The sequence below is a fragment of the Paenibacillus melissococcoides genome, from assembly GCA_944800085.1.
GTDB lineage: Bacteria > Bacillota > Bacilli > Paenibacillales > Paenibacillaceae > Paenibacillus_B > Paenibacillus_B melissococcoides.
Map to the genome: position 1 here is coordinate 550,869 of CALYLO010000001.1, position 89,132 is coordinate 640,000.

The 89,132-nt window shown below is 56.1% G+C and carries 82 protein-coding genes, 1 tRNA gene, 3 pseudogenes and 2 other annotated features (2 of these 88 cut by a window edge); of the genes and pseudogenes, 67 read left to right on the forward strand and 19 right to left on the reverse strand.

Annotation, left to right across the window (positions count from 1 at the left end):
• Positions 1 to 682 carry the 5' portion of a ketoacyl-ACP synthase III gene (locus OCY70_RS02570; RefSeq protein WP_213426185.1) on the reverse strand. The gene continues 320 nt to the left of window position 1, outside the view, so only the first 682 of its 1,002 coding nucleotides appear in the window; it begins with the start codon at positions 680 to 682; the stop codon falls past the left edge of the window.
• 265 nt (positions 683 to 947) lie between these two features.
• Here OCY70_RS02570 and OCY70_RS02575 point away from each other — a divergent pair, with 265 nt between their 5' ends.
• A complete protein-coding gene (locus tag OCY70_RS02575) occupies positions 948 to 2,087 on the forward strand; it encodes a YhcN/YlaJ family sporulation lipoprotein (protein ID WP_213426186.1) in 1,140 nt (379 codons plus the stop codon).
• Between the two features lie 239 nt (positions 2,088 to 2,326).
• Positions 2,327 to 2,551 (forward strand): helix-turn-helix domain-containing protein, encoded by a 225-nt coding sequence (locus OCY70_RS02580; RefSeq protein ID WP_006288225.1) that lies wholly within the window; start codon positions 2,327 to 2,329, stop codon positions 2,549 to 2,551.
• A gap of 254 nt (positions 2,552 to 2,805) precedes the next feature.
• On the opposite strand, the gene OCY70_RS02585 is transcribed toward OCY70_RS02580, so the two are convergent.
• The 6 genes from OCY70_RS02585 to OCY70_RS02610 form a co-directional block, all read right to left on the reverse strand.
• On the reverse strand, positions 2,806 to 3,069 hold the full coding sequence (locus tag OCY70_RS02585) for a hypothetical protein (protein WP_249724440.1): 264 nt from the start codon (positions 3,067 to 3,069) through the stop codon (positions 2,806 to 2,808).
• Positions 3,070 to 3,548: 479 nt separating this feature from the next.
• Positions 3,549 to 4,733, reverse strand: coding sequence for an N-acetylglucosamine-6-phosphate deacetylase (gene nagA / locus OCY70_RS02590; protein ID WP_213426187.1), 1,185 nt, complete (start codon positions 4,731 to 4,733; stop codon positions 3,549 to 3,551).
• On the reverse strand, positions 4,726 to 5,454 hold the full coding sequence (nagB, locus tag OCY70_RS02595; protein WP_213426188.1) for a glucosamine-6-phosphate deaminase: 729 nt from the start codon (positions 5,452 to 5,454) through the stop codon (positions 4,726 to 4,728). Before nagB ends, nagA begins: the two co-directional genes overlap by 8 nt.
• Before the next feature lie 10 nt (positions 5,455 to 5,464).
• Positions 5,465 to 6,322 carry a MurR/RpiR family transcriptional regulator gene (locus OCY70_RS02600; protein ID WP_213426189.1) on the reverse strand — a complete coding sequence of 286 codons (858 nt, stop codon included), beginning with the start codon at positions 6,320 to 6,322 and terminating at the stop codon, positions 5,465 to 5,467.
• Between the two features lie 587 nt (positions 6,323 to 6,909).
• Positions 6,910 to 8,115 carry an IS4 family transposase gene (locus OCY70_RS02605; RefSeq protein WP_261944567.1) on the reverse strand — a complete coding sequence of 402 codons (1,206 nt, stop codon included), beginning with the start codon at positions 8,113 to 8,115 and terminating at the stop codon, positions 6,910 to 6,912.
• A 372-nt stretch (positions 8,116 to 8,487) separates the two neighbouring features.
• Positions 8,488 to 9,345 (reverse strand): AraC family transcriptional regulator, encoded by an 858-nt coding sequence (locus tag OCY70_RS02610; RefSeq protein WP_213426190.1) that lies wholly within the window; start codon positions 9,343 to 9,345, stop codon positions 8,488 to 8,490.
• A 208-nt stretch (positions 9,346 to 9,553) separates the two neighbouring features.
• Here OCY70_RS02610 and OCY70_RS02615 point away from each other — a divergent pair, with 208 nt between their 5' ends.
• The 6 genes from OCY70_RS02615 (at position 9,554) to OCY70_RS02640 (ending at position 15,742) form a co-directional block, all read left to right on the forward strand.
• Positions 9,554 to 10,312 carry a sugar phosphate isomerase/epimerase family protein gene (locus tag OCY70_RS02615; RefSeq protein ID WP_213426191.1) on the forward strand — a complete coding sequence of 253 codons (759 nt, stop codon included), beginning with the start codon at positions 9,554 to 9,556 and terminating at the stop codon, positions 10,310 to 10,312.
• Positions 10,313 to 10,400: 88 nt separating this feature from the next.
• Positions 10,401 to 11,483, forward strand: coding sequence for a Gfo/Idh/MocA family protein (locus tag OCY70_RS02620; RefSeq protein WP_213426192.1), 1,083 nt, complete (start codon positions 10,401 to 10,403; stop codon positions 11,481 to 11,483).
• Positions 11,484 to 11,568: 85 nt separating this feature from the next.
• Complete coding sequence (locus OCY70_RS02625; protein WP_197260259.1) at positions 11,569 to 12,537, forward strand: sugar phosphate isomerase/epimerase family protein; 969 nt, start codon at positions 11,569 to 11,571, stop codon at positions 12,535 to 12,537.
• A gap of 121 nt (positions 12,538 to 12,658) precedes the next feature.
• Positions 12,659 to 13,381 (forward strand): ThuA domain-containing protein, encoded by a 723-nt coding sequence (locus OCY70_RS02630; RefSeq protein WP_213426193.1) that lies wholly within the window; start codon positions 12,659 to 12,661, stop codon positions 13,379 to 13,381.
• 464 nt (positions 13,382 to 13,845) lie between these two features.
• On the forward strand, positions 13,846 to 14,580 hold the full coding sequence (locus OCY70_RS02635; protein ID WP_213426212.1) for a class I SAM-dependent methyltransferase: 735 nt from the start codon (positions 13,846 to 13,848) through the stop codon (positions 14,578 to 14,580).
• Between the two features lie 145 nt (positions 14,581 to 14,725).
• A complete protein-coding gene (locus OCY70_RS02640; protein WP_213426194.1) occupies positions 14,726 to 15,742 on the forward strand; it encodes an MBL fold metallo-hydrolase in 1,017 nt (338 codons plus the stop codon).
• 485 nt (positions 15,743 to 16,227) lie between these two features.
• On the opposite strand, the gene OCY70_RS02645 is transcribed toward OCY70_RS02640, so the two are convergent.
• Positions 16,228 to 16,797 (reverse strand): phosphatidylglycerophosphatase A family protein, encoded by a 570-nt coding sequence (locus OCY70_RS02645; RefSeq protein WP_213426195.1) that lies wholly within the window; start codon positions 16,795 to 16,797, stop codon positions 16,228 to 16,230.
• Positions 16,798 to 17,036: 239 nt separating this feature from the next.
• Here OCY70_RS02645 and OCY70_RS02650 point away from each other — a divergent pair, with 239 nt between their 5' ends.
• The 4 genes from OCY70_RS02650 (at position 17,037) to OCY70_RS02665 (ending at position 21,103) form a co-directional block, all read left to right on the forward strand.
• Positions 17,037 to 18,107, forward strand: coding sequence for a GerMN domain-containing protein (locus OCY70_RS02650; RefSeq protein ID WP_249724442.1), 1,071 nt, complete (start codon positions 17,037 to 17,039; stop codon positions 18,105 to 18,107).
• Positions 18,108 to 18,191: 84 nt separating this feature from the next.
• On the forward strand, positions 18,192 to 18,965 hold the full coding sequence (gene rph / locus OCY70_RS02655; RefSeq protein ID WP_213426196.1) for a ribonuclease PH: 774 nt from the start codon (positions 18,192 to 18,194) through the stop codon (positions 18,963 to 18,965).
• Entirely contained in the window at positions 18,962 to 19,627 is a 666-nt protein-coding gene (locus tag OCY70_RS02660; RefSeq protein WP_213426197.1) for an XTP/dITP diphosphatase, read from the forward strand. The genes rph and OCY70_RS02660 overlap by 4 nt, the downstream gene beginning before the upstream one ends.
• A gap of 180 nt (positions 19,628 to 19,807) precedes the next feature.
• Complete coding sequence (locus tag OCY70_RS02665; RefSeq protein ID WP_213426198.1) at positions 19,808 to 21,103, forward strand: homocysteine synthase; 1,296 nt, start codon at positions 19,808 to 19,810, stop codon at positions 21,101 to 21,103.
• Between the two features lie 140 nt (positions 21,104 to 21,243).
• Here the strand turns inward: OCY70_RS02665 and asnB are convergent, their stop codons facing one another.
• On the reverse strand, positions 21,244 to 23,091 hold the full coding sequence (asnB, locus tag OCY70_RS02670; RefSeq protein ID WP_213426199.1) for an asparagine synthase (glutamine-hydrolyzing): 1,848 nt from the start codon (positions 23,089 to 23,091) through the stop codon (positions 21,244 to 21,246).
• A gap of 151 nt (positions 23,092 to 23,242) precedes the next feature.
• Here asnB and OCY70_RS02675 point away from each other — a divergent pair, with 151 nt between their 5' ends.
• The 3 genes from OCY70_RS02675 (at position 23,243) to OCY70_RS02685 (ending at position 24,172) form a co-directional block, all read left to right on the forward strand.
• Complete coding sequence (locus OCY70_RS02675; protein ID WP_249724448.1) at positions 23,243 to 23,590, forward strand: hypothetical protein; 348 nt, start codon at positions 23,243 to 23,245, stop codon at positions 23,588 to 23,590.
• A gap of 27 nt (positions 23,591 to 23,617) precedes the next feature.
• Entirely contained in the window at positions 23,618 to 23,965 is a 348-nt protein-coding gene (locus OCY70_RS02680) for a carboxypeptidase (protein WP_213426200.1), read from the forward strand.
• A gap of 66 nt (positions 23,966 to 24,031) precedes the next feature.
• A complete protein-coding gene (locus OCY70_RS02685; RefSeq protein ID WP_213426201.1) occupies positions 24,032 to 24,172 on the forward strand; it encodes a hypothetical protein in 141 nt (46 codons plus the stop codon).
• A 71-nt stretch (positions 24,173 to 24,243) separates the two neighbouring features.
• Here the strand turns inward: OCY70_RS02685 and OCY70_RS02690 are convergent, their stop codons facing one another.
• Positions 24,244 to 24,546 (reverse strand): DUF4870 domain-containing protein, encoded by a 303-nt coding sequence (locus OCY70_RS02690; protein ID WP_213426202.1) that lies wholly within the window; start codon positions 24,544 to 24,546, stop codon positions 24,244 to 24,246.
• Positions 24,547 to 25,033: 487 nt separating this feature from the next.
• On the opposite strand from OCY70_RS02690, the pseudogene OCY70_RS02695 reads away from it, so the two are divergent.
• Positions 25,034 to 26,193 (forward strand): annotated as a pseudogene (locus OCY70_RS02695) (IS110 family transposase).
• A 215-nt stretch (positions 26,194 to 26,408) separates the two neighbouring features.
• On the opposite strand, the gene OCY70_RS02700 reads toward OCY70_RS02695, so the two are convergent.
• Positions 26,409 to 26,485 (reverse strand) — tRNA-Arg (locus tag OCY70_RS02700).
• Between the two features lie 584 nt (positions 26,486 to 27,069).
• Here OCY70_RS02700 and OCY70_RS02705 point away from each other — a divergent pair.
• The 5 genes and pseudogenes from OCY70_RS02705 (at position 27,070) to ispG (ending at position 32,834) form a co-directional block, all read left to right on the forward strand.
• Positions 27,070 to 28,017: a hypothetical protein gene (locus OCY70_RS02705; protein ID WP_213427130.1), complete on the forward strand. Its 948-nt coding sequence runs from the start codon at positions 27,070 to 27,072 to the stop codon at positions 28,015 to 28,017.
• Positions 28,018 to 28,216: 199 nt separating this feature from the next.
• Positions 28,217 to 29,500, forward strand: coding sequence for a trigger factor (gene tig / locus OCY70_RS02710; protein ID WP_213427129.1), 1,284 nt, complete (start codon positions 28,217 to 28,219; stop codon positions 29,498 to 29,500).
• Between the two features lie 335 nt (positions 29,501 to 29,835).
• Positions 29,836 to 30,434 (forward strand): annotated as a pseudogene (gene clpP / locus OCY70_RS02715) (ATP-dependent Clp endopeptidase proteolytic subunit ClpP).
• A gap of 12 nt (positions 30,435 to 30,446) precedes the next feature.
• The gene (gene clpX / locus OCY70_RS02720; protein WP_213427127.1) at positions 30,447 to 31,694 is read left to right on the forward strand and encodes an ATP-dependent protease ATP-binding subunit ClpX; all 1,248 of its coding nucleotides are present in this window, start codon (positions 30,447 to 30,449) and stop codon (positions 31,692 to 31,694) included.
• Positions 31,695 to 31,736: 42 nt separating this feature from the next.
• Positions 31,737 to 32,834: a flavodoxin-dependent (E)-4-hydroxy-3-methylbut-2-enyl-diphosphate synthase gene (gene ispG, locus OCY70_RS02725; RefSeq protein ID WP_213427126.1), complete on the forward strand. Its 1,098-nt coding sequence runs from the start codon at positions 31,737 to 31,739 to the stop codon at positions 32,832 to 32,834.
• Positions 32,835 to 32,892: 58 nt separating this feature from the next.
• On the opposite strand, the gene OCY70_RS02730 is transcribed toward ispG, so the two are convergent.
• Together OCY70_RS02730 and OCY70_RS02735 are read right to left on the reverse strand one after the other, a co-directional pair.
• A complete protein-coding gene (locus tag OCY70_RS02730) occupies positions 32,893 to 33,306 on the reverse strand; it encodes a bactofilin family protein (RefSeq protein WP_213427125.1) in 414 nt (137 codons plus the stop codon).
• A 23-nt stretch (positions 33,307 to 33,329) separates the two neighbouring features.
• Positions 33,330 to 34,355, reverse strand: a complete 1,026-nt coding sequence (locus OCY70_RS02735) for a M23 family metallopeptidase (protein WP_261948742.1) — start codon at positions 34,353 to 34,355, stop codon at positions 33,330 to 33,332.
• 274 nt (positions 34,356 to 34,629) lie between these two features.
• On the opposite strand from OCY70_RS02735, the gene lonB reads away from it, so the two are divergent.
• The 12 genes from lonB (at position 34,630) to hemB (ending at position 49,472) form a co-directional block, all read left to right on the forward strand.
• Positions 34,630 to 36,360, forward strand: a complete 1,731-nt coding sequence (lonB, locus tag OCY70_RS02740) for an ATP-dependent protease LonB (RefSeq protein ID WP_213427123.1) — start codon at positions 34,630 to 34,632, stop codon at positions 36,358 to 36,360.
• A gap of 89 nt (positions 36,361 to 36,449) precedes the next feature.
• Complete coding sequence (lon, locus tag OCY70_RS02745) at positions 36,450 to 38,783, forward strand: endopeptidase La (protein WP_213427122.1); 2,334 nt, start codon at positions 36,450 to 36,452, stop codon at positions 38,781 to 38,783.
• Between the two features lie 889 nt (positions 38,784 to 39,672).
• The gene (gene yihA, locus OCY70_RS02750) at positions 39,673 to 40,296 is read left to right on the forward strand and encodes a ribosome biogenesis GTP-binding protein YihA/YsxC (protein ID WP_213427121.1); all 624 of its coding nucleotides are present in this window, start codon (positions 39,673 to 39,675) and stop codon (positions 40,294 to 40,296) included.
• Positions 40,297 to 40,536: 240 nt separating this feature from the next.
• Complete coding sequence (locus OCY70_RS02755) at positions 40,537 to 41,118, forward strand: non-ribosomal peptide synthetase module (protein WP_213427120.1); 582 nt, start codon at positions 40,537 to 40,539, stop codon at positions 41,116 to 41,118.
• Positions 41,119 to 41,420: 302 nt separating this feature from the next.
• Entirely contained in the window at positions 41,421 to 41,819 is a 399-nt protein-coding gene (speD, locus tag OCY70_RS02760) for an adenosylmethionine decarboxylase (RefSeq protein WP_006676661.1), read from the forward strand.
• A 208-nt stretch (positions 41,820 to 42,027) separates the two neighbouring features.
• Positions 42,028 to 42,567: an S-adenosylmethionine decarboxylase gene (locus tag OCY70_RS02765; protein WP_213427119.1), complete on the forward strand. Its 540-nt coding sequence runs from the start codon at positions 42,028 to 42,030 to the stop codon at positions 42,565 to 42,567.
• Between the two features lie 187 nt (positions 42,568 to 42,754).
• A complete protein-coding gene (hemA, locus tag OCY70_RS02770) occupies positions 42,755 to 44,140 on the forward strand; it encodes a glutamyl-tRNA reductase (RefSeq protein WP_213427118.1) in 1,386 nt (461 codons plus the stop codon).
• A gap of 27 nt (positions 44,141 to 44,167) precedes the next feature.
• Positions 44,168 to 44,983: a cytochrome C assembly family protein gene (locus OCY70_RS02775; RefSeq protein ID WP_213427117.1), complete on the forward strand. Its 816-nt coding sequence runs from the start codon at positions 44,168 to 44,170 to the stop codon at positions 44,981 to 44,983.
• A gap of 15 nt (positions 44,984 to 44,998) precedes the next feature.
• On the forward strand, positions 44,999 to 45,775 hold the full coding sequence (locus tag OCY70_RS02780; protein ID WP_213427116.1) for a precorrin-2 dehydrogenase/sirohydrochlorin ferrochelatase family protein: 777 nt from the start codon (positions 44,999 to 45,001) through the stop codon (positions 45,773 to 45,775).
• 73 nt (positions 45,776 to 45,848) lie between these two features.
• Positions 45,849 to 46,769 (forward strand): hydroxymethylbilane synthase, encoded by a 921-nt coding sequence (gene hemC / locus OCY70_RS02785; protein WP_213427115.1) that lies wholly within the window; start codon positions 45,849 to 45,851, stop codon positions 46,767 to 46,769.
• 15 nt (positions 46,770 to 46,784) lie between these two features.
• A complete protein-coding gene (cobA, locus tag OCY70_RS02790) occupies positions 46,785 to 48,350 on the forward strand; it encodes a uroporphyrinogen-III C-methyltransferase (RefSeq protein WP_213427114.1) in 1,566 nt (521 codons plus the stop codon).
• 117 nt (positions 48,351 to 48,467) lie between these two features.
• Complete coding sequence (gene hemB / locus OCY70_RS02795; RefSeq protein ID WP_213427113.1) at positions 48,468 to 49,472, forward strand: porphobilinogen synthase; 1,005 nt, start codon at positions 48,468 to 48,470, stop codon at positions 49,470 to 49,472.
• A gap of 85 nt (positions 49,473 to 49,557) precedes the next feature.
• Here hemB and OCY70_RS02800 read toward each other — a convergent pair whose 3' ends face one another.
• A complete protein-coding gene (locus tag OCY70_RS02800; protein ID WP_213427112.1) occupies positions 49,558 to 50,235 on the reverse strand; it encodes a Crp/Fnr family transcriptional regulator in 678 nt (225 codons plus the stop codon).
• A gap of 81 nt (positions 50,236 to 50,316) precedes the next feature.
• Between OCY70_RS02800 and hemL the strand changes: the two genes are divergently transcribed.
• From hemL to OCY70_RS02815, 3 genes are all read left to right on the forward strand, one after another.
• On the forward strand, positions 50,317 to 51,618 hold the full coding sequence (hemL, locus tag OCY70_RS02805; protein WP_213427111.1) for a glutamate-1-semialdehyde 2,1-aminomutase: 1,302 nt from the start codon (positions 50,317 to 50,319) through the stop codon (positions 51,616 to 51,618).
• 152 nt (positions 51,619 to 51,770) lie between these two features.
• Positions 51,771 to 52,658 (forward strand): RluA family pseudouridine synthase, encoded by an 888-nt coding sequence (locus OCY70_RS02810; protein WP_213427138.1) that lies wholly within the window; start codon positions 51,771 to 51,773, stop codon positions 52,656 to 52,658.
• Positions 52,659 to 52,801: 143 nt separating this feature from the next.
• Positions 52,802 to 54,643, forward strand: a complete 1,842-nt coding sequence (locus OCY70_RS02815; RefSeq protein ID WP_213427110.1) for a LysM peptidoglycan-binding domain-containing protein — start codon at positions 52,802 to 52,804, stop codon at positions 54,641 to 54,643.
• Between the two features lie 85 nt (positions 54,644 to 54,728).
• On the opposite strand, the gene OCY70_RS02820 is transcribed toward OCY70_RS02815, so the two are convergent.
• The gene (locus OCY70_RS02820) at positions 54,729 to 54,893 is read right to left on the reverse strand and encodes a hypothetical protein (RefSeq protein WP_168182067.1); all 165 of its coding nucleotides are present in this window, start codon (positions 54,891 to 54,893) and stop codon (positions 54,729 to 54,731) included.
• Positions 54,894 to 55,051: 158 nt separating this feature from the next.
• Positions 55,052 to 55,335 (forward strand) — a binding site (T-box leader).
• 35 nt (positions 55,336 to 55,370) lie between these two features.
• On the opposite strand from OCY70_RS02820, the gene OCY70_RS02825 reads away from it, so the two are divergent.
• From OCY70_RS02825 to OCY70_RS02840, 4 genes are all read left to right on the forward strand, one after another.
• Positions 55,371 to 58,040 carry a valine--tRNA ligase gene (locus OCY70_RS02825; protein ID WP_283776720.1) on the forward strand — a complete coding sequence of 890 codons (2,670 nt, stop codon included), beginning with the start codon at positions 55,371 to 55,373 and terminating at the stop codon, positions 58,038 to 58,040.
• Positions 58,041 to 58,131: 91 nt separating this feature from the next.
• On the forward strand, positions 58,132 to 59,517 hold the full coding sequence (locus OCY70_RS02830) for a bifunctional folylpolyglutamate synthase/dihydrofolate synthase (protein WP_213427108.1): 1,386 nt from the start codon (positions 58,132 to 58,134) through the stop codon (positions 59,515 to 59,517).
• 6 nt (positions 59,518 to 59,523) lie between these two features.
• Entirely contained in the window at positions 59,524 to 60,900 is a 1,377-nt protein-coding gene (murC, locus tag OCY70_RS02835) for a UDP-N-acetylmuramate--L-alanine ligase (protein WP_213427107.1), read from the forward strand.
• Between the two features lie 696 nt (positions 60,901 to 61,596).
• A complete protein-coding gene (locus OCY70_RS02840) occupies positions 61,597 to 61,836 on the forward strand; it encodes a group II intron maturase-specific domain-containing protein (RefSeq protein ID WP_249724704.1) in 240 nt (79 codons plus the stop codon).
• Positions 61,837 to 61,999: 163 nt separating this feature from the next.
• On the opposite strand, the gene OCY70_RS02845 is transcribed toward OCY70_RS02840, so the two are convergent.
• The gene (locus OCY70_RS02845; RefSeq protein ID WP_213427105.1) at positions 62,000 to 62,224 is read right to left on the reverse strand and encodes an acetyl-CoA acetyltransferase; all 225 of its coding nucleotides are present in this window, start codon (positions 62,222 to 62,224) and stop codon (positions 62,000 to 62,002) included.
• A gap of 174 nt (positions 62,225 to 62,398) precedes the next feature.
• Between OCY70_RS02845 and OCY70_RS02850 the strand changes: the two genes are divergently transcribed.
• Positions 62,399 to 63,724, forward strand: a complete 1,326-nt coding sequence (locus tag OCY70_RS02850; RefSeq protein WP_249724702.1) for an SPOR domain-containing protein — start codon at positions 62,399 to 62,401, stop codon at positions 63,722 to 63,724.
• A gap of 73 nt (positions 63,725 to 63,797) precedes the next feature.
• On the opposite strand, the gene OCY70_RS02855 is transcribed toward OCY70_RS02850, so the two are convergent.
• Entirely contained in the window at positions 63,798 to 64,748 is a 951-nt protein-coding gene (locus OCY70_RS02855; protein WP_213427104.1) for an aldo/keto reductase family protein, read from the reverse strand.
• 329 nt (positions 64,749 to 65,077) lie between these two features.
• Between OCY70_RS02855 and OCY70_RS02860 the strand changes: the two genes are divergently transcribed.
• The 8 genes from OCY70_RS02860 to OCY70_RS02895 all read left to right on the forward strand — a co-directional run bounded on the left by OCY70_RS02860 (position 65,078) and on the right by OCY70_RS02895 (position 71,854).
• Complete coding sequence (locus OCY70_RS02860; RefSeq protein ID WP_261944646.1) at positions 65,078 to 65,680, forward strand: Maf family protein; 603 nt, start codon at positions 65,078 to 65,080, stop codon at positions 65,678 to 65,680.
• Between the two features lie 73 nt (positions 65,681 to 65,753).
• Positions 65,754 to 66,440, forward strand: a complete 687-nt coding sequence (gene radC / locus OCY70_RS02865) for a RadC family protein (RefSeq protein WP_213427103.1) — start codon at positions 65,754 to 65,756, stop codon at positions 66,438 to 66,440.
• A 42-nt stretch (positions 66,441 to 66,482) separates the two neighbouring features.
• Positions 66,483 to 67,517: a rod shape-determining protein gene (locus OCY70_RS02870; RefSeq protein ID WP_213427102.1), complete on the forward strand. Its 1,035-nt coding sequence runs from the start codon at positions 66,483 to 66,485 to the stop codon at positions 67,515 to 67,517.
• An 87-nt stretch (positions 67,518 to 67,604) separates the two neighbouring features.
• On the forward strand, positions 67,605 to 68,504 hold the full coding sequence (gene mreC, locus OCY70_RS02875; RefSeq protein ID WP_213427101.1) for a rod shape-determining protein MreC: 900 nt from the start codon (positions 67,605 to 67,607) through the stop codon (positions 68,502 to 68,504).
• Positions 68,504 to 69,025, forward strand: a complete 522-nt coding sequence (gene mreD, locus OCY70_RS02880; protein ID WP_213427100.1) for a rod shape-determining protein MreD — start codon at positions 68,504 to 68,506, stop codon at positions 69,023 to 69,025. Before mreC ends, mreD begins: the two co-directional genes overlap by 1 nt.
• Positions 69,026 to 69,237: 212 nt before the next feature.
• Positions 69,238 to 69,894 (forward strand): septum site-determining protein MinC, encoded by a 657-nt coding sequence (gene minC / locus OCY70_RS02885; protein WP_213427099.1) that lies wholly within the window; start codon positions 69,238 to 69,240, stop codon positions 69,892 to 69,894.
• A 7-nt stretch (positions 69,895 to 69,901) separates the two neighbouring features.
• Entirely contained in the window at positions 69,902 to 70,696 is a 795-nt protein-coding gene (minD, locus tag OCY70_RS02890; RefSeq protein WP_006676691.1) for a septum site-determining protein MinD, read from the forward strand.
• Between the two features lie 6 nt (positions 70,697 to 70,702).
• Complete coding sequence (locus tag OCY70_RS02895; protein WP_213427098.1) at positions 70,703 to 71,854, forward strand: FtsW/RodA/SpoVE family cell cycle protein; 1,152 nt, start codon at positions 70,703 to 70,705, stop codon at positions 71,852 to 71,854.
• An 808-nt stretch (positions 71,855 to 72,662) separates the two neighbouring features.
• Here OCY70_RS02895 and OCY70_RS02900 read toward each other — a convergent pair.
• Complete coding sequence (locus OCY70_RS02900) at positions 72,663 to 73,580, reverse strand: transposase (protein WP_213427097.1); 918 nt, start codon at positions 73,578 to 73,580, stop codon at positions 72,663 to 72,665.
• A gap of 549 nt (positions 73,581 to 74,129) precedes the next feature.
• On the opposite strand from OCY70_RS02900, the gene OCY70_RS02905 reads away from it, so the two are divergent.
• From OCY70_RS02905 to obgE, 8 genes are all read left to right on the forward strand, one after another.
• The gene (locus OCY70_RS02905; protein ID WP_213427096.1) at positions 74,130 to 75,083 is read left to right on the forward strand and encodes a M23 family metallopeptidase; all 954 of its coding nucleotides are present in this window, start codon (positions 74,130 to 74,132) and stop codon (positions 75,081 to 75,083) included.
• Positions 75,076 to 75,936, forward strand: coding sequence for a M50 family metallopeptidase (locus OCY70_RS02910; protein WP_213427095.1), 861 nt, complete (start codon positions 75,076 to 75,078; stop codon positions 75,934 to 75,936). Before OCY70_RS02905 ends, OCY70_RS02910 begins: the two co-directional genes overlap by 8 nt.
• Before the next feature lie 134 nt (positions 75,937 to 76,070).
• The gene (locus OCY70_RS02915) at positions 76,071 to 77,318 is read left to right on the forward strand and encodes an Rne/Rng family ribonuclease (protein ID WP_213427094.1); all 1,248 of its coding nucleotides are present in this window, start codon (positions 76,071 to 76,073) and stop codon (positions 77,316 to 77,318) included.
• Positions 77,319 to 77,391: 73 nt separating this feature from the next.
• Positions 77,392 to 77,477: a sequence feature (ribosomal protein L21 leader region), on the forward strand.
• Positions 77,478 to 77,490: 13 nt separating this feature from the next.
• Positions 77,491 to 77,802, forward strand: coding sequence for a 50S ribosomal protein L21 (gene rplU, locus OCY70_RS02920; RefSeq protein ID WP_087441121.1), 312 nt, complete (start codon positions 77,491 to 77,493; stop codon positions 77,800 to 77,802).
• Between the two features lie 10 nt (positions 77,803 to 77,812).
• Positions 77,813 to 78,148, forward strand: a complete 336-nt coding sequence (locus OCY70_RS02925; protein ID WP_006676698.1) for a ribosomal-processing cysteine protease Prp — start codon at positions 77,813 to 77,815, stop codon at positions 78,146 to 78,148.
• A gap of 14 nt (positions 78,149 to 78,162) precedes the next feature.
• Positions 78,163 to 78,474, forward strand: coding sequence for a 50S ribosomal protein L27 (gene rpmA / locus OCY70_RS02930; RefSeq protein ID WP_006284685.1), 312 nt, complete (start codon positions 78,163 to 78,165; stop codon positions 78,472 to 78,474).
• Positions 78,475 to 78,627: 153 nt separating this feature from the next.
• Complete coding sequence (locus tag OCY70_RS02935) at positions 78,628 to 79,383, forward strand: Spo0B domain-containing protein (protein ID WP_213427093.1); 756 nt, start codon at positions 78,628 to 78,630, stop codon at positions 79,381 to 79,383.
• 12 nt (positions 79,384 to 79,395) lie between these two features.
• Positions 79,396 to 80,709 (forward strand): GTPase ObgE, encoded by a 1,314-nt coding sequence (obgE, locus tag OCY70_RS02940; protein ID WP_213427092.1) that lies wholly within the window; start codon positions 79,396 to 79,398, stop codon positions 80,707 to 80,709.
• A 55-nt stretch (positions 80,710 to 80,764) separates the two neighbouring features.
• On the opposite strand, the gene OCY70_RS02945 is transcribed toward obgE, so the two are convergent.
• Complete coding sequence (locus OCY70_RS02945; protein WP_213427091.1) at positions 80,765 to 81,625, reverse strand: aldo/keto reductase; 861 nt, start codon at positions 81,623 to 81,625, stop codon at positions 80,765 to 80,767.
• A 246-nt stretch (positions 81,626 to 81,871) separates the two neighbouring features.
• On the opposite strand from OCY70_RS02945, the pseudogene OCY70_RS02950 reads away from it, so the two are divergent.
• The 10 genes and pseudogenes from OCY70_RS02950 to OCY70_RS02995 form a co-directional block, all read left to right on the forward strand.
• Positions 81,872 to 82,072: pseudogene (locus tag OCY70_RS02950) on the forward strand (GntR family transcriptional regulator); the annotation flags it as partial.
• Positions 82,073 to 82,214: 142 nt separating this feature from the next.
• A complete protein-coding gene (locus OCY70_RS02955) occupies positions 82,215 to 82,376 on the forward strand; it encodes a hypothetical protein (protein WP_249724706.1) in 162 nt (53 codons plus the stop codon).
• The gene (locus OCY70_RS02960) at positions 82,373 to 82,828 is read left to right on the forward strand and encodes a substrate-binding domain-containing protein (RefSeq protein WP_249724700.1); all 456 of its coding nucleotides are present in this window, start codon (positions 82,373 to 82,375) and stop codon (positions 82,826 to 82,828) included. Before OCY70_RS02955 ends, OCY70_RS02960 begins: the two co-directional genes overlap by 4 nt.
• 283 nt (positions 82,829 to 83,111) lie before the next feature.
• On the forward strand, positions 83,112 to 83,549 hold the full coding sequence (locus OCY70_RS02965; protein WP_213427090.1) for an ACT domain-containing protein: 438 nt from the start codon (positions 83,112 to 83,114) through the stop codon (positions 83,547 to 83,549).
• A 114-nt stretch (positions 83,550 to 83,663) separates the two neighbouring features.
• Positions 83,664 to 84,950: a homoserine dehydrogenase gene (locus OCY70_RS02970; RefSeq protein WP_213427089.1), complete on the forward strand. Its 1,287-nt coding sequence runs from the start codon at positions 83,664 to 83,666 to the stop codon at positions 84,948 to 84,950.
• A gap of 54 nt (positions 84,951 to 85,004) precedes the next feature.
• Entirely contained in the window at positions 85,005 to 86,072 is a 1,068-nt protein-coding gene (gene thrC, locus OCY70_RS02975; RefSeq protein ID WP_213427088.1) for a threonine synthase, read from the forward strand.
• The gene (gene thrB, locus OCY70_RS02980) at positions 86,072 to 87,046 is read left to right on the forward strand and encodes a homoserine kinase (protein WP_213427087.1); all 975 of its coding nucleotides are present in this window, start codon (positions 86,072 to 86,074) and stop codon (positions 87,044 to 87,046) included. The genes thrC and thrB overlap by 1 nt, the downstream gene beginning before the upstream one ends.
• Before the next feature lie 16 nt (positions 87,047 to 87,062).
• On the forward strand, positions 87,063 to 87,923 hold the full coding sequence (gene pheA / locus OCY70_RS02985; RefSeq protein ID WP_213427086.1) for a prephenate dehydratase: 861 nt from the start codon (positions 87,063 to 87,065) through the stop codon (positions 87,921 to 87,923).
• A 27-nt stretch (positions 87,924 to 87,950) separates the two neighbouring features.
• On the forward strand, positions 87,951 to 88,829 hold the full coding sequence (ilvE, locus tag OCY70_RS02990; protein ID WP_213427085.1) for a branched-chain-amino-acid transaminase: 879 nt from the start codon (positions 87,951 to 87,953) through the stop codon (positions 88,827 to 88,829).
• 162 nt (positions 88,830 to 88,991) lie between these two features.
• On the forward strand, positions 88,992 to 89,132 hold the 5' portion of the coding sequence (locus tag OCY70_RS02995) for a LysM peptidoglycan-binding domain-containing protein (protein WP_213427084.1). It continues 1,401 nt past the right edge of the window; the window shows 141 of its 1,542 coding nt (coding positions 1-141); the start codon lies at positions 88,992 to 88,994; the stop codon falls past the right edge of the window.

An 89,132-nucleotide genomic window follows, 5' to 3' on the forward strand; every position in this document is an offset into this window, starting at 1 on the left:
CCCATTTATAGAGTACGCGGCCGTTTTGGACTAATTTCCCATCTCCTCTAAGTTCCACTTCTCCAATCCGGTCAGCCGTGGCGCGTCGGTACAAGACCGCCTCCGTATCCCCCGTCGTATCTGACAAGGAGGCCACAAAGCTGTCTCTTCGATCATCCGCCTCGAGCAGCATCGCTCCGGCGCCATCGCCGAACAGTATGCAGGTGCTCCGATCGGCGTAGTCTACGGTCTTGCTCAATACTTCTGTTCCGATAACGAGGACGCGCTGATTAAGACCTGCTTCGATTAAGCTAAGCCCTAACTGAAGTCCGCTGACGAAGCCAGCGCAGGCATTGGAAATATCGAGGGCCAGCGCATCATCCAATCCGAGCCGTGCCTGAACAAGAGCGGCGGTATTCGGGAAAAAGGCATCCGGAGTGGACGTGGCGACCAATACCGCATCCACCTGCCGCAGGTCAATTCCGTGGCGCTCGGCCAAATCATGGGCCGCCTTCACCGCCAGATCGGAGGCGTAGGTATCCGAATCGGCAATACGGCGTTCCTTCATCCCGGTTCGGGTAACTATCCATTCATCATTCGTGTCCACCATCCCGGCGAGATCGTCATTGGTCAATCGACGCTCGGGGACAAAAGAGCCAAAAGCGGTAATGCGGGCTTTCGTATGCAAACGTTTTATTGGCATAGGTTTCCCTCCGGTATGCTAATATTAGTACCTGGTACTAAATAATAAGGCTCCGATGTCTCGTTGTCAACGAAAAGGTACGTCGAAAAGTCATGTCGGCCATCCGGGGTCTTAAATGAAGCAATCCTGCCTTGCTGCGGAAAATTGCAAAGGGGAGAAAGGAGTGGCAGCGGCGGTAAAACCTATCGGCATAACATCCCGGCCTCGGCGCATGCTAAGTGTGGTGATAATCCAATTGAAATCATCTACACAAGGAGGAAAAGCGATGCGTAAAAAGTTGGTCCTGCTCACGCTGGCAGCGGCAATGGTCATGTCCATGGGGTTGACGGGCTGCGCGACGAATCCCGATAACGTGACAACCAGAGGCGCCCAAAACAACATGCGTACCCGTACCGCTCAGGATGGAATGTATCCGCTTGGCATGAACCCGAATTTGGATACGAACGCGAACCGATATAACGGCGACCGCTACGGTACACGAGGCTTCGGAATAGACGGTGTTCGCGGTTATGGCGTTGACGGTGTCGGCACTCGCGGCGCGACTCGCGACAATGGTATCGGAACTCGCGGGAATGGTCTCGATGGTTTCGGCACTCGCGGCACGACTCGCGGAACCGGCATCAACGGGCTTGGCCCGAATGGATTTGGCATCAATGACGACCTGACCGGCTTGGGTATGAATGGCAACCGCTTCGGCATGAATGGCTTTGGTACGAACGGTAACCGCTTTGGCATGAATGGCTATGGCACATACGGCTATGGCATGAATGGCTTCGGGACTTACGGTACCGGAAATTATGGAATGAACAACTTCACGGGTTATGGCGTTGACGGCAACCGGTTGAACGGCAACGGCACGGGCTATGGCAACGCGCATACGATGACCAATATGCAGATGAGCAAGAAAATCGCCGACAAGATCACCCGAATGAAGGGCGTGAAATCGGCAAACGTACTGCTCACAAACAATAACGCCTATGTTGCCGTAACAACCGATACACAAGTTAACGCCAAAGGTACGACACGCGGCAACGGCATGAACAGAACCATGGGACGCCTCGGCGGTACCGGCAATCTGGATGCGCGCTCCAAGAGCCATGCACTGAATAACAGCGCGGATATGACCGCCAATGATGTGCCTTCGGATCTGAAGGGACGAATCGCCCAAATCGTCAAAAAAGACGCGCCGCAATGCGATCAAGTGTACGTGTCAGCCAACCCTGACTTCGTCGCACGGATGAACCAGTTCATGAAGAGCTCGCAAGAAGGCCGTCCGTTGTCTGGATTTGCCCAAGAATTCCAAGAAATGGTCTATCGTATCTTCCCGACACAAGAATATGGAACGAGACAAATGACCAATACTCATCCGAGACGGCTGAACAATATGGCTCCCGGCTTGAGATAACAAACGGGAAGGAACCGCGTTCTGCGCTACTGGCAGAGAAGACGCGGTCCTTTTCGCTACATACCTAGGCTTATCATGCAGCATTTGGTCCGAATTTATGCAAAAGGGACGGGGAACGCAGAGGATAGGCCCATTTTTGAGAAGCACCGCACCAAGTGAGATTGCCCTTCATACTATAACTTTGACTGTATCCCTTAACCTTGTTAAATAACAAAAATTCGGGCAAGGAGGGGTGACACTTGAAGGGTAGCGATCACAAGAGCAAGTTCCTGTTAACGAACCGTGAACGCGAAGTCTTTGAATTGCTTGTTCAAGACAAAACGACCCGCGACATCGCGCAACTGCTGTTCATTAGCGAGAAGACAGTCCGAAACCACATCTCCAACGTGATGCAAAAATTAAATGTGAAAGGTCGGTCGCAAGCGGTTGTCGAACTGATTAAGCTTGGGGAGTTAAAAATCTGATGATAAGCCCATCGCCCTGACCATTGTTGACTTCTGCTCCTGCCGCAGCACCTTACCCAAGGACAGAAGTTCTTGAATGAGCAAGTCGCTACGGCTTGCATTCAATAGATCACAGCGTCGTCTGCCGGCTGCCCGCATATAGGGTCTGGCAGTTAGACGCTAATTTTTTTGTCAGCAAAGCGTGATGCAGTAAGGCTATATTATAAATATGTATGCCACCAGTTCGGAGTTTTTTGGGTGCTAAATTTGAATCCTCATGATGGCCGCCCTATCCCCGAGAAAAATTCTTCAACCATTTCTACATCGGTTCGGCTGGTATGAAAGATATATAATTCACGCGACGGATGCAGTTTGTGAAAATGTTTATACCCGCTCCAAGCTTCCTGAGGGTTATCATACTCTTGAATGACCGATAAATCTTCCAGATAGCGCATTCGATTATTTGAACTAGCCTTAATCGCTTCGACCAGAACAAAGCGTTCCGGAAGTGCCCCCGTAATCTCTATCCATTTCATCATCGTCACCTCATCCTTTAATTGCTTAGATTAAGTTTACCATAATCAATGGGACGAATTGGAACTAGGTGAAATCTGCATAGAGAAGGGGGTGTCCCAAAAGTAGTATTTCACTACAGTGAGACAGCCCCCCTGATTCTCAAAAGCTCGACTCGCCGAAAAACTGCAAAACTACACTTTTCCTTTATGACATGTACTCCGTTACAAGGAATCCTGCAAAACGGCATCAATTTCTGACTATCCAATCGATAAAAGACAAAAATCGATGCACATCATGTACTATTGCAGGAGTTTCATCAAATAGCGGCTGAAAGAGCAGAAATTGATGCATCCGCGCAGCATTTCACTGCTTCATCCATCTTCGACCGGTTTGCGCGCCGCCGTTTTTCCCGCATCCACATTCTCTGTTACCTCGTCATCTCCATCATTTTGCAGTGCCTGTGAGACACCCCCTGGATAATAGCTGGAAATTTGATGCGGGCTTAGGCTTGCTGCATATGGCTGCGGCCCTTGACCCAGACTCGCCGGATGTTCAGATCGCGGTCGGTCCAGACGAGATCGGCCTGCTTGCCGACTTCGATGCTGCCGGTGATGTCATCGATGCGAAGCTGCTTCGCCGGATTGATGCTCGCGAGGCGGGACGCTTCCTCGATGGACAGGCCTACCTGCTCGATGACGAAGCGGACGGCGCCGATCATTGTCAGCGTGCTGCCGGCCAGCGAATCGCCTTCCGTCAGCCGGGCCACTCCGTCCTTTACGGTGACCGGGAGGCCGCCCAGCTCGTAAGCTCCGTTCGGCATGCCCGCCGCGGACATCGCGTCCGTGATCAGCACGAGCTTGCCCGGCGCTTTGGAGCGGGAGAGCAGCTTGATGCAAGCGGGGTGCACGTGATGGCCGTCCGCAATGACTTCGGCCGTAATCCGATCGTCGGTGAGGACCGCGCCGGCGACGCCCGGATTGCGGTGATGGACCGGGGACATGGCGTTGAATGTATGCACCGCTTGGTTCAGGCCGGCATTGACCGCCTCCGTCACCTGCTCGAATGACGCGTCGGTATGGGCCGCCGCCACGTTGATGCCGTGAGCCCGCGACCAGCGGATCGCTTCGATGGCATGCTGCCTCTCCGGAGCGAGGCTCAACTGCTTCATAACGCCCGGATGGTTCTTATCCCATGCTTCCAGCCACTCGATTTGCGGATCGAGCATATAGGCTTCGTTCTGCGCCCCTTTGTACTTCGGATTGACGAATGGCCCTTCGAGGTGAAGGCCCGCCAGCTGCGCATAAGGCATATCCTGCTTCATATAACCGTCGACTGCCGCGACGACCTTGTCCAGGGCCTCGCGGGACTGCGTCATGGACGTGGCGAGCATCGCCGTCGTGCCATGCTTCATATGGAAGCGCGTAATCGTATCATACGCTTCCGCGGTCGCGTCCATGAAGTCGGCGCCGAAGCCGCCGTGCACGTGCACATCGATGAACCCGGGCAGCAGATACCCGCCTTCGGCATCGATGGCCTCGTCAAGCCATACGCGATCTTGATCCGACAGTTGTCCTGGTGTCCCGATGAAGACAATGCGCCCTTCCTCGACGCGGACGACGCCATCCGTGAGGATGCCGTTCGGCGTCACGACGCGGGCTTGCTTCACCGTAAATGTTGGCTTATTCATGGAAATGTTTTGCCGCCTCCTTGTCGAGTAATACGACGACGTTCGGATGGGTCTGAAGAAGAGAAGCCGGAATATCCGTCGTAATCGGGCCGGTCAGCGCGCGGTGAACGATATCCGCCTTGTCTGCGCCGCGGACGACGAGCATGATCATCTTCGCCTTCAGGATGGAGCCGACGCCCATCGTAATCGCGTGCGTAGGCACTTCGTCAATCGAGTTGAAAAAGCGCTTGTTCGCCTGGCGCGTCTCTTCCTTGAGCGTAACGACATGCGTGCCGCTCTGGAGGTGGCGGTCAGGCTCGTTGAAGCCGATATGGCCATTATGGCCCAGGCCCAGCAGCTGCAGGTCGATGGAGGCGTCGGAGAGCATTTTGTCGTAGCGCTTGCTCTCTGCTTCCAGATCGGCTGCATTGCCGTCAGGCACATGGGTATTCGCTTTATCAATGTCAATGTGATCAAATAATTGCTTGTTCATGAAGCTGCGGTAGGTCTCCGAATGATCGGAAGGCAGACCCACATATTCATCCAGATTGTACGAGGTGACCTGCTTGAAGCTGACGTATCCTTTCCCGCAGAGCCGGATCAGCTCCTGATAGATGCCGATCGGCGTGCTTCCCGTTGCCAGGCCAAGCACGGAATGGGGCTTCGTCTGCACGAGGCTCGCAATAATGGCGGCCCCGTTCTGGTTCAATTCTTCATTGGTCTCGAACGTCAAAATGTTCATTGTGTCGGTGTTACCTCCCTTTAGCTTTACGATACTTCCGCACCATCCGGTACGAGTGTTCGAGCATCGGAATGCGCTCGTGGAACTGCTCACTCGTCATGCCCGCGAACAGAATGTCGATGATATGGAGCTGGGCGATCCGCGAGGCCATATCGCCGCGCCGGATGCCCTCCTCCAGCGAGGAAGCGAAAAGACGAATGTCCGCCAGCGAGGCGAGACGGTTCGCTCCCACCTTCGTCAAGGAAATGGTGGTCGCCCCCTGTTCCTTCGCGCACAATAGCGCCTCGATCGTCTCCGGCGTCGCGCCGGAATAGGAGATGGCGAACGCGACATCCCCCGGTCCGAGCCGGGAAGCCGATGTAATCTGCATATGCGGGTCGGAGAAGCAGGATGCCTGCTTGCCGATGCGAATGAGCTTCTGATAAAAATCCAACGCCACAATTCCGGAAGTGGCCATGCCGTAAAGATCGGTTTGCCGGGCGTGAAGAAGCGCCTGCAGGGCCTGCTCCAAGGTCTCCAGATCCAATAACCCGGTCGTATCCGAGATCGAGCGGATATGGTTGGTCTCGATAGCGGCAATGATGTCTGGCAGCGGATTGCCTGCAATGATGTCTTGGTAGGTGAGCGGAACGCTCCGTTGGGCCAGGTCGGCAGCGAGCTTCGTCTTGAAATCGGGATATCCCCGGAAGAGGAGCGATTTGCAGAATCTCGTCACCGTCGCGGGCGAGGTGCCCGACTGTTCGGCCAGATCCGTAATGCCCATCGTCACTACATTTCCCGGAAATTGCAAAATGTAATCGGCTACCTTCCGCTCCTGGGGGTGATATTCTTCGAACTTTTGCCGGATCGCCTGCAATATTGTGGACAAACCAATCATCCTTTTACGGTCAGATAGAATGAAAAAAATTTTGATGAATTCATGCTATGATATGAAAATTATTATTTCACTCTTATCATAGTCAATCGGTAAAGAGATTACAAGGCGAGCGGAAGGAAAGACACAAATATATCGAATTGTTGCTCGAATCCGGGACGGGGCAAGGTATTGTGAAATTATGTAAAGTCGTTCTATCGCTATAGGGAAATAAGAAAGGGGCTGTCCTCTAAGTCGCTTTTACCGCAAAGAGGCAACCCCGTCCCTGCTTTTCGAAGCTCAGCCTTCCGGAAAAACCTGCAAACATCCAGTTTTCCTTTATGACGTGTGCACTGTTACAGGAGTTGCTGTAAAAACGCATCAATTTCGGATGATTAGCTAGATTAAAGACAAAATCAATGAAAATGCTCACTAGCGTTGCATAGAACCTGACATGAAGAAGACTTTAAACTCCAGATACGGAACTAATAATCATTATTTATATATATTTACAGTTTCTTTTTTCCTAGCAAAGCCAAAAGTCGATCTCCTACTAAACCATAGGAACATGTTACCATCAAATGTTAATATGCCATTATTACCTATTTAATCACCACTTTAACGGTCTTACATTGCTTTGGGTGTTTTCGTGGTCGACCACCCTTTCGTTTCTTCCGCCTGCCCTTCGAGTGCTTGGTTGGTTTGCGGTGCAGTGCCATCAAAAATTGATCCCACGTTTTATTCATATAGACCCGAAGCAGCTTTAGAAATGACCATAGCGTTTGAGTGGTGTCAGCCTCCTTCCGGACCAACATGACTAAACCATATGCGATGAAGGCTAAAAAAATCTGGTTCCATACTGCCTCTGGATGGAAACTGTACAAATGGACTAAGCTCATATGTTGCTTCATCCATTTAAAGAATAATTCAATCATCCAGCGGCGCCGATAAATCTCGCAGATTTGGGCTGCGGACTTATCCCAGACATTCGTAAGCACACGGTACTGGCGGTTCTTCTCATCGGTATACTCCACTAACCGGAGCTGGGCTTCTATCACATGGCCTTCTTCATCCTTGTAGCTCACGATCACGTCAGCATCACGCACCACAGGCGTCGTTTCATCGATCTCGTGCTCGCAGATGATCGCCGTCTTGTTGCTTTTCTTAATGCGTGCCACGAAGCGTAGATTATCATCCAGCCACTGCTTATAGTGACCATATGTGATGTACCCGCGATCCAAAACATGAATGGCATCTTTATCGATCACCAGATCCAAAGCCACTTCGCTGTCAGCAACGCCTCGTGTGGAACAAACAATGTTTTCGGGATAGACGGTATCCGGGTCGCAAACAGCAAGTTTGGTGTGGATCTTTACCCCGTTGCTGTGTTTGGAGCAGTAGGCCCATTTTCCAGCGACATCAGGGAGTGTAAGTACCGTTGAATCGACAATGCTCAGTTTCCCGATGCCGGGGATACCCTGCTTCGGATAAAGTTGTTGCAAACGTTGTGTCACTTGAATCCATAGCTGCTGCAACACCGGTAAAGGCAACGCTCTGAGTGTACGTACGAGTTGGGAAGCGCTAATGGATTTCAAGTGGATCGCCTGCTGCAGCTGTTCGTTCGCACGCAACGCGTTGCAGATATCTTCGAGGTCCGTGCGTTTATTCAATTGAGCATCAATGAGTAGTTTGATCGCTCTCACGAGTGTAAACTTTCGTCGATAATTGAAGATTGGGAATTCGTCGTCCGAGAGCTGAATCAAATTTAGGCATTTACAAATGACGGTCTGATCTGGTATAGTACCCATGGTCTTTTCTCCTTTTGGTGAGGGATTGGGTAACATGCCTATCCTTCAACATTAGGAGATTTTTTTATGAGTTACCAGATATAATCGATCAATAAATTGAAGAAAAAGTCATTAATGAGAAATATATTTTCATGTCAGGTTTGGTGCAATGCTAGTGGAAAATGCTGTGCTTTTTCAGGAATTTCATCAAATATCGGACTAAAGAGCGAAAATTGCTGCATCCACGCAGGATTACACTGCTTCCTCTCTCTTCCGCCGCTTCGCCCCCCGGGGTTTCCCTGCCTTTACCATCTTGTTAGCCTGTCGCCCCAAGCTTGTTGCAATGCCATGTAAGAGCCCCATGTAAGATCTGCCGGCAGGCAAAGCAAGCGTTTAAGATTCTGCGGTGAGCTGGCGCTGATCCCGGAATTGGCGCGGGGATAAGCCCATCCGGTTCTTGAAGGTGCGGTAGAAATAGGTATAGCTCTGGAAACCGCACATCTCGGCAATCTGCTCCAGCGGCATGTAGCCATGCAGGATTCGTTCGCAGGCAAGCGTAATCCGGACCTGGATCGCATAATCCATAATCGACTGCTGGAAGGTCTCCTTGAACACATGGGATGCCCGCGAGACGCTCAGTTGAACGGACTCGGCCGCATCCTGGAGCGAGAACGGCTCGGTCGCATGCGCTTCGACATATTGCTTGATGCTGTGAGCAAGCTGCGCCGTCCGGTTCATGTTCACGAAGGACGGATGCGTCCGTTCCGTCAGCGTCCGCTCGAGCATGCCGAAGAAGGCGAAGGTGAGATGCTTGACAATATCGTTCACCTTGATCGAGCCGAAGAGGCGCTGCTCCTGCATAATCTCGCGCCAGAGGGACAGCAGATGGTCGTCGATGCCGATTGCGGACTTGCCGGGGCGCTCGCGCTTCGCCCACCATTGTTCGACCCAAGGGCCGTTCAGAATCATATAATAGTCGAGACTGTGCACTTTGCGAAGCGGATCGGATGCCTCGGGATTGCGGTAGCCAATCTTCAGATCATAATGCTCGCCCGGGCCGAGCATCAGGAGATCGCCGGGCTTCAACTCCTGGTACCCTCCGTCGAGCCACGTGTGGCCGCTGCCCTCCAGCTGGATCCGGACCAGGTAGTGCTTCAGGTCGGGAATGACGAGCGTCATTGCTTTGCTGTGCCGGGCATGTCCGGCGAACAGCAAGGAGATGTCCTGCCGCGGTTCACTGGACTGAGACATGTGAATCCCCCTATTTTTCAGGTTGTCGTATATATCGATTATATCAGACAATAGCAAGATTGTTCATGTAAAAAAGATATCCTTCATTCACAGCCCGGATACAATGTGGCACAATGAATGAAGTCCGATGTAAACCTTTTCAGAGGAATGCGCGGCGAATGAATAAGGCAGCCTATCCAATATTGAATTTAAAAGAGGTGCTTGGTCCATGAAAATCGGAGTGCAGCTTTACACGGTGAGAGACGAGACCGCAAAGAACTTCATCGGCACGCTGGAAAAAATCGCGGAGATGGGCTACGAAGGCGTTGAATTTGCCGGCTACGGCGGACTGAAGTCGCAAGAACTGGCGGACGCGCTCAAGCGGCTGAATCTTGCGGCGGCAGGGTCCCATGTCAGCATCGAGCAGCTGATCGGCCACCTCGACGAGCAGATCGAGATGAACACGGCGATCGGCAACCGGTACATTGCGTGCCCGGGAATTCAGGAAGCGCGGTACAACTCTCTCGAAGCGCTGCTGCATACGGCAGAGCAGCTGGCGAACGCATCCGGCCGCCTTGCTGAGCATGGAATTAAGCTTGGTTATCATAACCATGATTTCGAATTTACGAGAAAACTCGGTAACGATACGGTATTCGATACCTTGTTCCGGCTGGTTCCCGCGGAGAAGCTCTTCACGGAGCTCGATGTCTGCTGGGTGCAGTATGCCGGGTACGACCCGCTTAGCGTCATCGCAAGCTATAAGGGACGAATTCCGTTGGTTCATTATAAAGATCTGCGGCGCGATGACCAGGGACGCCCGCTTACTGTCGAACTGGGAGAAGGGGAGCTCGATCTTGTCTCCATTGCCGGCGCGTCGAAGGAAGCCGGAGCGGAGTGGCTTATTGTCGAGCAGGATGAGTGCCAGCGTCCGAGCCTGGAGAGCATCCGCAACAGCAGACAATGGATCAAGAACAATCTGGGCTGCTAAGACTGTCGTATAGAACCTTCAATCATCTTATGCAAATGGCAGTGCCAACGAACTTATATCGAACAACGCCTACAGGAGGAGAATGAATATGTCTAACATCTACAAGATCGCAATTATCGGCTGCGGGGGAATCGCGAACGGCAAGCATATGCCAAGCCTCAAGAAGCTGGACAATGTGCAGATGGTCGCCTTCTGCGATATTATTCCGGAGCGTGCGGAAGAAGCCAAGGCGAAATATGGCGCGGAAGACGCGAAAGTATATACCGACTACAAGGAGCTGCTGAAAGACGGCAGCATCGACATCGTTCACGTCTGTACGCCGAACGACTCCCATGCGGAGATTACGATTGCCGCCCTGGAGAGCGGCAAGCATGTCATGAGCGAGAAGCCGATGGCGAAGACGGCGGCGGATGCGCGCCCCATGGTCGAGGCCGCGAAGCGCACGGGCAAGAAGCTGACGGTCGGGTACAACAACCGCTTCCGCTCGGACAGCCAATATTTGAAAAAGCTGTGCGAGGACGGAACGCTGGGCGACATTTATTATGCCAAAGCTCATGCGATTCGCCGCCGCGCCGTTCCAACGTGGGGCGTGTTCCTCGACGAAGAGAAGCAAGGCGGAGGCCCGCTTATCGATATCGGCACGCATGCGCTTGATCTGACGCTGTGGATGATGAATAACTACGAGCCTAAGATTGTGCTCGGCTCTTCCTTCCACAAGCTCGGAAGCCGTCCGAACGCGGCCAACGCGTGGGGCTCCTGGGATCCGGAGAAATTCAAGGTCGAGGATTCCGCCTTCGGCATGATCGTCATGAAAAACGGCGCCACAATCGTACTGGAATCGAGCTGGGCGCTGAACGTGGCGCAGTCCGGAGAAGCGAAGTGCACGCTGTGCGGCACCGAGGCGGGAGCCGACATGTGGAACGGCCTCAACATCAACGGCGAGAAGTACGGCCGGCTGTATGACCAGAAGATCGAATTGACCGCCGGCGGCGTAGACTTCTATGACGGGGAGGCCGAGAACGCTCCGGATCTGGAGATGCGCCTCTGGATCGAAGCGATTGAGCAGGATAAGACGCCTGTCGTAACGCCGGAGCAGGCTTGCGTCGTTTCGGAAATTTTGGAGGCCATTTACGAATCGTCCCGTACGGGCAAAGCCATCTATTTCGACTAAGGCTAGCTTGGACAGCCGATTTAAGCCATTGCTTGGACGGCGAACACATTCATGAGGAATCAGCATAACTGAAGGAGGCAGCGACGTGAAACTAGGCGTATTTTTGGTACTGTATGGACAATTGTCACTGGAAGAGGCGCTCGATACAGTAGCGGCCAAAGGAGTCGAAGCGGTCGAAATCGGAACAGGAGGCTACCCGGGCAACAAGCATTGCAATCCGCACGAGCTGCTGGCTGACGAAGCGAAGCAGCGGGCATTCAAGGAAGCGGTCGAGTCCCGGGGCTTGATCATCAGCGCGCTAAGCTGCCATGGCAACCCGCTCCATCCGCAGAAGGATATCGCCAAGGCATACCATGACGATTTCATGGCGACGATCGATCTGGCGGCGAAGCTGGGCGTGCCGGTCGTCAACGGCTTCTCCGGATGCCCTGGCGATCACGAGGGCGCGAAGTATCCGAACTGGCCGGTAGCGCCATGGCCGAACGATTACCAGGAGATTCTGGACTGGCAATGGAACGAGAAGATCATTCCTTATTGGAAGGAAGTCGGCAAGTATGCCCAGGATCGGGGCGTCAAGATCGGATTGGAGCTGCACGGCGGGTTCTCCGTGCACTCCCCGGGGACGATGCTTCGCTTGCGTGAAGCGACCTGCGAAGCGATTGGCGCCAACCTGGATCCGAGCCATATGTGGTGGCAGGGCATCGATCCGGTGCAGGCGGTCCGCATTCTCGGCAAGGAAAATGCGATTCATCACTTCCATGCGAAGGATACGACCATCGATCCGATCAATGTGAACAAGCATGGGGTTACGGATATGCAGTCGTACACGATGATGCTCGATCGGGCATGGCAGTTCCGTACCGTAGGCTATGGGCATGACGTGAAGACGTGGGCGGATATCGTCAGCGCGCTTCGTCTGGTCGGCTACGATTATGTCGTCAGCATCGAGCATGAAGACGGCTTGATGTCCATCGACGAAGGCTTCACCAAAGCGGTGCAAAACCTGCAGCCGCTGCTGATGAAAGAGCCGCTCGGCGAGATGTGGTGGGTGTAAGCCGCCGGAACAGGCTGCGCAACGGAGCATCGCAACATACAAGATGGGAGGCGCGGTCCCCAAGCCCGTCATCAACCCGATGCATGGCGGGCGCTGCGGGACGCGAAAGGAGCAGACAACAATGACACAGCGACGCAAAGTAACGATTTGGAATGAATACCGGCATGAGCAGAACAATCCCAAAGTCGCCGAAGTGTACCCGAAGGGCATTCATCGGGCGATTGGGGAGGGATTGGGCTCGGGTTACGATATCCGCTACGCTACTCTCGACATGCCGGAGCACGGCCTCACCGAAGAGGTGCTGAACGATACCGATGTCCTTATCTGGTGGGGGCATATGGCTCACCACGAGGTGGATGACGCCATCGTGGAGCGCGTGCACCAGCGGGTGCTGCACGGCATGGGGCTTATCGTTCTGCACTCGGGCCATTTCTCCAAAATCTTCAAAAAGCTGATGGGAACAGGCTGCGATTTGAAATGGCGCGAAGCGAATGACAAGGAGCGGCTATGGGTCGTAGCTCCGAACCATCCGATTGCCGAAGGCATCGGGGAATACTTCGAGCTGGAGCGGGAGGAAATGTACGGCGAGCACTTCGACATTCCTCAGCCGGACGAATTGGTATTCGTCAGCTGGTTCACGGGCGGCGAGGTATTCCGCAGCGGCTGCTGTTATCACCGCGGCATGGGCAAGGTATTCTATTTCCGTCCGGGTCATGAAACGTATCCTACGTATTACAACGAGAACGTGAAGCGGGTCATCGCCAACGCGGTCGAGTGGGCGGCGCCGACGAAGCGGGCCTATCCGAATTACGGCAATGCGAAGCCGCTGGAACCGATGAACTGAATAGCAGAAAGATACCATTTTGGTATGCCAATGAATGCCCTGGGCAGAGAGAAGGACAAGCTCCGTTCCTTCCGCCCGGGGCTTTTTTTGCTGAACCGGGATGAATCCGGCAATGGCCGCCTGCGCGCTGCTCCAGCGCCAGATGACCGCAGGCATCAGCATGGTCGGATTGAAGGCTAGATATCCGCTCTATCCGCTGCAGATGTATGGAGCATGATCCGGGCGCTGCCGAAGTAAACGGCACCTATGCGAACCCCGATGGGAAAGCGGAGGGGTTTGGGCTGTTGGCGGCCGGAGCGCCGCTGTCTGACGTTCCCGGATTGGCTGGCTGGGGCTGCATGGAGCTACACCTCCGCTATCCCGAACGGTCAGGACAGACGGGCGGGCGGACCCGTAGCTGGCACATCTATGCAAAAGCGGATGCAGCCGTTACAATGAGGTATAGAATAGTAGAGGTGATTGCAGTGACAGAATGGTATGAACGAAGCTTCGGCCGCGATTATTTGCTCGTATACCGCCACCGGGATTTTCAAGGCGCGACGCAGGAAGTGCACGGGATGATGGAGTGGCTTCGGCTGCCGGCGTCCGCATCGATCCTCGATTTGTGCTGCGGCATGGGCAGACATGCGCTGGCTCTGGCAGAAGCGGGATACCGGGTCACCGGGGTCGATTTGTCCGAAGTGCTGCTGGAGGAAGCGAGGGCGCACGACACCCGCGCTCAGGTAAAGTTTCTCCGCGGCGATATGAGAGAGCTCCCTGTGGACGGACCATATGATGCGGTCGTGAACTTATTTACGTCTTTCGGTTATTTTGCGGACAATGAGGACAATGCCCGCGTCTTTCAGGAGATTTATCGCGTCTTGAAGCCGCAGGGCCGCTTTATCGTCGATTTTCTCAATCCTTCCTATGTCCGGCAGCATCTGGTGCCGCATTCGGAACGGGTGGACGGCGGGACGCGCATCGAGGAGCGGCGCCGCATCGAGAACGGCTTCGTCAAGAAGGAGATAACGCTGACGGATGCGTCCGGCGGGGAGCCGCGTCACTATGAAGAACGTGTCCGGTTGTATGAACTGGCGGATTTCCGGATCATGATGGGTGAGGCCGGGCTTGTCATCGATCAGGTCCATGGCGGCTATGACGGCGCCGCCTATGACGAGGGACAGTCCAAGCGCATGATTATGGTTGGACGCCGGCCGTAGCGAGCCGTTAGGCCGTGACCGCCGGACATTGGCTTCCGCCGTCTTTGACGGCAGAGTTGAACCGTCTGGAAGAGGGCTTTGGCCGCATGCTTCCGCAGAGCGCTCCCGGAGTCAGTTCCCGGGCAGGAAAGCGAGGTATACATAAATGAGCGATATCCGACATACGCCGAAGGGAGGGGACCGTCCGGTCCAGCTTCATCGTCCGGTTGGCGGCGTGCTGCAGGCGCGCATTCCGGTTCCGTACTCCCTTCGCTGGGTGAACAGCTATATATTAACCGGGCCGGAAGGCTATACGATTATCGATCCGGGCCTGGGAACCGAAGAGGCGGAAGCCTGCTGGGCCGCGCTGCTGGGCGAACTCGACGGACCCGTCGCCCGCATTGTCCTGACCCATTATCATCCGGATCATCTCGGGATGGCCGGGCGGCTGCAGCGGCAGCTGGACATCCCGGTATCGATCTCGGAGACCGGGTGGGAGCATGCGCTGCGCATGTGGGGGCCGGGCCAGCGGATGGCCGAAGCGATGATGGCCTTGTTCGCGGAGCATGGCGTTCCGGCCCCGATCGTCGCGTCCATCGAGGCGCATATGGACGGCTTCCTGCCGCTCGTCGCGCCGCTGCCTGAGGTGGAGTTCCTCCGCGACGGCGAGCAGGCCGGGTTCGGCGGCCGGACCTGGGACGTGATGGAGACGGCCGGGCATGCCCCCGGGCATCTCAGCTTCTATCATGCCGCCAGCGGCTTGATGCTGGCCGGGGATCATGTGCTGCCGCAGATTTCGCCGAATGTGAGCTATATGCCGGGGAGCGACCCGCAGCCGCTCCAATCGTATTTGGAGGGCCTGGCGAGGCTGAGGAGCCTCCAGGTGGAGCTGGCTCTGCCGGGGCACCGCCATCCGTTCCGCCATTATGCAGCCCGCATCGACGAACTGCTGCGCCACCATGAGGAGCGGCTGGCAGCCATAGCGGCGCTGCTGGCGGAGGGATCGCGCACCGCATACGACGTCTGCGTGGGATGCTTCGGCAGTCCGGAGCGCCTCACCATCCATCAATTCCGCTTCGCGATGGGGGAAGCGCTCGCTCATCTGCTGGAGCTGGAGCGGCGGGGACAGGCGCGCCGGACTCCCCCGTCCGCATCCGCGCCCATCCGCTTCCGCTCCGGCTGACGCAATGCGGGTGTCTCCTAGGCACTGCAACAAGTTTGGGGCGACGGGTGAACAGAGGCACGGGCGAACAGAGGCATGGGCGAATAGAGATAGTGGAGAGGGAAAAACGGCGGCAGGCAAAACGGCGGAAGATGGATGATGCAGTGAAATCCTGCCTGAATGCAGCAATTTACGCTATCTGAGCCGCTATTTGAATAAATTCCTGCGAAAGTACATTATTTTCCATTGATCTTTGTCTTTGATCTAGTGGATAGTCTGAAATTGATGCGGTTTTGCAGCAATTCGTGCAACGGAGTATACATCATAAAGGAAAACTGCATGTTCACAGCTTTTTCAGCAGGCTGAGCTGTGAGAAGCAGGGGGCGGGGCTGTCTCGCTGCGGCTATAAACTACTCATTAGGATAGCCCCTGCCGTTCAAGCCCGGTTCGCATGAACCGGGCTCTTGTTCGCATGCGCGGCGTTCCGGAACGCCCGGAACGGCGGGTTACGGCTCCAGCGCCTTCATTTCTTCCTCGCGCTCCGCCTGCTTGCGGTGAGCGATGCGGCTGCTGGCCGCCGCGGCGATGGCCCCGACGATATCATCCAAGAACGTGTGGATCTGGCCGTCGCTTTTGTCATTCAGCTTCTGCAGAATGCCAGGCTTCATTTTGTCCACATATCCGTAATTGGTGAAGCCGATGCTGCCGTACACGTTCACGATCGAGAAGGCCAACACTTCATCGACGCCGTACAGGCTCTCGTCGTTCTCGATCATTTCCTGCAGGGCCGGAATAAGCTTGCCCTCCTCCGCCAAAATATCGAGCTGGATGCCGGTCAGCACGGCATTCTGCACTTCCCGCTTCAGAAGCACCTGCTCGACGTTATATTTGCAATATTCCAACGTCATCTCCGGGAAGTACTGCCGCTGCAAAAACATGACCAGCTCGGCGATCTGGTCCACCGTAATCCCCCGCTTATGGAGCCATTCGCGAGTGGCGTTCTCGATTTTATCACTGTCCAGACGATAAGGCTTTTTTGCATCGGCGGGCAGGTTCATATCTGTCGGTTGATTCATCGTTGAGCACCTCTTTTTTGTTCATTTCCATAGCGTGCGAATTCGTCACAACACTTATGTATTCGACACTGCTCACCCATAACCTTCCTTGGCGGCCATGAAAAACGGCGGCAACTGCCTGCCATCGAAATCCGGTCCAACAACTTGTCATGAAGCGGACAGCCTGCTCGTATACATAGGACAAACGGGGGGAGACTTCACCGTCTCCTGCAACGAACTTGAAGGAGGTTGTATCGCTCATGAGGCGGACAGGTGGTTGGCGGCAAGGAAGTCTGGCGGTAATACTGACACTCCCTTTTCTATTGAGTGCCTGCGGGGGCGGCGACGGGGCCATTGACGCGCCTCCGACTGATATCGAAGCAAGAATGATGGCGGAAGCGGAAGGCCGAGCGGGTTCCCCCGGCACCAGCCTCACTGGGCAGGAGGATGCCCAGACAGACGCCAACATGACGGTCTATCTGCGGGATCGGAACGGCTATCTGGCCCCGATCTCTTACCAATGGGATGCGGAAGACACGAAGGGCCTCGCGCAAGCCTCGCTCGAGCTGCTCGTGAAGCAGGGGCTGCACGGCGCCAAGCTTCCGGCCGGTTTCGAGGCGGTACTTCCCCAAGGGACAGGCATTACGAATGTGACGCTGAAGCCGGATCAGAAGCTGGCGATTGTGGAGCTATCGAAGGAGTTCGCCAATTATGAGCCGGCCGAGGAGCGGCAGATGCTGGAAGCGATAACGTGGACCATGACCTCGCTGCCGGACGTAGAGAACGTTCAGCTGTGGATGGATTCGCATAAATTGAATGAAATGCCGAAAAACGGCACGCCGCTGGATACCCCGTTGAACCGCCAGTTCGGAATCAACGTGGAGAAATCCGAGTCGGTCAATTATTTGCGCTCGATGCCGGTGACGCTTTATTTCTCCAGCTACAGCGAGGAGGGCAAGTCCTACTTCGTGCCCGTGACCCGCCTCGTGGAGCCGTCGGACAATCCGATCGAAGCGACGCTGGAGCAAATTATTGCGGGACCGCTCAATCCGAAAACGCTGGAGCGGGTTGCCTCAGAGGAGACGACCGTCAGTGCGGTTGCCCAGGAGGGCGATACGCTGACCGTCGATCTGGCCGATACGATGTTCGAAGCGGGCGAGCCGGTGCCGGCCGAGCTGTTGAAGGCCGTCGTTCTGTCGCTGACCGAGCGGGAGGGCATTGCCAAGGTGAGAATCAAGATGAACGGCAACGCGGATATTCAAGGTACCGATAAGAAAAACTATTCGGAGCCTGTGGCGCGGCCGGTCATTAATCCGGCCTGGAAAGGGTAGAACAGGTGATTTTCGCCAAGGTCTTTGATAGAATAAGAAAATGTTCCCTATCGGACGACAAGCAATGTCAGGAGGCAAAAATTCATGAGAAGCAACGGACGACAGGCGGATGAGCTCCGCCCGATTACGATTCGGACGAATACGAATAAATACGCGGAGGGCTCGGTCCTCATCGAGGTTGGCGACACGAGGGTCATGTGCACGGCGTCGATTGACGAGAAGGTTCCTCCGTTCATGAAAGGCCAGGGGAAGGGCTGGATTACGGCGGAATACTCGATGCTGCCCCGGGCGACCCAGGTTCGCAATCAGCGTGAATCGGCCCGCGGCAAGCTGACGGGACGCACGATGGAAATACAGCGGCTGATCGGGCGCGCGCTCCGTTCGGTCGTCGATCTGCATGCGTTGGGCGAACGCACCCTCACGCTCGATTGCGATGTGCTGCAAGCGGATGGAGGCACGCGTACGACTTCGATCACCGGATCGTTCGTTGCGATGGCGATGGCGGTGGACAAGATCGCAACCCAGCACAATTTGTCCAAGTTCCCGATTACCGATTTTTTGGGCTCGGTCAGCGTAGGCATCCTGCAAGGGAAGACGCTCCTCGATTTGAACTACGATGAGGATTCGACGGCCAAGGTCGATATGAACGTCGTCATGACCGGCAGCGGCAAGTTCGTGGAGGTGCAGGGCACAGGCGAGGACAGCCCGTTCTCGCGTCAAGAGCTGAATGATCTGCTTGCCGTGGCGGAGAAGGGCATACTGGATATCGTCAAGCTGCAAAAGGAAGCGTTAGGACCGATCGCCGACAAAATTACCGCGCAAGCGCAAGCAGCCGAAGGAGAGACAGTGAAGCCATGAGCACAGGGGAAGCCATGATACCGCAGCAAGATACGATTATTATCGCGACACAGAACCAGGGCAAGCTGAAGGAATTTCAGCTTGCCTTCCAATCGATCGGCAAGCGCGTGATGAGCATGGCCGATTACCCGCAACTGCCCGACATCGAGGAGGATGGCGACACGTTCACGGCCAATGCCCTGAAAAAGGCGAAGACGATGGCCGAGGCATTGAAGCTGCCGGTGCTGGCTGATGATTCCGGCCTGTGCGTCGATCGGCTGGACGGGGCGCCGGGCGTATACTCCGCCCGATACGCAGGCGGGCATGGGGATGACCAGGCCAACAATGCGAAGCTGCTGGCGGAGCTCGGAAAGCTTCCTCCGCTGGAAGCGGACGCGGAAGCTCCGGCCGGATGCCGCATTCTGAGCCCGGCCCGGTTCGTATGCGTCCTCGTGTTGTACGATCCGGCGCGGCAGTCCTGCGTCGAGGCCGCCGGGACCGCTGACGGCTATATTATCGACCAGCTCCGGGGCAATCATGGATTCGGCTATGATCCCCTCTTCTATCTCCCGGAGCTGGGACGCACGATGGCCGAGCTTGCGCCGGAGGAGAAGGAGCGCATCAGCCATCGCGGCGCAGCCATCCGCCGGATGCTGGATATGCTCCGCTCCGGGACGGCCTGACGGTTTCAGGCGGGGAAGGGAATCGGCGGAGACCGTTTTTTTTGGACCGCATCGCTTGCTGCGATGCGGTTTTTTTATTTATTTTTATATTTTCGATAAGAATACTATGGATTAACACTAGGCAACGAGCGGAAAATATGAGAAAATACGGTCAACACATATCGAGGAGGATGGTTGACGATGACGGATACACCCCGCTCTTACGGATTAGAGACCTTGGCGATTCATGCCGGACAGGAGGTTGACCCGACAACCCTGTCGCGCGCGGTGCCTTTGTATCAGACGACGTCGTACGCGTTCCGTGATCCGGATCATGCGGCCGATTTGTTCGCGCTGAAGGAGTTTGGCAATATTTATACTCGTATCATGAATCCGACGACAGAGGTGTTCGAGAAGCGGGTTGCCGCCCTCGAAGGGGGAGCTGGCGCATTGGCTACCGCTTCCGGGCAGGCGGCCATCACCTACGCGATCCTCAATATTGCCGGAGCCGGCGACGAGATCGTATCCGCCTCCAGCCTATATGGCGGAACGTACAATCTGTTCTCGACGACGCTGAAGAAGCTCGGCATTACCGTCCGCTTCGTCGATCCAAGCGATCCGAATAATTTCCGCAAGGCGATTACCGACAAGACGAAGGCGCTGTACGCCGAGAGCATCGGCAATCCGAAGGGCGACCTGCTCGATATTGAGGCGGTCGCTGCCATAGCTCACGAGCATGGCTTGCCGCTCATCGTGGACAATACGTTCCCGAGCCCGTTCTTGCTCCGCCCGATCGAGCATGGCGCCGATATCGTCGTGCATTCCGCGACGAAGTTCATCGGCGGACACGGCACCTCCATCGCCGGCGTTATCGTGGACAGCGGCAAGTTCGATTGGGCCGGAGGCAAGTTCCCGGGCCTTACCGAGCCGGATCCGAGCTATAACGGCATTATCTACACGGAAGCGGTCGGACCGGTCGCCTACATCACGAAGGCGCGGGTTCAACTGCTCCGCGATATGGGAGCGACGCTGTCGCCGTTCAACGCGTTCCTGCTCCTTCAAGGGCTGGAGACGCTGCATCTGCGCATGGAGCGCCACAGTGAGAATGCGCTCCGCGTAGCGCAGTTCCTGGAGGCGCATGATGCCGTCGCTTCGGTCAGCTATTGCGGTCTGCCTAGCCATCCTTCCTACGAGCTGGCCAAGAAATATTTGCCGAAGGGCCAGGGCGCGATTCTGACCTTCGAGATTAAAGGCGGCGTTGAAGCGGGCCGCCGCGTGATCAACCATGTGAAGCTGCTGTCGCATCTGGCCAACGTCGGCGATTCCAAGTCGCTCATCATCCATCCGGCCAGCACGACGCATCTTCAGTTGAGCGAGGAAGAGCAGCGCGCGGCCGGAGTTACGCCGGGCCTCGTCCGGTTGTCCATCGGCACGGAATCCATCGATGATATTTTGAACGATCTGGATCAGGCGATCCGGGCAAGCCAATCCGAATAAGCTGCATACCCGGATAGCTGGTGCGGTCTGGCCGGGATCCGGACGATACAAAGACACACGCCGCGGGGCAAGGAACCCGTTGGCGTGTGTTTTTTGCTTCTTGCCGGGGAGCGAGGAGGCTGACTGTTGAGACTCTGCCGTTACCAGGCGACCCTGATGTTGTATTCGCGCAGCCAGCTGTCCACTTGGAGCAAATACGCGAACAGCTGCGGGCCAGACATCAACTGCCCGAACCAAGGAAGATGAGAGCTCGCTTCTTCGGATGCGGCGATCTCGCGGATTCGGTCCGATTGGATGAACTCATGCAGCGGCGATGCCGGATCGTCGAGCCGCGCCAGCGCTTGCCGGCGCACGGCCTGCAAATAATTCGGGTTGTGCGTTTTCGGGTACGGACTTTTTTTTCTGTACAGCACCTCGTCCGGCAGAACGCCCTCCAGCGCCTTGCGGAGCACCCCTTTTTCCCGGCCGCCATACATCTTGATGCTCCACGGGATATTGTAGACGTATTCGACAAGCCGATGATCCGTATACGGAACGCGCACCTCCAGTCCGACCCCCATGCTCATCCGGTCCTTGCGGTCGAGCAGGGTCGGCATGAAGCGGGTAATATTGAGATAGGACATCACCCGCATCTTGGCGGCCTGCGCATCTTCTCCCGGCAGGGGCGCCACTTCCCGCACCGCATCGGCATACCGGTCCGCGACATATTCTTCGGCGCGAATCTGCTTCGCCACCTCCGGATGAAGCAGGCTGGAGCGGAGCGGAGTCGCCAGCGCCCAAGGGAAGGTGTCCGCGTTCAACGCTTCCTCCCGGTGGAACCACGGATAGCCGCCGAACACTTCATCCGCCGCCTCGCCGGAGAGGGCGACCGTGGCGCCTTTCTTGATCTCCTCGCAGAAGAGCAGCAGGGAGCCGTCGATATCGGCCATCCCGGGCATATCGCGCACACGCACCGCCTGCTGCAGCGAGTTGACCAGATCCGGCGTATCGATCTGTATCCAATGATGGGCCGTCCCAAGCGTCTCGACCATGCGTTGAATCCATGGACCGTCCGCATTCGGCTGAAATGCATGAGCCTTGAAAAATTTGTCATTATCGACATAATCGACGGAATACGTATGGAGTTGGCCTAATCCGTGGCGTTCATAGTGACGGACGGTCAAGGCCGTCAACGCGCTGGAGTCCACGCCTCCAGAGAGGAAGGTGCAGACAGGCACGTCGGAGACGAGCTGGCGCTCCACGGTATCCTCCAGCAGCTCGCGGACCCGCTGCGCCGTCTCCTCGGCGGTTGCTTCATGCGGCATGCTCTGCAGCGTCCAGTACGCCTGAATGCGGACGCCATCGCGGTCATAGCGGAGCGTATGTCCCGGGCGGAGTTCCGCCAGATCGCGATATACCCCGTGTCCGGGTGTCCGGGCGGGGCCGATCATCCATACTTCAGCGACGCCTTCCGCATTGAGCACCGGCTCGATATCCGGATGGGCGAGCATTGCCTTCGGCTCCGAGCCGAACAGGAGGAATCCATGCCCCCGCGCGTAGAAGAGCGGCTTCACTCCGAGCCGATCCCGGGCCATGAACAGACGCTGTTCCGCATCGTCCCATATCGCGAACGCGAAAATGCCGTTCATCCGCTCGACGCAGCTATCCTTCCATTCCTGATAAGCGACGAGCAGCACTTCCGTGTCGCATTGGGTCCGGAAGCGGTAGCCGCGGCTGGCCAGTTCATCTCTCAGTTCCTTCGTATTGTACAATTCCCCGTTATAAGTAATGGCATAGGTCCCTTGTTCCGTATGGCGAATCATCGGCTGAGCGCCATTTTCCGGATCAATGACGGACAATCTGCGGTGGCCAAGCGCGCATGGACCGGAGATCCAGGTTCCTTTGGCATCCGGTCCGCGTGCGGATAACGTTTCAGTCATATGCTCCAAGACGCCGGAGTACTGCGTCAAGTCCCTTTTCCAGTCGATCCATCCAGTAATTCCACACATGTCACGTTCATCCTCTCCGCATCAATCTCTCCCCGGAAGAATGATGAACCGGGTTCATCGGAAGATTGAGATAATAACATGGTTATGCGAAAAACAGCATAAGATGTATGTCCATCGGGAGAAGATAAAGAAAAACTCCAGAACATTGCCGGTGCCAACGCGGCAGGCGGAGCTGGAGCAGGAAAGGGGGATGGCGGTGGAACGGCGCAGAATGTACGTGTCGGTCCAGCGGCGCACTATATTTTCGGACCCGGAAGCCGAAAGCTATGAGTTCAAGGTGGATGCCAATGAAGAGGAAATACAGCACCTCCAAGGCTTGATGGATCAGTTGGGGGAAGCGGAGACCGATATCTTCCACAACATCTTGATCATTGCTCCGGTCGAGACGGCAGAGAAGTTGAACATGCCTTATCAGCAGCGGCTGAATGCGGTCTATATGTGTATTCACAAATTGGGAACGGCGGAAACGAAACGGTTTATCGAACAGATGCTTGATTAAGATGAGAAACGACAGGAGGAAGCACCTATGACATGGAAAGCGACCAAATTCCGGCGTCCGGTCGAAATCGACGGACGGATGTGCGCCGAGATCGGCATGATTCCGGCGGATGAGAACGCCACGCCGGTCCTCGCTTATATCGCGCCCGTCCGCAACGGAGGCTATGAGCTGGTCCGGGCCGTGCGCAACGATGCGGACTATGAGACGGATTGGTACGACAATCCCATGCATATCGCTTTTGAAGAATTCGCGGCCGAGGATTTCGGGGCTGACACGCTGGGCGCGGACGTGAACGGCAAGGATATGCTCCTGGATGCGGCACTCGGCTCGGCGGAGGTCAGGGATGCCGTCGACCATCTGTTCCAGATGGATTAACGAAATCAATCCCGGAACAATTATACAGTTCGAGAGCGAGAATTTGAGGAGGGGAGGTGACAGTCGATGGCAGGCGCCAAGGAGAACAAGGGCAATAAGTATCAGCAGCAGCCGAATCATGCCGATGCGGTGATCAAGGGCAACCCGAAGCATCCGGCCCAGAAAAATCCGTGGGATGACAGCGGGAGAAAATCCGGCTACGAATAAGGAGCGCGAGCGCCCGGACCTGGCACGCAAGGCGTGCGGACCGGGCGTCCATTTTCCCAATTTGCTATCCTTTAGAATAGACGGCCTTCGCGCAGCACCCGTATCCCCATATACACATTCCACACGACAAGAATTAAAGCGATTGCCCCCAACAGCAAAATAATCCCGATGCTGAAAAACGGATGTACGGCAAATAAGCTGAATAGCCCTACGACTATAAAGAAGTACGGCAAAATATGCGAAATCAGCGCCCGCCCCGCATGCCTTCTTACATACTCATCATTGGTTACAAGCATGATGATAAGCGGCAGTATCACTCCGGCAAAAAAGATGCTGAAATAGCTCAGAGAAGCTAATATATAACGTGTTGCCATAGAATCTCCCTCCTCTCGGAATCCGTTCGTTCGTATGCGTAGTGTGCGCGGCCCTTCTTCATTCTATTACCCGCATTCCCGGAAGGCGACTGCGATGCCGCGATGGGCGGCGGAAGAGGCGGCCGGGTATTATAAAGATTTTATCATCCAGGCCAGGAAAATCATTTTTATTTTTTATGAATTCCGGCGGCGTGGTAAAATGAACCTAAACGAATCACAAATAAACATTCATGAACTCTCGTTCGCAAACCTAGCATGAAAATAGCGAGGGTTTAGTGGTCGGACCTATTTCCCATACTGCTACTACATGACGCGAAACACGTTCTTTTTAATGGTGGTGTAACCCCGACAAATAAACTGTTGAGGATGAGTTCTGTGTACAAACCTGTGCTGGCTCTGTATGCCCAATCAGAGAACCGCGAACAGAAAAATGCTCAAGCTCGAATTCATCCGCCGTCATGTATTTCAGTTATGGAGGGAAGCCAAGATGGAAGTATTGCTTGAACGCTGTGCTGGAATGGACGTTCACCAAGAGACAATCGTCGTTTGTGTGATGACCACAGATGCTGCGGGGGAGGCCCACAGCGAGATCCGAACCTTTGGAACGATGACCAAACATCTTTTCGAACTGCTTAAGTACCTGGAGTCCCAAGGCGTTACACACATCGCAATGGAGAGCACGGGAATCTATTGGAAACCTGTCTACAACATCCTTGAAGGCTACTTCACCGTCGTACTGGCGAATGCGCAGCGCATTAAGAATGTTCCTGGCCGCAAGACGGATGTTTGTGATGCCGAATGGATCGCGAAGCTGCTTCGAGTCGGTCTAATTGAGCCCAGCTTTGTGCCATCCGAGGACTTAAGGGAGCTACGGGACCTCTGCCGACTTCGAAAAAAACGAATCGGCTCCCTAACAGCGGAGAAAAACCGAATCCAGAAGTATCTTGAAGCAGGTAACGTCAAGCTAGGCAGTGTCATCTCAGACGTATTCGGTGTATCCGGGCGCAGTTTGTTGCAACGCTTAATCGAAAAAGGTTACGTTGACGCGGAAGATGTTGAAGCGAGCGTCAAGGGTTCGATCAAGAACAAAAAAAGTGAAGTTACTGACTCTCTTTTTGGCACGATGACCCCGCATCAAATTCGATTGATTAAAGATTGTTGGGAGCATATCGAATACTTAGAGAAGTCCATTGCTCGGTTGGAAGCCGAAATTAACGATCACTTGGAGCCCTATCGGACGGAGTACGAACTGCTTCAGACCATTCCAGGTGTTAGCGAACGAACAGCTGCAGCACTCCTTGCAGAAATCGGGGCCGATATGGAGCAATTTCCATCCGCAGATCACCTTGCCTCTTGGGCTGGCGTAGCACCCGGCAACCACGAGAGTGCAGGCAAAAAAAAAGTACAAAAAGCGTAAAAGGCAATCCTCATGCAAAAGTGACACTATGCGAAGCGTCTTGGGCAATCGCTCGCTCACGAAACACGGTCTTGGCAACAAAGTTCTGGAAGATTGCTTCACGACGAGGAAAGAAAAAAGCTTGCATTGCCATTTCACGTAAGATACTTATCATTGCTTACCACATGCTGAAGAACAAACAAATTTACATCGAAGGTGGACCACAAGCACCACTCATGCAGATCAACTAACCTTACAGCATTGACGAAACATAGCGATTTTAAACAAGGCCCCTTCAAAGAAGGTGGACCGGGCATCTTATGGTCATTTCTCAGAAAATTGCTGCTTTTTAAAGACGATAATCGTTCATGAGTGCGTTTGGATTTTCACAGAAAAAAAACGCTCGGCAATCCTGCAAGGATTGCGAGCGTTCCGCTAAAATATGTATGATGGATATTCAAGGAACTGGCGTCCCAGGAGGGATTCGAACCCCCGACCGACGGCTTAGAAGGCCGTTGCTCTATCCAGCTGAGCTACTGGGACAAAGAAGATAAAACTGTTTTTGCAACATTGATGATTGTATCAAAAATTCTCTGATTCTGCAACCATTAATCCGAAAAAAATGAGAAAAAAAATAGGAGCAAGTCTCTGATTGGACGAGATGATCAGTTCCCGTTCCGCTCTTTCCGGCGGAGGATCCGCAACGGTAAATTAGCACCTTCTTGCCGCTGGCGCGGAGATATGGATCATCTATTGAAGGTGAACGAAGTCAGGTGAAGGAATCCAATTCCGTAACTATCCGGCAGCTTCATACGTATATAGGAGACAAACCTGTGGAGATGTTTTTACATTCGTTGTTTTTGCGTCGATTTAATTCTAAGTATGTTTTGTATCCAGCCGATTTGAACAGGCTGTTCATAAAGGGAAGCCGGAAGGGGAAGTCTGAATAGAGTGTCCAGGGGCTGAGCAGGCATCTCCGGATGAGTCGCAGGGGGAGAAGTGCATGGCGGCGATATGGTATAATGGCTTATCGGCATGACGGATGCCGTCGCTCCCGTATCCCGGACCAATCATACATAAGATCGATGCTATAGTAAGTCGGCTTGATATAGAAAGAAGGTGCTTGCATGACGGACGATCAGATCCTGCCGGAAAAAAACAATGTCGTTCTGTTTCCGAAAACGCATGATTATTACCAAATCGAATTGACACGCATGCTGGAGTCCGAGCGTTATGGAGAAGCGATCGCGCTGCTCCGCTTCCTGCTGCAATGCGGAGGAGAGGACGATCAGATTAGAGCGGAATGGAACGCGCTGATGCAATGGTTAATAACGGCGTTCCCGGAAGCAGAGCGGGCCGCTGAAGAAGGCTTTCCGGAGGCGGAGCCTTGGGCCGAGGAAGCCGAGGACAGCGGAGAGACGGAACGGGATATGTTGAAGCAGCAGATCCATCATAAGCTTCAAGCTGACAGTCAATATATCGCCCGGCTGCTCGCCTCGCTGACCGAAGGCGATATGGATGATCGCAAGCTCCTTGTCCTGGAGCAGCTGGCGGCGGCCGAGGATGATTCTATCGATCCTTCGCTGATTCGGCTATTGGAGCACGAACCGCTGCATCCCCTCTTGCAATTCGGCATTCTGCAGACGCTGAAGCGCCGGGGAATCGAAGGAGAGGTGTTTTTTACCCGGGGCCAGGAGCGTGTCGTCGTCGATATCGAAGCGACGCCGCTCGATCTGGAGTCGTTTCCTCCGAATGCGGTAGCTCCGGCAGAGCGGGTGAATGAATCCGCCGCGGTGCGGGAGCCTTCGCTCGCCTATTTCGCATCCGAGATGTGGCAGCAGTTCCTAAAGCTGATCTACGGCTCTTCTTTGTACCGCCGTCTCTGCGAAGGGGATGAACGGGAAGCGGACGCTTGGGCGGCCGCGCTGCACCGGATCGTCGCCCGGCTGCTCCATATCGAGGAGGAGGAAGCGGAGGTAAAGACGATCTACGGACTGACCGGGGAGCTGCGGATAAGCTATGAGCGGGCGCTGCGGGCGATTACGCGATCGTTGAGCGGGGAGCAGGATACCTGATCCGGCGATGGAATTGGGGAATTCCATTCGGCGGCCCCGTTTCTATGAAAGCCGGGAAAAAACATATAATGGGACATAGGAAATGCCTGTAAGCATTGCCTTGAAAAACTTTTCGTAGTCGGCTATACTATAGTGGTTATTCCGGACGTATAATGGTACACTCTAGCCATGTGATCTTTTTTGGAGGGGAAGGCATAAAATGAAAGCAACCTGGGAAAAAATAGAGAAGAACGTTGGGGTATTGGAAGTTGAGGTCGACGCGGAGCGCGTGACGGAAGCGCTGGACCAAGCGTTTAAAAAAGTGTCCAAGCGAGTGAACGTTCCTGGTTTCCGTAAAGGAAGAGTGCCTCGCCCGATTTTTGAAGCGAAATATGGCGTTGAAAGCCTGTACCAAGACGCCATTGACATTATGCTTCCAGAGGCGTATACCCAAGCGGTAAAAGAAACCGACATCAAGCCGGTCGATCAACCGGAAGTAGAAGTGGAACAGATTGGCAAAGGCCAAACGTTCAAATTCAAGGCAAAAGTAACCGTGAAGCCGGAAGTGAAGCTTGGCGAGTACAAAGGCCTTGAAGTGGAAAAACAATCCGTCGAAGTAACGGAGGAAGAGCTTGACGCTGAACTGAAGCGCATGCAGGAACGTCAAGCCGAGCTGATCATCGTTGATGAGGATGTTGCCGCAAAAGGCGACAGCGTCGTGATTGACTTTGAAGGCTTTGTAGACGGGGAAGCATTCGAAGGCGGCAAGGCGGAGCGCTACACGCTTGAGCTGGGCTCCAACAGCTTCATTCCAGGCTTCGAGGATCAACTCGTCGGCATGGGGACAGGCGACTTCAAGGATATCGAAGTAACATTCCCTGAGCACTACCATGCGGAGAACCTGGCCGGCAAGCCAGCCGTATTCAAAGTAAAAGTGCATGAAATCAAGCGCAAGCAGCTGCCTGCACTTGACGATGAGTTCGCTAAAGACGTAAGCGAGTTCGACACGCTCGAAGAATATAAGGCAGACCTGAAGCAACAGCTTCAATCCCGCAAGGAAAAAGAAGCGGAAGGCGCACGCGAAGCGGCTGTCGTGGAAAAAGCGGCACAGAACGCCGAGGTGGAAATTCCGCACGCGATGATCGAGACCGAAATCCAGCACATGGTGAAAGATCTGGACAACCGCCTGCGGATGCAGGGCATGAACATCGATATGTTCTTGACGCTGTCCGGCCAGACGATTGCGGATCTGCGCGAGCAAATGCAGAAGGAAGCGGACAAGCGCGTGAAGAACAATCTCGTCCTGGAGCAAATCGCCAAGGAAGAGAACCTGTCCATCTCGGACGAAGAGCTGTCTGCTGAATTGGACAAGATGGCCGAAACTTACAAGCGTTCCGCTGAAGAAATTCGCGACATCCTGACCAAGAATGGCACGCTCGATAACCTGCGCGAAGAAGCATTGATCCGCAAGACGATTGCATTTTTGGTGGAAAATAGCAAATAATCCAATCACATACAATTTCGCAGCGATATGCTGCTAACAGGATAAGGCACGCACGTTCATTTTTAGCGTGCCTTATTTTTTCCTCTGTCGCTCCGTCTCTCCCATCATCGCTTCTTGGCACACACATAACGTTTCACCGTTCCGTATCGAGTGGTACATATTTATAGGCAGTCTGACGCATGATGAACATAGGCTATGCCGGATACATATACGGCTGCCGGGAATAGGCCCCGCTGCCATACATACACTAGTTGTAACTGCTGTGGAAATGACATCTTGTTCAGAAAATGATAAAATAGAAATGTATAGCTTTGTAAAGAAAAGAGGTCGGTACCATGAATTTAATCCCGATGGTCATCGAACAGACAAATCGCGGCGAACGCTCTTACGATATTTACTCGCGCCTGCTGAAGGATCGCATTATTTTTCTGGGAAGCGCCATTGACGATGATGTGGCCAACAGCGTCATCGCGCAGATGCTCTTCCTCCAGGCAGACGATCCGGAGAAGGATATTCATCTGTATATCAATTCTCCGGGCGGTTCCGTTACGGCGGGGATGGCGATTTATGATACGATGCAGCATATCAAGCCGGATGTATCCACCATCTGCGTCGGCCTGGCGGCAAGCATGGGCTCGCTGCTGCTGACGGCGGGAGCGCAGGGCAAGCGCATCGCGCTGCCGAATAGCGAGATTATGATTCACCAGCCTCTGGGCGGCGTCCGCGGGCAAGCGGCCGATATTAAGATTCATGCCGACTGGATTATTAAGACAAGACAGAAGCTGAACCAGATCTATGTAGATCGAACCGGGCAACCGTATGAGAAAATCGAACGGGATACCGACCGCGACTACTTCATGAGTGCGGAGATGAAGCGAAGGCATATGGTCTTGTAGACAGCGTTCTGCATCCGGGAACTCCCGGTTTGAAGTAAAGGGGGATAGGAATGTTCAAATTTAACGAGGAGAAGGGCCAATTGAAGTGTTCTTTTTGCGGCAAGTCCCAGGAGCAAGTGCGTAAGCTGGTCGCTGGACCAGGCGTATATATATGTGACGAGTGCATCGAGCTTTGCACGGAGATCGTGGAGGAAGAGCTCGGTCACGAGGAAGAGATCGATCTGAAAGACATTCCGAAGCCGAAGGAGATCCGCGCGATTCTGGATCAATATGTCATCGGCCAGGAGCAGGCGAAGAAATCGCTGTCGGTTGCGGTGTATAATCACTACAAGCGAATCAACAGCCAGAACAAAACCGAGGATGTCGAGCTGCAGAAGAGCAACATTCTGCTTGTCGGACCGACGGGTTCCGGGAAGACGCTGCTCGCCCAGACGATGGCTAAAATTTTGAATGTGCCGTTTGCGATTGCGGACGCCACGTCGTTGACCGAAGCCGGATATGTCGGCGAAGATGTCGAGAACATTTTGCTGAAGCTGATTCAGGCTGCGGACTACGATGTCGAGAAGGCGGAGCGGGGCATTATTTATATCGACGAGATTGACAAGGTGGCGCGCAAGTCCGAGAACCCCTCCATTACGAGAGATGTGTCCGGGGAAGGCGTACAGCAGGCGCTGCTCAAGATTTTGGAAGGAACGGTTGCTTCCGTGCCGCCTCAAGGCGGGCGCAAGCATCCGCATCAAGAGTTCATCCAGATCGATACGACGAATATTTTGTTCATTTGCGGCGGAGCGTTCGACGGGCTGGAGCAAATTATTAAGCGCCGTGTCGGCAAGAAGATTATCGGCTTCAATGCGGACGGCATGCAGAAGGATCTGAAGGCGGGCGAATACTTGACGTTGACGCTTCCGGAAGACCTGCTCAAATTCGGTCTCATTCCGGAATTCGTCGGCCGCTTGCCGGTCATCTCGACCTTGGAGCCATTGGATGAGCATACGCTGGTCCGTATCTTAAGTGAGCCGAAGAATGCGCTGACGAAGCAATATCAGAAGCTGCTGGAGATGGACAACGTGAAGCTCGAATTCGAGCCGAGCGCGCTGGAAGCCATTGCGATGGAAGCGATCAAGCGGAATACGGGAGCACGCGGACTCCGTGCCATTATCGAAGGCATCATGCTGGACGTAATGTACGAAGTGCCGTCCCGGGATGACATTACGACTTGCGTCATTACCGAGCAAGTCGTGCGCGAACGAATGATTCCGGAACTGACGACGGATAAGAAGCAGGAGGAAAGCGCCTAATCGGCGCTTTTCCGTCCGTTTCCGGGCATGGGAGAGAATGATATGTATTTGCGACATCAGACAAGACCTGTACAAGTAGGCAACGTTACGATTGGCGGAAGCAATGACGTCATCATTCAGAGCATGTGCACCACGAAGACGGCCGACGTTCAAGCGACCGTGGCCGAGATTCACCGGCTGGAAGAGGCGGGATGCCAGGTCGTGCGCGTCACGGTGAACAATGAAGAAGCGGCGGAAGCGATCAAGGACATTAAGAAGCAGATCTCGATTCCGCTTGTCGCCGACATTCATTTCGATTATCGTCTGGCGCTGAAGGCGATTGAGAACGGGATCGACAAGGTCCGCATCAATCCGGGCAATATCGGCCGCCGCCACAAAGTCGAAGCCGTCGTCAAAGCATGCAAAGAACGGGGCATTCCGATCCGAATCGGCGTCAATGCCGGTTCATTGGAACATCATCTGCTGGAGAAATACGGGTATCCAACGCCTGAAGCGATGGTCGAGAGCGCGCTGTTCCATATTGGAATTTTGGAAGAGCTGGATTTTCACGATATTATCGTCTCGCTCAAGGCTTCGGATGTGCCGATGGCCATTGCCGCGTACACGAAGGCTGCGGAAGTCATTCCTTATCCTCTTCATCTGGGAATTACGGAAGCCGGAACGCTCTTCTCCGGAACGATCAAGAGCGCTGCCGGTCTCGGCGCGCTGCTCTCGCTGGGCATCGGCTCTACCGTGCGCGTCAGCCTGAGCGCTGATCCGGTCGAGGAAGTGAAGGTGGCCCGCGAATTGCTCAAATCATTCGGGCTGATCTCGAATGCGGCGACACTGGTCTCTTGTCCGACCTGCGGACGTCTGGATATCGATCTGTTCTCGATTGCCAATGAAGTCGAAGAATATATATCCAAGATCAAGGTACCGATCAAGGTATCGGTGCTCGGATGCGCCGTCAACGGACCGGGCGAGGCTCGCGAGGCGGATATCGGCATTGCGGGCGCGCGCGGCGAAGGATTGCTGTTCCGGTACGGAGAGATGATACGCAAAGTGCCTGAGTCGGAAATGGTCGCGGAATTGAAAAAAGAAATTGATCAAATCGTCGCGGAGTACGAGCGGACCGGTCAAATTCCGGGGCGCAAGCATTAAGCGAGTCGATATACTGAGAAGCCGGCGCAGGATGCGCCGGCTTCTTCCTATGTAAGGGCTAGATGCCGCTCTCGCTGGCCGACAAGGCCGCGCCGCTGTCTTGCGGGACCTTAGCGGAGGCTGCCTTCGCTTCGCCCATGGAGCTCGTTCCATTGAATTGCCCGCCATCCTTAATAATGAACGCGGTGCAGGTCGCATTGCCGTTCAGCTGCCCGGTCGATTCGATGACCAGGGAGCCGGAAGCAGTCACATCGCCCGTCAGCGAGCCGGCGATCACGACGCTAACTCCTTCCACGTCAGCGTATACAACGCCCGTCTCACCGATCGTAACATTGCGGCTGCAGCGGATCGAGCCGCGAATGCGCCCCTCTATCCGCAGATCGGTCTCGCAATCCACCGTTCCCTCCAATGTGGTCGCCTGGCCGATTAACGTGTCTGTGCCAGGCGGCCTTTTTTCATTTCTGGAAAACATCTATCTGCTCCTCTCTTCGCTTTTCATTTTCTTGACTTGTCTCCGGCACCGATATAGATGGCGGGATCCACCGCCTCTTCGCCTTTGCGGACCTCGAAATGCAAGTGAGCGCCGGTGCTTCTGCCGGTCGAGCCCATCTTGCCGATCACCTGCCCTTTACTCACCTGATCTCCGGTATGAACGCTGCGCTCGCTGAGATGGAGGTAGCGGGTAGTCAGCGATGAACCATGATCGATGATAAGGTAGTTGCCCTTCATTTTATCGTAATTCGAGGCGATCACTTTGCCGTCTGCTGCGGCGTAGACGGGATCCCCCATGTCCCCTCCAATATCCAGCCCGGAATGGAACGCGCTGCTTCCAAAGAACGGGTCGGATCGGCTGCCGAAGCGGGACGTAACATAGGTGCTGTCCGTCGGCCAGAAGGTAGGGGTGGAATCGAGCCGCTGCTTGAATGTCTCCGCTTGCAACAACAGGGCGGGCATCGTTCTCATCCACCTCTGCCATGTCGCTTCCATCCGGCGCAGCTGCCGATGCGTATCTGCCAAGGAATTCGATGGTGCCGTCAGCAGATGAGGGCGGACATCGGGTGGGCTGTCATCGGACCAGGCCTGAATATATTCTCCGCCGACGGGAAGCCGGCTGGCTTCGCCCAGCGAGTAGGTCTTGCCGGAGGAAGAGCCGGCCGGGGACGGTACCGCTTCACCCGAGGCGCGCAAGTATTGCTTCAGCTGCAGCTCCCACTGCGCCACCTGGTCCATTCGCTCCTTCATCTTGTTCGATTCGGTCACAAGGGCGGATAATTGGCGGTGGGCGAGCGCAAGCTGCTCCTTCTTCTCGGTTATATCCGATTCCAGCTTCGCCTGCTGCGAACGCATGGTATTCAACGACGCCGTCTGGGCGATGACAAGAGTTATCGCTGCCGTGATCGATACGATGACCGCAATTCCGGCAACCGTGATGAGCAGCGTCGGCATGCTGAATTGAACCGCCGGACGGCCGGCTCCGCGAATCAGCATCCACGTCCAACGCTTGCTGCGCTTCGTAGTCATATTAGCCATATCCTCCTGATGGATAATCGGAAAAACAAAACGCTTTCCTGCAACACTCCTATTGTACATGAGGCACAGTAAAATGTAACCAGTTTTTTGGCAAGTTTTGATGATTGTTCACGATACATGGGGAGATGTGTCTTGCAGGGAGCTTATCATTTCTCATTCCCTGTTCAGGAGCCACTTATAATGCATCCGGCAAAGGGTAATACTACCAAGTATTGAACTTTACCGGATTTCTTGCACCATGGGGCCGCTACGGGAGGATGAAACGATGAATCTAAGTATTATATTAATGTTGATTAATGCGTTTTTTGCCGTTGTAATCGGGATATATTTCTGGAATCTGCTGCGGAATCAGAAGGGCAACCGGACCGCTGTCGACCGCGAATCGAAAAAGGAAATGGATAAGCTGAACAAGCTGCGCTCCATCTCGCTGACGAAACCGTTGGCGGAGAAGACGAGACCGAGCTCGATGAACGACATCGTCGGACAACGCGACGGATTGAAGGCGCTCAAGGCTGCGCTGTGCAGCTCGAATCCGCAGCATGTGATCGTGTACGGTCCGCCCGGCGTCGGCAAGACGGCGGCCGCCCGCGTCGTGCTGGAGGAGGCGAAAAAGAATCCAAGCTCTCCCTTTACGAAGGAAGCCAAATTCACTGAAATCGATGCGACGACCGCCCGGTTCGACGAGCGGGGGATCGCCGATCCGCTTATCGGTTCCGTTCATGATCCGATTTATCAGGGAGCCGGAGCGATGGGCGTCGCCGGCATTCCCCAGCCGAAGCCGGGCGCCGTCACGAAGGCGCATGGAGGCATACTGTTCATCGATGAGATCGGCGAACTGCACCCGATTCAGATGAACAAGCTGCTGAAGGTGCTCGAGGATCGGAAGGTATTCCTGGAGAGCGCCTATTATAATTCGGAGGATTCCAATATACCGACTTATATTCATGACATCTTTCAAAACGGGCTTCCGGCCGATTTCCGCCTTGTCGGCGCGACGACGCGTTCACCGCAGGAGCTGCCTCCCGCGCTGCGTTCACGCTGCATGGAGGTCTATTTCCGCCCGCTGCTGCCTGCGGAAATTGAATCGATTGCCGAGCATGCGGTGCGCAAGATCGGCTTCCCGCCGTCCGAAGCTGCGGTCAATATGGTGAAGCGCTATGCCACGAACGGCCGGGAAGCGGTCAACATGATCCAGCTCGCCGCCGGTCTGGCGATGTCGGAGGGGCGCTCGGCCATCGAGGGCGCCGATGTGGAATGGGTCGCGAACAGCAGCCAGATTCCGCCGCGTCCGGACCGGAAGGTGCCGTCCGAGCCGCAGATTGGCCTGGTGAACGGATTGGCCGTCTACGGACCGAGTATGGGGGCGCTGCTGGAGATCGAGGTGAATGCGGTACGGGTCAAAAACGGCACCGGAACCTACACCATCACCGGCGTTGTCGATGAAGAGGAGCTGGGAGGCGGCAGCCGCACCCTTCGCCGCAAAAGCATGGCCAAGGGCTCGGTGGAAAATGTGCTTACGGTGCTGCGCAGCCTTGGCTACGAACCGTCCAATTACGATCTGCATATCAATTTCCCGGGAGGCTCGCCGGTTGACGGCCCGTCGGCCGGGGTCGCGATGGTGATCGCGATCGCGTCCGCGATGAACCAGTGGCCGGTAGACAACAAGCTGGCGATGACCGGGGAGATCAGCATCCATGGCCGGGTCAAGCCGGTTGGCGGCGTATTGGCGAAGGTGGAAGCCGCTTTCCAGGCGGGAGCGACGCGCGTGCTGATCCCGAAGGAGAACTGGCTCGAAATCTTCGCCGACCTGGAGGGAGGACTGCAGGTCATTCCGATCGAGCATGTGGACGAAGCGTTCGCTCACACCTTCGGCCATGTGATGGAGGAAGGGGCGCATCCGGCGGCGAAGCCTTATGAACGGGCTGCGGGGGCGGCGATGCCGCTCTTGCATGCGGAAGCCTCGGAGAAGGGAACCCATCCCGACTCGAAGGGATGAGGACAGGAAATTGGAGTTTTGCTTGAACATTTGATAAAATATTGGTTACATGTGCATTTACAACAAGCATAACCATGGGGGTGCGATCGATGGGGCTTAAACCTATAAAAAGTCGGCGTCTGCCTCTTCTGCCGCTGAGAGGCCTGCTCGTCTACCCGAGCATGGTGCTTCATCTTGATGTCGGGCGCGACAAATCGGTCAAGGCGCTGGAGCAAGCCATGATGGAGGATCAGATGCTGCTGCTGTGCTCCCAGTCCGAGGTGAGCATCGAAGAGCCGTCTCAGGAAGACATCTTTCGCATTGGAACGATAGCCAAGGTGCGCCAAATGCTGCGTCTGCCGAACAGCACCATCCGGGTGTTGGTCGAAGGCGTGGAGCGTGCGGAAATCGCAGAATATGTGCCGAATGAAGAATATTACGAGGTCGATGCGACACCGCTGCATGATGAAGGTAACGGGCCTTCATCCGAGACCGAAGCTTTGATGCGGATGGTATTGACGCAGTTCGAGAACTATGTCCATATGTCGAAGAAAGTGACGCCGGAGACGCTGACGGCTGTGACCGATATTGCGGAGCCGGGGCGTCTGGCGGATGTCATCGCCAGCCATCTCCCGTTGAAGATGAAGGATAAGCAGGAACTGCTCGAGACGGTCTCCGCCGCCGAGAGGCTGAACAAGCTTCTCCAAATGCTGAACAACGAGAGCGAAGTGCTGGAGCTGGAGAAGAAGATCAACCAGCGCGTTAAGAAGCAGATGGAGAAGACGCAGAAGGAATATTATTTGCGGGAGCAGATGAAGGCGATTCAGAAGGAGCTCGGCGACAAGGAAGGGCGCGCGGGCGAGATTGATGAGCTGCGTTCGCAGCTTGCTGAGCTGGAAGCCCCCGACAAGGTGAAGGACAAAATCCAGAAGGAAATCGATCGGCTGGAGAAGATGCCTTCCACTTCGGCGGAAGGATCGGTAATCCGCAACTATATTGACTGGTTATTCCTTATTCCATGGTCCAAACGCACGGAAGACGATCTTGATCTCCATAAGGCGGAAGCCATCCTGGATGAAGATCATTACGGTCTTGACAAGCCGAAGGAGCGGGTGCTGGAGTATTTGGCCGTGCAGAAGATGGTGAAGCGGATGAAGGGCCCGATCCTGTGTCTGGTCGGCCCTCCGGGTGTCGGGAAGACCTCGCTTGCCCGCTCCATTGCCAAGTCGCTTGGGCGCCAGTTCATTCGCATCTCGCTCGGCGGCGTGCGCGATGAAGCGGAAATCCGCGGCCATCGCCGCACCTATGTGGGCGCGATGCCGGGGCGCATCGTGCAGGCGATGAAGAATGCAGGGACGATGAACCCGGTCCTGCTGCTGGACGAGATCGACAAGATGGCGTCCGATTTCCGCGGGGATCCGGCTTCCGCCCTGCTGGAAGTGCTGGATCCGGAGCAGAACAACGCGTTCAGCGACCACTTTGTCGAGCTGCCGGTGGATCTGTCCCATGTCATGTTCGTGACGACGGCCAATGCGGTACATAATATTCCGCGTCCGCTGCTGGACCGGATGGAAATGATCTCGCTCTCGGGATATACGGAGCTGGAGAAGCTTGAGATTGCGTCCCGCCACCTCTTGCCGAAGCAGAAGCGGGAGCATGGGTTGGAGGACGGCCAGCTGCATGTCGAAGAAGGCGTCGTGCGCCGGGTCATCCGGGAATATACCCGCGAGGCGGGCGTAAGGCAGCTGGAGCAGCAGCTGGCTGCGCTGTGCCGCAAAGCAGCGCGGAAAATCGTATCGGACGGCGTGACTGAAGTCACGATCCAAGCCGATGAACTAACCGACTATTTGGGAGTGGCCAGATACCGTTATGGCCTGGCGGAGCAGCATAATCAGGTGGGGACGGTCACCGGACTCGCCTGGACCGAGGTTGGCGGCGATACCCTCAATGTCGAAGTGAGCGTCGTGCCGGGCACCGGCAAGCTGCTGCTGACCGGCAAGCTGGGAGACGTCATGAAGGAATCCGCCCAGGCGGCGTTCAGCTACATCCGTTCCCGAGCCGCCGAATTTCACCTGGAATCCGATTTCCATGAGAAGATCGACATTCATATCCACGTCCCGGAAGGAGCGATTCCGAAGGACGGCCCGTCGGCAGGGATTACGATGGCGACGGCACTCGTCTCGGCGCTGACGAACCGCTATGTCTCGAAGGATGTCGCGATGACCGGGGAGATAACGCTCCGCGGCCGGGTTCTGCCGATCGGGGGCTTGAAGGAGAAGTCACTTGCCGCCTTGCGGGCCGGCATCAAGACCGTCATTTATCCAGCGGAAAATATGCGGGACCTGAACGATATACCAGAGAGCGTCCGCCAGGAGATGACATTCATACCGGCGGCGCACATGGATGAAGTGCTGCAGCATGCCTTGCTGGAGCAGCAAGGTTGATTGCCCCCAGCGCCAGCGCAGCGGGAGCCTTAGAAGAGGTGTCCCAGCGGCAGGCCCTGGAAGCGATGAACGCTATTTATCCTAATGGATGAATAGTTGAAAATAGGCGCTCGCGCCATCACGTACCGCCCGGGACCAAACCGGGCGGTATTTTTTTGATCAGGAACATGCGGCTACTACAAACTGCGGGGCTCGTCGCGGAGGAAGCCCAGTGATCCCTGTGTGCTCCTTATGGTCAATGCCCCCGTTGTACAGAAGCGGAAAGCCCCTCGCTTGCTCCTTATGGTCAATATCCCCATCTTGCAGGAAGCGGAAACTCCGGCTTATTTCTTATGATCAATATCCCAATCGATCTGGGAGCGAAGAATCATTTATATAGAGAGTTCCAAAGACAGAGGTGGGGATAGTCTTAACGAATGTAATTGTATTACTGAATATTAACAATAATTATCCCGTTTGCAAGCTAATCGAGAAATGTTCAAAATTGAAATGACTTGTTGGGTTGAGGTATATCCTGAACGTTGGGGAGACTGTACAAAAGGAAGCAGCCCCCCTGAGTGCCGGGGAGACTGTGCAAAAGGAAGGGGCACCCCCTGAGTGCCGGGGAGACTGTACAAAAGGAAGCAGCCCCCCTGAGTACCGGGGAGACTGTGCAAAAGGAAGGGGCACCCCCTGAGTGCCGGGGAGACTGTGCAAAAGGAAGGGGCACCCCTAAGCGCCGGGGAGACTGTGCAAAAGGAAGGGGCATCCCTAAGCGCCGGGGATACTGGCCAAAAGGAAGCAGCACCCCCTGGCGCAAGGGAATGCGCTTTGTGCAGAGTCGTTGAAGTAGTGTACAATAGAGGCACGATTAGGACAGATATACACATCGTTTAAGGGAGCACGAAATATGAAGATTACGAATGCCGAATTTATTATTAGCGCGGTCGGTCCGGCCCAATATCCGGACGACGGGTTTCCGGAGATCGGTCTTGCCGGCCGTTCCAATGTGGGGAAGTCGTCCCTCATTAATAAGATGATTATGCGCAAAAATCTGGCCCGCACCAGCTCGCAGCCGGGCAAGACGCAACAGCTTAACTATTACCGGATTAATGATAATATGTACTTCGTCGATGTCCCGGGATACGGCTATGCCAAGGTGTCCAAAGCGCAGCGCGCCGCTTGGGGCAAAATGATCGAGGCTTACTTCCGCGAACGCGAAGCGCTGCGGCTCGTGCTGCTCGTCGTTGATCTGCGCCATCCGCCTACCGAGGACGACTGCATGATGCATCAGTGGCTGACGCATTATGAGGTGCCTGTCGCCGTTGTCGCCACCAAGGCCGATAAAGTGCCGAAAAGCCGCTGGCCCAAGCATCTGAAGCAGGTTCGGACGACGCTTGGTCTGGACGCGGATACGCCGCTTGTTCTGTTCTCGGCCGAGACTGGGCAGGGCCGCGAGGATCTGTGGGATATTATTCTGTCTCACCAATCTTCCGGGGAAGCAGACGAGGAGGGGTTGCATTCGAGTGAATAATTATGCAACTGGGGTGGATAGGCTATCGACCATAAAATCGATGATCGCATGAGGGAGAATGCGCTGGAACTATTATTTAGTGAGGATTGCGGGAGAAACATTGGCTCAATTCCGGCTGATTGCGATTTTTTCAAAAATCCACTCGTATTTGGCGGCTTGTAAACAGGAATTCACTTTGGCGTTGTAGTATAATAAGAGTATGATTTTTCATGCAGTAAAAACGAATTGAGGAGAGTTTTTATGGCTCGGCGGTTAGCCACAGAGTATGTGAAAGCCAGTTTGCAGTTGACGGAAGCTCAGTTGACCCGATTTTTACAGTCGCTTGCCCTGCATTCCGTTGGGGTAAAAGTATTGGAGAACGGCAATCAAGAGGTGGTTCTTGAGGACGGTCAGGGTGATGAGATTACCTTCCTGTTCGAGAAGCAAGGCAATCGGTATGTCTGTGTTACGTCTTGCCGCTTGGTTCATCCGAAATTGACGCAAGTGATGCATAAGCTTGTGGCGACATTCCGTGGCGAAGCGGTAGTCAATCGCATCTTTGCCGGATTTACGATGACTTATTATTATGAAGACGGTGCAGTACGCAAGATTGAAGAACGGAAGCAGCAAGAGTCGCGTATCATTTACGAGCATAAGGATACCGTGGGCGACCTGCAAAAGATGTTCCTGAAGAACGGCGCGGAGCTTCGCATCGATTCCGTGCAGAAGCAGGTGAATATGCTGTTGGATGAGCGGAATCAAGCGCATTCCACGGAAGTAATCCAACACATCGACGCGCAATTAAGCCATCTCGCACATCAATTGTTCATACTTGAAGCATAGAAGCATACGATCAAGGGATCATCTGCTGAAGACCCTGCGCTCCTTACCGGAGAGCAGGGTTCTGTTGTGATTGCAGGAAGGACAGATGACCGTAGACGGCAGGCTGGCAAGTTCCTGAAAAAAAGGGTTGCATTTATGTGCGGAAGATGTTATTTTTAATCTCGTTGAAAACAATATAGGAACCAGGATTCACTCAGGACATTGCATGTTGCGAGAGATTTTTCCCTCGAGAAGTGAATGACGTAGGTCCTAGCGGATGAAATTTTTACAACATTTTATTCCTAGGAAGGGGGAACCGAAAGATGGAATACTCAACTTTCGGAAGACACGTTGCTGTTGATACATGGGGAGTCGACTTTGATTTGCTGAATAATGCGGAATATTTGCAGACCCAGCTGGTTGAAGCCGCCGAAGCATGTGGAGCAACCGTCTTGTCCGTTCAATCCAAGCAGTTTGAACCACAAGGGGCAACCGTCCTTGTCATGTTGTCTGAAAGTCATCTTTCTATCCACACATATCCTGAACGTGGATTTGCAGCCATCGATTGTTATACTTGCGGCGAGACCGTCGATCCGCAGTTGGCCATTGATTACCTGGTCTCTGTATTGAAACCGGAACGTACCTATGCCAAGAAGCTGATTCGCGGCCTGGGGGAAATGGAAGTCGTCACACCAGACATGAATGTAAAGCAATTCGTATAAAATGGCGTTCAGCCCGTTTGCCTGCGATGCTGCAGGGAGCGGGTTTTTTATTTTGTTTTGATGCTGGTTCGCTGACATTAGCCGGGTCCGGCCGCGTTCGGCCCCATCATCGAATGCAACAAATAACCATGGATGTCCCTATCCATGGTTATTTGTCCTTCTGCCTTCCCATACGATTAAAGTAAACCACTATGGATAGGAGAATTCGATGAGACCACGTCAATTTCGGACCGGCCCCGTTCTGGCCGTATTACTGTTTTTGCTCGTACTGTGGCCTGCTATGCAGTTGTATGGAATGTTGAAGCCATCCCACAATTCATCCAATCCGCTATCGATGCTGTATGAGGTTGCCCAGTTCCAGATTAGCCTGTGGCAAGGAACGATGCAGGAGGCGAAGCGGTACGAGTCGACCGCTCCGCTGAACAAAGTGAAGCTCGTCGCCTATTCGGCCGGCTATACGCATGAGCGGCTCGTCCGGGCGGTAGGAGAAGAGCGGCTGGCTTCGCTTCCCGGTCTGAGCCGGTTCGTTGAATTCATCACGGTCCTGCAGATTAGCGGCGATCGGCAATTGACCGACCTGGAGCGGGAGGTGCTCGAGCAGGCCGCGGCCATCGCGCCTCAGCTGTCGGACAGCTATGCCGGGCTGTTCTCTTCGTCGGGCAAAATTATCGGCTCGAAGAACGAAACGCTGCAAGCGGCCGATCAGCGCCTTGCCGACACGCTGGAGCGTTACTTTCATCCAGAATAGCAATCAATCATTTGCGTGACATCCATCGCAAGGAATGATAGTATAAGGTTCGCACGGCAAGTACAGACTATTTTTGACATGCATTTCATAATATCTTCAAATTACGTTCCGACGGGCATGTTCAACTATGTTATAATGATTATCAATTGATAATATTCAAAATTTATCAAAAGCAGGTGAATGAGCAATGCACATCGTGGTCGTCGGCATGAATTATCGTACGGCGCCTGTGGAGATACGGGAGAAGTTCGCGCTGCCGGAGAAGGATTGGCAAGAGGCTATCCGGCAACTGCGGAATACGAAAAGCGTCATGGAATGCGTGATGGTGTCGACATGCAACCGCACGGAAATGTACGTTGTCGTCGATCGTCTGCATATGTGCGGTTATTTCATCCGCAGCTTCATGGAGCAATGGTTCGGAATTCCAAGGCAGCAATTCACGCCTTACTTATATATATATGAAGATGATCAAGCGGTGGAGCATTTGTTCCGGGTCGCCTCGGGTCTCGATTCGATGGTTATCGGCGAGACGCAGATCCTGGGACAGATTCGTTCGGCCTTTTTGTTCGCGCAGCAGGAAGGAACGACCGGCACCTGGTTCAATACGCTGTTCAAGCAGGCGATTACGATGGCCAAGCGTGCCCATGCCGAGACGAACATCAATGACAATGCGGTCTCGGTCAGCTACGCCGCGGTCGAACTGGGCAAGCGCATCTTCGGCTCCTTCCAGGGCAAGAAGGTGTTGATTCTCGGAGCGGGCAAGATGAGCGAGCTGACGGTCAAGCATCTGTATTCGAACGGCGCGGCCGAGGTCATGGTCTTGAACCGCACGTTCTCGCGCGCCCGGGAACTGGCCGAACAGTTCCACGGCCGGGCCGGGACGCTGGAGGATGCCAGGGAATTCCTGCGCGAAGCGGATATTGTGATCAGCTCGACCGGAGCCCAGCAGTATATTATGACTGCGCAGGATGTCGAACGGGTGATGAAGCAGCGCAAATCGCGCCCGCTCTTCCTGATCGACATCGCCGTGCCGCGGGATCTCGATCCCGAGATCGGCAGCGTATCGAATGTGTTCCTGTACGACATCGACGATCTCGAAGGCATCGTAGAGAGCAATCTGGAGCAGCGCCGCAAGGAAGCCGCCAAGATTGAAGCGATGATCGCGAAAGAGCTCGACGAATACCGTCAATGGCTGAAGATGCTTGGCGTTACGCCGGTCATCCGCGCCCTGCAGACGAAGGCGGAGCGTATCCATCAGGATACGCTGGAGAGCCTGTTCAACAAGCTTCCGGACATGTCCGAGCGGGAAGTGAAGCTGATCCGCCGCCTCACGAAGAGCATGCTGAACCAGATGATGCATGATCCGATCCTGCAGATCAAGGAGCTTGCTGCAGAGAAGAACGGGGAAGAGGCCCTTCAGCTGTTTACCCAACTGTTCGCTCTGGAAGAGACGATGGCTGCTTCCGAGCCGGATAAGGAAACGAAGCGGGAAGCCGCTGCGATCTCCTCCCGGCGCGATGAAGAGCCGGAACGGACCAAGCCGGTTCTGTCATGGGCCGCGGTTACTTGGTAGACGGCGTTCAGGAGGCGGCAGGTTCATATGTTGACGAATAGCTGGATTTACGATGCGATTATTTACACATATGCCCTGAGCCTTCTGTTTTATTTTTCCGATGCCGTTGGCAGGAATCGGAAAGCGAAGCGGATGGGCACAGGGCTTCTTGTTTTTGTATGGGTGCTGCAGACGATTTTTCTCGTCGTGCGTATTATCCGTCATCAGGATGTCCCGATTATCAGCAGCTATGAGTTTATGTTTCTGTTCTCTTGGCTGCTCGTCACGGCGTCCTTGGCGATCAACCGTTTTTTTTCGATTGAGTATGTCGTGTTTTTTGTCAATCTGGTCGGGTTTGCGCTGCTCATAATCAATATGCTGAATGATCCGACATCTTCGACCGTCATGGCGGAGTGGGAGATGATGCACAATCTGCTTGTCTTTCACATCACGCTTGCCGCCTGCGGCTTTGCGGCCTTGACCGTAGGGGCGATCTTCTCGGGGATGTACGTCTTTTTGCACCACCGCCTGAAGAGAAGGCAATGGTCGGAAGCGGTGCGGCGCCTGCCCAGCCTGGAGCGGATGGAGCGAATGTCTTATTTCGCCGTTATCGTCGGGATTCCGTTCTTCCTGCTCTCTTTGGCGGTCGCCATCGGCGTGGTGCTGCTGGGCAACCGGATTGAGCTTTTGACCGATTTCAAGATTTGGTTCACTTTGATCGCGCTCGCTCTTTATTTTTCCTATTTTTGGGTCCGAACCCGCGCCGTGGTGACAGGATTTCGGCTCGCCTTGTGGAATGTAGGATGTTATGCGTTTATGGTGTTGAATTTCAGCTTAAATTCCTTATCGGCATTTCACCGCTAGATGGGAGTGGAGAACATGGAGCATAGGGACGAGCCCTGTCCGCTGTATCCGATGATGCTTCGACTGGCCGGGCGCCGGTGCGTCGTGATCGGAGGCGGGTCCGTTGCCGCGCGCAAAGTATCATCATTGCTGGCCAGCGGCGCCGAAGTCACGGTCGTCAGCCCGAGGTTGACGCCGGAGCTTGGGCGCTTGGCGCATGAGGGCCGGATTGCTTGCCGGGAACGGGATTATGAGCCGGCCGACGTCGAGGGAGCCCTGCTCGTCTTCGCGGCCACGGATCGTCCGGCCGTGAACGAACGGGTGGCGGAGGATGCCCGCCGGGCCGGGGCGCTGGTCAATTTGGCGCATGATCCGGAGGGCAGCGACTTCGCCAATCCCGGTTCCGCGCGGAAAGGGATGATTCAGGTGGCGGTCTACGCGGGCGGAGCGAGCCCGACGTTGACCCGCCGGCTTACGGCGAAGCTGGCCGGGCAGGTGGATGACGGGCTGGCCGATCTGGCGGCCCGTCTCTCTTCGGCCCGCCGGGATACACGAGCCCGCATCGAGGCGCCGGAACGCCGTCATGAGCTGCTGCGCCGGTATGCCGGCGATTGCTGGCAGGCCTACGAGCAGGGCAAGGAAGCTCCCGCTTGGGACGAGTGGCTTGCAGGCCGATGTCCGGGTGTGGTGGGCCTGCCCGGCACGATTGGGGTTCCTGACAGGGAAGAATCGCCTGGCACGAATAGAGCGCCTGGCGGGCAAGGATTGCCTGACGCGGAAGCGGAGGCGGACGGCAAGGCGCCGCAAGGTTGAACCAGCAAGAGCAGGCCATCAGGCTGGGGAACAGCATTAGCAGGCTATCAGGCAGGCAATAAGGAGGATTCATATGCGTACAATTATCGTTGGAACCCGGCAGAGCGCGTTGGCGCTTACCCAGACCGGCCATGTCATCTCCGCGCTGGAAGCGATCTGCGCGCGGAAAGGCTTGCCTTACCGGTTCGAGATTCGAAAAATCGTGACCAAAGGGGACCGTATCCTGGACGTTACGTTGTCGAAGGTCGGCGGCAAGGGATTGTTCGTCAAGGAGATTGAGCAGGCCTTGGCCGATCGCGAGATAGATATGGCGGTCCACAGCATGAAGGACATGCCGTGGCAGCTTCAGGAAGGGCTGATGGTCGGAGCCGTTCCGAAGCGGGAGGATCCGCGCGACGGCTTGATTATGAAGACGGGAAGCTCCTTGAGCGATCTGCCGCATGGGGCAACGGTCGGCACGAGCAGTCTGCGCCGCTCCTGCCAGCTCCAAGCGCTGCGGCCTGACTTGAAGATTGTACCGCTGCGCGGCAATATCGACACCCGCCTGCGCAAGCTGGAGACGGAGGGGCTGGATGCCATCGTGCTGGCGGCCGCCGGGCTTCACCGCATGGGATGGCAGGATCGCATCACCTCCTATTTGTCCGAGGAGGAGTGTGTGCCCGCGGTAGGGCAGGGCGCCCTCGGCATCGAATGCCGCGAGGAAGATGAAGACCTGCGCAGGCTGCTGGAGTGCTATCATGATGCGGATACCGCCCGCACGGTGCAGGCGGAACGGACTTTTCTCGGCCGGCTCAACGGCGGCTGCCAGGTGCCGATCGGCGCGCATGCGGTGCTAGTCGGGGCCGGCGGTACGGTGCGGCTCACCGGATTGGTCGGTTCCGCCGAAGATGGAACGATATTGAGAGAAACGATGGAAGGGGAACATCCCGAATCGCTCGGTGTTGCGGTCGCTCAGCGGCTGCTGGATCGCGGCGCGGACCGGATGCTGCCTTAAAAGGGGAGATATCGGATGGAGCAGCACCCCCGCCCGAAGGGCGCCGTTTATTTGGTCGGCGCCGGGCCCGGAGATGCCGGATTGATTACGGTAAAAGGCCTGCGCTGTCTGCAGGAAGCGGATGTCGTCGTCTATGATCGCTTGGCAGGTCCGCGTCTGATGCAGTACGCCAAGCGCGGGGCCCGCAAAATTTATGTAGGGAAGCTGCCGGATCGCCATGCGATGAAGCAGGAAGACATTAACCGGCTGCTCGTCGAGCTGGCCTTGGAGGGGCACACGGTGACCCGTCTGAAGGGCGGAGATCCTTGCGTATTCGGACGCGTGGGCGAGGAGGCGGCCTTGCTGGCGGAGCATGGAATCCGCTATGAGATCGTCCCTGGCGTAACCTCCGCCGTGGCGGCGCCGGCGTATGCCGGCATTCCGGTGACCCACCGGAACCGCGCGTCATCCTTCTGCGTCGTTACCGGCCACGAGAGTCCGGACAAGCTGGACGAGATGATCGAATGGGACAAGCTGACGCAAGCGACAGGGACGCTGCTCTTTCTGATGGGCGTGGCGAAGCTTCGCTATATCGCGGAGCGGCTGATGGCCCACGGGCGCGCTCCGGAGACGCCGGTGGCGCTCGTCCGCTGGGGTACGCGGGCGGAGCAGGAGACGATAACCGGCACGCTGGCCACGATCGCCGACGAGGTGGAGCGGGCCGGCTTCGCTTCGCCGGCCGTCATCGTCGTCGGCGAGGTCGTGCTGGAGCGGGAGCGGCTGCAATGGGCGGAGAGCCGCCCGCTGTTCGGCCGGCGCGTGCTGGTGACGCGCGCCCGGGACCAGGCGAGCGAGCTGACGCGCCGGATTGAGGATGCCGGCGGGGAGCCGTACGAGTATCCGGTTATCGAGCTCCGCATGCCGGAATCGCCGGCCGCCCGCGAAGCGCTAAGCCAGGCGCTCGCCCGGCCGAACGCGTATGATTGGCTCGTGCTGACGAGCGTCAACGGCGTCCGCTTCTGGTTCCGCCACCTGCGGGAGCATGGGGCGGATATTCGCCAGTGGGCCCATGCGCGCATCGTCTCGGTCGGGCCGAAGACGACGGAGGCGCTGCGGGAATACGGAATCCAACCGGATATTGCCGCAGCCCAGTTCAGCCAGGAGGGCGTCTGGGAAGCGCTGCGCCCTCACGCCGCACCCGGGCAGCGGGTGCTGCTCGCGCGCGGAGATTTGTCCCGGCCCTGGCTGAGGGAGACGATGGAAGCGCATGGGCTGCATGCGGACGAGGTGGATCTGTACGAGACGGTGCTGCCCGAGGAAGAGAACCCGGAGCTGGTCGAGATGCTGGAGCAGCACATGATTCATATCGTGACGTTCACCAGTTCCTCGACCGTGACGAATCTGCTGGCGGCGCTGCGCCGGATGGGGATGGACGATCCGGCGCAGGCGCTGCGCGGAGCGCAGATCGCCTGTATCGGCGAGATTACGGCGCGGACGGCCCGGGAGGCCGGACTGCACGTCGACGTGACCGCGGCTTCCTCGACGATCGATGGGCTGATGGAGGCCATGTTGGAGTTAGGCAAGGTGAAGAAGACAGTATAAGGGCGAGTTATAAGTGGCGAGTTCAAAAGGGCCGCTTGGCCTCACCGGGAAGGTGGCTTGAGCTCGAAGGGCAGGTTTTTCAAAGAACCTCGATAATTTTGCAAGGAGGCAATCAGTATGGCATATCCGACAACACGGCTCCGCCGCCTGCGGGGGACGGCGGCCATTCGCAATATGGTGAGAGAGACGGTGCTTACCCCTCATGATCTCATCATGCCCGTATTTGTAACCTGCGGCACCGGAATCAAGGAAGAGATTGCATCGATGCCGGGGGTATATCATTTCTCGCTCGATCTGCTCGATGCCGAGATCGATGAGATCGCGGCGCTGGGCATTCCGGCGATCGTGCTCTTCGGCGTGCCGGAGACGAAGGATGCGGCAGGCACCTCCGCGTTTGAAGAGGATGGAATCGTGCAGCGGGCGACGCGCCAGATCAAAGCCCGCCATCCGGAGCTGCTCGTAATCGCGGATACATGCCTGTGCCAATATACGGACCATGGCCATTGCGGCATGATTCATGTGCATGAGGCCAACGGCGTGAAGACCGGAATCGTGGACAATGACGAGTCGCTCGCTTATCTGGTGCGCACGGCGGTCTCCCAAGCCGCGGCGGGCGCCGACATTATCGCGCCTTCCAATATGATGGACGGCTTCGTGCACGCCATCCGGGCCGGCTTGGACGAGGCGGGCTTCGAATCGGTTCCGATCATGTCCTATTCGGTCAAGTACGCCTCCGCCTTCTATGGCCCGTTCCGGGATGCGGCTCATTCCGCGCCGCAGTTCGGCGACCGCAAGACGTACCAGATGGATCCGGCCAATGCGCGCGAAGCGCTGCGTGAAGCGGAAGCGGATGTCGCCGAAGGGGCGGACATGCTGATGGTGAAGCCGGCCATGGCCTATATGGATATTATCCGCACGCTGAAGGAACAATTCGATCTGCCGGTCGTCGCGTATAACGTCAGCGGAGAATATTCCATGGTCAAGGCGGCTGCCCGCATGGGCTGGATCGATGAGAAAGCCGTGACGATGGAGCTGCTCGTCGGCCTGAAAAGAGCGGGAGCGGATACGATCATTACTTACCATGCGAAGGACGCGGCCCGCTGGCTGAAGGAAGCGGAGTAAGGCGACGGATTCTTCCGGCATGAAAATAACCCCCGGATGGCCGCCGAGGCGGACCGTCCGGGGGTATGACTTATCGGGTAGAGCGTCAGTTCATATACGGGCTCTGGAACAGCTTGGACACGTCAATCGTGTATTGCGACTGGCCCAGCGACAAGATGCGCTGCTGTTCCAAATCACGGATCACCTGTTCCAGCACGGTGCGGTGCACGCCGGCCAGTCCAGCCATCGCGTCCGGATCGAACGCGTGGGGAATGTGGATTTTGTCGCCCTGGCGCTTGCCTTCATGCTGGGCGATGCGGACAATGTTCTTGACGACTCGGCTCGGCGCGTCAAGGAAGGTCAGCTCCGAGACATGGCCGTTCGTGGAGCGCAGACGGCTGCAGAGCTGGATCATAATCTGCTTGGCGATGTCGTAGTGCGCACGCATCATCAGATGGAAGCTCTCGGAATTGACGGTGAGCAGTACGGTATCTTCCAGCGTCTCGGCCGTCGCGGAGCGCGGCTTCCCGTCGATGAGGGCCAGCTCGCCGAAGCTGTCTCCCGCCTGGAAGACGGCGAGCGTCTTCTGCAGGCCTTGCCGGCTGGAAGTATAGATTTTGACCGTTCCCCGCATGACGATACAGAATGTATCGCCCGGCTCGCCTTGCTGGAAGAGCGTCGTATGCGGGTGATATTCGCGGCGAGAGGTGATGGAAGCGACGATATCGAGCTGTTCATCGCTGAGATCAGTGAATAATGGAACCCTTTTCAGTAACTCTATCATGTCTACTCCCTCTTTTGTCCGTAAGCATTTTGTACTAGTGTATCACATATCTGAGGAATAAATATAGGAGGAGCGATACCCATGACGGAAAAATTATCTACGCGCCGCGATGCCCGTTCCCGCGCCGCATTTGAGGAAGCCAAGCAGTACATACCTGGCGGCGTGAACAGCCCGGTCCGGGCCTTCAAATCGGTCGGCCTGACTCCGGTCTACGTGGAGCGCGGCAGCGGCTCCCGCATTTTTGATATCGACGGCAACGAATTTATCGATTATGTCTGCTCCTGGGGACCGCTTATCGTCGGGCATGCCCATCCGCAGGTCGTGCAGGCGGTTCAGGAGACGGCGGCCAAGGGGACGAGCTTCGGCGCTCCGACCGAGCTGGAGACGATGATGGCCAAGACGGTGGTGGAGCGGGTGCCTTCCGTCGATATCGTGCGTATGGTCAATTCCGGCACGGAAGCGACGATGAGCGCGCTTCGCCTCGCCCGCGGCATTACGAAGCGAAGCAAAATATTAAAGTTCGAAGGCTCCTATCACGGACATGCGGACAGCCTGCTCATTAAGGCGGGCTCCGGCGTGGCGACGTTGGGCCTCCCCGACAGTCCGGGCGTGCCGGAAGGCGTGGCCAGCAATACGATTACGGTGCCGTACAACGACCTGGAAGGCGTCAAGCTTGCCTTCGAACGCTTCGGCGAGGAGCTGGCGTGCGTCATTGTCGAGCCGGTCGCCGGGAATATGGGCGTCGTGCCGCCGCAGCCGGGCTTCCTGGAAGGGCTTCGCTCGTTGACGGAGCAATACGGCAGCCTGCTTATCTTCGATGAAGTCATGACCGGCTTCCGCGTGGGCTATCACTGCGCGCAAGGCCGCTTCGGCGTTACGCCGGATCTGACGTGCTTCGGCAAGGTCATCGGCGGAGGCTTGCCGGTCGGCGCTTACGGCGGCAAGCGGGAATATATGGAGCAGGTGGCGCCGAGCGGACCGATTTATCAGGCGGGCACGCTGAGCGGCAACCCGCTGGCGATGGCGGCCGGCTATACGACGCTGTCGCTGCTGACGCCGGAAGTGTACGAGGAGCTCGAGCGCAAGGCGGCCAAGCTCGAGGAAGGCTTCCTGCGGAACGCCCGCGATACCGGCATCGCCTGCACGATTAACCGGGTCGGTTCGATGGTCTGCCCTTTCTTCACCGATCAGCCGGTCACCAATTTCGATTCCGCGCGCACCTCCGATCTGGAGCGTTTCCGCCGCTATTTTGCCGAGCTGCTTAATCGGGGCGTCAGCATCGCGCCATCCCAGTTCGAAGGCATGTTCGTCTCGACGGCGCATACCGATCAGGATCTGGATGCGACGATCGAGGCCCATTATGAAGCATTAAAACGTCTGTAGGAGCATATCCGGCCCCGGGTGTCAGCCGAAGTTGACACGGCGGCCGGTTTTTTATGAACCGGAAGCGCAGCGTCACTCGCGGCTGTCGGTACAGTCTAACGTCAAGCGGGGCGGGAAGTTCGTGGAACCGGATTAAAAGGAGGTCTTTGATGATGGCGATCGGATGGAGGCGGCGGGGCGAATGGGCGGAGTTCATGCCGGAGCGGCGCATACTGGCGTCGGAGGATGACTTGCGCGCATGGCTGCTGGAGACGCTTCGCATGCCGCCGAACATGCTGCGGCAGATGCTGGCGGAGGATAAAATCCGCACAGCCGGAGATCGGCTGCGGCTGCATCTGTTCCCGGAGGAAGCGATGACGACAGAGCCGGCGGATGAGCCCGCCGAGGTTCTCTATGAAGACGATGCCGTGCTGGTCGCTTACAAGCCGGCCGGAATGGCTGTGCATGCCACGACAACAGAGCAGGAGAGAAGGCGGAACAGTCTGGCGCATGCGGTTGCCTGCCATTACGCATGGACGGGCCAATCGCTGCGCGTCCGCCATATTCACCGCCTGGATACGGATACGACAGGTCCGGTGCTGATCGCGAAGCATGCGCTGCCGCATGCGGTATTGGATGCCGACATGCGCAGCAAGGCGATTCGCCGCAGCTATGCGGCGATCGTCCACGGGTGCCCGCGCACGCGCGCCGGGACGATCGATGCGCCGATCGGCAAGGATCGGCACCATCCGTCGCGCCGCCGCGTGAGCCCGACCGGCTCCCCTGCCATAACCCATTACGCCGTCGAGCAGGCCGGCCGGGAGCTGGCCCTGGTCAAGCTCCGGCTGGAGACCGGGAGGACGCATCAGATTCGGGCCCATATGAGACATATCGGCCACCCGCTGGCTGGAGACACGCTGTACGGCGGAGACGGCCGGCTGTTCGGGCGCCAGGCGCTTCACGGGGAAGCGCTGACCTTCCGCCATCCGCTGTCGGGCGAATGGCTGGAGATTCAGGCGCCGTGGCCCGAGGACATGGCGCGCCTGCGCCAAAAAATATAGTCATGCTCCTCCTTTTCCGTCCATATACATGAAGTAGTGAACCGAGTCTGATGTCGCGCCGGCCAAGAAGACATGCATCCGGGTCAGGGGAAGATTCGCGATCACGGCGGAGATCAGAAGTACTGCGGGAGGAGGAGCAGTCCGTGTATGAGGAAGCATATGGCTTAAGATTTGATATTTATGAACGGGTTCATTTATCCGACGATAGTGTCGGTATCGTCCAATTGGAAGAGGTTGAATTGACGCCCCACATTCAGGTGATCCCGGCCGGAGATCAAGTGACGGTGCGGGGCAGCCTGCTGCTGGCGGGCGTCTATGAGGGAGACGACGAAGGCCGGGTCAGCCAGTCGCTGGAGCATTGGATTCCGGTGGAGATTACGCTGCCGCTCAACCGGATTCGGAGCTTGGAGGATATTTCCGTCGACATTGAGCACTTCGATGTCGATCTGTTGTCTGCCCGTTCTCTTAACATTACGGGCATCTTGTCGCTCAAGGGCATCGCGATGGAGCCGGCGGAACCGTCAAGCTGGGAGCCGGAGCAATTCACGGTCGTCCATCAGACGGAGGAGGAGCGCGGAGAGGATGAACCGGAGTGGCTTCGGGATTACGGAGAAGAAGCGGCGCCGAGCCCGGAGGCGCTGGATGCCGTGGCCCGCATCCGTTCGTTGGCCGACGGCGCCGAGCAGCGCGAAGAAGAAGGGCAAGCTGTCCCCGAACCGGCAGCCGAGCCTGTGCGCGAGAAGACGTATTCCGATTATATTGATCAGATAGAAGAATCGAAGAAGGCTCCGGAGACAGCGGCAACGGAAGCGGAAGAGGCCGAACCGGAGCAGGACCCGGGCCGGACCGAGCTCACCTGGGATCATGCGCCATGGGCCTTTCCAAGCGTAACGGATTTGCCGCCTGCGGCGCCGAAGGCCGTGGCCGAAGCGGAGGCATCCGTGGAGGCATTCGGCACGGACAGAGGCCAGCAGGGCGAGCCGGAGCATCGTGGGCTCGACGAAGAGGAGGCCGCTGAACCGGAAGCGGAGGAGAAGCCGGCCGAAGCGCCTGCGGGCCGGACCGGCGAGGAGCCGGCGACGTGGAATCTGCCGCAGCCGCAGACGGCGGCAGCATCAGCGCCCGTGCCAGAGCCCGAGCCGGAGGCGAAGCCTGCGTCCGCGCCGAAGCTCGAGCCGGAGGCGAAGCCTGCGTCCGCGCCGAAGCCCGAGCCGGAGGCGAAGCCTGCGTCCGCGCCGAAGCTCGAGCCGAAGGCGAAGCCTGCGTCCGCGCCGAAGCCCGAGCCGGAGGCGAAGCCTGCGTCCGCGCCGGTGCCTGAGCCGGAGGCGAAGCCTGCGTCCGCGCCGGAGCCTGCGCTCGAGGCGCCGCCGGAGCCCCGGGCGGAAGAGAAGCCGGCCGAAGCGCCTGCATCGGTGGCATCCGCGGCACCCGCCGCCTCCGCACCCGCCGCCGAAGCCTCTAGCGCCGAAGCCTCCGTTGCAGAGGCGGACGTATCCGAAGAGCAGACGGCGGCGGAGGCCAATCCGCGCGAGGAACCGGAGGCCGAGCCGGCTGGGGATGCCGCCGCAGCCGCCAGCGCTGCGGACACCAAGCCGGAGATGAAGATCGCGATCAACAGCTCCAAGCCGGCAGACGCGCCGGCCGCGAGCGGAGTCGGCTTCAGCTCCCTGCTGCAATCAAGCCGGCAGACGAAGGAGCGGGAGCAGCGGGAAGCCGAGATGAAGCAGGCCGAGGAGGAAGCGGCGCTGGAAGCGGCCAAGGTGACGACCGGTGACGATGTGAAGTGGCAGTCCCTGTTCCTGCAGCGAGTGAACGATGAACACAGCTTCAAAAAGGTCCGCATGTGCATCGTCCAGCGCGAAGAGACGCTGGACACGATAGCGGATCGCTATCAGATGAATACGAATGAAATCGTGCTGTATAACCGCCTGCCCGACCAGAACGTGACGGAAGGCCAGGTGCTCTATATTCCGGTCACCTCTTGAACCGGGACACAATAGACCCGTCCGGCAAATCTCGCGGACGGGTCTTGTATGTGGTATGCGCATGCTGGGAAGGCCTGCCGCGAACTCAGTATACATCGAGCAGAAACCCGAGATACACGAGGAACAGCGCGAACAGCAAAAACACATCGAGTCCGGTTGGAAGAAGCAGCGTCCGGACAAACTGCAGGCAGATGAGCGGAAAGATGACTCCTTTTACCGAATAGCGAATACGCCACCACCAACGTTCCATGTGAGGACCACCTCCTATAGTACATGTTATGAAAGTGGAAAATCGGGATATGACTAATACGAAGAACGATTTGAACCCGTCTATTGACTGATGTGGAGAGCGAAGGTAAAATATATCGTAAACATGTGGTTGTCAGCGCTTGTCGCTGAAGCCGCGGAGCAAAGACGTCGAACAGGAAGAGTAAGCGTCAAGGCCCCTTACAGAGAGCAGAGCGATGAGGTGTAACGCCTGCAGGAGCGTCCCGCTGAAGTCACCTGGGAGTTGCCCGTTTGAACGCGTCACGGTAGTGTATGAGCCCGGTGCTCGACATGTGCCGCCGCGCGCTAGAAGGGGACGGCCGCAACCGTTACATGCAGTGGAGTGCCGCCGCGTTCATGCGCATCATGAGACGCTTGGCGGAATTAAAGGTGGTACCACGGAAGTTGAACCTTTCGTCCTTTGCGGCGGAAGGTTTTTTTATTTGTCATAACGGAGGGAATGCTTATGCCAGAAAGTCAGGAACAGTTGTCCATGCCGACCACATATGATCCGAAGGCGGCGGAACAGAAATGGTACGCCTATTGGCAGGAAGGCGAATATTTCAAAGCCGGACGCCGGCCGGATGCCGAACCTTACACAATTGTGATCCCGCCGCCGAACGTAACCGGGATGCTGCATATCGGGCATGCGCTCGATTTTACGCTGCAGGACATTATTATCCGATCCAAGCGGATGCAGGGCTATGATGCCCTTTGGCTGCCCGGTTCCGACCATGCCGGCATCGCGACGCAGACCAAGGTGGAGCAGAAGCTGCGGGAAGAAGGGCTCTCCCGCTACGATCTGGGCCGCGAGAAATTCCTGGAGCGCGTCTGGGAGTGGAAAGGCGCCTATGCGGAGACGATTCGCGAGCAGTGGGCGAAGATGGGCTTCTCGCTCGACTATTCCCGCGAGCGCTTCACGCTTGATGAAGGGCTGTCCCGCGCGGTTCGGGAAGTATTCGTGAAGCTGTACGAGAAAGGGCTCATTTACCGCGGCAAGTACATTATTAACTGGGATCCGGCAGCCCGCACGGCGCTGTCCGATATCGAGGTCGAATATAAGGAAGTGCAGGGCCACCTCTATCATTTGAAGTATCCGCTCAAGGACGGCAGCGGTTCGATTACGGTCGCGACGACCCGTCCGGAGACGATGCTGGGTGACACCGCGGTAGCCGTTCATCCGGAGGACGAGCGCTACAAGCATATGATCGGCAAGATGCTGGTGCTGCCGATTGTCGGCCGGGAGATTCCGATTATCGCCGACGACTACGTCGACAAGGAATTCGGCAGCGGCGCCGTGAAGATTACGCCGGCGCACGACCCGAACGACTTCGAGATGGGGCTGCGCCACGACCTGCCGCAGATTAATGTCATGGATGAGAGCGGCACGATGAATGAGGCGGCCGGCTCCTATCAAGGACTGGATCGCGGGGAGTGCCGCAAGCGGATTGTCAAGGATCTAGAAGGGCAAGGCGTGCTCATCAAGATCGAGGACCATGTCCATCAAGTCGGGCACAGCGAGCGGACGGGCGCGGTCGTCGAGCCGTACTTGTCGACGCAGTGGTTCGTCAAGATGAAGCCGCTGGCCGAGGCCGCTATCGAGGCGCAGAAGAACGGCCAAGGTGTCCGCTTCGTACCGGAGCGCTTCGAGAAGACGTATCTGCAGTGGATCGAAAATGTGCGCGACTGGTGCATTTCCCGCCAGCTCTGGTGGGGGCACCGCATTCCGGCTTGGTACTGCGAGGACTGCGGACATATGACCGTCGCGCGTGAAGATGCCGCTTCCTGCTCCTCCTGCGGCAGCGCGAAGCTGAGACAGGACGAGGATGTGCTGGACACCTGGTTCAGTTCGGCCTTGTGGCCGTTCTCTACGCTCGGCTGGCCGGAGCAGACGGACGATCTGAAGCGTTATTATCCGACGAGCGTGCTGGTGACGGGCTATGACATTATTTATTTCTGGGTGGCCCGCATGATCTTCACCGCGCTTGAATTCACGGGCGAGATTCCGTTCAAGGATGTGCTCATGCACGGCTTGGTGCGGGATGCCGACGGCCGCAAAATGTCGAAGTCGCTCGGCAACGGCGTCGATCCGCTTCAAGTTATCGAGAAATACGGCGCGGATGCGATGCGCTTCATGATCTCGACGAGCAGCACGCCGGGCCAGGATTTGCGCTTCCGTTGGGAACGGGTGGAGCAGGCGCGCAATTTCGCGAACAAGATCTGGAACGCGTCCCGCTTCGCCTTGATGAACCTGGAAGGCTTCACTTATGAAGACATTGATCTGTCCGGCAAGCTCGGCACCGCGGATCGCTGGATTCTCCACCGCCTGAACGAGACGGCACGCGACATTACGCGTCTGATGGACGCCTATGAATTCGGGGAGACCGGCCGCGTCCTGTACAACTTCATCTGGGACGATCTGTGCGACTGGTATATCGAATTCGCCAAGCTCAGCCTGTATAACGGCGATGCGGCGGCCAAGAAGACGACGCAATCGGTGCTTGCCTACGTCCTCGATCGGACGCTGCGCATGATTCATCCGTTCATGCCGTTCATCTCCGAGGAGATATGGCAGCATCTCCCGCATGAGGGCGAGACGATTACGCTGGCGGCCTGGCCGGAATATGACGCCGCCTTCGAAGCGCCGGATGCCGAGCGCGAGATGTCGCTCCTTATGGATATGATCCGGGCGGTGCGGAATATTCGGGCGGAAGTGAATGTGCCGATGAGCAAAAAAATCGAGCTTCTCGTCAAGCCGGCGAATGCGGAATATGAACGGAACATTAACGACAATCTCGAGTACGTGGAACGCTTCTGTGGCACGTCCAAGCTCTCCGTCGACCTGAATGCGGCCGCCCCGGGCAAGGCGATGACGGCCGTCGTGACGGGAGCCGAGCTGTACCTGCCGCTCGCGGGCCTCATCGACATCGAGCAAGAGATCGCGCGGCTGGAGAAAGAGGCCGAGCATCTGAACAAGGAAGTGGAGCGCGTCGAGAAAAAGCTGTCCAACGAGGGCTTTATGGCGAAGGCGCCGGAGAAGGTCGTGGCGGAAGAGCGCGCGAAGCTGCAGGATTACAGCGGCAAGCGCGACAAGGTGATGGCGCGCATTGCGGAATTGAGAGAAGTGTAATCGAGATTGCCATTGAACGGCCGAACCGCTGGGGATCCGTCTCCATGACGGTTCGGCCGTCGATGAGTTCATAGGTAAGGATGAATTGCTTATGTCGGACAACCAACGAACGAACCTGTCTGCTGCCACGGACTCCTTCGCGACGGCGGAAGCTGCCATTGACTGGATTAATTCTTTGATTCCTTTTGGCATCCGTCCCGGGTTGGAGCGGGTCGAGCTCATGATGGAGAAGCTCGGCCATCCGCATCGCCGCCTGAAGTTCATCCATGTGGCCGGAACGAACGGCAAAGGCTCCACCTGCGCGCTGCTGACCAGCGTGCTGATGGCCAACGGCTACGATGTCGGCACCTTCACTTCGCCGTACATTGAGAAATTTACGAACCGCTTCAAATACAATAATGAAGATATTCCGGAGGAGACGCTGCTCCGCCTGGCCAATGAATTGAAGCCGCTGGTGGACGAGATCGCGGCGACGCCGCTCGGCTCGCCGACGATGTTCGAGGTCTCGACGGTGCTGGCCATTTGCTACTATGCAAAGGTGGCTTTCCCTGACGTTGTCGTCCTCGAGACCGGATTGGGCGGGCGGCTGGACGTTACCAATATCGTGACGCCCATCGTCTCGGTGATTACGAATATCGGGCATGATCATATGGATATTTTGGGCGACACGATCGAGCAGGTGGCGGCGGAGAAGGCCGGCATTATCAAGTCCGGCGTCCCGATTGTCAGCACGGTGGAGCAGCCGGAGGCGATTGAGGTCATCCGCCGCACGGCCGCGGAGCGGCGCTCCACGCTGTACTTGATGGGCGAACAGTTCCGCTTCGAGGCGCTCCATTCCATGGAGAACGAGCAGACCTTCCATTTCTATGGGCCGTTCCGGGAACTGGAGAACTTGACGATTACGCTGAATGGGGCGCATCAGATGAAGAATGCCGCCGCGGCGCTGATGGCGCTCGAGGTGCTGAGACAGTATATGGCCTTCCGGGTGGATGACGAGGAGCTTCGGACAGGTCTCCGGAGCGCGGCCTGGCCGGGAAGACTGGAGATGGTAAGCGAAGAGCCCCGCATCCTGCTGGACGGAGCTCATAATCCGGAAGGGGCGGAGACGCTCGCTCAGGCGCTGCGCGACACGTACCGTTACAAACGGCTGCACGTGATGATGGGGATGCTGTCCACCAAGAATCATCATGATGTGCTGCGTCATATACTTCCTTTAGCGGATACTCTCATTTTTACGGAACCTGATTTCCGCAAGAAGATGAGTGCGGAGAACTTGAGTCATATTGCAGAAGAATTGCTGGCAACAGCCTCGCGCCGCCCACAGATTGCAGTAGAGCCGAACTGGCGCGAGTCCCTAGAACGGCTCAAGGCGATGACCGAACCAGGCGATCTGGCGGTGGTCACCGGCACATTATATCTGATTGCGGACGTTCGCTCGTACGTCTTGCATCGGACCGAATCGGAAAAAGGTTGGTGAGTTCGTGTGAGGACGACGGAACATATTCATTTTATCGGTATCGGGGGCTATGGAATGAGCGCCATCGCCCGCGTCATGCTGCAAATGGGATACGCCGTCTCCGGGTCCGACGTTGCCGCATCCGAGGCGACGGCGAAGCTGCAGGCGCAAGGAGCGGCGGTACATATCGGGCATGATGCCGAATATGTCGCAGATGCCGACATTGCCGTATACTCTACGGCTTGTCCTGCCGATAATGTGGAGCGCATCGCGGCGGAGCGGCGGGGGATTCCCGTCCTGCATCGTTCACAGATGCTGGCGAAGCTGCTGAATGCGAAGAAGGGCGTGGCGGTCGCCGGGGCGCACGGCAAGACGACGACCTCGTCGATGATTGCGTTCGTGCTGGAGCGCTGCGGGGCCGATCCGACATATATTATCGGAGGAGAGGTGACGAACCTGGGCACCAACGCCCGGGCGGGCAGCGGCCAATTCGTCGTCGCCGAGGCCGATGAGAGCGATGGCTCGTTTCTCGCTTACCAGCCTTTTATTCCGGTTGTTACGAATATTGAAGCGGATCATTTGGAGAACTATGATGGAGATTTCGAGCGGCTCAAGGCGGCGTATGTCCAGTTCCTGTCCCAGCGCAATCCGGATGGGATCGCCGTGCTGTGCGCCGATGATCCGATCCTGCGCGGCATGGCGGCACGGCTTGGGCAAGGGGTCGTCACCTACGGCATCGACGAGGCTGCCGACTATTCGGCGGACGAGATCTACGCCGCGGGTCAGGGCATGACGTTCCGGATGCGCCATCGCGGCGAGACGCTGGGCAGCGTCCGTCTGTCCATACCGGGACGGCACAATGTGCTGAACGCGATGGCTGCGCTGATCGTCGCGATGCAGGCGGGAATCGCCTTCGAGAGAGCTGCCAGCGCGATTACCGAATTTATCGGCGCGAAGCGCCGCTTCCAAGTTGTCGGGGAAGAGGGCGGCATTCTGGTCGTCGATGATTATGCTCATCATCCGACAGAGATTGAAGCGACCCTGGCGGCGGCCAAGGCGACCGGACGCCGGCTCGTGGCTGTATTTCAGCCGCAGCGGTATTCGCGGACCTATTTCCTGTTCGAGCAGTTCAGCCGCGCCTTCAGGGAGGCGGATGAATTGATTGTGACCGATATTTATTCGCCGGCGGGAGAGAAGCCGATTGAAGGCGTTACGGCCGCCGCGCTCGTGAACCGGATTCGGGAGAACAGCAACGGGCAGGCGCAATATATCGCCAGCAAGGACGACGCGCTGGAGCGGCTGAAGGCGCTCGTCCAGCCGGGGGATCTGGTGCTGACGATGGGCGCGGGCGATATCTGGAAGACCGCATACGCATTGACTGCGGCTGTAAAAGAGCGGATGTAGCTGAAACGACAGAAGGAGACCATTCCGGCGGAACGGTCTCCTTTTTTCTTGTGGCGTGCCCAGCGAAGCACGCATCATCTAGCCGGTGAAAGTCCGGTCACGGGAGGAGCCAAGTCCCCGTGTAGCTAGGATACCTGCGTACGGAGAAATCTGTACGTAGAAGCGCATCGACGAAAGTACCTGTCGGAGACAGGGCGAGCAACAGGCCAGGCCGTAACATGAAGTGAATCCTGCCGCGTCGTCAAAAAGGCCTCGCAAGAGGGAAAAGAGGAAGCCGAGTCCCGCGCATATGGACGAAGGCCAAGGAAGCTGGTTAGAACTTGGAGCGGCAGCGAAGAATCCTCCGGCGTATGGGGAGCGGCATGGTCTGAAAGAGGATGCAGTGAACTGGGGAGACCCTCCCCTGCACGAAAAAAAATTTTTTTTTCGTAGCGAGATGCTCTATAAGCCTGAGAGCGAAGTGAGTCATCTGCAGGAAGGGAGTCCGAGGGGCTCATACTACCAGGGAACGCAGGACAGCACAACCTGCGGGAGGGAAGGGGCCCTGCTTTGTTCAAGCTTTTGGAGGAGGTACGAGTGAGTGAATGCCAAGCGGCTAACGACACCGAAAGAAAAAGTTCAACAACTCCGAGAAAAGCTAGGTCATGCTGCCAAGACGAGCAAGAGTAGAAGATTCCATGCGTTGTACGACAAGGTATGCCGGTGCGGCATGTCTCATTCGAGGAACAGGTCAAATGGCTCAATCCGAAAATCCAAGGGTGGAAGAATTACTACACAACACCATTTAGCACGAAATGGATGACTAAGTTAGACTGGTATATCCGGCAACGTCTGACGAAATGGTATGCAAAGAAACGCCAGCGTAAATGCTGGCGTGGTTCCGGATACGAAGTGAAGATGCTGTGTCAAATGCATGGATTAAAGACACTATTGTGAGTTGCATGCACATGAATGACGAACATCGGAAAGCCGTATGAGGGAAAACCTCACGTACGGTTTGATGAGGAGGGGCTGAATATCTCAGCCCTTTACTCTAGAGGATAACCAAATGAGCGGTTCGTCTGGCGGCGTCTGCCAGAGCTCTGTCTTCAGCCAGGGCCTAGTCCCTGTCCAATTCGATGTCACGCACCCTGCGGTACGCGATGACGACGATGATATTCCGGCCCCGGCGGCGGATGCGCAGACGGAAGGTCGTCACTCCCGCCGAGACAATGACTCCTTCAATATCAAGGCCGCTGACCAGCTCGATATCGACTCTCCGGCCAATATTTCGGCGCACGAAGCGGCGTACCTGGCGAGGCGTCAACACATTGTTTATTTTCATGCTTCCCCCCTCCTTTCGCTGTGCTACGTTATCTTATGATTTGCCCGGAGGCGGGACCTCGGCGAATCTAGCATGCGATATGCCTTTTTTCATTTTCATAGACAGAGCAGGTTCTAATGCCTTGCAATCTATCATAGATTTCATAGTAAAGAAGAGGACAAGGTGAGGTGGAGCATGATGAATCGTTCGCACAGCAAAATGACATTCCGGTTCGGCGATTCCGGAACGGCATCCGGCCGGGAGCAGCACGAGCGGGACAGCCGGGAGCAGGGGAACTTTGAGCAGACGGTCAATGCGATAGATAAGATTGCCGAAGAATCAGGGGCGCTGCCGGACGGTCCGGGAGCGGAAGAAGCAGCGGATATGCACGGGCGGGCGCCTCTGGCAGGGGAAGGTGACCCCGGAAGCCCCGCCGGCGGAGACGAGGACGAAATACGCCGAATCGAGACCTTCATCCGGGAATCGGACAAGGAGTCCTCCCAGCGTTATCCGCTTCCGGTCTCTATCGCCGATCCGGCGGGCGAATCGATGAGCGAGCAAGGGGAGTGGACGTGGAACGGGGTGCATACTCGTACCCGCAAGCCGTCCCTGTGGAAGGTGCTCGCTTCCGTGACCGGGGCATTGGCGACGGGGGCGGTGTTCGGCTTTATCGCCCTCTCCCTGTTCAAGGGGGAAGTGAAGCTGCCGGATCCGACGGCGGGGCTGCCGGATCTGTCCGCGCAAGCGGGGCAGACGCCTGACGGCGGGAAGAAGGCTCAGACCGCCTCGGACAAGCCGCCGGCGGACCAGGCCGCCATTCCGGCCGCGGCGCAGCCGGCAGCCGGCAATGAGGACAAATCGGAAGCGGCTTGGCAAGCGGCCGGCGTCTACGTTACCGACGTGAACATTCCGGAGAAGACGTTCTATATGCTTCAATATGGAGTTTTCGACAAGCCGGAAGGAGCCAAGACGGCGATAGGCGAGCTGCGTGATAAGGGAATGGCGGCGATGGAGGAGCAGGAAGGGCAGCATCGCGTCTACGCCGCTATCGCTTCCGCGCGCGAGGAGGCGATGAGCTTGAGCCAACTGCTCAAGAACCGCCAGATCGACTTGTATGTGCGGGAGATGAGCCGGCCGGCCTTGACGAAGCTCGCCTTCCAGGGGAATGCCGCCGATGTGGAGCGGTTCATCGCAGACAGCGACAAGGTCATCGGCTGGCTTATGGAGCAATCGGTTGCTCATCTGGAGGGAACCGAATCCGCGGCCTTCGCGGCGGAAGACACTGAGCGGCTGCGGGAGCAGCATCTGCAGTGGACCCAGCACATGAGCAAGGTGCAGAAGGGCCAGCCGAAGCAGTCCGCCGATGCCTGGACGAAGCTGGTGCAGGCGATGAACACGGCGATTAGCGCCGTCAATGAGTATAACAAGCAGCCGTCCACCTCGCATCTGTGGAGCATTCAGCAAGCGGTGATGCAGTATTTATCTGCGGAACGCTCCTGGCTGGATACAATGAAGGCGTAGCCTCGAGGCGTACAGCAAAGCAAAAAGCCGGCATCAGCCGGCTTCTTCTCTGTACAGGCGCGATCTCTAAAGATCAGTTGGCGGGAGGAGCCGTAATTTCTTCGATGCGCGACAGCACGTCCTGCGTCAGCGCGATGCCGGAAGCCATGACATTTTCCTTCACTTGCTCCGGCCGGCTGGCTCCGACGAGGGCGCTGGATACATTGCTCTGGCGCAGTATCCAGGCGATGGCCAACTGCCCGACCGTTATATTCAGCTCCCCGGCCAGCTCTGCGAGCCGCCGGACCTGATCGATCCGTTCCGGCGTAATTCCTTTGCGCATCCCTTCGAGCTTGGAGGCGCGGCTGTCTTCCGGGAATGCCGAGGCGGAGCTGTACTTTCCGGTCAGCAAGCCTTGGGCCAACGGCGAGTAGACGACTTGTCCAATTCCGTTCCGCTCGCCGAATGGAATGATTTCTTTCTCGATATGACGGTCGAACAGATTGTATACGGGCTGGTTGACGACGATCCGGTCCAGCAAATAGCGATCGGCGATCGCCAACGCTTCCGCCATCTGAGCCGCCGTCCACATGCTGACCCCGACGTATAAAATTTTGCCTTGGCGGAGGAGATCGTCCAGGGCGCGCAGCGTTTCTTCCATCGGCGTCTGATCGTCGAAGCGGTGGCAGTAATACAAATCGATATAATCATGCCCGAGCCGCTTCAAGCTTGCGTGGCATTGCTCCGTAACGTGCTTGCGGGACAGCCCGCGATCATTAGGGCCGTCGCCCATGGCGCCGAATACTTTCGTAGCCAGCACATAGGATTCGCGGGGATAGGCTTTTAGCGTCTCGCCGACGACCTTCTCCGCCTCGCCGCGCTCGTATACATTGGCGGTGTCGAAAAAGTTCACGCCCAGCTCATAGGCGGACTCTATCGCCTGCACGGCGTTTTGACGTTCCACGTATCCTCCGTAGGTCAGCCAACTTCCGAGACTGATCTCGCTTACTTTCAGCCCGCTTGCTCCCAATCTGCGATATTGCATGCTTCCAACCTCCTAGACTCCGTTATGATGATGATTGCTGAGATAGACCTCATTCTATTGTAAAAGAAGTCATCGGCGTTTGGGAAGCGGAGTTATGCGAACGATTGGCGTTTATCTCAACATTTTCCTCCGTAACTTTGGGGCGCTCCGCACGTCTAACCTAAGGATACACCATGCCTCTGCGCCGCCCTGGCGCGCTTCTGGAACATTTCCACAAACTCCCGGCATTTTTTGCGCCAAATGGAACAGGAAAGCGTTTGTTTCAAAGTCAACTTCCGCGTATAATAAAAATGGTGTCAAAAAATGGCGAGGAGCGGATGAACATGGCAATGCAGACACAACAACAACTTGAATTGATTTTGGCTTCATCCTCCCCTCGCAGGCAGGAATTGATTCGCGCTCTGGGCCTTCCTTATTCGGTCCAGCCCAGCGATGCTGACGAGACGGTGCCTCCCGGATGGCCGCCTGATCGCATCGTCGAACAATTGGCCTTGCGCAAGGCCGATGCGGTGGCCCTCGGGCGGCGCAGCGAAGGGAAGGACGGCATCGTCGTCGGTTCGGATACGATCGTCGTGCTTGACGGCGCGGTGCTCGGCAAGCCGGAGAACGAGGCGGATGCGGAGCGGGCGCTTACGGCGCTTCAGGGACGATCGCATGAAGTATATACCGGCGTCGCCCTCGTCCAGGTATCCGACGGGCGGACAGCCGTGAGCCATCGGGCCACGGTCGTACATATGAAGCCCTGCAGCACGGAGCGGATCCGCCGTTATATCGCGACGGGAGAGCCGATGGACAAAGCCGGCTCCTACGGCATACAAGGCGTCGGAGCCACGTTAGTCGAGCGAATCGAAGGTTGTTATTTCAATGTAGTAGGTCTTCCGTTATCGCTCCTGACCGATATGCTTGAGCCATTCGGAATCAGAGTGCCTTAGAACGCCGGGAGTCCGGCAGGCAAGAAGCTTGGGATAGGAATGCCGCAATCCACTATTCAGGAGGTTGTGCGACATGGAACATCACCCGCTTCTTCGCGATCTGCCCCATGGCGAGCGCCCGAGAGAGCGCATGCTGCAGTACGGGGCGGAAGCGTTAAGCCATGCGGAATTATTGGCGATTTTGCTGCGGACAGGGACGAAGGACGAATCGGCCGTCGTCCTGGCGCAGCGCATTTTGAACCGGGCAGGCCATTTGCGTTACTTGCCCGATCTGTCGGTGACCGAGCTGACGCAGACCCGCGGAGTCGGCCTCGTGAAGGCGATTCAGCTCAAGGCCGGCTTGGAGCTGGGCAGGCGCATGGCGCGATCGCGCAGCAATGACGCGATTACGATCCGGCGGCCGCAGGATGCGGCGGAATGGCTGATGGAATCGATGCGTTACTATCAGCAGGAGCATTTTGTTTGTCTTTTCTTGAATACGAAAAACCGGATTATTGCTCAACAAACGATTACGATTGGCATATTAGACGCCTCTCTCGTTCATCCGCGCGAAGTGTATCGCGCCGCCTTGAAATACGGGGCGGCCTCCATCATTTGCGCGCATAATCATCCGAGCGGCGATCCGACGCCGAGCCCGGAAGACGCGTCCATCACCAGACGGCTCGTCGAGGCGGGCCAGATTGTCGGCATCGATCTGCTGGACCACTTGGTCATCGGAGATAATCAATATGTGAGTTTGAAGGAACGCGGACTCATGTAATATAATGATTGAGATTAAGGCTATAAAAAGGAGATTGACAACATGCTAGGTGGCTTTACAAAAGACTTGGGAATTGACTTGGGAACAGCCAATACATTGGTATATATTCGTGGCAAAGGAATCGTTGTACGCGAGCCGTCCGTCGTCGCTATCCGTACGGATACGAAGACGATCGAGGCGGTCGGTGAAGCCGCCAAGAAGATGATCGGCCGGACGCCGGGCAATATTCGGGCTATCCGTCCGATGAAGGACGGCGTTATCGCCGACTTCGACACGACCTCCACGATGATTAAATATTTCATCCGGCAAGCGCAGAAGCAGCGTTCGCTCTTCCCGCGCCATCCGAATGTGATGGTCTGCGTGCCGTCGGGCATTACGGCCGTCGAGCAGCGCGCGGTGGAAGACGCGACGAAGCAAGCGGGGGCCAGAGACGCCTACACGATCGAGGAGCCGTTCGCGGCGGCGATCGGGGCCGATCTGCCGGTATGGGAGCCGACGGGTAGCATGGTTGTCGATATCGGCGGCGGTACGACGGAAGTCGCCGTCATCTCGCTTGGCGGGATTGTTACCTGCCGCTCCGTCCGGGTTGCGGGCGATGAGATGGATGAATCGATCATTCAATACATCAAGCGCCAATATAATATGATGATTGGGGAGCGCACGGCGGAGCAGCTGAAAATGGATTTGGGCTCCGCGATGGAATTGGACGAGGTGGAGACGATGGAGATTCGGGGGCGCGATCTGCTGACCGGGTTGCCTAAGACGCTGTCCATCTCTTCGAATGAGATTACCGACGCGCTGCTGGATACGATCAACTCGATCGTGGAAGCGGTCAAGGTGACGCTGGAGAAATGTCCGCCGGAGCTGGCAGCCGATATTATGGATCGGGGCATTGTCCTCACGGGCGGCGGAGCGCTGCTTCGCAACCTCGACAAGCTGCTGGCGCGCGAGACCGGGATGCCGGTCATCGTGGCAGAGAACCCGCTGGATTGCGTCGCTATCGGTACCGGGCGCGCGCTCGACAATATTCACTTGTTCAAGGGACGCGGAAGCTCCGGCCTTCGCTCCACGCGATAACCAAGCTATCGGCCCCGCGCTGGTCCGTTCCCTCGGCGCGGGCTCTATTTCGAGGAGGAACGAGTACCGTTTTACGATGAGAAGGTGTTGAGACTGTTTAAGCTGTTGGGGAACAAACGGTTAATCATTCTATTGTTCGGAATTATTTTGTTTATCGCATTGATGGGCTTCACCTTGGGCGGACGGCTGAAGATGTCGTGGCCGGAGAAAATCGTGCACGATACGGTAACGTTCGTGCAGCAGCTGGTGTATAAGCCGGCTTCCTATATAGCCAATTTTTTTCACGATATCGCGACCTTGAAGGAACTGCATGAAGAGAATGAGCGTCTGAAGATTGTGGAGGCCCATTATATACGCGACAAAGCTTATTACAGCGAAGTTCAGTCGAGGAACGAGTTGCTGATGGAGGCGCTGAACTTCACCAAGCGCCAGAAGCAGTTGAACCTGCCGTATGACTACTGGATTGCCCAAGTGTCCTCCATTAACGTGGCCGATCCGTTCAACCAGACGCTGAATCTCAATCTTGGGGAGATCAACGGCGTCCGCCAAGGGATGCCTGTCATCTCTGTCGATGGCGTAGTGGGGACGATCAGCCGCGTGTACGAATTCTCCTCCACCGTGCAGCTGTTGACCAATCTGGACGAGAAGGACCCGAATTCGCGCCCGATCTCGGCGACAGTGCTTGGCAAGAGCGATTCCTTCGGCATGATAGAATCATATGATCACAGCAGCGGCACCTTCACGATGACACGGATAGAAGAGAACGACAAGGTGAAGGTGGGAGATACGATTATCTCCTCCGGCTTCGGCGGAGTATTCCCGGGCGGACTGGTTATCGGCACCGTCGTCTCTCTGCAGCAAGGAGACCTTGGACTGACGCGTACCGCTACCATCGAACCGGCAGCCAACTATCGCGACTGGCGCTATCTGTTCATCGTCTTCACGCCAGATCCGGAAGAGAACGGCTCGAAGAAAGAGGATAAGTGATGAACCGGAATTGGATGATTGGCTTCATGTTCGTGCTGTTCATATTGGAGGGGACGCTGCTTCCGCTCATCATTCCGGATATGTGGCAGGGGCGCATTATTCCGCAGTTCGTCTTCATCGCAGTGCTCTATCACGGCATCTATCAGCATCGTCACACGGCGCTTATTATGGGACTCGCGTTCGGATTTATGCAGGACATCGTATACTATGGGCATATGATTGGCCCGCATGCGTTCAGCATGGGGCTGCTCGGCTATTTGGCAGGGCTTCTCTTTCCCGGACGGAATATCACGCTCATACCGATGATGGCGGCGGCGGTCATGGGAAGCTTCTTGTACCAGACGATACTGTTCGCTATCTATTCGCTGTTCAACTTGAGCAAAATGACGTATGACGCTGCGCTTTTCGACTATTTGATTCCGAGTCTGTTCGTACAGCTGCTGTTTGCGCTTGCGATCTACGTTCCGATGCGGAAATGGTTCGATCTTCAGTCGGGAACCGCTGAAAATGAACAAGACTAAGCAGCCGTCTTTGGGCACTTCGTCCAGGCGGCTGATGCTGTTTTCAAGCGCGGCTCCGGTGCTGAAGCCGGGCGGGATAGAAGATATGTCCGTCAGCCTCGATCGCTCCTCTTCGAGGGGCGTCGACAGAGGTTTTTCTTACGATTCACGGCTTTCTTGCAGGAACTTTTCTTATCCGTCACGAAAAAGATAACCGTGGGGAGGGACATTTCATGACGGCCAAGCCATTGGTAACGATTAAAGGCATGAAAGACGGCCTCGTGTTCCTGCTTGACGATCAGTGCGAATTTACAGACTTGTTGCAAGAATTGCGCGACAAGCTTGACCATACACCGCATTTTTTCGACGGACCGCTTGTGTATGTCGATGTCAAGTTAGGAGCCCGTACCACTGCCGATGAGCAAAAGACAGAGATGCTCAACATTTTGAGGCAGCGGGGGAATCTGCTAATCCGATCGCTGGAATCGGATGCCGATGTCAAGAAGGAAGCGCAAGGGTACCGCGTTCACACGATGACCGGAATGGTTCGCTCGGGGCAGGTGCTCCGGCATGACGGGCATCTGCTGTTCCTTGGCGATGTCAATCCGGGCGGAATGATCATAAGCAGCGGAGACATATTCGTATTCGGAGCCCTGCGGGGCACAGCCCATGCCGGCGTCGATGGAGAGACCGGCGCGGTCATCGCCGCTTCGCTGTTTGCGCCGACGCAGCTGCGCATCGCGGATGTCATCAGCCGCCCGCCGGACGAATGGGGGGTATCGCAGGCTCATATGGAATTTGCGTATATCCATGACGGCATGATGCAAATTGACAAAATCTCGCAGCTTCATCGCGTCCGCAAGGACATTACTTTGTTCAAAGGAGTGTAGAAGAACTATGGGAGAGGCTATCGTCGTCACTTCGGGGAAAGGCGGCGTCGGCAAGACGACGACGTCGGCGAATTTGGGGACCGCGCTCGCTCTGCTCGGCAAAAAAGTATGCATGGTCGATACCGATATCGGCTTGCGCAACCTCGATGTCGTCATGGGGCTGGAGAATCGCATCATCTATGATATATGCGACGTGGCCGACGGCCGCTGCCGATTGAACCAAGCGCTTGTCAAGGACAAGCGGTTCGATGAATTATACATGCTGCCTGCCGCCCAGACCAAAGACAAGGATGCGGTCTCGCCGGAGCAAGTAAAGGATATCATTCTCGAATTAAAGAAGGAATACGAATATATTATTATCGATTGCCCTGCCGGCATCGAACAAGGCTTCAAAAATGCCATCGCCGGGGCGGACCGCGCGATTGTCGTTACGACTCCGGAGAATGCGGCCGTACGCGATGCCGATCGCATTATCGGCCTGCTGGAAAATGCGAATGTCGGCTCGCCGAAGCTGATCGTGAACCGCATCCGCTCCAGCATGGTGAAGAGCGGTGAGATGCTGGATCTGGACGATATTTTGCAGGTGCTGAATATCGAACTGCTCGGGATCGTGCCGGATGACGAACTCGTCATTCGGGCCGCGAATGCTGGGGAGCCGACCGTAATGAACCCGGATTCCCGCGCCGCGGTCGCTTACCGCAATATCGCCCGGCGCATTCTGGGGGATACGGTTCCGTTGATGCCGCTTGATCAGAAGAAGGGCGTGCTGACGCGGATGAAGAAGTTTTTTGGGATGGGTTGATGAGCATTGCTTAACAAACTAAAACGGATTGATTGGGTTATCGTTGGAATTTTGCTTGTGTTTTCGGTTTTCAGCCCGCTTGTCATTTATAGTGCGACCCACGGGGGAGATCCGAGCTTTGCCAATACGGCGATGAAGACGGTTGTTTTCTATGGGGCCGGCTTTGTCGTCCTGTTCGGAACCGCGTTGTTCGATTACCGGATTTTGCTGAAAATATGGCCGGTTACGATGGGAGTAACGGTCCTGCTGCTCGTCGGCATCTTCTTTTTCGGCTCCAATCTAAACGGCGCAATTGGCTGGTACAATATTGGGACGTTCTCGTTCCAGCCGGCGGAGATAGCCAAGATTGCGCTTATTTTCGCCTTGGCTCAGCTGCTGGGACGACGCGGCGGGGATCCGCTCACGTTCACCAAAGACTTGTTGCCGGTGGCGCTTGTGACGCTGGTGCCGTTCACGCTCGTCGTTGTCCAGCCGGATTTGGGCAATGCCATCATCTATATTGTTATTTTCATCGGCATGCTCTGGATCGGCGGGATTAAGCTGCGGCATGTGCTGATTGGTCTCGTGGCCGTCTCGCTGCTGGCCGGGTCGGTCTATGTTGCCTTCACGACGTTCCGTGAAGAGACCAAAGCGTTTTTTACCGATGTCGTCAAGCATCAGCACTGGTTCACGCGCATCGATACGTTCATTAATCCGTCCTTGGCATCGTCGGATGCCAATCATCAATCCAAATACGCCATGATCGCGATCGGCTCCGGAGGGTTGTCCGGAGACGGGTATATGAAGGGGGAATTGAAGCGAAGAAGCTTCATTCCATATACGTACTCGGACGCGATCTTCGTCGTCATCGGGGAGGAGTTCGGCTTCCAGGGCTCATCGATACTCCTGCTGCTCTATTTCTTATTGATATACAGGATGATTCTCATCGCCTTCCAGTGCTATGACTTGAGGGGCTCCTATATCATCATCGGCATCGTGTCCATGTTCGTATTTCAGATACTTGAAAATATCGGCATGATGATCGGTCTGATGCCGGTGACGGGGATTACGCTGCCCTTCATCAGCTACGGGGGAACTTCCTTGCTGCTGAATATGTTTTGCATCGGTTTGGTGATGAGCATACGCATATATCAAGAGAAGTATCAGATTGAAGACTGAAGATTCAAGTTTGAAGATTGAAGGAAGGAAGCCGGAACGGTATAGGCTGTCAAGAAGAGGCTTTACTGTCTGCATCCGCTTGGAGGATATAGACAGTAGGGCCTTTTTTGCCGTTGAAGGGATAGAAGAGCCAAGCAGGTTCTTCAACGCCCCTTGCGATGAGTATCCCCATACTTCAGAAGCAGAAGACAACGCAGCCTCTAATGGCCCGGCCCCCCCGGGAAAAACTCAGTAGACGTATGATCTACTTCTGTCTCTCATGTACCATATCCCCTTCTTTCTGTACCTTATGGATAATATCCCTGAAACTCAGGCAGTGGAGTGAGCCCGACTGCTTTTTATGAATGGTCTCCCTGAGCCTCAGGTTGCTACGCAAGGGGGGCATGCCTCCTAATAAAACCGCATGCCTCCTTATAAAGAGTATCTCTATAGATCAAGAAGTAAGCATACCTATAGTACAGGAAGTAAAGCACATCAGTTCAGAACGTAAGCACATATTCCCCTGAGAAGTAAGCAGCAATATCCCAGAGAATCAGGAGCAAGTAAGTTCATCTGGTTCTTTTCATCAATATCCCGGAAGTTCAGGACAGGCGAGTATCCCCTTAATTCAGGATGATGGGTTCAGAAAGGTAGGCATGTAAACTGTCGGTTAAAACGATGGAGCGAAAAGACCGAGATAATTTATGGTACAGGAGAAATCTTACTGACTGAGAAAATTTTTTACTAAGTAGTGGACGCTTAATTACAAGGCCCGAAAATGATACGTAGTAATCCCGTCGGCACAAATGTAGGTCCTATCTAGGTTCATTTAGGCAGCTGTAAGAGAACGAACGTAATTCTTCGAGGGGGAGGCTCGCCTTAGGTACCGGCCTCTCGCCCCGTTATCGGCGCAGCATATCGCGGCTAAGGACTCCCAGCCTGCCGCTTGGCGGGCGATGGCATTTTCCCGGTAACAAAATTCGTCCAAATAATACTGCAAATACTTACCGCTTATCCCGCGGAACGTATCACATAACCATCTTTGCGCTCGCCTGAACACGGTATACAATGGACTGTTATACTTGACGCGAAAGCGCTGGCGGATAATGCAGATCATGGAATCCGGAGCAGAGACATGTTCAGCGATAAAGCTGCCGCGGCCGCAAGGAAGAAGCAGCTTGCCGGACATGTGCTGCCGGTTAACCTGCTTCATTTTATATTGGTGTTCCTCCCCATTCGGAGCCAGCGAGGCCGCCACAATAATCGCCTGCTCCCGCGGAGCGAGATCGACACTCGGATAAAGACGAGGGCCATTAAAGGCAATAAAGCCATGCACACGATGCTCGAGCCGCTCTTCTTCATCGGCACAGCTCATCGCGATACGAATCTTATGAAGCATTGCCCATGCCGTCTTGTAGGTAACATTGATAGTCGAACGAAGTCTGACCGCATTAATCCCTTCCTTCGGATTGGAGACAAGCCAAATTGCAGCCATCCATTTCCGCAAAGAGGTTCTGCTGCCCTCGAGGATCGTGCCCGCAGTCAAGGATGTCTGATGCCGGCACTCGCAGCATTCATACAGAGGCAGCCGTCGTGTCCGGATCAGATAGGCGCGAACATGCCGGCAGTTTGGACAGCGAAAGCCGTTAGGCCATTTCATCGCAAATATAGCAGAAATGCATGCTTCTTCTGTAGGGAATTGATCCATTAACTCCTCCAACGTGCCAATCTTCGTCAAGATATCCATGATAGCAGCCTCCTCCTAAATTGGAATAAAACAAACGTATGTTCTTATTTTTATTTTACCAAACATATGTTTCCATGTAAAGTCTATTACTGGAAGCGAACTCGGTTTTGCTATAAAGATTGGATTGAGGGATTGTCAATCTATTTAGTGAAATCGTTATATTTAAGGTTTGATTTGCCTGAGCGCTTGGGAAATTGACCATAAGCTTGCCGGGGGGATCAGAGTTCAAAGCCTGAGCGCTTGGGAGACTATGCAAAAGACCGCGAACAGCATGTATGCACGGGATTGGGGACGCAAGGGTAAGAGGCTGGCAGCAGGCAATCTAAGAATGAGTGAGGCGGCTCGAGCGTTCGCACCCAATTCAAAGAACGAATAAGGCAAAGTCAATCTGGCGGGAAGGCTTGTTCATAACCGGTGAGAGCTTGTCATACACATGGGATAAAGGAGCGTTTGACTAGGGGGGAAGGCTCGATTTTCGAGACAGCAGATGTCAAGACGTATGCAGGCAGATATCGATCAAGAGGATATCAATGAAGGGATGAGAAAGCCATGATCGAGGACATTCGCCGTCGGCGGCAAGAACGAATTCGGGAAATCATCAGTCAAGAACAGCGGTCATCCGAGGCGGAGCGCCGGCATGAAGCCGGGACGTCCATCCTGCCCGTCCAGCACTCCGAGCATGAGCCGCCGAATATTCGACCCGCTCAGACGGCTGCGCCTGGGACGGTCGAAATTCCCGGCGATAGTGACGAGATGGGCGGGCATCCTTCGCTTCGACTGAACGAATTGGAATTTCTCGCCGATTCGCCCGATCCGGAACGGTTGTGGAAGGCGTCGCAGCGGCAATGGCATGAACGCTACGGATGGGAGCAGGAAAGGAAAGGCGGGTTCTGGCGATCTTTTCGCACGCGAATGGTGCTGTCCGTCCTGTTGTTCGCTGCGGCGTTCGCGATCTTCCGCTTCCCTGCGGATTGGAATGAGCCGGCGAGGCAGTGGATCGGAAGGAGCTTGACCGAGGAAATGGACATGCGCCCAATCGCGGCCTGGTATGAGCGGATGTTCTCCGGCTCGCCCTCTTTCATCCCGCTGTTCCAAGGAAAGCGGAATGAAGCGGCATCGGTTCAAGGGGGACTGTCGCTGCATCCCCCTGTCAAGGGGACGGTGCTGCAGCCGTTCGATATGAACCGCAACGGGATCCGGATTGCTGCCGACACCGGGACCGAGGGTTCTGCCGAGGTGATGAGCGTGGCGACGGGACGGGTTACGGAAGTAAACCGCCGGGCGGAGGATGATATCCAGGTTACGGTTCAGCATGCATTGGGCGTGGTCAGCATATACGGCGGTCTCGCCGCCAGCGAGGTGAAGGTGAACGATTGGCTGGAGGAGGGGGAAGCTGTGGGCACGTTGGGAAGTCCGGCGGAAGATCGTACTCCGGCGCTTTATTTCGCCCTTTTGCGGGACGGGGAGTACATTGATCCGACGGATGTGATCGCTTTTGATTAAATGGGGAGGAACCGTCTATACACTGCATCCTTTGTTTATCCTCCTGCTGGCCATGGCGGCCGTGACGGGATATATTTTGGAGCTGCTGACTCTGTTCGTTATCGTGATTGTGCATGAAATGGGGCATGTCACAGCGGCGCGCATGTTCGGCTGGACGATATCGGAAGTGAAGCTGCTGCCCTTCGGCGGCGTGGCGGAGACGGAGGACGGAAGTCTGGCTCCGGCATGGCAGGAGTGGCTGGTCATGGCCGCAGGGCCGCTGCAGAATGGTATCATGATCGGACTTGCCCTGTTGTTCGAGCAGTGGGGGTGGTGGGGAAGCGCTTGGACGGACGATTTCATTCGGGCGAATGCGTTCATCGGATTGTTCAATTTGCTTCCGGTGCTGCCGCTCGATGGCGGGCGCATGCTGCAAGCAGCCGCTTCGCTATGGTTCAGTTATTACAAGACGCTGCTTATCGGGGCCCGAGTGAGCATGGCGGTCAGCGCTGCGATTGCGGCTTACAGCGTCATTCCGCTGTTCACGGGCGGAAAAGTGAATTTGAACCTGCTTGTGCTGGGAATCTTCCTCTTATGGTCCAATTGGGAGGAGTGGAAGAACGTGCCTTATCGTTTTCTGCGCTTCCTGATGGCCCGTCCCGCCCGGCTTCGCAAATGGGAACGAAGCGGCTGTCTCGGCAGGCCGATCGTGGCGGAGATCGGCTGGCCGCTGTCCGGGCTGCTGCGCTTGCTTCGCCGGGATGAATATCATTTTATTTATGTCATGGACCCTGAAGGGGTGATTAAACGTATCATTCCCGAACAGCGTGCGATTGATGCCTATTTTGACGAGCCCGGGGGAGAGCGGAAGTGAGCGGGCGCGCATCGTGGCGGCTGCCGCTTCCGTTTTCCTATTATTTTGATCGGAAAGCATACCGGTTTGGTATGTTCACTGCCTCCTGCTTCATGTTACAATGGAAGATGACGCGCTGTAACAGAGGTGATACCATGAAACAAATGATTGTTCACTGCGAGGAACAAGTCACGCAAATGGCATTGTTGGAACATGGTCGGCTCGTCGAATATGCAGTCGAACAAGCCACGGGAACTACGTCGGTCGGAAGCTTTTACAAGGGCCGCGTAGTGAATGTTCTTCCGGGAATGCAGGCTGCATTTGTGGACATCGGTCAGAAGAAGAACGCATTTCTGTATGTTGATGATTGTTTGCACCCGCATTTGGAGAAGCAGCCGAAGCAGAAGCCTCCGATAACCAGCTTGCTTCGTGTTGGACAGGAGCTTATTGTCCAAGTGATGAAGGAGGCGCTGGGGGGCAAGGGCGCCCGTGTGACGACCCATTACTCGCTGCCAGGCCGCTATTCGGTCTATATGCCTAACGCCGATTATATCGGAGTATCCAAGAAGATTGAGCAGGAAGCGGAACGAAACCGCCTGAAGCAGCTTGCCGAAGAGCTGCGCGAGAACGAGGAAGGCATGATTATCCGCACCGTGGCGGAGGGAGAGTCGCGAGAGACGCTGCAAGGCGATATCGAGACGCTCCGCGAGCTGTGGAAGCGAATTACGCTTCGTTCGGCGCAAGCGGAAGCGCCTGCCCTGCTGCACCATGATCTGAACATGGTGGAGCGGCTGGTGCGGGACGCCTTCTCGCGGGATGTCGATCAGTTGCTGATTGACAATGTCCGCCAAGCCGAGCGGTTACATACGTTCGTCCGATCGGTCGCCCCTGATTTGGAGAACCGGATTCATACGTATAGGGAAGCGGACCCGTTGTTCCGGCGCTATCATATCCATGAGCAGCTGGACAAGGCGTTCCAGCGCAAAACGTGGCTGGAAAGCGGAGGCTATCTGGTATGGGATCAGACGGAAGCTTTAACCGTTGTTGACGTGAACACGGGGAAATATACGGGGACAAGCCATCTCGAAGAGACCGTGTATACTACGAATATGGAAGCTGCGGAGGAAATCGCGCGTCTCATCCGTCTGCGGGATATCGGAGGCATCATCATTGTCGATTTCATCGACATGGATACGGAAGAGCATCGGCAGCACGTGGTCGAACGGCTGGAGACGATGGTGAAGAAAGACAGGACGAAATGTCTGGTCGTCGGCTGGACGAAGCTTGGCTTGCTGGAGCTGACCCGCAAAAAAGTGCGGGAACAGGTAATGAACCAGTTCCTTCAGCCATGTTCCTCTTGCGGGGGAAGCGGATGGGAGCCGGCACAAATTCCTAGCCGTTAATGGAACGCAAAGGGTTGTATTTTGTAATTAATTGTGCTACAATCTATAAGTATGTGTCTAGTGAAGTTGCTTACACATGCTGTAACCGCTCCGGACAGGTTCCAAGCATGAGGCTGGAAGCAGCGTCATCACCTGATTCAGGCGAGTCTGAGACATGAGGAGGTGCAACACAATGTATGCAATTATCGAAACTGGCGGCAAGCAGTACAAAGTTCAAGCGGGCGATGTATTGTACATCGAGAAGCTGAACGCTGCAGAAGGCGACAGCGTAACATTCGATCGCGTATTGGCGGTATCGAAGGACGGCGGCCTCGTTACAGGCACACCGGTTGTATCCGGCGCTGCGGTAACGGCGAAGGTAGAGAAGCATGGAAAAGGCGCGAAAATTGTCGTGTACAAGTACAAAGCGAAAAAGAACTACCGTCGCAAGCAAGGTCATCGCCAACCGTACACAAAAGTAACGATCGAGAACATTCAGGCGTAAGAGGTGCCGGATGATTCGCGTTACAGTTAGGCGGAAGCCGGATCGATCTATCGCTGGCTTCTCGATTGAGGGCCACGCGGATTATGCTCCCCACGGAGAAGACATCGTATGTGCGGGTGTCTCGGCCGTGTCGGTGGGCGCAGCCAATGCCATTGAGGTTCTGACTGGCGTTGAACTGGAGTGCGAGATGAAGGACGGCTTCTTGAGCGGAACGGTTCCGTTCATCGAGCGGAAGGACATCGAAGCGCAGGTTCAGTTGCTGCTGGAATCGATGATCATTGGGTTGCAAAGTATCGAAGCTTCATACGAATCGTATCTTCAGATAGAAGAACTAATGACAACATAAAGGAGGTAGACAACATGTTGAAACTGAATCTTCAGTTGTTCGCATCCAAGAAGGGCGTAGGCTCCACGAAGAACGGCCGTGACAGTATTTCCAAGCGTCTTGGCGTGAAGCGCGCAGACGGCCAAGTGGTTACAGCCGGCAGCATCTTGGTCCGCCAACGCGGCACGAAGGTCCATCCAGGCAACAACGTGGGCATCGGTAAAGATGACACGCTGTTCGCAAAAGTGGAAGGCGTCGTGAAGTTCGAACGATGGGGTCGCGACCGTAAAAAAGTGAGCGTCTACCCGGTGGAAGCTGCACCTGTTGCAGCAGCTGTGGAGAACTAAGACGATAGAAGAAACCCTCGGCTAGTGCCGGGGGTTTTTTTTACCCGGCCGCGGTTCATTTTTCTTGGACGCCTTCCCTTGCGCATGATATACTGAAGATTGGGGAGTCTGTACATAAATGGAAGAATGGAATGATGAGCGGGGAGCCGGAATATGAATAGTTTGCGATTGAAGCTAGGAGGCTGCATCGCGGCAGGGGCCGCATGCGCCGTCACTGTCATTGGATGGCCTTTATCATTCACTTGGAGATTCGTGCTTATTCTCGTCATGGCGGTGATGCTGAGCCTGTGCGGGTTCTTGTTATACCGGGAAGAGCGGGTGCGGCGGCAGCGCATGGAGCGTTCGCTGGCGACGTCTGCCCTCCAGTTGATGAACCATCAGCGCCATGACTGGATGAATGATCTGCAGTTGGTGTACGGTTATGTTCGATTGAAGAAGTTCGATAAATTGCCGGAATGTGTAGAGACTATAAAAGAGCGAATGGCGGAGGAGAGCCGGATTGCCAAGCTTGGCGTGCCCGAGCTGGTGATGTTCCTGATGCAGCAGCGGCTGTCCGGCAGCATGATGCCGCTCCGGATCGAGATACCGGAACCGGTTGAATTGAACCGGATGGATTTGTCCGTCGATCCGTGCAAGCTGACCGAATCGGTTATTGCCTCAGTGCAAGCCTTTCGCTTTGCGGCGAAAGACCAGAATGACGGGATGAATCCGCTAAGCGTCGAATTTGCCAAGGAGGACGGCCGGCTCGTCATTTGCTATCAATACGAAGGCATCTTATTGAATCCGGATGAAGTGGAATTCAAATTGAAGCATATCGCGTCTGTAGGCGGCCTGCGGCTGGAGCAATCGTCAGCGCAGCATAACGAAGAGCACGAAGCCTACCGCATTGTCGTGCCTTGCAACGCATAACGGGGTGACAGCATGTTTGTAGATAAGACGAAAATATATGTAAAAGGCGGCGACGGAGGCGACGGTCTCGTCGCGTTCCGCCGGGAGAAGTATGTCGCGATGGGCGGACCGGCCGGCGGCGACGGAGGAAATGGCGGGGACGTCATTTTTCGCGTGGACGAGGGTCTGCGCACACTGGTCGATTTCCGCTATCAGAAGCACTTTAAGGCAAGCCGCGGGGAGAAGGGGCGGAACAAGAGCCAGCACGGAGCCAACGCGGAGCCTATGATTGTGCGGGTTCCGCCGGGAACGGTCGTGATCGATGATGATACGCAGGAGGTTATCGCCGATCTGACCCGTCACGGTCAAGAGGTTGTCGTAGCCAAAGGCGGACGCGGAGGCAGAGGAAATATGCGCTTCGCCACCCCGGCGAATCCGGCGCCGGAGCTGGCAGAGCATGGGGAAGAAGGCCAGGAGCGCTGGGTTGTGCTTGAGCTGAAGGTGATGGCGGATGTCGGCCTGGTCGGCTTCCCAAGCGTGGGCAAATCGACGCTTCTGTCCGTCGTGTCGGGCGCGAAGCCGAAGATCGGGGCCTATCATTTCACGACGATCACCCCGAATCTGGGGGTCGTCGACATCGGGGATGGACGAAGCTTCGTGATGGCCGACCTGCCGGGCTTGATCGAGGGCGCCAGCGAAGGAGTCGGATTGGGACATGAATTTCTGCGCCATATCGAACGTACCCGGATTATTATCCACGTCGTGGACATGGCGGGAACCGAAGGGCGCGATCCGTTCGACGATTGGGTCAAAATTAACGATGAGTTGAAACAATACAATGAGAAGCTGGCGGAACGCCCGCAGATCGTGGCAGCGAACAAGATGGACATGCCTCAGGCGGAGGAGAACCTGGAAGCGTTCCGTGAGCAGGTGCGGGACTTGAAAGGCGACGAGATCGAGATTATGCCGATCTCCTCCTTGACGAAGCAGGGGATCCAGGAGCTGCTCTACAAGGCCATGGACATGCTGGAAAGTCTTCCAGAGACGCATGTCGAAGAGGTCGCAGACGTCGAGGAGCGCAAAATCTACCGCTACAAGAAGAAAGAGGAGAAGCCTTCCTTCACGATTCGGCGGGAGAATGACACGTTCGTCATCGAGAGCGAGGCGATTGAAGGCATGCTGAAGCGGATGCAGATGACCTCGCATGACGCGATTCTCCGGTTCGCGCGGACGCTTCGCCGCATGGGGGTAGATGAAGAGCTGCGCAAGCGCGGCGCAGAGGACGGCACCATCATCCGGATCGGCAACTTCGAGTTCGAATTCGTCGAAGGCAGCAGCTATTACTGATGAAAACAAAGGAAGACCGCAGGCCTTGATGAAGGCTTGCGGTCTTTTTTCGCTGTCATCCTTGCGCCGGCGGAGGGGGGGTATACGCATCCAGCCTCTCAAGATCTTCCGGAGCCAGGCGAAGCCGGACCGCCTGAGCGCTGTCGCGAATCGATTGCGGACGGGTCGCTCCCGGAATCGGAAGCAGCAGCGGGGAGAGGGCGAGCATCCACGCCAGCACGATCTGGTATGGGCTCGCTTCATAGGCGTTGGCCAGCTCCTGCAGCAGCGGGTCCTGCCGCAGTCTGGACGATTGCCCCGGACCTCCGAACGGGCTGTAAGCGACGAACAGAATCCGGCGCGCTTCGCAGAAGGCCAGCACGTCCGAGGAGCTTCGAACGAACAAGTGGTAACGGTTCTGGATCGCCGCTACCCCGGCGATGCGCAAGGCCGCCTCGCATTCGGCCACCGAGACATTGGACAGCCCCAGATGCTCGATCTTGCCTTCCTCCTGCAGCCGGCTCAGTTCCCCGAACGATTCCTCGAACGGAACGTCCGGATCCGGGGCATGCAAGTAATACAGCGGATGCGCGTCCCGCCGCAGCAGGAGGAGGCTGCGTTCGCAGGCGGCGCGCAGCGATCGCGGGTGTCCGCTCCGGATCCAGGCGCCGTCCGGGCGCGCAAGCCCGGACTTGGTTGCAATGACGCACCCGGGAGCCGGAGGGAGCGTGTCCGCGAACAACTGCTCATTATGACCGAGATCATGCTCATTCAAGCTGTATGTATCTGCCGTATCGAAGAAAGTGATGCCGTTCTCCCAGGCCTCGTGGATCGTGCTCATGGCCTGTTCCCGCTCCGGTCTTCCCGGCACGGAGAGCGGAGCTCCGCCGAAGCCGATAGCCGAGATCCGGTAGGAGCCCAATGGTTTGTGCTGCATGGATATCCACCTGCCTTGTCATCATTCATCCCGGCCGATGATGCCGGAAGAGCATCGATTCGTTTGTATTTTGTACGTTCGCGAGGGGGAAAAGTTCTGGTTGAAACCATGTCATCGTTGTTGCGATGAAAGGATGGGCAACTACGGTATGCCTTGGCTTGCTGCCTGACATGATATCCTATAATATGGTGCTAGCAGCGGCTTTATCGCATATACAATCCAGTAGAAGCGGAGAAGTGAACAACTGTGGAACCGGGAAATAAACCGTTATACGCTCTTATCATAGACGATATAAAGCGGAAAATAGAAGAGGGGAGATATATTGTTCATCAACAGATTCCGACGGAAATGGAGCTGGCCGCTCAGTTCGGAGTGACCCGCATTACGTCCAAGCGTGCCCTGCTTGAGCTGGAACGGAGCGGGTACATTTACCGCAAGCGGGGAAGCGGCAGCTTCGTCAGTGAGCGCGCCAGGGACAAGGAAGCTCCCTCTAGCGGGACACCGGGCTCCCCGCGGCGCATCATTTCGCTTATATTGCCCTATATGGCGGCGAACGGTCACCTGGATTACATAAGAGGGGCTACGGAATATGCGGTATCCGGTCAGCTCCATCCACAACATGGAGATGTTGAATCTTCACTACATCGATCAATATCCGATTGTGACGATGGACCAATATTACGACAGCATTCCGGTGCCGAGCGTATGTTCCGATAACTTCCGCGGCGGATATATCGGGCCAGCAAGTTGATCGAGCTGGGCCATCGGCGCATCGCCTTCGTGTCAAGCATCGGCATCGAGTACCGGAGTTCGGTTCGCGATCGCTATTTCGGCTACTGTCAGGCGCTGAAGGACGGCGGCCTCCCGAGCGATGCCGAGCTGGTCATCACCGATTTCTACCGGCAGGTGAACGCGGACAACAAAGCGGCTTTCTACGCGGAGATGATTCAGATTCTTCTGGCCAAAAAAGCGACGGCGATTCAAGCCGAGCATGACGACCTGGCGCTTGATCTGCTAAGAGTCTGCTTGGCAACGAATATCCAGGTGCCGGAGCGGCTGTCGATCGTCGGATTCGACGACGAGGAAGCTTCGCGGCATTGCGATGTTCCGCTCGCGACCGTGCTGCAAAATAAGCGAGCGAATCTTGTTGAAAGCGGAATCATAGGAAAAATGGATATCGAATATTTACTCCCCAAGCGCTAGCGGATATAATAACTCGTAAAAATATTCCATGGCATATGCAAGAGCCTCATCCCGCCGTTGACTGGGTGAGGCTTTTCGGTTATTCGGGGATCTCGTCCCGAGTCTTGTATGAAACCGAGAAAAATGCAAGTGAAAACGAAGGAAAAGGCATTTGATCTCTGTTAAATTCGTGTATAATGAATCCAATTTTAATTGTTGGCTCATCTCCTATTGCCAATCCGCATACGAATCCGCTATAATGTCCTCTATAAGAAAACAAAAGTCTTTTTACGGAGGACTGCACATGGCAGAGCGATACTACTTGGTACGGGAAGATATTTTACCGGATGCAGTGGTCAAGACGGTACGGGCGAAGCAGCTGCTCGCCTCGGGAGAGGTCAAGACCGTGCACGAGGCTGCGGAGCGGGTCGAGCTGAGCCGCAGCGCATTCTATAAGTATAAAGACGGCATCTTTCCGCTGAACCAACTGGAGCGGGAGCGCATCGTGACGATTTCGCTCGATTTGGAGCACCGATCAGGCATCCTCTCGAAGGTGCTCAGCTCGGTGGCCGTGTTCGAGGGCAACGTGCTTACGATCCACCAGACGATTCCGCTGCAAGGGATGGCGAATGTGGTTCTCTCGGTGGAGACATCCCTTATTGCCGAACCGTTCGGCATGATGCTTGAGACGCTGCGCGACATTTCGGGCGTGAAGCGGGTACAGGTCATCGGGCAAGGATAAGGCGGTCCGCTTGCTAACGCAGGCAGCGAAGGCCGGACACGAACCGATGGCCGCCGAAATCATATTTCTTTTTTACACATAGACAGATTGCGCCAAGCGAAGGGGAGGAACGAGATGAAGCCAATCAAAGTAGGACTATTGGGGCTGGGCACCGTAGGTACGGGTGTTGTTCGCATTGTTGAAGGCCATCAGGAGGATCTGGCAAGCCAGGTCGGATCGCCGATTCAGATCGGGAAGGTGCTTGTCAAAGATATGAGCAAGTCCCGCAGCGTTCATGTGCCGGATCATTTGCTCACGGAAGATGCGTGGGATATTATCGACGATCCGGAGATCGACGTCGTCGTCGAAGTGATGGGCGGCATTGAGCCGACCAAGGAATATATTATGGAAGCGTTGGATCGCGGCAAGCATGTCGTGACCGCGAACAAGGACCTGATCGCGCTCCATGGGCGGGAGATCAAGGCGAAGGCGAAGGAGAAGCGCTGCGATGTGTTCTACGAGGCGAGCGTCGCCGGCGGCATTCCGATCATCCGCACGCTGATGGAAGGCTTCTCGTCCGACCGGATTACGAAAATTATGGGGATCGTCAACGGGACGACCAATTACATTTTATCGAAGATGAGCCAGGAAGGGGCCGGCTATGAAGAGGTCCTGCAGGAAGCGCAGCAGCTCGGCTACGCCGAAGCGGATCCAACCTCGGATGTGGAAGGGCTGGACGCGGCGCGCAAGATGGCGATTCTCGCGACGCTCGGCTTCCATGCGGACGTCTCTCTGGAAGACGTGGAAGTGCGCGGCATCTCCCGCATCAAGAAGGAAGACATCGCTTTTGCCAAAAAATTGGGCTATGAAATGAAGCTGCTTGGCATCGCCGAACGGCAGGATGATCAGATCAGTGTCGTCGTGCAGCCGACAATGGTCAGCACGGCGCATCCGCTCGCTTCCGTGAACGGCGTGTTCAATGCGGTCTATGTGTACGGAGAAGCCGTAGGCGAGACGATGTTCTACGGCCCGGGCGCCGGCGAGATGCCGACGGCCACCTCGATCGTGGCGGATCTGGTCGCGGTCATCAAGAACATGAAGCTCGGCGTAAACGGACAGCGCGCCTTGACTCCGTACAAGGAGAAGAAGCTTAAATCCGACGAGCAGATTGCTTATAAAAACTTCATCCTGCTTCACGTCGAAGACAAGGCAGGAGTGCTTGCGCAAATTACGCAAGTGTTCGCCGAGTACGATGTGAGCCTCGATTCGGTTGTGCAGCAGCCGAATTCGAACAACCCGGATGCGGAGATTATCATTATTACGCATTACGCCAGCCGGGCGAACATGAATAAGGTGTTTGAGCATTTCGAGAATCTGTCCGTCATCATGTCGATTAAGAGCGCTTATCGGGTCGAAGGTTGATTGAGCAGCTTCGCATGAATCGGTAGAATCCATACGCAAAGAGGGGAAAAGGAAATGAGATATATGGGATTGCTGGAGACCTACAAGCGCTATTTGCCGGTTAACGAAAATACGCCCATGCTGACCCTGCAGGAAGGCAACACGCCGCTCATTCGGGCGGAGCGCCTGTCCGAGGAGCTCGGGCTGGATATGTATTTGAAATATGAAGGCTTGAATCCGACCGGTTCCTTCAAGGATCGCGGGATGGTGATGGCCGTAGCGAAGGCGATGGAAGAAGGGAGCCGCACGATTATGTGCGCCTCGACCGGCAACACGTCCGCGGCCGCGGCCGCCTATGCCGCCCGGGGCGGACTGAACTGCATCGTGCTGATCCCGAACAATAACATTGCGCTTGGCAAGCTGGCGCAAGCGATGATCTACGGTGCGAAGGTGATTGCGATCGAGGGCAACTTCGACCGCGCGCTGGAGATCGTGCGCGAGATTACGGCGAAGCACCCGATTACGCTCGTCAATTCGGTCAACCCGTACCGGATCGAGGGACAGAAGACAGCCGCCTTCGAGGTGTGCGATCAATTGGGGGCCGCGCCGGACGTGCTCGCCATTCCGGTCGGCAATGCGGGCAATATTTCCGCTTACTGGAAAGGATTTAAGGAATATCATGCGGCAGGCCATACGGATCGTCTGCCGAAGATGGTCGGCTTCGAAGCGGAAGGCGCCATGGCGATTGTGAAGGGCGAGCCGATTCCGAACCCGGAAACATTGGCGACCGCCATTCGCATCGGCAATCCGGCAAGCTGGAAGACCGCTGTCGAGGCGGCCGAGCAATCGGGCGGTCAGATCAATTACGTGACCGACGATCAAATTATCGAAGCGTATCAGTTGCTGGCGTCGAGAGAAGGCGTCTTTGCCGAGCCGGCCTCGGCCGCTTCGGTGGCCGGCGTGCTGAAGCTGCACCGGGAAGGGTACTTCGCCGGAGGAGAGTCGGTCGTATGCGTGCTGACCGGACATGGGCTCAAGGATCCGAATATCGCCATCCAGACGGCGGCGAAGGAGCCGCTCGTCGTGCCGGACACGGAGAAAGCGGTCATGGCGGCGATTCGCCAGCTGGAGGGTGGACAATAATGTGGAAGGAAGAGGGCGTGCTCGTGCGCGTGCCTGCCAGCACGGCCAATCTTGGCCCCGGGTTCGATACGCTCGGCATGGCGCTCGAGCTCCATTTGTGGGTCGCGATGAAGCCGGCGGAGCAGATGCAGATTCGCCTTCACGGATCGGAGCTTCACGGTCTTCCCCTCGATGACCGCAATCTGATCTACCGGACGGCGCAAGCGCTCTTTCGGGAAGCGGGAGCAGAGGAGCGCCCGCTCGCCCTGGATGTCTACAGCGAGATCCCGCTGACGCGCGGGCTGGGCAGCAGCGCCTCCGCCTTGATCGGCGGGCTGGCCGCCGCGAATTGGCTCATCGGGCAGCCGTTGACGGATCAACGGCTGTTCGATATGGCGACGGCCATCGAGCGCCATCCGGACAATGTGGGGGCCTCTCTGTACGGCGGAATTATCGCGGCCATGTGGGATGGCGAGCAGGCGCGCCATATTCGGCTCGATCCGCCGGCCGGCCTTGGAACGGTCGTGGCCGTTCCCCAGTTCGAGCTTGAGACGAAGAAGGCGCGTCATGTGCTGCCGGAGCGCATCGGCATGGCGGATGCAGTGTACAATATCAGCCGCTCCTCCGTTCTCGTCGCGGCCTTGGCCAGCGGACGCACGGAGCTGCTGGCGGAAGCGATGCGGGACCGGCTTCATCAGCCGTACCGGGCATCGCTTATTCCGGGCATGCCGGGCATATTGGAGGAGGCGGTGCGGCACGGAGCGCTTGGCGTGGCGCTAAGCGGCGCGGGGCCGACGCTTCTCGCCTTCGTGGACAACCTGAACGAGCACGATTCATTGCAAGCATATATGAAGCAAGCGCTTCTCGTTCACGGGGTCAAGTCCCGGGTTATGCCGCTCGGCATAAGCCAGGAAGGGGCCGTGCTCTGCGGAGTGTGGGACGATATGGCGGCGGTCGTCGCCGAGCGTGCCGGCCGTGCCGGCTCATCACGATAGAAGGAGTTAACTTATTATGGCTAGAATTGCGCTTTTGCCGAAAGGTTCCGTGTCGCATGAGGCCGCGGTCCATCTCGTCGGGGAGCAGCATCAGTTTGATCATTATGCCTTGATATCGGATGTGTTCCAGTCGACCGTTCAGGGCAAGACGGATTACAGCGTCATTCCGATCGAGAATACGATCGAGGGCTCGGTGAATCTGCATATGGATTGGATTGTCCATGAGGTGGACATTCCGTTCCAGGCGGAGTGGGTCTATCCGTCCATCCAAAATATTATCGGACGCCGCGCGGAAATCGAACGCGACTGGTCCCGGGTCGTCAAGGTGATGTCTCACCCGGTCGCCATGGCGCAATGCATTAATTTCATCCGGACGTATCTGCCGCATGCCGAACTGGAGCATACGGGCAGCACCGCCGAAGCCGTTCATAAGGTCAAGCGGCATCCCGGCAGCGGCTGGGTTGCGATCGGCACCGCCTTGGGGGCCCGTACCCACGGTCTCGATGTACTGGCATCGGAAGTAACGGACCATAATAATAACTATACAAGGTTCATCCTTATCGGCAAGGAGCCGCTGAACCTGGAGCGTTCCGGCAAGCCGAAGACGACGATTCTGGTCACGCTGCCGGAGGATTACCCGGGTGCGCTGCACCAGGTGCTGTCCGCATTTGCGTGGCGGTGCATCAACTTGTCGCGGATCGAATCGCGTCCGACGAAGCGCCGGCTGGGCAACTATTATTTCTATATTGATGTGGAAATGGGGCTGAACACGGTCCTGCTGCCTTCCGCGCTTGCGGAAATTGAAGCGATCGGGTGCCAGGTTCGCATCCTCGGATCTTATCCAAGCTATGCATTTGAAAAAGCTGTACACAAATAGGGTCAATATATCGGAGGTGCTTCTGCCATGTCGCAATGGATATACTTGAACGGACAATATGTCACCAAAGAAAATGCAACCATATCAGTATATGACCATGGTTTTCTTTACGGAGACGGGATATTTGAAGGTATCCGCGTCTATAGCGGCAATATCTTTAAATGCCGCGAGCATCTGGAGCGGCTGTATGATTCGGCGAAATCGATCATGCTGGACATTCCGCTGACGCTGGAAGAAATGCAGGATGCGATGGTGGAGACGATTCGGCGCAATGAGCTGCGTGACGGCTATATCCGGCTCATCGTCTCCCGCGGAGCCGGCAATCTTGGCCTCGATCCGCGCCGCTGCCCGAAGGCGAGTGTCATTATTATTGTCGAGCAGCTCGCCATTTATCCGGAGGAAGCTTACCGGAACGGGCTGCGCACCGTCTCGGTGTCCCAGCGCCGCAATATCCCGGACGCCTTGAATCCGAAGATCAAGTCGCTCAACTACTTGAACAATATTCTCGTCAAAATCCAGGCGAACCTGGCCGACGTCGGAGAAGCGATCATGTTGAACGCCCAAGGCTATGTCGCCGAAGGCTCCAGCGATAACATTTTTATTATCAAAAAAGGCGTTGTCTACACCCCACCCTGCTACTTGGGCGCGCTGGAAGGCATTACGCGGGGGGCCATTATGGAATTGTGCGGCAAGCTGGGCTATTCGCTCAAGGAAGAACCGTTCACGCTCCACGATGTGTATGTCGCGGATGAAGTGTTCTTCACGGGAACGGCTGCCGAAGTCATTGCCGTGCGCGAAGTTGACGGGCGTATCATCGGTTCCGGACAAGCGGGTCCGATGACGTTGAATCTGCTCAAGCATTTCCGCGAGATCGTAACGCGGGACGGTGTCAAGGTATACGAATAGATGCATATCTCAGTTGCAGACAACTCCTCCCTGAACATCGGGGAGGATTTTTTTGTATCAGGGGATGTCAAACGCCCATCATCTGCATAGGATGTAGTAATTGATCCTGGGGCAAGTGTCCCGAAGCACAGAGGATGATGAACGTTTGGGAGGTAACAACACGTGAAAATTCATATTGTCAAACACGGCGAGTCGTTATATTCCATTTCACAAAAATATGATGTTCCATTAGAGGAATTAATCAAGATGAACCCGCAGTTGAAATATCCGAATGAGATCGATGTCGGAATGAAGATTAAAGTC

What these genes read in the sequence shown, in the direction of transcription:
- OCY70_RS02575 (WP_213426186.1), top strand. Translation starts at nt 948, where the DNA reads ATGCGTAAAAAGTTGGTCCTGCTCACGCTGGCAGCGGCAATGGTCATG.
- OCY70_RS02585 (WP_249724440.1), bottom strand. Translation starts at nt 3,069, where the DNA reads ATGATGAAATGGATAGAGATTACGGGGGCACTTCCGGAACGCTTTGTT.
- nagA (WP_213426187.1), bottom strand. Translation starts at nt 4,733, where the DNA reads ATGAATAAGCCAACATTTACGGTGAAGCAAGCCCGCGTCGTGACGCCG.
- nagB (WP_213426188.1), bottom strand. Translation starts at nt 5,454, where the DNA reads ATGAACATTTTGACGTTCGAGACCAATGAAGAATTGAACCAGAACGGG.
- OCY70_RS02605 (WP_261944567.1), bottom strand. Translation starts at nt 8,115, where the DNA reads ATGGGTACTATACCAGATCAGACCGTCATTTGTAAATGCCTAAATTTG.
- OCY70_RS02610 (WP_213426190.1), bottom strand. Translation starts at nt 9,345, where the DNA reads ATGTCTCAGTCCAGTGAACCGCGGCAGGACATCTCCTTGCTGTTCGCC.
- OCY70_RS02615 (WP_213426191.1), top strand. Translation starts at nt 9,554, where the DNA reads ATGAAAATCGGAGTGCAGCTTTACACGGTGAGAGACGAGACCGCAAAG.
- OCY70_RS02620 (WP_213426192.1), top strand. Translation starts at nt 10,401, where the DNA reads ATGTCTAACATCTACAAGATCGCAATTATCGGCTGCGGGGGAATCGCG.
- OCY70_RS02630 (WP_213426193.1), top strand. Translation starts at nt 12,659, where the DNA reads ATGACACAGCGACGCAAAGTAACGATTTGGAATGAATACCGGCATGAG.
- OCY70_RS02640 (WP_213426194.1), top strand. Translation starts at nt 14,726, where the DNA reads ATGAGCGATATCCGACATACGCCGAAGGGAGGGGACCGTCCGGTCCAG.
- OCY70_RS02645 (WP_213426195.1), bottom strand. Translation starts at nt 16,797, where the DNA reads ATGAATCAACCGACAGATATGAACCTGCCCGCCGATGCAAAAAAGCCT.
- OCY70_RS02650 (WP_249724442.1), top strand. Translation starts at nt 17,037, where the DNA reads ATGAGGCGGACAGGTGGTTGGCGGCAAGGAAGTCTGGCGGTAATACTG.
- rph (WP_213426196.1), top strand. Translation starts at nt 18,192, where the DNA reads ATGAGAAGCAACGGACGACAGGCGGATGAGCTCCGCCCGATTACGATT.
- OCY70_RS02660 (WP_213426197.1), top strand. Translation starts at nt 18,962, where the DNA reads ATGAGCACAGGGGAAGCCATGATACCGCAGCAAGATACGATTATTATC.
- OCY70_RS02665 (WP_213426198.1), top strand. Translation starts at nt 19,808, where the DNA reads ATGACGGATACACCCCGCTCTTACGGATTAGAGACCTTGGCGATTCAT.
- asnB (WP_213426199.1), bottom strand. Translation starts at nt 23,091, where the DNA reads ATGTGTGGAATTACTGGATGGATCGACTGGAAAAGGGACTTGACGCAG.
- OCY70_RS02680 (WP_213426200.1), top strand. Translation starts at nt 23,618, where the DNA reads ATGACATGGAAAGCGACCAAATTCCGGCGTCCGGTCGAAATCGACGGA.
- OCY70_RS02685 (WP_213426201.1), top strand. Translation starts at nt 24,032, where the DNA reads ATGGCAGGCGCCAAGGAGAACAAGGGCAATAAGTATCAGCAGCAGCCG.
- OCY70_RS02690 (WP_213426202.1), bottom strand. Translation starts at nt 24,546, where the DNA reads ATGGCAACACGTTATATATTAGCTTCTCTGAGCTATTTCAGCATCTTT.
- OCY70_RS02705 (WP_213427130.1), top strand. Translation starts at nt 27,070, where the DNA reads ATGACGGACGATCAGATCCTGCCGGAAAAAAACAATGTCGTTCTGTTT.
- tig (WP_213427129.1), top strand. Translation starts at nt 28,217, where the DNA reads ATGAAAGCAACCTGGGAAAAAATAGAGAAGAACGTTGGGGTATTGGAA.
- clpX (WP_213427127.1), top strand. Translation starts at nt 30,447, where the DNA reads ATGTTCAAATTTAACGAGGAGAAGGGCCAATTGAAGTGTTCTTTTTGC.
- ispG (WP_213427126.1), top strand. Translation starts at nt 31,737, where the DNA reads ATGTATTTGCGACATCAGACAAGACCTGTACAAGTAGGCAACGTTACG.
- OCY70_RS02730 (WP_213427125.1), bottom strand. Translation starts at nt 33,306, where the DNA reads ATGTTTTCCAGAAATGAAAAAAGGCCGCCTGGCACAGACACGTTAATC.
- OCY70_RS02735 (WP_261948742.1), bottom strand. Translation starts at nt 34,355, where the DNA reads ATGACTACGAAGCGCAGCAAGCGTTGGACGTGGATGCTGATTCGCGGA.
- lonB (WP_213427123.1), top strand. Translation starts at nt 34,630, where the DNA reads ATGAATCTAAGTATTATATTAATGTTGATTAATGCGTTTTTTGCCGTT.
- lon (WP_213427122.1), top strand. Translation starts at nt 36,450, where the DNA reads ATGGGGCTTAAACCTATAAAAAGTCGGCGTCTGCCTCTTCTGCCGCTG.
- yihA (WP_213427121.1), top strand. Translation starts at nt 39,673, where the DNA reads ATGAAGATTACGAATGCCGAATTTATTATTAGCGCGGTCGGTCCGGCC.
- OCY70_RS02755 (WP_213427120.1), top strand. Translation starts at nt 40,537, where the DNA reads ATGGCTCGGCGGTTAGCCACAGAGTATGTGAAAGCCAGTTTGCAGTTG.
- speD (WP_006676661.1), top strand. Translation starts at nt 41,421, where the DNA reads ATGGAATACTCAACTTTCGGAAGACACGTTGCTGTTGATACATGGGGA.
- OCY70_RS02765 (WP_213427119.1), top strand. Translation starts at nt 42,028, where the DNA reads ATGAGACCACGTCAATTTCGGACCGGCCCCGTTCTGGCCGTATTACTG.
- hemA (WP_213427118.1), top strand. Translation starts at nt 42,755, where the DNA reads ATGCACATCGTGGTCGTCGGCATGAATTATCGTACGGCGCCTGTGGAG.
- OCY70_RS02775 (WP_213427117.1), top strand. Translation starts at nt 44,168, where the DNA reads ATGTTGACGAATAGCTGGATTTACGATGCGATTATTTACACATATGCC.
- OCY70_RS02780 (WP_213427116.1), top strand. Translation starts at nt 44,999, where the DNA reads ATGGAGCATAGGGACGAGCCCTGTCCGCTGTATCCGATGATGCTTCGA.
- hemC (WP_213427115.1), top strand. Translation starts at nt 45,849, where the DNA reads ATGCGTACAATTATCGTTGGAACCCGGCAGAGCGCGTTGGCGCTTACC.
- cobA (WP_213427114.1), top strand. Translation starts at nt 46,785, where the DNA reads ATGGAGCAGCACCCCCGCCCGAAGGGCGCCGTTTATTTGGTCGGCGCC.
- hemB (WP_213427113.1), top strand. Translation starts at nt 48,468, where the DNA reads ATGGCATATCCGACAACACGGCTCCGCCGCCTGCGGGGGACGGCGGCC.
- OCY70_RS02800 (WP_213427112.1), bottom strand. Translation starts at nt 50,235, where the DNA reads ATGATAGAGTTACTGAAAAGGGTTCCATTATTCACTGATCTCAGCGAT.
- hemL (WP_213427111.1), top strand. Translation starts at nt 50,317, where the DNA reads ATGACGGAAAAATTATCTACGCGCCGCGATGCCCGTTCCCGCGCCGCA.
- OCY70_RS02810 (WP_213427138.1), top strand. Translation starts at nt 51,771, where the DNA reads ATGGCGATCGGATGGAGGCGGCGGGGCGAATGGGCGGAGTTCATGCCG.
- OCY70_RS02820 (WP_168182067.1), bottom strand. Translation starts at nt 54,893, where the DNA reads ATGGAACGTTGGTGGTGGCGTATTCGCTATTCGGTAAAAGGAGTCATC.
- OCY70_RS02825 (WP_283776720.1), top strand. Translation starts at nt 55,371, where the DNA reads ATGCTTATGCCAGAAAGTCAGGAACAGTTGTCCATGCCGACCACATAT.
- OCY70_RS02830 (WP_213427108.1), top strand. Translation starts at nt 58,132, where the DNA reads ATGTCGGACAACCAACGAACGAACCTGTCTGCTGCCACGGACTCCTTC.
- OCY70_RS02840 (WP_249724704.1), top strand. Translation starts at nt 61,597, where the DNA reads ATGCCGGTGCGGCATGTCTCATTCGAGGAACAGGTCAAATGGCTCAAT.
- OCY70_RS02845 (WP_213427105.1), bottom strand. Translation starts at nt 62,224, where the DNA reads ATGAAAATAAACAATGTGTTGACGCCTCGCCAGGTACGCCGCTTCGTG.
- OCY70_RS02850 (WP_249724702.1), top strand. Translation starts at nt 62,399, where the DNA reads ATGATGAATCGTTCGCACAGCAAAATGACATTCCGGTTCGGCGATTCC.
- OCY70_RS02855 (WP_213427104.1), bottom strand. Translation starts at nt 64,748, where the DNA reads ATGCAATATCGCAGATTGGGAGCAAGCGGGCTGAAAGTAAGCGAGATC.
- OCY70_RS02860 (WP_261944646.1), top strand. Translation starts at nt 65,078, where the DNA reads ATGCAGACACAACAACAACTTGAATTGATTTTGGCTTCATCCTCCCCT.
- radC (WP_213427103.1), top strand. Translation starts at nt 65,754, where the DNA reads ATGGAACATCACCCGCTTCTTCGCGATCTGCCCCATGGCGAGCGCCCG.
- OCY70_RS02870 (WP_213427102.1), top strand. Translation starts at nt 66,483, where the DNA reads ATGCTAGGTGGCTTTACAAAAGACTTGGGAATTGACTTGGGAACAGCC.
- mreD (WP_213427100.1), top strand. Translation starts at nt 68,504, where the DNA reads ATGAACCGGAATTGGATGATTGGCTTCATGTTCGTGCTGTTCATATTG.
- minC (WP_213427099.1), top strand. Translation starts at nt 69,238, where the DNA reads ATGACGGCCAAGCCATTGGTAACGATTAAAGGCATGAAAGACGGCCTC.
- minD (WP_006676691.1), top strand. Translation starts at nt 69,902, where the DNA reads ATGGGAGAGGCTATCGTCGTCACTTCGGGGAAAGGCGGCGTCGGCAAG.
- OCY70_RS02900 (WP_213427097.1), bottom strand. Translation starts at nt 73,580, where the DNA reads ATGGATATCTTGACGAAGATTGGCACGTTGGAGGAGTTAATGGATCAA.
- OCY70_RS02905 (WP_213427096.1), top strand. Translation starts at nt 74,130, where the DNA reads ATGATCGAGGACATTCGCCGTCGGCGGCAAGAACGAATTCGGGAAATC.
- OCY70_RS02915 (WP_213427094.1), top strand. Translation starts at nt 76,071, where the DNA reads ATGAAACAAATGATTGTTCACTGCGAGGAACAAGTCACGCAAATGGCA.
- rplU (WP_087441121.1), top strand. Translation starts at nt 77,491, where the DNA reads ATGTATGCAATTATCGAAACTGGCGGCAAGCAGTACAAAGTTCAAGCG.
- OCY70_RS02925 (WP_006676698.1), top strand. Translation starts at nt 77,813, where the DNA reads ATGATTCGCGTTACAGTTAGGCGGAAGCCGGATCGATCTATCGCTGGC.
- rpmA (WP_006284685.1), top strand. Translation starts at nt 78,163, where the DNA reads ATGTTGAAACTGAATCTTCAGTTGTTCGCATCCAAGAAGGGCGTAGGC.
- OCY70_RS02935 (WP_213427093.1), top strand. Translation starts at nt 78,628, where the DNA reads ATGAATAGTTTGCGATTGAAGCTAGGAGGCTGCATCGCGGCAGGGGCC.
- obgE (WP_213427092.1), top strand. Translation starts at nt 79,396, where the DNA reads ATGTTTGTAGATAAGACGAAAATATATGTAAAAGGCGGCGACGGAGGC.
- OCY70_RS02945 (WP_213427091.1), bottom strand. Translation starts at nt 81,625, where the DNA reads ATGCAGCACAAACCATTGGGCTCCTACCGGATCTCGGCTATCGGCTTC.
- OCY70_RS02955 (WP_249724706.1), top strand. Translation starts at nt 82,215, where the DNA reads ATGCGGTATCCGGTCAGCTCCATCCACAACATGGAGATGTTGAATCTT.
- OCY70_RS02965 (WP_213427090.1), top strand. Translation starts at nt 83,112, where the DNA reads ATGGCAGAGCGATACTACTTGGTACGGGAAGATATTTTACCGGATGCA.
- OCY70_RS02970 (WP_213427089.1), top strand. Translation starts at nt 83,664, where the DNA reads ATGAAGCCAATCAAAGTAGGACTATTGGGGCTGGGCACCGTAGGTACG.
- thrC (WP_213427088.1), top strand. Translation starts at nt 85,005, where the DNA reads ATGAGATATATGGGATTGCTGGAGACCTACAAGCGCTATTTGCCGGTT.
- thrB (WP_213427087.1), top strand. Translation starts at nt 86,072, where the DNA reads ATGTGGAAGGAAGAGGGCGTGCTCGTGCGCGTGCCTGCCAGCACGGCC.
- pheA (WP_213427086.1), top strand. Translation starts at nt 87,063, where the DNA reads ATGGCTAGAATTGCGCTTTTGCCGAAAGGTTCCGTGTCGCATGAGGCC.
- ilvE (WP_213427085.1), top strand. Translation starts at nt 87,951, where the DNA reads ATGTCGCAATGGATATACTTGAACGGACAATATGTCACCAAAGAAAAT.